The organism is Chryseobacterium sp. Leaf180, assembly GCF_001424585.1.
GTDB lineage: Bacteria > Bacteroidota > Bacteroidia > Flavobacteriales > Weeksellaceae > Chryseobacterium.
In genome coordinates this window covers 1,326,444-1,441,786 of sequence record NZ_LMPJ01000001.1, presented here as the reverse complement: position 1 = coordinate 1,441,786, position 115,343 = coordinate 1,326,444, and the positions used below count along the sequence as shown (strand labels likewise).

Genomic DNA, 115,343 nt, shown 5'->3' with positions numbered 1-115,343 from the left:
ACCTCGTCTTTGTGGACAAGAATCAAGGGCAGCCGATTTGCTCTTCTTGGCAAGCGAGACTCTTCCTTTTCTTACTAATTGTTGAATAGTAGGCATTTAATTGCTTTTTATTTTAGGGTGCAAAAATATAAATAATTTTTTAATCCACAAGCAGTTATACACAAATATCATTTCAGATAATTCTTATTTTCTTCTTTAAAACAAAACTGATTATAAACTGAAGACAGAATAATAAGAAGATAATAACCCAGCATCATCCGGTTTACCAGACTTGGAAACATCAAAAATCTTATAAAAACACTAAAGAATATTGCGGCAATTAAAACATACATAAAGTGTATATTCCTCAAATCAAATTTTACTTTATTATAAATAATTACAAGAGCAAATAGTGCAAGTAAAAGAAAATAGGAAGCATTAAACTCCAGCAAAATATTTGATCTTATAAAACTGAAATAATCGTTAATGTCAAATGTGTCGGGATTTGAAACCGGATAAAGCTGCACTTTAGTAAACTGATTCATAAACAAAACAGACCACGAAATTTTATTTATAAACTGTATATATATAAAGGACGCCAAGGCAGGAAGAAAGACAAATAATGCATTGATCTTTTTCACCTTTAGTTTATCTGAAAAAAGTAAGACCGTGAGAAAAAGAATCGTAAAAAGAATAAAATAGTCTGGGCGTGTCAGAATACAAAGCGCCGAAATTATCGCAGAGCTTAAATATTTTCTGCTTAAAAAAAAGTAGAAACACGCCAAAAGCAATAAAACTGCAAGAAAATCTGGCGAAGCATGTCTTCCGGAATCCAACATTGGTTTAAATATCGAAAGCAACAGGGTAAATGTAAATGCCAGGATATCATTTTTCAGATATTTTAAAAGGAAACCAAAAATTAAAACAACAACTAAAACATACGATACAATAGAAATCAAAAAAGTAGAAGTAGAAGCAGAAAAACCCAGCTTATAGAAAAAACTGTTCACGAAATTATAAAATGGCTTTACCTTAAAAAACTCAAGTTCCTCTTCATATATTTTCGGATTTTCTGCCAGCATCTTATAATAGGTGTTTTCTCCATCCGCAATCTCTTCGCGCACTAAATCATACTCAAAATGGCCGGGATTTTTTGCTCTGAGCTCAGTATAAACTTTTGAATGAACGGTATTAATATCCATCTCAGGATTGCTCGACTGATAAGCCAACCCCATATACGCTTCAATATCAAAATTGTAATATTGATGTGTAAATAAATAAAATGACATCACCGAAAGGTAGATCAACAGTATACTACTTAAAATAAATCTCTTAGTTGCCATTTTTTTAAATTTCAGCAAATCTAAATAATTCATACAGAAAATCATGTTATATACTTAGATCTTGTGATGTAGTGCGATGCTTTTTCGGCACAATATTTACTTCAATATTGAGGTATTAAAATTTAGATATGAAAAACGCAAACATTATCGGTCTGGAAGAGTCAGACTGCAAAAACATTTCTGACAAGCTCAACGTATTACTTGCCAACTATTCGGTTTTTTATCAGAATGTACGCGGCTCACACTGGAACATTAAAGGCGATCAGTTTTTTACGCTCCACCCAAAATTTGAAGAACTTTACAACAGTCTGGTTTTGAAAATTGACGAAATTGCAGAGAGAATATTAACTTTAGGCGATACACCGGCACACAATTATTCAGATTATCTGCAGGTTTCAACCATTAAAGAAAGCAAAGAAGTAAGTGACGGAAACCGCAGCGTTGAAATGATTTTAAATTCTTTTAAAATTGTAATTGATCTGCAGAGAGAATTGCTCGACATTACCGAAAAAGCGGGCGACGAAGGAACAAATTCGCAGATGAGCGATTACATCACAGAGCAGGAAAAAGAAGTTTGGATGTACAACTCTTTTCTTGGGAAATAGTTTTTTTGTAATCTCAAATATCAAATCGTCTTTTTTAAAAGGACGATTTTTTTATTATTTTCTTTACATTTAATTAAAATTAAAACATGCCGGACATCTCTCTGAAATCTATCCTCGACAACGATTTTTATAAAATCACGATGCAGAATGCCGTCGTAAAACTCTTTCCCGGCGAGATCGTGAAATACGAGTTTATCAATCGTGGAAAGCACTATTTTCCTGAAGGTTTTGCGGATGCACTGCGAGAAATAGTGCAGAAAATGCCTCAGCTGAAACTTACAAGAGAAGAAAAATTATTCCTGAAAAAAACCTGTCCGTATCTTGACCTGCCTTACCTTGATTTCCTTGAAGGCTATCATTACGATCCTTCTGAAGTAAAAATTGTACAGAATGGAAATGACCTGAAAGTAACTGTAGAAGGACTTTGGTACCGCACCATTCTCTGGGAAGTACCGTTGCTATCGCTGATCAGCGAGCTGCATTACGAGATGAATCACATGGAACGCGATCCAAATGAAACCGTGATCAGCAAAACGCTGGAGAAAGCTGAAAGTTTAAATGAACTTGGTGTCACTTTCGCCGAATTTGGTACACGCCGCAGACATTCTTACAATGTACAAAATCTGGTGATGGAAGCACTGACAAGAAAAAGAAATTCTACATTTATAGGAAGTTCAAATGTTCATTTTGCAATGAAATATCAGGTAAAACCGATCGGCACGCACGCCCACGAATGGTTTATGTTTCATGGCGCCGAATTCGGTTTTCGGATGGCAAACGGTCTCGCGCTCGAGCATTGGGTAGATGTTTATCGCGGCGATCTCGGTGTGGCGCTTTCAGACACTTATACAACCGATGTTTTCTTTGAGCAATTCGATAAAAAATTCGCCAAACTATTCGACGGCGTTCGTCACGACAGCGGCGATCCTTTAGAATTTGCTGATAAGACGATTGCGCATTATCAGAAACACGGCGTCAATCCGCTTTTCAAATACATTATATTTTCTGATGCTTTAAATCTTGAAAAAGTTGAAGAAATCACAGCCCATTGCCAAGGGAAAATCGGAGTTTCTTTCGGCATCGGGACCAATCTTACCAACGATGTCGGTTTAAAGCCGATGAATATCGTTATGAAGCTCATCGGCGTACAGACCTCCAACAAAGAATGGATTCCTACTGTAAAACTCTCTGATGAAAAAGGCAAACACACGGGCGACCCAAAAATGATTGAACTGGCAAAAGAGTTTTTGAGAATAAAAGACTAAAATTTCTACGATTTGGGCGCCTTCATCCGCCCTCCACTCCCGCTTTTTTATTTGCCAGCGCTCAACTCTTCGGCGTTTTCAACGCCGGAAGAGTTTCCTACCCCAAAATAAAAAGAGCTCCGTTCAGGTCGGGGCGCAAAAGATTCAGATGAAAAAAACTTAATTGTTTCAGAAGTAAATTCTTCAGAAGGTAATCTAAAATTAAACCTCGCAAAACCGCAGAGGTTTTTTCATATCTTTAATTCAAACTAAAAACCAATGAAAACCATCGAAGAAGTTCTGAAAAAATTAGACTGGATTATCGCCTGGGCGAAAGCCAATCAAAGTCCGGCAGGTTATTTTGCCTGCACATACCGCATTATGACCGCGCAGGTTTTAAAAGGAATTCAGCAGAAGAAATTTGAAGACAATCCCAGAATGACGGCTTTGGATATCGCTTTTGCGAGCCGCTACATCGACGCATGGGAGAATTTTCAGAATAATAAAAAGTGTACAAAAAGCTGGCAGACTGCTTTCGAAGCAGCGAAAAATAAAGATCTGCTTATCATGCAGCATATTTTTTTGGGAATGAATGCGCACATCAATTTAGATCTTGGAATTTCTGCCGCACTGGTCATGCCATACCGGAAAATTCCGCCTCTGAAAAAAGATTTTGAAAACATCAATTCGGTAATCGCTTCCATCAACCAAAATGTGCAGGATTCGCTGAATAAAATCTGTTATCCGATAAAACTCGTCGATCAGCTTTCGAACGGAAAAGACAATGTCGTTCTCGATTTTGCAATTTCAAAAGCACGCGACACTTCATGGGCAACTGCGGTAATGACTTCAAACACGCCAAACCTTTTACGCGAAACCGTCATTAACATCGTCGATTATGCGGCAGCAAAAGTTGCCACACAGATTTTAAGTCCGAAACTGCTGTCAACGGCTTTGGCAAAAGAACTCAAAAAATGTGAAAGTAGCGATGTTGTGAAGAATATTGAGATTTTGGAAAAGACAAAAACAGTTTAAAAATCAATATTATTCTCCCTTCTGTTATAGTGATGATAAAGGAGAGCGATAAGCGAACCCGCGACTGGGAAAAATAAAATAGCGAGCGCCCACAATGCGCTCAATTTGTTTTTGACAAAGCAGTAAGCCGCGCACACAAACAATCCGAAATAAATAATTAGGAAAACGATGATGTGAAATGGTCCGAATACAAAAAGCATATTTTTATTTCAGCCGAAGATAAAAAAAATTAATCTCTACTTTTGCTGTATGGAACTCATTTATCTATTCGCGGGAGTTTTTTTAGGAATCTTCGCAGCATATTTCTTCCTGAAATCTTCGATGGTTTCAAGAAAATTGTATGACGAACTGAATCTCACAGATATTCAGAACAAAACCAATCTTGAACATTTAGCGATTAAAGTAAAAGATCTTGAAAACACGCTTAATCTTGAAAAAGAAAATATTTTGCAACAGTCTGATTTGATGAATGATTTAAAGGCTGAATTTGCAAAAGTTTCCGCTGAAAATACATTTTTGAAAGCGCAGAAAGAGGAGTTTAAAAAAATTCAGGATGAAGGAAAAATTCATTTTGAAAATCTTGCCAACAGAATTTTAGAGGAAAAAACCGAAAAATTCACGGCACTTAATCATCATCAGCTTAAAACTATTCTGGAACCGTTTCAGCAAAAAATCAATGATTTTAAAACGCAGGTAAATGACGTCTATGAAAAGGAAAACAAGGAACGATTTTCACTTGCCGAACGTGTAAAAGAACTTGCACTTCTCAATCAGCAGATTTCTGAAGACGCAAAAAAATTGACACGCGCACTGAAAGGCGAGAGTAAAACACAAGGAAAATGGGGCGAAATGATCCTGGAAAGTATTCTGGAAAAATCAGGTTTGACGAAAGGCAGAGAATATTTTCTGGAGCACGAACTTCGCGATGAAGGCAACAAAGCTTTATTTTCAGAATTTTCAGGGAAAAAAATGCGCCCGGATGCTGTGATTAAATATCCAGATGAGCGAAATGTGATTATTGATTCTAAGGTTTCGTTGACGGCTTTTGCAGAACTGGTCGATGAATCTGATCCGGATCTTCATGCGATTAAAAGAAATCAACATTTGCAGTCGGTAAAGAATCACATCAATCAGCTCAGTCAAAAAGCGTACGATGATTACGGAAAATCGCTGGATTTTGTGATGATGTTTATTCCGAGTGAGCCTGCGTATATTGCTGCGATGCAAACCGATCAGAATTTATGGAATTTTGCTTATGAAAAACGGATTTTATTATTGAATCCAAGCAATCTGATCACTTCTTTAAAATTGATTTCAGATCTATGGAAACGCGAACATCAAAACCGAAATTCCCTTGAAATAGCGCAGCGAGGCGCAAAACTGTACGATAAATTTGTGGTTTTTGTGGAAAATCTCGATAAAGTCGGGAAGAATTTGGATACTGCACGAAGCAGCTTTGATGACGCTTACAAACAGCTTTCTACCGGCAATGACAATCTGATTTTGCAGACCCAGAAAATCAAAGCCTTAGGTATCAAAAACAAAAAAGATTTACCTAAAAGCCTGACGGGAGAAAGCGCTGAGAGTGACATTTGACAGTTTTGCGAAAGAAATAAAGCCTTATTTTTGCTGAAATCTTTCGCTCATGATCATTGAAAGTCTCCAAAACGACAAAATCAAACATCTTATCCGCTTAAATACCGACAACCGTTTTCGTAAAAAAAGCGGAATTTTTGTCGTGGAAGGTCAGCAGGAAAATGAGCGGGCATTGCAATTTAGTTATCCGCTGAAGGAATATTTTATTTGTGAATCTATATTTAATGGAAACCTGCCAGACGCGAAAATTAATTATGTATCAGAAAAGATTTATGAGAAAATCGCGTATCGAGGAACTTCAGAGGGCATTGTTGGCATTTATGAAGCAACGGAAAAAAAGCTGAGCGATTTTAAACCAAAAAGTGATTCGACAGTCATTGTATTGGAAGGCATTGAAAAGCCCGGAAATCTTGGCGCAATTCTTCGCAGTTGTGAAGCCTTCGGGATCGATGCGCTTATCGTTACAGACGGTAAAACGGATTTTTTTAATCCGAATGTTATTCGCTCAAGTGTCGGCTGTCTTTTCGGGATGCAGATTTATCAAAGCAATAAAGATGAAACGCTGGAATTTCTTTTAAAAGAAAGATTTAATGTGTACACCACAATAATGGATGTTGATGCGAAAGATTTGAGTGAAAGAAACCTCAGAGAAAAATCAGCAATAATTTTCGGAACGGAGCATTCCGGACTAAGTGATTTCTGGATCGGAAAAGGACAGAACACGCTGATTCCGATGGTTGGAAGCATTGATTCATTGAATCTGAGCAATGCTGTAGCAATAACTTCCTATGAAGTTTTGCGTCAGAAGAAAAATTTGAAGTAAAAAAAACCGCTTCGCAAGCGAAACGGTTTGATAAATTAGCAGTAGCTGCTAATTATTTTTTAACTTCAGTTTTAACTTCAGTAGTTTTTTCAACTTTCATCATTGAATCACCTTCAACTGGAGTAGCTTCAGTTTTAGTTGTAGTTGTAGTAGTTGTGTCCATTGCAGCTGCAGTGTTCATAGAATCGTTAGCTGGAGCAGCAACAGTATCTACAGTTGTAGTAGATTCAGTAGTTTCAGTTTTTTTACAAGCAACTAAAGAGATTGCAGCGATAGCAGCTACGAATAATGACTTTTTCATAATAAGTTAAATTTAAATTTGTTAATATTGTTTCTTAAGATTGTTTCTGTTCCCTTATTTGAACAAGACAAAGGTAGAGCAGCTACAAAATTTGTTTATGAAAATTAATTGTAATAACTTTGTAAAACAGTTTTACAATATAACAATACTGAAAACCAAACACTTAATCCATTTCTAACCAATTGACTGATTTAGATCTTATTCACTTCGAGCAGCTAAAAACTGTTGTGCAGGCTCAATATTTAAAAGAGCATACCCCATCTTTTGATGAAATATCGAAATGGAAAGGTATCGACATCATATACTTTCAGGAAGATCTCCGAAAAAGAGCCAAAGGAAACATCAGCGAAAAATCTTTTTATACCTATTTTAAATCTTCTCCAGTCAGCAAACTTCCAAGAATAGATATGCTGAATTTACTCAGTATCTATGCAGGTTTTGAGTCTTGGTACGACTTTAAAAAACAGCATCTTTTCGCCGGAGAATTACTGATTGAAAATCCGGAAAACGAGACTGAATTAATTTCTGAAAAAGAATTTTCAAATTCTGACGACGAATTTAAAGTTTCACAGCAAAGTAACGCTCAAAACAGCATCAAAAAAGATGTTTTACAAGAAAGCAAAACTGAAAACCAGGATGTTAATAATATCGCGACCATTTCAGAAAACCAGCTTGTAAATGAAATAAAGCCCATTTCAAAAAGCAGTCAGAAATGGATCTGGATCGCTGTTTCTTCAATAATCGTGTCTTTATTAGCTTTTATCGGTTTTAAAGATGAAATTTTCCAAAAACATTACACGTATTGTTTTACCGATGCCGACCGTAATTTAAAAGTACAAAGCACGATTGAGATAAAAGTATTCAAGGAAAACGAATCGCCGCTATTCTACAGAATCAATCCGGGGGAATGTTTTATTTACGAAACGAAAGATAAAATTCTGAAAATGCAGATCAGCTCTACGGTTTACGAGAATCTTGAGATCAACAGAAGCCTTGAAAACGCTCCGGAAGAAGAAACTATTGAATTAAAACCAGATGATTATAAGATGGCACTTCTTTATTTTTCAACTAAAGATGTTTCCGGCAACCCCTCTGAGCAGATCAGCCTTAAAAGAAAGCAGCTGGAGAACCTCATCAGCAACGATGCGGTAATTTATCAGGTATATGATAACGAGATTTACGGTGTAGAAACGCTTGACAAGCAAAAATACATTACACTTGTGACCACACCGACTACTTCTCTGAAAAATCTTTCTTATATCGAAATGAAAAAAGACAAGAAAGGCAAAATTGTTTCCATTAAATTTAAAATCTCCAACAATGAAAACACTAAGTAAGTTTTTATTAGTCCTTATACTCGGCATCGCGGTTTTTTCGTGCAAACAAAACGAACAAAATACCGTAAGCGATCTCGATAAACTGCGCAACAGCAACAACAGAAAATCCTATCCTGCCGTACAGATGGACAGTGCGCAGGCGATAAACTCGATCACAAAACAGAAAATTCAGGAGTTGCTTGATCTTTCAACGCTTTATAATTCCGGTTATAAAAACACGGAGATTGATACACTGATTTACTCGCAGATGCAAAGCTATTTTCAGAAGCCGGATTCTGCGACTTTTAACAAACTGTTCCGTGAACTAGACAGTTTAAAAGTGAAAACGGTAAAAGTAGGAAAAGTGAGTGTACGGCAGGAAATTCAAAATCAGGACACTCTTGATTTTGCAAAATTTGATGTGGAATATTTTGACCAGAAGCACAGAAGCATCGGCTCTTACGAGAAAAATGCACAATATACATTGGTATCGAAACCGATAAAATTTAAGAAAGAATTCAAATTTTATTTTACCAATTTTTATTCTGCACCATTTAAAAAAGACAGCACAGCAGTCGGTGTTACAAGATAATCTAGCTGAATATCATTTTCCCAAGTATCATCAACAGTTTCATTTGGCTCAAAACAATTAACGCCAATCTTCTTTGTTTCCGAAGAAATGGTTTCGAAAAAACTGTCATAAAAACCCTTTCCGTAACCAACGCGGTTTCCGTTTTGGTCGCAGTAAAGTAGCGGCGTGATAACAAAATCGAAATCTGAAATCCCGGAATCTTTTTTTGAAACCGGTTCTCTGATTTCCCATTTATTTATTTCAAATTCAGTTTCAGGAAAAATTTCAACGGAAATTAATGTGTTGCCAACAACTTTTGGAACGAAAACGTGAATGGTATTTTTCCAGCAGAAATCAATTAAAAAAGACGTTTCAATCTCCCGAAACTTCTTAATCGGCAAAAAAACATGAATTTTCTGTCCGGAAGCAGGATGAAAATTTTCGATGAAATTCTCAAAAATCTTTTGCGAAAGAAGAAAAACCTCATCATCGGACAAGACTTTTCTTTTTTCTAGATATATTTCCCGAAGTTCGGTTTTCAGCATTTCAATAAATTATTTTGAGTGAATTTTAAAAAGTTTATCTGAAAGACGTACTCTAAATGTCGTTTCAAAAGTAATCTGATCACCAGTTTCTGCTTTTTCTGCAGGTTTTCCGCCAACAAACAGCTTATCTAAAGTCATTTCAACTTCTCCGGTCGTCGGGCCGCTTATCAAAATCTGATCACCCAAATGCAGCTCGCCATTGGTCATTAAAAACTGCGCAATGCCCGATTTAGAATAATAATGTTCGGCTTTCGCTACCAGATTTTTTTTAACGGAAATCTTTTTTCGGATACTTTCCTGCGAAATTTTTGCCAAAGGCTGAGCGCCAGTATTCCCTGAATTTTTAAATTTTAAAGATTCCGATTTTCCTTTTCTGAAAATTTTATTGCCAACCTGCAAACCACGTCGTCTTGCAAGCTGCTCTTCCTGCGGCAGATGAATAACTTCAAGACATTCTTCCGAACAGCAGTTTTCCATCGCCACGTTGCAGTCGTCACACTGTATGAAAAGCAGATGGCATGCATCGTTGGCACAGTTTGTATGATTATCGCAAGGCTTTCCGCACTGATGACACTGAGAAATCACATCATCGGTAATTCTCTCGCCCAAACGGTGATCGAAAACAAAGTTTTTCCCAATAAATTTACTTTCAATATTTTCTTCCTTAATCTGGCGTGTGTACTCAATAATTCCGCCTTCCAGCTGAAAAACGTTCTTAAAACCCTGATGTTTAAAATATGCACTCGCTTTTTCACAACGGATTCCGCCGGTGCAGTACATCAATAGGTTTTTATCTTCTTTAAAATCTTTAAGCTGCTCATTAATAATTGGCAAACTCTCGCGGAACGTTTCTACGTCTGGTGTAATGGCGCCTTGAAAATGGCCGACTTCGCTTTCGTAATGATTTCGGAAATCGACAACAATGGTATTCGGATCTTCCAACAGATCATTAAATTCCTGAGCTTTCAGATGAACACCTTTATTGGTCACGTCAAAAGTCTGATCATTCAGTCCGTCTGCAACGATTTTATTACGAACTTTTATGGTAAGTTTAAGGAAGGAATGATCATCTTGTTCAACTGCAACATTCAGCCTTATACCTTTCATAAAATCGTACGCTTCCAAAGTCTCTTTAAAAGCCTCCAGCTGATCTGCAGGAATGCTCATCTGTGAGTTTATGCCTTCATGAGCGACGTAAATTCTGCCCAGTGCATCAAGCGCATTCCAGGCTAGAAAAAGGTCATCACGGAATTTTTGTGGATTATCAATTTTTGCGTACGCGTAGAAAGAAAGGGTAAGTCGCTGTTTGCCGGCTTCATCAATGAGCCGAGCTCTTTCTTCTGCGCTTAATGTGTTGTACAGTTGCATGCTATAAACGTATTAAGTGAGAAATTTTTGCAAAGATAAGGATTGAAGTTTTAAAACGAATGTCAAAATTTCATCTAATCTTGTATAACTATGACAAAATTTCATTAAGAATTATTTAAGATCTGTTAAATTTAATAGAGAGATTGCGACATAAATTATAAAATGCCACAATGGCTGTTAAATTTCAGTTAAAGTTGAAACATAGCATATATGTTGCATACTTATTATGAAATAAATTTGTTGAGAGATAAATTGATTTTAAAAAAATAACAGCGTATACAATGAAAAATACATTAAAAAAACTTTTACCATTTGCCTTTGTCGGTGTGCTCTCCGGAGCGACTACGATTGGTGTTCAGCACTACTTATCCGAAAGTGGATCTGGTGCAGACCAATCTTATTTTACAAAATCTTCTAACGTTTCTTTTGCCGGAATGAATACGGCGTCTGTAGGCGACGACTTTGTAAATGCTTCAAAAACGACGGTTCCGGCTGTTGTTACCATCAAAAATTATCAGACAAGAAACTCTAACAATAGAGCTTCTGAGCAGGATCTTTTTGATTATTTCTTTGGTCCCGGACAACAGAGACAACGTCAGCAACAACAGCAGGCTCCTGATAACATGCCTTCAGGAATGGGTTCTGGAGTAATTATTTCTGCCGACGGTTATATTATTTCAAACAATCATGTTGTGGCTGGCGCAAACAAGCTGGAAGTGGTTTTAAGCAATAAAAAATCGTACATCGCGACTTTGGTTGGAACAGATCCAAATACCGACATTTCTTTATTAAAAATTGAAGAAAAAGGTCTTCCGTTTTTGAATTTTGCCAATTCTGATAATATTGAGGTTGGACAGTGGGTTTTGGCAGTTGGAAATCCATTAGGATTAAATTCTACCGTGACAGCAGGAATTATTTCTGCGAAAGGCCGTGGCATCGGTATTTTGGGCGGACAAGGCAAAGCAGCAAATCCTATTGAAAGCTTTATACAGACTGATGCAGCGATTAACCCTGGAAACTCCGGAGGCGCGCTGGTTAACGTAAATGGTGATTTGATAGGAATCAATTCGGCGATTTCTTCTACAACAGGATATTACCAGGGTTACGGTTTTGCAGTTCCTGCGAATCTAGCCAGAAAAATTGTCGAGGATATTAAGAAATTCGGTATTGTACAGCGTGGCTTCCTTGGTGTACAGTCTATGGATTTATCAAATGATCAGGCAGTGTTACAGTATAACCAAAGAAACAAAACAAACTTAAAAGCCGGACAAGGCGTTTATGTAACAGGTTTTGGAACTAAAAGTGGTGCTGAAGAAGCAGGAATTAAGACAGGTGATATTATCACGAAAGTAGATGGTGTAGCAATTACCGATTTCGCAGATCTTTCAATCTCAATCGGCAGCAAACGTCCCGGCGACCGTGTTCAGGTAACATATGTACGTAACGGAAAAGAATATACAGCGCCTGTCACTTTGAAAGATCAAAACGGCGGAACTTCTTCGCGGTCTAAAGCTGACCTTACCGTAACTGAAAAAATCGGGGCAGAATTTGAACCTCTCAATGACCGTTTTAAAACTGAATATGGTTTAACAAGTGGAGTAGTTACGAAAAACGTAATGGAAAACAGTGAGATGGCAAAAATTGGGATTGTGGATGATTATATCGTGATAGAAATCAATGGCAAGCCGGTAAATTCGCAGAAAGATGTTGAAAATATTTTAAGTAAATATAAAGGAAATGTACAGGTGAAATTCGTAGACAACTACGGCAGAATGTACACGAAAGGTTTTAAAATGCCTTAGAATTTAAATAATTAATCAAAAAGAAAACGCTGTCAGTTTATTTTGGCAGCGTTTTTTTATTTTAACGGTTGTTGACTTTGTTGGAGATAATCTTTTTTCGGTTTCTCTCATAAATGATTTCTACAATCTTTCCGCCGATCCAGGAAAAAGGAAAAAACACGAGAAAAACAGAGATTTTATAAAATGTCGGATGATAAGGATAAATAATCACGTCCAGCATGGCCAGAAAAAGCATTATAAAACCGATCAGAATCGCATAAGCAACTTTTGCATATTTTACGATCAATGCTGTTGCAACGCCGCCAACCGTAGTTCCCAAACCGGAAACAAAAAGCAGAAAACCAAAAAAAGCATCATCTTTCTGTACACTTTGCAGGAAAATCCCCCAATGCTCAAACGGCGCAAATGAATCAAAAGTTACCCACCGCGGAAAAGCTCTTATACCAAGAGTGATGATGAGACCTGCGATGAGTAGACCTACCAAAACGGCAAATGTATTCCGGAGGAAGCTCATTTAATCCTGATGAGCGATCATAGAAATTTCAATATCCACATTTTTTGGCAGGCAAGAAACCTGTACCGTTTCGCGTGCAGGATAACTTTCTTCATCGAGATAAGAAGCGTAAATATCATTCATCACAGCAAAATCATCCATATTTTTCAGGAAAATTGTCGCTTTTACTACATTTTTGAAAGTCATCCCAGCCTCTGTAAGAATCGCCTCAAGATTTTTCATTACCTGATGCGTTTCTTTCTCAATACCTTCTACCAGCTTACCTGAAGCAGGATCTAAAGGAATCTGACCCGAAATATACAGAATTCCGTTTGCCAGATTAGCCTGTGAATAAGGACCAATAGCTGCCGGAGCATTAAGTGTAGTAATCGTAGTTTTCATAATATTTATCTGGCTGCAAATATAAAATTTATATTCTAAAAACGCCCTTCTTAGAACGGTGCGTTTGGCTGCGTAAAGCTTCTGTCTTTGTATTTTAAAGCGTCGCTAAGGATATTTGCTTTGATTCCGATGAAGAAATCGTAGACTTTGTACTGGCCGAAAGGTACCCAATTAAAATTGATACTGAAGCTTCTCTGGTCTCTTGAAAAACCAATCCTTGTATACGCAAGATCTTTGGTCACCATGTCATAATGTGTACTTCCATTGATATTCCAGTAAGGCGTAAGCTTTAAACTTCCGTCTAAACCGATCGAAGCAATTGTAGAACCGAACCGCGAAAGTGTTTTTGAATAGGCATAATTGGCATTCACATTCAACGTCCAAGACTGATCAAAATGCGCATAATTATCATCATCAAAATAATAATTTTCATTCCTCACCTCACCTTTTTTCGAATATTTTTTTGAATAATCTACTTTTTCACCGAAAAGTTCACTGCTTAGCGGATAAGACAGCTGCACACTTAAACCCTGCACACTGAACGAACCGAAATCTTCTGTACGAATGCCCGTATCCTGTCCGGGAAGGAATAAAATCTTATATGGCTCAATCGCCAACTGCGTATTTACACTCAGCTTGTTGTTAAAAAGAGACGTCTGCCCGGAAACTGTAATCACTGAAAACGGATGAGATTCTGCTGCAAAATTGTAATTCCCTGCAATATTTAACGATTCAAAAATCTTAAGTTTTTTGACACCGGTAGAATCACTTTTTGATTTTACTTTCATTTCAATATTGTTTCCGATATTGTATCCCAAAGCACCGACGGTTCCTCTTGCGGGAGAACCGACAATACCTTTATCAAAAATCGAATACAGCGTTAATGCTCCGTTGGCGTCATTATAATCTTTAAAATAACCAAAACCAGCCGCACCAAAATCCGGGGAATACGTGAAACCGATACTAGGCGAAACCATGTGACGTATCGCCTCAATCGGTGAGTTTTTACCGAAATTTGCCTGCCCGTAAAGCATTGTCTGCAAGCTTGCCGTAGTAGAAAAAGTTGAATAGCCGCCGATTTTATTATTCACTTTATCCACCACGATATTCGCGATCGGGTCGTATCTTCTACTCAGCGTTTTCGTCGTTAAAGCATTGTCGATATTTGCGCCTAAACTGAAGGTAAAATATTTCGCTACTGTTGTATTGGTCGCGATTCCGATGTTGTTTTTAACGCCGGTTTGCAGTTTATCCCACATCGCTTTGGTGAAAAGTTCGCCTTCGTTTGTGCTCACAAAATTGGTAAGGTTGATTCCGGTATTCACCGTAATATTTTCGATCAGACCGCTTCTCGTTCCTGTTTTTGAACCGAAAAGATAAAACTGATTAATCGCCACATTCATTTGCGGAAGACGGAGATCTGAAAGTCCGGTGGCAAAGTTTTGAGAATAAGAAGCTGTTCCTGTAATGGTTATAGGAAGTTTCAGAAATCTTTTTGTCAGCGTTAAAGTCGAGTTCTGCTGCGTATTTAAGACATTCTGGTTAAAAATATAATTGTTGTTGATGGTATTGTTATAAAACTTCGTACTCACCACATCCACTGACGCCGAAAAGGTGAGAAAAGGATTTGCTTTTGTATCCTGCGTATGTCGCCATGCAATACGGTAAGTGCCGCTTTTGGTATAATTATCCAAACCGCGAATTCCACGAACAGTCGTTCCAATATCAGCGGAAAAATTCCCCGAATAGCGGTATTTTTTCACATAATTCATCTCCGGACGAAGGTTGTAGCTTCCTTTGGTATAAATATCTGCGAGAATTTTCAAGTCAAAATGATCACCGATCGGCTGATAATATCCAATTCCGTTAAAGAAAAAGCCGACATCCGGCCGTTCTCCAAAACTCGGAATCAAAATCCCTGCAGAACGCTTTTGCGAAAAGGGTAAAATCGCGAAAGGCATCACAAGCGGCGTAGGAACTTCTTCTATAAACATCTGTACGGGCCCCGTAATCAGCGATGATGTATTTTTTCCTTTAATTAATTTAATATGCGAAGCGCGGAGTTTATAATCGGCGGCGGTATCTTTCTTTTTTATAAAATAATCATCAGTTGTGAAATCTGCACGCCGCATAATGTACATAGAATCGTTGTACTTTTTCGTTTTTACTGCGATAATTACTCCCTGATTTTCCTCGGTCCGTGCGTTGTATGCGATCGCCTGGCGGGTTTTGTAATTGTAATTAAACTCGTTGGTTTCGTACTTTTTGCCGGCCTGATCAGTAAGTACAGGTTCAACTATTTTTTTTCCTAAAGAATCGAGTTTCCCACGTGCAAAGATCATATTTGTGGTTTCGTTGATCGATATGTAGTCGGCATCGATCTGCATATCCTGATATTTTACCTGCGCATTTTTGTTCAGATAAATCATTCTTTTTGGCACATCGCGACGGATATCATCGGCTTTTGTACGCAACACGTCGGCCAGCGATTCTTTACCGGCGATTATGGTATCTTTCTTTGGGATGGTGTCGTTAATTACCGTATTTTGAGTGAGTTTTCCAGGCGTCTGCTGTGCTAAAAAACTGTTAAAAATTAGGATAATTAAAATTTGTAATATATTTTTGAAGACTGTTTTGTCCAATTTTAGCTTGATATAATTCAGGCCCAAAATTAATATAATTTTTAAGACTGTAAGATGCGCAACAAAAATTTTAAAATATTTTTCTCCTTCCTATTTATATTATTCACAAGTCTGGTTTCCGCACAAAAAAAATTCACCATCGTTCTCGATGCAGGTCACGGCGGCGGCGATCATGGTGCCAACAGGAATTATCCTGAACTGGGACTTGTTGAAGAAAAGACCGTTACACTCGGTATTGTTCTGAAACTCGGGCAGATGCTTGAAAAAAATAAGGACTTTAAAGTAATTTATACCAGAAAAATTGACGAATATCCTTCGCTTACTGACCGTACAAATTTGGCGAACCGAAGTAAAGCTGATCTTTTTATTTCTGTACACGTGAATGCAACGCCAAGCAGGACAGCTACTGCACGCGGAACCGAAACATTCGTTCAGGGGCCGGCACAAAACCGTGAAAATCTTGAAGTCGCCAAGCAGGAAAACAATGTAATTTATCTTGATGAAAAGGATAAGGAAACTTTTGCTTCTTATGATGCCAGCTCCCCAGAATCTCTGATTGCTCTAAAAATGCAGCAAAGTAAATACCTGGAAAACAGTCTAATTATTGGCACATTTGTGGAAAATAATTTTGAAAAAACCGGGCGGTTTTCACGGGGTGTAAAGCAGGAAAACCTACACATTCTCCGCCGAAGTGCGATGCCTTCGATTCTTATTGAAACGGGATTTGTAAACAATTATGAGGACGCCACATTTCTCAGTTCAGAGCAAGGCCAGATGACCACTGCCGAAAATATTTATAAAGCCATTATTGACTACAAAAAAGCCGTTGACAGAAGAGCCGGTATTACTAATACTCCAGCGAAAAAATCTGAACCTGTAAAAGCTGCTGAAGTTGCTTTGAAAAATGATTTCAGGATTTTGCTGCTTACTACTCCGGTAAAATACGATGATAACGATCCTGCTTTACGAGGTTTAAACTACATTCTTCCGCTCAAAGAGAATGGCCTGTACAAGTACTATTATGGCGTTACAAACATGGCTTCTGTGCGCGACAGTAACATTAAAACTGCAAAAGATGCCGGATTTAAAAATGCATACGCTGTTGGTTTTATGCCAAATCAGAAATTAAGTACAGGATATTATACCATCGAGCTGGCTAGCACCAAAGACAAACTGAGCAGCAACTCGCCAATCCTGCAAACCTTTAAGGATGCAGAACGAACAAAGACGAACGGCATATTTTATTACACCTACGGAAAAGTATATTCGCTGGAAGATGCAGTAAAACTGCAAAAAGAGGTGGAAGCCAAAGGCGTGAAAAACACGGTGATACAGAAAGTATTTAAGTAATTTAAAATAAGTTTTTGAAGTCTCGAAGTTTATTGATATTTTTGCGACCTCAAAATTTGGTCTATTCGTCTAGTGGTTAGGACTCAAGGTTTTCATCCTTGCAACAGGAGTTCGATTCTCCTATAGACTACCAAATTGATATCATGCAGGATTTAAAAATACAATAAGCGACAGTGCTTTTTAGTAAGATCCAAATGAATCCAAAAATTTACGATTTACAAATCAATGAAGACTGGATTAATGGCAAATATGATAAAATAAGTTTCAGACTCTAAAGGAGCTTTGATGGAAGTGCTTTCCAGGTTACCATTGATGGGATTACTCACACCAATATGACGGGCAAATGGAATAATGCTATCAGTAAGCTTACTATTACAGTGAAAAAAAAAGAATAACAGAATATAGAAGTAAAACAAGCAATCAATAAACTTAAAAAACACCTGTCAGAATAAACTTTAAAAGTTTTTAAAAAATAAATTTGCAGGTATAAAAAAAGTTTATAAATTTGCACTCACATTTGAACGATATGGCAAATCATAAATCAGCACTTAAAAGAATTAGACAAAACGAGAAAAGAAAAGTTCGTAACAGATACTATCACAAGACGGCTAGATCTGCAATGAAGATTCTTAGAAATGAAGAAGATAAAACTCAAGCAGCAGAGCAATTGCCTAAAGTGGTTTCTTTATTAGACAAATTGGCTAAGAAAAATATTATTCACAAGAATAAGGCAGCTAATTTGAAAAGCAAGTTGACTAAGCACGTTAATAAATTAGCGTAATTATATAGTTGGCCCGTTCGTCTATCGGTTAGGACCTCAGATTTTCATTCTGGTAAGAGGGGTTCGACTCCCCTACGGGCTACAAATCTTAATTACTACTAACCGGGTAATTAAATAAGAGTTGAAACTTATAAAAACAAAAAAACTAACCCTGTAATTTATTTACAGTTTGGTAGATGGCCCGTTCGTCTATCGGTTAGGACCTCAGATTTTCATTCTGGTAAGAGGGGTTCGACTCCCCTACGGGCTACAAAAAACCACTGATATTTTTATCAGTGGTTTTTTATTTTAAGTATTTTTTAAACTTTTACTTCTTTGCAATTGCATCTTCGTAACGTTTGCTGATCTCTTTCCAGTTGGTTACATTCCAGATTGCGGTAAGATAATCGGCTCTTTTATTTTGATATTTCAGATAATAAGCATGCTCCCAAACGTCAATTCCGAAGATTGGTGTTCCTCTTTCTTCTACAACATCCATCAGCGGATTATCCTGGTTTGGAGTTGAAGAGACAAAAAGTTTCCCGTTTTGATCTACCGAAAGCCAAGCCCAGCCACTTCCGAAACGGTCGGCTCCTGCTTTGCTCATCTTCTCTTTAAAAGCTTCCATACTTCCGAAAGAATCATTAATAGCTTTTGACAATTTAGCAGAAGGCTTCGTGTTTTTCTCAGGCGTCATAACTGTCCAGAAAAGCTCGTGGTTGTAGTGTCCGCCGGCGTTATTTCTTACAGCCATAGGCAATGTTCCAGCTTTAGATAAAATCTGAAACAGCGACTGCTTTTCCTGCGGTGTGCCAGCAATTGCTTTGTTCAAGTTGGCTACATACCCTGCAGCATGTTTGGAATAATGAATCTCCATTGTCTTGGCATCAATATTTCCTTCCAAAGCGTTGTAAGCGTAAGGTAAAGGGCTTTGCTTGAATTGCGCCATCGCAAACTGTGCCATCAAAACTGCCGAAAAAGCAGCTACTTTAATCATTTTCATAAATTATATTTTGAAGTTAATTATAATTCTATTTTAAAAGCTTTTTTATATCTTCAATTAAAGCCTCTCTGTCGGGATGATATTTTCCGGTAAGCTTTGCGACTTTTCCCTGCGGATCTTCATAGTTTAAGCCACTGTAGTAAAGAACCGGAACATTATTTTTATCAAATCTACATCTGATATTCCCTTCTTTATCAACCAAAGCAATCATTCCGCTGTGATTGAGATTCTCGCTTTCATCTTCATTGTCGCCAACATAAATATCAAACTGGTCAGCAATCCTGCCGATATAATCACGGTTTCCAGTCAGAAAATGCCACCGATATTGATCAGCACCAATATTTTTTGCATGCTTTTTTAAATTTTCCGGCGTATCATTTTCGGGATCAATACTTATTGATACAATCTGAAACTCAGGATTTTTAATTTCATGCTGAATATGCATCATATTTCGGTTCATTACCGGACAAATCGTAGGACATTTACTAAAGAAAAACTCCACGAGATAAACTTTCCCCAGCAGATCATGATTGGTCAGCTGCTTATTATTCTGATCTGTCAGCGCAAATTCAGGCACTTTCATTACCGTGTACAGATTCTTTTCAAAATATTTCATTCCAAAAAAAATCACTGCGGCAATCAAAACCAGCAAAAGCGAAGGCAGAAGCCATTTATTTTTCTGTTCCTTTTCCGTTAGCTTACCTGGCATATTTTTCCGGGCTTTTCAAAAACTCATCCTTACAATAATCACTGCAAAAACCGTACGTTTTATTTTTATACACCGCGCTAACTTTGGTATTTTCATCAGTTTTCATTTTGCAGATTGGATCTACGGCGTTCGCAAACTTCGTTTTAGCATTTTTGTTCTGAGTGTTTTCCTTTTTTGTTTTATGCTTTACTTTTGGCGTTTCCTGTGCACAAGACATCATTGAAACACAAAATAAAGTTGATAAAAAGATCTTTGCTTTCATATTAATTATATTTAATTACATTTTAATAAGTCTGAAAAGTCGACTTTCTAACAAAGATACAACGTAAATTTATTGATGTCGAGAAAATGACCAATATCACTTGGAACGATTATTTGTAGTGATGCGAAAAAAAATATCTACTTTTATCGCATGAAAATCTTAATTGTAAATGGTCCGAATCTCAATCTTCTGGGAACGAGAGAACCGGAAATCTATGGAAATACTTCGATGGAAAATTATCTGGAGCAAATAAAACCTGAATTTTCTTCTCATGAAATTCTTTTTTTCCAGTCGAACATTGAAGGAGAACTGATCAACCGTTTGCAGGAAGATGATTTTGATGCGCTTGTGATTAATCCCGGAGCTTTTACGCACTATTCATACGCGATTGCCGACTGTTTAAAGAATATTCAGAAGCCGAAGGTGGAAGTTCACATCAGCAATATTTATAAAAGAGAAGAGTTTCGTCAGAAGTCTGTGACGGCTGCAAATACTGATGCAGTGCTGTCCGGTTTTGGAATGAATGGTTACAGGTTGGCAATATTTAGTTTTAAATAAATATCGAACAAAAAAAAAGCCTCATCAAATTGATAAGGCTTTTTTTTATTTCTAAATGGTTTCTTCCTGAAGCTGTGGACCGCAGTGTACCAATTTTTTTCCTTCCTCAGTATCGCAGTACTGTTCGAAGTTTTTAATGTATCTCGCCGCGAGATCTTTTGCTTTTTCTTCCCATTCAGCAACATCGCTGTAGGTATTTCTTGGATCGAGAATTCCTTCGGAAACATTTGGCAAAGCATTCGGAATCTCGAGGTTCATAATTGGGATGGTCGTTTTCGCAGCTTTGTCAATCGATCCGTCGATGATCGCATCAATAATCGCACGCGTATCTTTTAAAGAAATTCTTTTTCCGGTTCCGTTCCAGCCTGTGTTTACCAAATATGCTTTAGCACCGTGTTCTTTCATTTTCCCGATTAATGTTTTAGAGTACATTGTTGGGTGCAAAGTTAAGAATGCCTCACCAAATGCCGGTGAAAACGATGGTTCAGGAGCTGTGATTCCTCTTTCTGTACCTGCAAGCTTTGAAGTATAACCGCAAAGGAAATGATACTGTGCCTGGTTTTCATCTAAAATAGAAACCGGAGGCAAAACGCCGAAAGCATCCGCAGAAAGATAAACAATCTTACTCGCGTGACCTGCTTTTGAAGGCAAAACGATTTTGTTGATATGATAAATAGGATAAGAAACTCTCGTATTTTCTGTGATCGATCCGTCTGTATAATCAGAGATTCCGTCGTTTACTACAACATTTTCCAGCAGTGCATCTCTTCTGATGGCTCTGAAAATATCGGGTTCCTTTTCAGCCGAAAGATCGATTACTTTAGCATAACATCCGCCTTCATAGTTGAAAACACCATTATTGTCCCAGCCATGCTCATCATCGCCGATTAAATATCTTTTAGGGTCTGCAGACAAAGTCGTTTTTCCTGTACCGGAAAGTCCGAAGAATAGCGCTACATCACCTTCTTCACCTACATTTGCCGAGCAGTGCATTGATGCCATACCTTTCAGCGGAAGATAATAATTCATCATTGCAAACATTCCTTTCTTCATCTCGCCACCATACCACGTTCCGCCGATGATCTGAAGTTTCTCTGTAAGGTTAAACATCACAAAGTTTTCAGAATTCAAACCTTGTTCCTGCCAGTTTGGATTAGTCGTTTTAGAACCGTTGATTACGGTGAAATCCGGCTCACCAAAATTTTCCAGCTCAAAATGAGAAGGTCTGATGAACATATTGGTTACGAAATGTGCCTGCCAAGCTACTTCCACGATGAATCTTACCTTCAGTCGTGTATCAGCATTGGTTCCACAAAACGTGTCTACTACATATATTTTTTTTGATTTTGAAAGCTGGTCGATTACCAGATCTTTACAAGATTCGAAAATCTCAGAAGTTGTGGGCAGATTCACTTTTCCGTCCCAGAAAATTGTGTTTTCAGACTCTACATCCTTTACAATATATCGGTCTTTTGGCGAGCGGCCAGTGAAAATTCCTGTCTTTACAGATACAGCTCCAGATTCTGTTACCTCTGCTTTTTCAAAACCCTGATTTTCCGGCGAAACTTCCGCTTGATACAACTCTTCGTACGAAGGGTTATACATAATTTCATACGCTCCTTTAATCCCTAATTTTTCTAAATCCTGAACGATTCTAGCATTTTTCATTGTACCTATATTTTCTACTTGTTGCTGATTTTCCGTTTGCAAATATTAACAAATTGTTAAACGTGGATAAATATAAACATATCAGATTATATGACAAATAAAAAATACGATAATTAAAATTCTGATTTTCAATCTATTAAATCACTCCAACTAAAAATTGTGGTAAAACCTTTGCCCCGAAAATAGTCTTCGTAACCGGTAAATTTTTGGCTCATTACAAAATCACCGCCCCAAGCGCCCAAACTTTTCACAAAAACCGGACAATCTTTGAAATACAGCGACTTAGCTGTCGGAATTCCAATAAAATGGGATATTTCTTGCTCATGTTGCATCATTAATGCAGAAAATTTTTCCAATTCTCCGCATAATAAAATTTTCTTTGTAAGATCAGAAAAAAAACTGATCAGTTCTTCTAACTTTGATTTTGACCTGTAAAGCTGAATTCCTTCACGGCTGTTTTGTTTTAAATTTAAATGAATAAAAATTAATTCACCGGCAAATGGAGGATGATAAATTACCTTTTCATAAAAAATATCAGGTTGGTTCCTGTAAAGGACAGCACATTTTGCCTGCGCCACAGCGATATCATAACCGCTGCCGCCAAGGCTTTTTTCATTTAAAATAAAAGGATCGATTTGTGACCATTCTGCAAGATTAGTCATGAGCGTTGAACTGCTTCCCAAACCATAGTCAGCAGGAAACTGAAGATTGGTTTTAAGATGATAAGAATAATCTGATTTAAATCTGATGTCAGAAAGCTGCTGAACATGTTGCAATACTTTTAAAATAAAAACCGCATTTTCCGGAAGATTGGTTTCTAAAACAGTCCAGTTTTTATAATCAATTTTAGCTGTAAGCCAGATTTCATTCTGATGATAAGCTTCCCAGAAAACAACAGACTGCTGATCATCGTTTTCTTCAAAAAAAAACTCTTGTCCAGGCTTAGTCGCAACTGCCAGAACAAGAGCTCCGTCTACGGCAAAATATTCTGAAGTAAGCATCAGCTTTCCCGGTGAATAAATTCTGCCCATAGTGTAAATTTTAGATCGCAGAAACTGCTTCTACAGAAGCATCGATTTTCTTGATAAGTCCCTGAAGCGTTTTTCCCGGGCCCACTTCGATGAATTTTGTAGCGCCGTCTTTGATCATATTTTGTACCGACTGCGTCCATTTTACCGGTCCGGTAAGTTGGGCAATCAGATTATTCTTAATTTCTTCAGGATCGGTAACTGCCGTTGTCGTAATATTCTGATACACCGGGATTGTCGCCTTTCTAAACTTCGTCGTATTAATTGCTGCTGCAAGACGTTCCTGCGCCGGCTGCATTAGTGGAGAATGAAAAGCTCCGTTTACAGGCAACAGCAAAGCTCTTTTTGCACCAGCTTCTTTTAATTTTACACACGCTTCTTCGACCGCGCTGGTTTCACCGGAAATTACCAATTGACCAGGACAGTTATAATTCGCGGGAACAACAATTCCTGAGATCTGCGAACAAATTTCTTCCACTTTAGCATCATCCAGACCCAAAATTGCGGCCATAGAACTTGGATTGGCATCACAAGCTTCCTGCATCGCTTTCGCACGCGCAGAAACGAGTTTTAAACCATCATCAAAAGATAAAACACCATTTGCTACAAGCGCAGAAAATTCGCCAAGAGAGTGCCCGGCAACCATTTCAGCACCCAGACCGTTTACGGCTTTCAAAGCTGCAACCGAATGTATAAAAATTGAAGGCTGCGTAACTTCAGTCTTTTTAAGATCCTCGTCCTGCCCTCCAAACATTATTGAAAGTATATCGAATCCCAAAATATCATTGGCAGACTGCATCATGTCTTTGATGTCTTTTCGGGAATCGTACAACTCTTTTCCCATCCCTACAAACTGTGAACCCTGCCCAGGAAATACAAGTGCTTTCATTTTTTAAATTAAAATTTATAAATATTTTTAATATCGGTTTTCAAAAATCATTACGGAACGAGGCGAATCACGCGGTAGCCTGTATTTACATAAGCTCCGTTGGCTTTCGCACGTACAAACTCAAATTTTGTCGCCAGCTGCGTCTGCACTTTATTGATCTGACGAAAAATTTCACCTTTTTTATTCTCACGGCTTAGCATATCATTTACGACATCAAAACCGATAATTGCATATTTCGGTGGCGTTTTGCAGTATTTTGCCTTATACGCGGCGATAATTTCCTTCTCAAAACTACCGTCGGTATTGATTGTTCTGTCCATTAGATAAACCAGATTAACCTGGCTGAGTTCGTCAACATTTTTTTCAAAACTCGGTACAGAGTACATGCTGAAAGCACGCATCCCAGAAACTTCTTTAGAAAGATTAATCATTTTCGAAGAAAAAGCTTCGCCTACAGCATCGTTTTCATTGGCCAAAATAGCGATCACAGGAGCAGACTGTCCCGTCATCATATTTTTATCAAGCTGAATATCAGAAGCAGAATTAACGACAGAAATAACCGGATTTTTTACCGCTTTTTCTAAATTTGATCTTAAATATGCTACCGTTTCTTTTTTAGAATCGCCAACGATGTAAATTTTCTCATTTGAATACACAGATTTTACTTCATCCGCAATCTTGTCGGCGTAACTTTTATCGTTCGTCTCTACAATAATCAGGTTGCTGTAATTATACAGCTCAGGAGAATTTGCAAAAGGCGCAACCACCGGGATTTTCTGATTTCCGGTGAACTGTAAAAGATCAACCACATTCGATTTGAAGAACGGGCCGATAATCAGATCGGTATTATTGGTATTTATTTGGGTAAGCGAACTTTTAAACGAAGCTTCGTTCCCGGAATCTACAACTTTAATGTCAAGTTTCTGTCCGTTTTTGGCATTTCTTTCAATCGCGAGTTTTGCTCCGGTAAGAAAATCTAGGGCCATGCTTCGGTACTGCGTTTCGTTTGAACTGTACCCAAAAGGCAGCATCAGTACCACATTCAGCGCATCACCGTTTTTCTTCACGTAGGCAGGATCGAGTTTTCTGATTTTTAAAACCATTCCGGTTTTTAAACCTTTTGCAAGCTCTGGGTTTAGTGCCAAAAGTTCGTCAATGGTAATTCCGTATTTATTTACGATAGAGAAAACCGTGTCGCCCGCTTCTACTGTATAAGTCGCATATTCGTCGCCGTTCTCGGAAGAAACATTTCTCAGGGAACGGTCGTTTCCGGCATCAACTTTTGTTTTATTTCCTGAAGCGACAGACGCACTTTGATTTTCAACAGGTGCTGAAACCGGCGTTACCGCCTGCTGAACGCCACCATATTTTTTTATATTTTCTGAAGGAAGAATGATCTGGTCACCAATTTTCATGTGCGCATCCAAATCCGGATTCAGCTTTCTGATATCAGCTTCTGTGATGTGAAATTGTTTCGTAATTCCGTAAACCGTCTGTTTTGGGAGAATAACAATTGCACCTGTTTTTGGTGCAGAAGGCGTTGCTGCAGCAGATTTTACTGTCAAAACACTTCCGATTGCAAGCCTTCCGTCTTTAAATTTTGGGTTCATTTTCAGCAGATCGTCTACCGAAATACCATATTTTTTAGAAATATTATACGGTGTGTCTCCTTTTATCACGGTATGCGTTCTCTGCGCATTGATACTGAGAAAAAAACACAGACCCGACAATACAAAAAACCTCTTAATCATGTTCCAAAAATATTAGACACAAAAATACTTCTTTAAAATTAAATGGCAACAATTAATAATTCGCTTTGGTCGGCAGGCATTTCCTGAAGGCAGAATTCGATCCATTCGATCCCAAAATCTGCGTAGAAAACACTGAAATTTAAGACCCTTTCCTGCCAGATTTTTGCGGGATGAATCTCAGTAAAAAGTTTTTCGAGACGCTCGAGAAGTTCACCCTGTTTTATTTTTTCGGCATGAAGCAAACGCTTCCGCATCCGTTTAAAAGCTTTGAGCTGGCGTGTTTCTTCGGATTTTACCAAATTTCCGAATGATTTTTCAGTCGTTTCGGCGAGTTTTCTTATTTCTTCAAAAGCACTTTCCAGCTGGTTTTGCTTTTCGTCTAAAAGCTGAAGAATATCTGTATTTTCAAGAATTTTTGCTTCCGTGACTTTTGCAAAACTTCCAAAGAAATCTTCCAATTTCAGGTTGAGTTTGGCTATCTTATCCAAAGTTTTCTGCCTAATGAAAAGCATCGAATTTCTTGGAATTAAAACTGGAAAAGGAATATTTTTTTCTTCGAAGTAATCTTTCAATTCAAGCCAGTACATAATTTCTGCATTTCCGCCGATGTAGGCAAGATTTGGCAAAATATTTTCCTGATAAACCGGCCGCATCAAAGCATTCGGACTGAATTTTTCCGGATGATTTTGTAGTTCAGCGATGATTTCTTCCTGAGAAAATTTTAAATCGGTATCGACAATGATGTAGTTTTTTCCGTCAAAATCTATTCTGTTACGAGTTTCAGAGAGATAAAATAAATTGATCTCCCGCGGATTTACCTGCACTTTGCCGTATTTATCAGAAAGCAAACCGACCATTCTTTTGCTTTTCTCAGATATACTAAAATTCAGCAGTTCGTCGTCAAAAACAGGAATCATGGTCTTTTTTAGATCAGCATCATCTCCGTCTAAAATTAAAAGTCCGTAGTGGGAAAACAGCCTTTGAACGAGCGTTTTTGACGCTTCTGTAAGCGTATTTCCTTTCGCGTAGGCTTCTTTCAGTATTAAAATCAATTCGGTGCCGAAGAGAGAATCTCTGAATTCTTTTTCAAATTCAGAAATAAAAGATAATTCGTTTACCTTAATTTTTCCAACCGCACTTCCTGATTTTTCATTGATTTCGTAAAACGCATTTTCAGTTTTGAAATGATTGATTTCTGCAAAATCATGATCTTCAGAAGCCATCCAAAAAACCGGGACAAAATGATTTTCAGGAAAATTTGACTTCAGAAAAGTGCAGGTTTTGATCGTCTGCAAAATTTTATAGATGAAAAAAGACGGCCCAGAAAAAAGATTGAGCTGATGACCGGTTGTAATGGTAAAGGTTTTTTCGTCGGAAAGTGCGTCGATATTTTGAATCTGAAGATCAGATAAATCTAAACCGGAAAACTGTTTTCTGAAAACCTGCTGAATAAGATTTCGCTGCGAAAAGGAAAAGGCTTTACCTTTTTCTGCAATCTGTGATGCAAAATTTTCTCCGGAAAAAGTTTTATTTTCAAAACCATCGATTTCTCCTGCCAGAAAATCTTTGATTGCTTGCGGAATGCTTTCCAGATCGCGGAAAGGAAGTTCTCCTATTGTTTTCAAAATCTAATTTTTAATTAAACAGATACCATACAATTCCGATATTCAACCTGAAATCGTAGGTCGGATAATGCGGAAACGTGTAGGCTTTGTTGTGTGAAATAACAGTGCCGATCTGCTGTCCTTCGATGAAGAAAAACATTTTTTTCACTTTCAGATTAAAATAAATGTCTGCAATCGGCTGTCCGCCAATCGCGAAAGAATTGGCACCGGGCAAAATATATTCATTTAAAATCGGGAAAAACTCACGCGATGAAAATTTCGAAAAATAATACACTTTCAAACCTGCCTGTATTTCAGCTGCTTTCTTGAACGCACGCGTCTGGAAGAAAAAATTCGCTCTGCCGATAAAAGCCGGAAGTGGTAAAAGTTCTTTATTGGTCAAAACGCCCTGAAACTGAACCCGCGAATTAAGATGGAATTTCCCGTACGAAAAAGTCGCGTCGCCACCAATCTGCGAAATATTTACTGAGCCTGAACTCTGTTTTGGCAAAGCCGCAGCGTCGAAATACGCATAATTGTCTATGCGGTAAATATTGGCGAAAATCTGGCTTTGGAACCATTTCAGATTTACACTTCCACCAATATCGGTTACCGTTTGGTTTTTTACATCCTGAAGATAATAATTGTAGCGGCTGTAAACAGAAGTATTTGCGAGATAATTGAACGAAGGCACGGCACTCTGGAAATTGAGGTGTGCATCGACAAAGTAATCCTTTATTGGTTCAAATTTCACATTGTTCGTCGTTCTCAGATAACTTCCGAAAGCATTGCCACGCGAAACTTCGAGAAATGAATTAAGCTGAAATTTATCAAAAAGTTTTACTTCGATATTTCCCAGCGCACCGAGACGGCTTTCAGTCTGCTCAAGCGGAATTCCGAGATTCGGCAGAAGGCTTTCGGTAAGACCGAATTTGATATTCTGATAGCGAACTCCAGCGTCAAGTTTAAATGCCTTATTGTCAAAAACCAAGCTTAAAGTATTGCTTAGATTATTGGAATATTTTCTCGTATTTAAAGGAAAACCGACCACCAACTGCGTGGGCTGTGTGAAGTAAAACGGCTCGGGCGTTCCCTGCTGAAAATAATATTTATTGCCCTGATTCGAAATCGTATGACGGATTCTGAACGGAAATTTTCCCGAATTGAACGGTGTAAACTGGTGCGTGAGGTAATACCTGCGGTACGAATACTGAGAACTCGCGCCCTGCAGATTTACCTGAAAGTTTAGCCGGTTGCTGAATTCTGAGTTTCCGTCACGGAAATCTTCATCACCGGTAATACCTCCATTTTCCTGATTGTTTACATTTTGGTGAAGGTAATGCGTGAAAAGTTCGTAATTGCCTTTTTTAGAAATATAATGACCGGTAAAAAGCGTGCGGTTGTTTGCCGAAAGGTCATTCCTGTATAAACCCTGCGACCGCAAACCGGTATATTCTAAAGCGAAATTAAACTGTTTCCCAATATTTTGTGTGTATAATGATTTCAATGCAGCGCCATTTTTCATCGCATTATGATAAATAAATGTGGCGGTTGGCGTTTTTACATCGTAATACTGAATATCGTTTACAGACTCGATGACGTATGATTTATTGGTGGGAAGCAATGATAAATTCTGCTCCGGATTCATCTCGTAAGTTAAAGGATTAAAACCCGCACCGATGTTTGAAAATTGAACGCGTCCAAAATTATCGCGGTTGTTATATTGTGAGAAAATGTAGGTTTTATCAAACGTCATTACCGTATCAAAAACTTTCTTCTCGCCGTACTGTTTCTGGAAAGTGTAGTCTCTGATGGTCGGTTTAAAAATCGCCAGAGAATCTTTCTTCCCCGAATCAATGATGAGCGTATCTGCTTCAGCCTGTTTTTTCTCCAGTGTATTGGAATCTGTTTTACTTACGATCTGTGCCTTCAAACCGGCAACGACAAACAGAAAAATAAATAGTATGTATTTCATTTACAGTCAAAAAAATGAGATCCCGCCGTATAAAAAAGCAGCAAGATATTGTCCCGACAAAAGTATGAAATAATGAGATACAAAAAACCCTGCGTAATGCAGGGTTTTGAAGTAAAAAATAATCTCAGTTAGTTACTATAACCTGGATTTTGTGTAACTGGTGTTCCCGGAACGTTGATTTCCGCTCTTGGTATAGGAAATGCCAATAGATTCGTTCCTACAGGCTTTGTGCTTACAGTTGCACCTGCTACTGTTCTTTGCGTTACAGGAAGTCCTCTTCTTAGTAAGTCAAACATACCAAAACCTTCACCGACAAGCTCTTTCTTTCTTTCAGAAAAAATGTTATCCAATGTAACAGTTGTGACAGGAACATAGTTCAATATTCTATTTGATAAGATGCTGTTGTAATAAGTTACTGCTTTAGCAGCCGAACCACCGTTTAGTTCCGCCTCGGCTCCATTTAAAAGTACTTCTTCATAACGCACCATTTTTATGTTATCAAATGTGTTGATATATTTACCATTGAGAACGAGTGCAGTTGTAATGCCTGCCAATCTTATATCATTTGTATCATAAGAATTCCTTAAGGCAGTAAGTACTTTCATATTACCGTATCCGTTTGGAGCAGGAAGTAATTTATATGATGTAGAAGTTGTTCCAAGATCACCCAAACTACCAATGGCCAATTCAAACATAGAGTTTTGTGCAGAAGTACTTCTGAAACTCGCAGCATAATCACCTCTACCTATAACCAGGTATTTATTTGCGGTAACTATATCATTAACTAAAGATCTCACTTTAGCATAATCACCTTTGTATAAATAATATCTTGACATTAAAGCCTTTACTGATAATGTATTCAGAACTGTCTTATCACCAAAATTATCTAAAGTTGGCGACATTAATAAAATAGCCTGTTCAAAATCTGCTTCAATTCGAGCTCGCGTTTCAGCAACAGTTGCTCTAGGCTGTAAAGCTTCAGGATTATATACCGTAGGAATTACCACTCCTGTAGTTCCACCTGCATATTCCTGACCAAATAATCTGAGAGCATCAAAAAATGCCAGTGCTCGGGCAGCGTACGATTGACCTTTAATATATTTCTCTTTATTTGCTATTGCAGTCGGATCAACGCTTTGCTTCCAAGATAAAGGTGTTGGCGAAACATTGTTTATTACTAGATTAGCTAAAGCTACAGTTCTGTACATCTGCGTATATGGCCCGGTAGCATACTGATCATTAGATAACATTGAAAAGTTTGCTACAGTATTATAGTACCCACTTGCCTGGTTTGTAAACATATTGTCGCTACGAATTTCAGATATCATCGTAAAATCGCATCCATAATAAGATGCTGAACGCATAGCATTGTACTGACCTCTCACCGTCGATTCCATTTCTTCTATAGAAATCAGCGGGCGCTGCTCAATAGACTGAAAAAATTCTGTTTCGACAAAGTCTTCACTACATGACGATAAAGCGACTGTGGATAGACACGCTATAAATGTATATTTTAATATTCTATTTTTCATTTTTTTAAATTTTTAAAATTGTAGGTTTAATCCTAAAGAATAAGTTTTCTGAACCGGCAAATTCAAATTGTTTGTTGTTGTAAGATTATTTTCCGGATCAAATCTAAGTGTATCGTCATACAAGTGAGTCCAGATATTATTTCCCTGTACATATACCTCAAAACCACTGAGCCCCGATCCTCTCAGTTTTTCGGCTGTAAACCTGTACCCTATTTTAATATTGCTTAAACGGAAATAATCTGTTTTTGACAAAAATCTTGATGAAACTCTATTTGATAATGTTGTATTGTTATAGATTGGTTTTGGATTCGCTGCGTTTGGATTTGATGGAGTCCAGAAATCCAATGCATCAGTTGAACCAGGAAAGCTAAACGTATACTGCCCGTCTGACGAAGTATAATTTGCCCAGTCATTCAAAACTTTTCCTCCGAAACCGAAAGTAGCCAGAGCATCCAAAGAGAATCCTTTATAAATAATGCGGGTATTTATGCCTCCGTATTTTTTCGCAAAATTACTGCCTTGTACTGCTAACTGTGCTGCATTATAATTTGAGGTTGTTTCTCCATCTATCCCATTGATATACCATAGCGCGTTACCATTTGAAGGATCTACACCCGCCCATTTTCTCATATAAAATGTACCAACACCTTCTCCTTCACGCAAAATCGTAGACCCTTGTATAATATCCTGTCCACCATATAACTTTGTAATCTCGTTATTAAGTGTACTGAAATTTCCACCAAGAGACCAGATAAGATCGTTATTACGAATAATGTCTCCATTTACGGCAAATTCGAAACCTTTATTTACTAAAGTACCGATGTTTTTGTCATAAGCAGATAATCCCTGCGCTAATGAAAGCGGTTGTGAAAAAACCAAATCAGTAGTTTCTTTATGATAATATTCTGCAGTAAAAGTTATTCTGTTATTAAATAATCCACCGTCAATACCAAAACTCAAAGGTTTGATTACTTCCCACTTTAAATTGGGGTTATTAACACCACTATAAGTTACAGCGGCCAAATCATTATAATTGGTTGTAAAACCTAATAATGAATATGGTGTGCTGCTAATCTGATTACCAACCAGTCCGTAAGATGTACGAAGTTTAAAAAGTGAAATCTGATCAATGTCACGTACAAAGTTTATTCTTGCCAAATCTACCGCTACGCCGACAGAATAAAAATCACCCCATTTTTGGCCAGGCTGAAAATTTGACAGTGCATCTCTTCTATACGAAGCATCAATTGTAAAAATTTTATCAAAGTTATAATTCAATACAGCCGCATATCCGGTACGAGAACTTTTGCCTCTATCTCCAAAGAACGATGCAGGCTTCACGAAATTGGTTAAACCTTGTAAAGTTGGAGATCCTACCGACGTTCCACTAGCTCCCACTGCATGATTTTGTCTTTGATAAGCTTCCTGAATTATCCTTACGTCAAAGTTATTTTTTTCTCCTATAACAAAATTATAGCTTAAAATGTTTGATAAGTTCCAGTTAAAGAATCTTTCTATGGATTCTGTTTTTCTTCCGTTTACCTGAAAACCATCTCCGTGGATTGGGTTTAAGTATGTGTTGTTTTCAATATTTATAAATTCCCCACCTAATACAAAACGATAATTTAAGTTCTTAATAATTTTGTAATCTGCATTAACCGTCGCAAATACTCTGGCAGTTTCTGATCGGTAATAGTTATTATCTGCCAAATATGCATTATTGAACAAATTATTACTTAGCCGTCCCCCAGTTCCTAAGTTATAGCTTCCATCCGGATTAAAAGCAGCATCTGTTGGTCTGGCGAATAATTCAGTCAGAATAGGATTAGAAAATGCGCCTCCGTTATTGAGCGTATTAATTTTGCTGTATGCTAATTGAACATCACTACCAAATTTTAACTTTTCAGATGCGTCGTAATTTACTTTACTAGTAAAACCCATTCTTTTAAAGTCAGAACCTTTGATTTCGCTCTCTTGCAAAAAATAGTTTGCAGAATTGTAATACGTTACTTTATCATTTCCCCCACTGATGGAAGCATTGATTGATTGCTGAAACGCTGTTCTGCTAAGTGCATCACGCCAGTCTGTATTATTTGTTGTTGTGTAAATATTTCTTAGATCTGCACCATATTTACCATTTGTAGCATTGGCAATAAACTGTTCTGCAGTCAGCGGTGCTGTTTCACCTAGAGCACCAGGGTTATTGGCAAAAGTATAGGATAACAAATATCTGTATTGCTCGGTATTAAGACCACGTAATCCTTCAATGGCTCTAGAATTCGTTCCATATTCAAAATTAGCACTTACTTTTGGCTTACCTTTTTTACCGGATTTTGTAGTGATGATTACAACACCAGATCCTGCATCTGCTCCATACACAGCAGTAGATGCAGCATCCTTAAGCACAGTCATGCTCTCAATATCTTCAGTATTTAAGTTTGCCAAGACATTGGCTGTGATTGCTCCTCTTGTAAGATCACCAGATGCAACACGCACTCCATCAACAACGTAAATAGGATTAACTCCTCCGTTGACTGAAGAAATACCACGAACTCTCACCGTTGCAAATCCACCTGGCTGACCAGATGCATTTCCCGTCTGAACACCCGCTACCCTACCTTGAAATAATTTATCAATGGATGCAACAGGTACATTTTCGATGGCTTCTGACTTTATAGTTCCAACTGCGCCCGTTAACTCAGAAACAGTCTTTTTTTGACCGAAACCAACCATGATTACTTCTTCAATTTGAGTCTCTTTGGTTATTGTATCTCTTTTCGTGGTTTGTGAAAACACAGCTTGTCCTAAAAAGAAAAGTGCACCAGCACTTAAAACCTTTAGTTTAACATTCATAATGAGTTTTTTAACATTTATGAGGCAAATATGTTAATTAAAATTAACATAACCAAAAATTTTATGAGCATGGTCACAAAAATCCGCCATCTTAGAACAAAATAATATGATATTTGATCTTTAATATTTCTCTTTTTTCAAAATTTAAACTTTTTCAGGGATAAAAATTCCTTAAAAACTATTTTTTTAATAAAGGATTTTATTCACATTTTCTTTTATTTAAAATCATTATAAATAAAAAAGACTACCAATTTGGTAGTCTTTTTATCTTATTTAAAATCTGTTACTTAAGCTTTTTCTTCACAGCTACTTCTTCGTAGACTTCAAGAATATCGTTTTGTTCGATATCATTGTATCCTTTCAAATTCAGACCACATTCGTAGCCTTTGGTAACTTCTCTCACGTCGTCTTTGAAACGTTTCAAACTTTCCAGTTCACCGTCAAATTTTACGATGCCATCTCTAAGTAACCGTACTTTAGACTGTCTCGTCACTTTTCCGGTAAGAACCATACAACCTGCGATTGTTCCCACTTTTGAAATTTTGAATACTTCTCTAATTTCAACATTACCGATAACCTGCTCCTGAATTTCCGGGGAAAGCATCCCTTCCATCGCTTCTTTAACTTCATCAATCGCCTTGTAGATGATTGAATAGGTACGGATTTCGATTTCTTCGCGATCTGCCAGCTCTTTTGCATTGGCACCGGCTCTTACGTTGAATCCAATGATAATTGCATCAGATGCAGCTGCGAGGTTTATATCAGATTCTGTAATCTGACCTACCCCTGAATGCAGGATATTGACACTGATTTCTTCTGTTGAAAGTCTCTGTAACTGATCAGAAAGTGCTTCTACCGAACCATCCACGTCACCTTTCAGGATAATGTTCAATTCTTTAAATTCACCCAAAGCGATACGTCTTCCAAGTTCTTCAAGTGTCGTATGTTTTTTAGTTCTGATTGAAAGTTCACGCTGTAACTGCTCACGTTTGTTTGCAATCATTTTACCTTCACTTTCATCAGCATATACTCTGAATTTATCACCCGCTGTCGGTGCGCCATCCAAACCTAAAATGGTTGCCGGAATTGACGGACCTGCCTCTTCAAGATTTTTCCCTCTTTCGTCAAGCAAAGCTTTTACTTTACCATGATTTTTACCGGCTACAACATAATCTCCAACTTTCAAAGTTCCGCTCTGTACCAACATGGTTGAAACATAACCTCTCCCTTTATCTAATGAAGCTTCGATTACTACACCCTGCGCAGATCTCTCCGGGTTAGCTTTCAGTTCAAGCATTTCAGACTGAACTAATACTTTACCTAAAAGATCATCCACATTATTACCAAATTTAGCAGATATTTCCTGAGACTGAACATTTCCACCCCATTCTTCCACCAAGATATTCATTCCTGAAAGCTGCTGACGGATATTATCCGGATTCGCACTTGGTTTATCCACTTTATTTATGGCAATAATCATCGGAACGCCCGCAGCCTGAGCATGCGAAATTGCTTCCTTCGTTTGAGGCATTACATCATCATCCGCAGCGATTACAATAATTGCGATATCAGTAACCTGTGCACCTCTGGCTCTCATCGCGGTAAACGCTTCGTGACCAGGTGTATCAAGGAAAGTAATTCTCTGTCCACCTTCAAGCTGTACATTGTATGCCCCGATGTGCTGTGTAATTCCACCGGATTCACCTGCGATTACGTTTGTTTTTCTCACATAATCCAGTAATGAAGTTTTACCGTGATCGACGTGACCCATTACTGTAACAATCGGCGCACGCGTTACAAGGCTTTCTTCAGTATCCAATTCCTCTTCGTTTTCAGCATCTTCAAGATCAGCATCAGAGAATTCGATTTTATACCCAAATTCATCCGCTACCAAAAGAAGTGTATCCGCTTCGAGACGCTGGTTCATCGTTACCATTACGCCTAATGAGAAACATGCAGAAATTACTTCTGTCGGAGAAACATTCATTAAACTTGCCAATTCACCAACCGTGATGAATTCGGTTACCTTTAATGTTCTGTCTGCCGCATCGATTTCCTGCTGACGCTCATCCTGCTCTCTACGGTAAGAACGTTTGTCTTTTCTATGTTTAGAAGATTTAGATTTCCCTCCTTTATTGGTAAGTTTTTCTAAAGTTTCTTTAATCTGATTTTTTACCTGCTCATCCGTCAATTCTACAGGCATTGTTCTCTGACCCGGACGAACATTTGCACCTCCCGGACCTTTTTTAAAGCCACCTGCTGCGCCTGCCGGACGGTTCTGATTATTACCAAAACGATTTCCACCGGCACCACCAGCCTGGCCACCCGGACGGTTTTGCCCCGGACTACCCTGACCTTGCGGACGGTTCTGTCCCGGACCGGTCTGTCCTGCCGGACGGTTTTGTCCCTGCTGAGCAGTTCCACCCTGTCCCGGAGTTCCCGGTTTTTCGATTCTTTTGCGTTTCTTTTTCGCGCCTGCGCCAGGTTTCGGTGCAAACTGTGTAAGGTCGATTTTTTCACCAACGATCTTTGGGCCGTCCAGTTTTTGGTAAACTGTTTCGATCTTCTGGCTTTCCGGTGCTTCTTCTTGAGCTACAGGTTTCGCTTCCACTTTTTCTTCCTGTTTCTGTGCAGGTTTTTCAGTTTCAGCTACCGGAGTTTGCGTTTTCTCTTGAACTTTCGGCGTTGCCGCTTTAGGCTCTTCAGTTTTTGGCTTCTCCTTTCTGGACGGTCTGCGACCTTCGATTTGTGAAAGATCTATTTTATCTAAAACCTTAAATTCCTGTTTCTCCGGTGCAGCCTTTTCCGGCGTTGCAACAGCTGCAGGTTCAGATTTTTCTTCTTTTATCTCTTTTACCTCTTCTTTTTTAGCTTCCGGTTCTACAGCCTTTTCTTCTGCAACCGCAGCAGGCTTTTCCTCGGCAGCTTCCGGCTTTTTAGGTTCAAGATCAATTTTTCCTAAAATTTTGGTTTCCGGTTTGTTTGCTTTAGCTCTTATTACTTCAGGGGTTTTCTTTTCTTCGATTTCCAGTTTTTCTTCCGGAACTTTAGAGATCACCACCTCATGGGATGCTTTTCGCTGCTCGCCGTCTTTGGCAAACTCAGCTTCCAATGCAGAATATGCCGCTTCTTCTAATTGGGCGTTCGGGTTATTTTCCACAACGAAGTCTTTGGACTGCAAAAATTCTACAAGCCGGGACATCGATATGTTAAATTCCTTTACCGCTTTATTTAATCTTATTTTTGGCATCTATATTATTTACTGTTTTTTTAATTCTAAAAATTAAATTGTATTCTGTTCTTATCAAAAATCTTTTTCAGATTTTTAATCTTCAAATTCTGCTTTTAAGATATTTTTAACCTCATCTATGGTTTCTTCTTCAAGATCCACCAGTTTCAGAAGGCTTTCGGTATCCTTATCCAGTACAGATTTTGCCGTGGTAAGACCCACTTTGAAAAACTCATCCAAAATCCACTGTTCAATATCATCATTAAATTCTCTCAAATCTACGTCATCATCCTCGCTGGATTCTCTGTAAACATCGATCTCGTAGCCTGTAAGCCATGAAGCCAGTCTGATGTTTTGTCCCTGCTTTCCGATTACTTTAGAAATCTCTTCTACCGGCGTATGTACCATTGCATACTGTGCCTCTTCGTCGATATCTATTTTGTTGATTGTAATATTTCCCAAGGCTCTTTTCACCATGATCTCAGGGTTTTTCGACCACTGTATTACATCAATATTTTCATTTCTCAATTCCCGTACCACTCCGTGAATTCTTGAACCTTTTACTCCTACACAAGCTCCCACAGGATCAATTCTGTCATCGTAAGCATCTACAGCAATCTTTGCTTTTTCACCGGGTATACGAACTACTTTTTTCAGAATAATCGTTCCGTCCTGAATTTCAGGAATCTCAAGCTCCAGCAATTTTTCCAAAAACTTCGGTGCCGTTCTTGAGATAATAATCTGTGGTTTGCTTCCTTTAAAATCTACCGATTCTACAATCGCACGAATGCTTTCTCCTTTTTTGAAGAAGTCTGAAGGAATCTGATTTTCTTTAGGCAAAATAAATTCGTTGTCTTCATCATCAAGCAAAATCACGTGTTTGTGACGGATGTGATGAATCTCACCGATTACGATCTCACCAATACGGTCTCTGAACTGATCGTAAAGCATTGCATTGTTATGCTCCTGAAGTTTCGTTGCCAAAATCTGCTTCAGTGTAAGAATATTTCTTCTTCCCAGCTGCGCCACAGGGATTTCCATGGTAAAATCTTCCCCTACTTCAAACGTAGGATCTATTTTTTTCGCTTCTGTAATTTCTATCTCCAGATCATCATCTTCAGACATATCGTCTTCTACGATGGTTTTATTTAAAAATATTTGAAAATCTCCTTTATCAGGATTTACGATAACATCAAAATGATCATCAGAGTCGAATCTTTTTCTCAGAAGAGTCTTCAGAGAATCTTCAATAATCGCCATGAGATCTATTTTACTGATCCCTTTCTCGTCTTTGAAATCACCAAAGGATTCAATCAACGCTATATTATCCATTTATCTTTTTTTCTTTATTAAAATTTTACAACGACCAACGCTTTTTTAATGTCTCCGTAGGCAATTTCCTTCTCTTCTACCGCATCCACTTTACCTTTACCGATTTCCTTCGGCTTGCGGTAGCGCAGAATGAGCGTGATTTTTTCATCGTCCACTTTAGCCAGTTCACCTTCGGTTTTTGTAGAATCTTCAAACATCACTTCCACTTCGCGGCCGATATTTTTTCTAAACTGCCTAGGCGTTACAAGCGGCTCGCTAAGGCCGGCAGACATTACCTGAAGACTGTAATCGTGCTCGTCGCGGTCTGCATTAAACTCAATCGCGCGGCTTGCATCCAGACAGTCCTGAAGCGTCACCCCGTTATCACCATCCAAAATCACTGTGATATCATCACCAGCAGAAAACTTCAGATCAATAAGAAACAAATCTTCTCTTGTGCTCAGAAAATCATTCAGCAATGATTCTATATTTTTTCTAAACTCCATACAACTCTCTGATTATCTGTACGAAAAAAGGCTTTCCTGTTAGAAGCCTTTCCATTATTTCCGTTAATCTTGTGCAAATATAATATAATTTTACAAATAATGCAAATTGCGTTCATTATCAGACACTACGATATCTTAACATTCTTTTTCTGTGAAAATTCACTCTCTCAAAATTTTAAAAGCTTTTTTTTCAGTTTTTATCATTCTACATGTAAAATCGGCGACATACCACATTCACGCTCTATCCATACACTATCTATGCTTTATCTACGCTTTATCTATACACGATCCCTTTTTAGTCAAGCGATAAGAAATTCTATTCCGTAAAAACATTAATCTCAGAAAACGAAGCAAAATTTCCGCTTAACACTTTATTTGCTTTAAATAAGATGTACCGCACTTTTTCAGGTTTCTTCAGTTTAATATTTTGGGGAACACGGTTGGAAGCGATATTTGAAAATTCACCGCCAGCTACCGTTTTCCAGTTTTTGCCGTCAGTGCTTACCGAAATCTCATACTGATCCACAACGCCATCGGTTTCCTCCTCTTTCCCCGGCAGATATTCAATTGCAGAAATAATTTTTTCTTCATTTAAATCAATAATCAAATCCTGCGGCAGAAAATCTGTCCCTGATTTTTGCACAACCGTTCCAAAAGTATTCACCTTATCATCAGACATTTTTTCAGCATTTTTTAACACAGAATTCTTACCTGCCGAAATCTTCCATTTTTTCTTTGACAAACCAAAATTCTGCGTCGCAACATCACTCATCTGATCTTTCTGAATTGCAATAGCGCGAATCATTCCTCCATTGATAAGCACAATGGGTTTCGAATATTTTTGAGATTTTCCGTCAGGTATTTTCCCGTCCTGTGTAAAATAAAGATCCGCATTTTTCTCTGCTTTAATTAAAACTTCATCACCCATTCTTACCATTTCAGGTTTTGCAGGATGTCCCGGCTCAAGAAAAAGTCCGAAATCGCTTATCGCCAAACAAACCGGCGACTCTTCAATCTTAAGCCTGACTTTTTTGGTTCTAATAATTTTTGAAGTTATAAGCAAACGGTTTGGTCCGATGGCCGTCGCTGAGGCAATCTTCTGCCATTTATTTCCGATAAAAGCTTCTACATAAAACTTTTCAATGCGCTGTCCGAGTTTTATATTCTCCCGAATTCTGATCACATTAAATTCAATTTCTTTATCAAAACTCAACAGCAATTCCGGGTTTTTTTCAGCATCATCCGTTGCCCAGTACGAATACCGGTCATCATCCACTAAAAATCCCGTACCAAATTTTACTTCGTTATTTCCACGGATATTGCCCGCTGTAAATTTTGCTTTTTTTGCCAGGTTTTCAGAAAAAAGATTCTTCACAATCTTCCCGAAACGTGCCAGCGAAGTCACATCTTCAGCATTAAGCTGACCGTCACGGTTTGGCGACAAACCTAAATCGAGACTGGCTCCGCGCCCAACGCTTTTATAGTATAAATCGAGCAGTTCGTAAGGCGATTTCACCTGACTGTTCTGGCTTTCATGATAAAACCAACCCGGACGCATCGGCACATCGCATTCTGCAGGCATCCAGAACTTTCCGTTTCGAGTGCCTTCCGTCGCCAGCTGATATTTTGTAAAACCGTTTGCAGGATTTTTTCCTGCTTCCGCAGCTTCCGGTGTATAGGTCGCCCAACTGGTTTCTCCCGCATGACCTTCTTCATTCCCAACCCAGCGAACATCTGGTCCCACATCTCCAAAAACAACGGCATTTGGCTGCAGATTTCTCGTCAGTTGCCAGATTTTGTCCCATTCATAATAACCGGAACGGTCGATTTTCCGTACTTCATTGGCACCGCCGTAAAATCCGTCACCACCATTGGCTCCGTCAAACCATACCGTGAAAATATCACCGTAATTGGTATAAAGTTCCGTCAGCTGATCTTTAAAAATTCCGATATATTTTTTATCACCGTACAATGCAGAATTCCGGTCCCACGGCGAACAGTAAATCCCCAGTTTCATTCCCAGTTTTTCGCAGGCGAGCTGATATTCTTTCACCATATCGCCTTTTCCGTTTTTCCATGGGCTTTTGCTGATGTTATGCTCAGTCGTTTTCGTTGGCCAGAGACACAGACCGTCGTGGTGTTTTGCCACGACAATCACACCTTTCAGGCCGCCGTTTTTTGCCGCAGAAACGATCTGTTCGGCATCAAAATTTTTGGGATTTATCAAACGTGGATTTTCATCGCCAAAGCCCCATTCTTTGTCGGTATACGTATCAACGCCGAAGTGGATAATGCCATACATTTCCATTTCGTGCCAACGCAACTGCGCTTCTGTGGGTAACACACCGTACGGTTCAGGAGGTTTTTGAGCATTAAAAAAGCTACAAACGAAAAACAGATAAAATCCAAAAATGTTTTCTTTCATTGCCTATTTATTGATTTTGATCTAAAATCGGTTTCGAAACGGTGGAAATTGTCGTGTGCCCGGATTTTAAAGCATCAAAAACAACCAGTTCATTTTTACCTTTTTTCAGCCATGCTGCAGGAACGTATATGGTCTGCTGTGGTCCGATTTTCCAGTATTTTCCGAGATTTTTTCCATTCAGAAAAACAAAACCTTTTCCGAATTTCCGCATATCAAGATATGTGTCACCCACTGTTTTCAGAACAAATTCAGCTCTGTAAAAACCCGGAATATTTTTTAAAACCAAAGGTTTGTTCAAAAATTTAATCTGCTTTACCTCTTTAAAAGGCAGGCTGTACATTTTCCAGCTGAGAATTTTATTTTTATTTAAACGTACATCTTCAGTTATTCCTTTCCGGTTGTCGGTTAGAAATGGGCCATAATTGATTCTTCCGTTATTTTCAACCAGAATATCCATCGTAGAATTTTCTTTGACATTAACTAAACTCAGTTCGTTTTCATTTAATCTGCGGTCAAGATCTTTCACTTTATTTCCGTTCAAAAAAACCGATGCAAAATCCCGAAAACCGTTAATGCTCACTGTTCCGCTTTCAGAAATCATTGTCCGGTACAGCACAAAACCATACGCCTGACCGAGTTCTTCAAAACTCAGCGGATTTTCTAATTCCATAGGTTTTGGCAAAATATCATACAGAGACGCGAAAGAAGTAAACTCAATATTGTCAATAGAAACCGTATTTACCGCCTTCGGAATCTCCGGCAGTTTTTGATCTTTCGGAAGATATTTTTTAATCACTTCGCGAAAAGCATAGAATTTCCCGGTCGGATTTCCAGCTTCATCCAGCGGCGCGTCGTAATCGTAACTTGAAACCTGTGGCGCATACGGATCATTTACATTCATATTGGCGCCGTTCATAAAACCGCGCGTCGTACCGCCATGAAACATATACATATTCACTGAAATGCCGGCAGCCAAGAGTTTGTCTAAAGTCTTCGCCGAATTTTCTGCAGAAACCTTCGCGTGCTTCTTTCCCCAGTTATCAAACCAGCCAGGATACCATTCTGCCACATAATACGGCCCTTTTCCGTTGTGATATCTGTTGACGATTTCCTTTACTTTTTCAGGATCTTCAAGACCGTTTACGGCGGGAAGCAAACCAGGCAGAAAACCTTTTCCCATCATATCGGCACCATCGCAGGTAAACAGGATACTGTCGAAACCGGCATCACGAAAGATTTTTTTATTGATTTCAAGATAATTTTTGTCGTCACTGTAAGAACCGTATTCGTTTTCGAGCTGAATCATCAGAATATTCCCACCGTGGGTTATCTGAAGCGGTACGAGTTCTTTTGCCAATTGTTTAATATACCGCGTGTACGCCGTTAAGAATTCAGGATCGGTACTTCTTACTTTCAGTTCCGGGTTTTTGAGCAGCCACCAGGGATATCCGCCAAATTCCCACTCAGCACAAACGTAAGGACTCGGCCGCAAAACAACGTACAAACCTTCTTCCTGAGCGGTTTTCACAAAAGCGGCGATGTCGTTATTTCCTTTAAAATCATACGTGCCGGGAGTTTCTTCATGCGCGTTCCAAAAAACATAGGTTCCGATGGTATTCAAACCCATTGCTTTTGCCATTTTCATACGGTCACGCCAGTTTTCCCGCGGAATTCTCGCGCAGTGCATTTCACCGGAAATCATTTGAAAAGGTTTTCCATCTAGCAAAAAATCGCGGTCGCCAAGTGCAAAACGTTCTTTTTTTTGCGACTGAAAATTCTGCATCATGGTTAATAAAAAGAGAAGAACCCAGATTTTTTTCATGAAGATGTATTTTAAATACGCACCAAGATACAAAAAGCAGTATTCGGTATTTAAAAAAGATATGATTTTACCATATCACCACGAGGAAGTTTAAAAAAAACTGTTCATGAGAATTTAAAATGCGATGAAAGTATTTTTAGTATTTTTGCGGAATATTTCTAAAACGTAGATTTTGAACATTACAATCGTAGGAACAGGATACGTCGGTCTCGTGACAGGCACCACGCTTGCAGAACTGGGAAACTCGGTGTACTGTGTGGATATTGACGAAAACAAGGTCGCTGCCATGAAAAACGGAGTTGTTCCTATCTATGAGCCCAATCTGGAAGAGATGTTTCTGCGAAACATCCAGTCTGAGCGGCTTTTTTTTACCACAGATCTTAAAGAAGCATTAGAAAAAAGTGAAGTGATTTATCTTGCTTTGCCCACGCCACCCGGAGAAGACGGTTCGGCCGATCTCTCGTATGTATTAAGTGTTGCCGATACTATCGGTGAAATGATGACCGAATATAAGGTGATCGTAAATAAAAGTACAGTGCCTGTAGGAACTGCTGACCGTGTGCGTGAAGCGATTTCTGCCAAAACTTCGGTAGAATTTGATGTGGTTTCCAATCCTGAATTTCTGCGTGAAGGTTTTGCCGTCGAAGATTCGATGAATCCCGCGAGAGTCGTTGTAGGCTCAAGTTCTGAAAAGGCAAAAGACATTATGGCTAAAATTTATCAGCCGTTTACCAACACCGGGATTCCGATTATTTTTATGGATGAAAAATCATCTGAACTTACAAAATACGCTTCCAACTCTTTTCTTGCCGTAAAAATCACGTTTATGAACGAGATTGCCAATTACTGTGAGAAAGTAGGCGCTGATGTCGACAAAGTACGTTTGGGCATGGGAAGCGACGACCGAATCGGCAACCGTTTTCTATTTCCCGGCATCGGATATGGTGGAAGCTGTTTCCCGAAAGATGTGAAAGCCTTAATTAAATCCGGTAAAGACGAAAATTTCAGTTTTGAAATTTTAGAAGCTACCGAGAAAGTCAATACTTCACAGAAAGTGATTCTGGTTTCGGAAATTGAAAAATATTTTGGCGGAGATCTTAGAGGAAAGAAAATTGCGTTTTGGGGACTTGCTTTTAAAGCCAATACAGACGACATCCGCGAGGCTTCTTCTCTGGATAACATTAAACTTTTGCTGGAAAAAGGTGCTGAGATTGTCGCCTACGACCTTATTGCTGAAAAAAATGTACGCCGGATTTTAGGCGAAAAAATAGAATACGCCAAAAGTATGTACGACGCGCTGGAAGGTGCCGATGCATTATTTATAGCTACCGAATGGCCGGAATTTAAAAATCCGAACTTTAGCATCATGGCGGAAAAAATGAATACGAAAGCTGTTTTTGACGGCCGGAATATGTATCCGCTGGAAATCCCCGAGCAAAACGGTTTTTTCTATAAATCGATTGGAAGAAAAACGGTTGTACAGGAGACAAGGTAAAAGTAAAAAGATTCAAGTAAAAACGAAATAACTGCCAAAAGCCAAAAGCCGGCGGCCATTAGCATAAAACAATGAAAAACATCATCATCACAGGCGGCGCAGGGTTTATCGGATCTCATGTGGTTCGGGAATTTGTAAAAAATCATCCTGAAATAACCATCATCAATCTCGATGCGCTGACGTATGCCGGAAATCTTGAAAATTTAAAAGATATTGAAAACGAACCGAATTACGTTTTCGAAAAAGCCGACATCCAATCTCGATGCGCTGACGTATGCCGGAAATCTTGAAAATTTAAAAGATATTGAAAACGAACCGAATTACGTTTTCGAAAAAGCCGACATCACGAAGCCTGAAGAACTGAGACAAGTTTTCGAAAAATACAGTCCGGATGCGGTGATTCATCTGGCAGCAGAATCTCACGTGGACCGCAGCATCACCGATCCGATGGCATTTATCAATACCAATGTGAACGGAACGGCGAATCTTCTGCAGCTCTGCAAAGAATTCTGGACGCTGAATCCGGATCATCAGCACGGAAATTTCCCTAATGAGCCGAGAACGAATCTTTTTTATCACGTTTCCACCGATGAGGTGTACGGAAGTCTGGGTGAAACCGGATTTTTCCTTGAAACAACTGCGTATGATCCGCAGTCGCCATATTCAGCTTCAAAAGCCGCTTCAGACCATTTGGTAAGAGCGTACGGAAACACCTACGGAATGCCTTTTATTTTATCGAACTGTTCGAATAATTACGGTCCGAATCACTTTCCTGAAAAGCTGATTCCGCTCTGTATTTCGAATATTCTGGAAGGAAAACCATTGCCGATTTACGGTGACGGAAAATATACGCGCGACTGGCTTTTTGTAATTGATCATGCGAAAGCGATTCATCAGATTTTCCATGAAGCGAAAACCGGTGAAACATACAATATCGGCGGATTTAATGAGTGGCAGAATATTGATCTGGTGAAAGAACTCATCAAACAGATGGATGAAAAACTGGGCAATCCGGCGGGACATTCGGAAAAACTGATCACGTACGTGAAAGACAGACCGGGCCACGACAAGCGTTATGCAATCGATGCGACCAAACTTAATAAAGATTTAGGCTGGAAACCTTCGGTAACTTTTGAGGAAGGTTTAGGCAAAACCATCGACTGGTTTTTAACTAACGAAGAATGGCTGAAAAATGTGACGAGCGGTGATTACCAGAATTATTACGAAAAGCAGTATAACTAATTCTTCAGCATCATTAATAAATGAAAGCAACAGAAACAAAACTCAAAGGCTGCTTTATTCTGGAACCGACGGTTTTTGAAGATTCGAGAGGCTATTTTTTCGAATCGTACAGTGAAAGTAAACTTGAAGAAATCTTGGGTTACAAGCCGGCATTTGTACAGGATAATGAATCGAAATCATCTTTCGGTGTCATCCGTGGACTTCACATGCAGACCGGCGATCATTCGCAGGCAAAACTCGTACGTGTCGTGCAGGGAAAAGTTTTGGATGTTGTTGTAGATGTCCGGGAAGGCTCGGAGACTTTCGGTCAGTCGGTGAGTGTTGAGCTTTCGGCAGAAAACAAGAAACAGCTGTTTATCCCGAGAGGATTTCTGCATGGTTTTTCGGTGCTTTCCGAAACGGCAGTATTCTTTTACAAATGCGATAACGGTTATAACAAAGCCTCGGAAAACGGCGTCAATCCTCTGGATACAGAACTCAACATCGACTGGGGAATTCCTCAGGATCAGATGCTGATCTCCGAGAAAGATCAGGAAGCGCAAAGCTTTGAAGAATTTAAAAAGAGTTGATAGTTCTCAGCTATTGGTTGTCAGTTGATAGTTTAATTGAATTAATATAAAAAAAAATAGATTTTGAAACACACAATGAAAGATTAAGCAGAAATTTCGAATCTCTAATCGAAACTCACGTCTGAAATCTCACATCTAAAATCTAATATCTAAAAACCAAACACAATGAAAGGAATTATACTCGCCGGCGGCTCCGGAACCCGACTTTTTCCGCTTACGATTGCGGTGAGCAAGCAGCTGATGCCGGTTTACGACAAGCCGATGATCTATTATCCGCTTTCCACACTGCTTTTGGCAGGAATCAAAGATATTCTGATCATCACCACACCGCATGACCAGGAAGGTTTCATCAAACTTCTGGGCGACGGTTCGCAGATCGGCTGCAACATCGAATACGTTGTACAGCCAAGTCCGGACGGACTGGCGCAGGCTTTTATTCTTGGTGATCAGTTTATTGGAAACGACCCTGCAGCATTGGTGTTGGGTGACAATATATTTTACGGTTCGGAAATGGGAACGTTGCTTAAAAACAAAACCAACCCGGATGGCGGCGTAGTATTCGCGTATCACGTAGCTGATCCTGAGCGTTATGGCGTAGTGGAATTTGATGAAAATTTTAAAGCCAAATCCATCGAAGAAAAACCGACAGCACCGAAATCCAATTACGCGGTTCCCGGACTGTATTTTTACGATAATAACGTGGTGGAAATCGCCAAAAACATCCAGCCTTCTCCCAGAGGTGAGCTTGAAATTACGGACATCAACAACGTATATCTCAGTCAGAGAAAACTCGAAGTGGGCGTATTGGACCGCGGAACAGCTTGGCTCGACACCGGAACATTCGATTCCTTAAATGACGCTTCCGAATTTGTAAAAGTCATCGAAAAAAGACAGGGTTTCAAAATCGGATGCATCGAAGAAATCGCCTTTCGAAACGGATTTATCACCGAAGAAAAACTCCTTGAAACCGCTGTAAAATATGGAAAAAGTGGGTATGGTGAGTATCTGAAAATGATTGCGAAAAACGGGTAACCGACCAAAATTATTTAGACATAAAAACATCCTGAATGAATGAACCACAGCAAAAGTGGACAGAAACCATAGAAGACAAACATTCTCTGTTTGATCTCAAACTGCGAGAGGTATGGAATTATAAAGACCTGATTTACATGTTTGTGAAACGCGATTTTGTATCAAGTTTCAAGCAGACTGTACTCGGTCCGATCTGGTTTTTTATCAATCCGGTTTTAACGACAATTGTCTATTTAATCGTTTTTGGTAAAATTGCCAACCTTTCAACAGACGGTGCCCCACCACTTCTATTTTATCTTGCAGGCGTTACGCTCTGGAACTATTTTGCAGGTGCGCTGACAGGTACATCTTACACATTTGCAGGTAATGCCGGGATTTTCGGTAAGGTATATTTTCCGAGGCTTGTAACTCCTATTTCTATTGTCATCTCGAATCTTATGCGTTTTGGAGTACAGATGTTACTGTTTATTGTAGTCTGGATTTATTATTTAAGCAAAGGTGAAGTACATCCAAACTGGTGGGTTTTGGCTACACCCTTTCTCATCTTATTAATGGCACTTTTTGCCTTAGGTGTAGGAATGATATTTTCTGCGCTGACTACAAAATATAAAGATTTAAATATGCTTTTGGGATTTGGTGTCAGCTTATATATGTATGCTACGCCTGTCATTTACCCAACCTCGGCATTATCCGGAATTTTTAAAAAACTGGCTTATTATAATCCTCTTACAGGAGTTTTTGAATGTTTTAAATATGCCTGGATTGGTGTCGGAGACTTTTCACCCATGATGCTGGGCATCAGTACCATTATTATTTTAATACTTCTAGCCATCGGAACCCTCGTATTTAATAAAGTGGAAAAAACCTTTATGGATACCGTTTAGAGAAAACTAAAATTCCAGATCAGTAAGATTCAAAAACACAACAAAATGCTTGCACTAAAGGCAGAAAATATATCAAAACAATACAGACTCGGGCAGGTGGGAACGGGAACCATTTCTCACGACCTTAACCGTTTCTGGCACAAAATGCGCGGAAAGGAAGATCCTTATCTTCAGATAGGTGAAGCCAATGACCGAGCCGTAAAAAGCGACTCACAATATGTCTGGTCACTGCGTGATATTAATTTCGAGATAGAACAGGGTGACGCCGTAGGCATTATCGGCAGAAACGGAGCCGGAAAATCTACTTTGCTTAAACTTCTGAGTAAAGTGACGAAACCGACTACCGGAAAAATCTACACCAATGGCCGCATTGCCTCATTGCTTGAGGTAGGAACCGGTTTTCACCCGGAAATGACGGGCCGGGAAAATGTTTTTCTGAACGGTGCCATCTTAGGCATGAGCAGGAAAGAGATCAAAAGAAAATTTGATGAGATCGTAGATTTCTCCGGTGTTGAGCGGTATATAGATACGCCTGTAAAAAGATATTCATCCGGAATGTATGTACGCTTAGCATTTGCAGTGGCTGCGCACCTTGAATCTGAAATTCTTATCGTTGATGAGGTTTTGGCAGTAGGTGACGCCGAGTTTCAGAAGAAATGTCTTGGCAAGATGGGTGATGTAACGAAAGGTGAAGGGAGAACGATTCTATTTGTAAGTCATAATATGGCGGCGATCAAAAATCTTTGTAATAAGGGAATTATTTTAGAAAATGGGCTTTTAAAATATTCTTCAGATAATATTGAAGATGCAGTGAACAATTATTTTTCTTCAGATAAAATAGATCACCAATTAGAAAGAGAGTTTGATCAGAATCTAAAAGAGTTTGGAAATCCAAATGCTCGGCTAAATAGAGTCAAGGTAGACATTCCTTCAAAGGAAACATTTATTACCATCAAAGATGAAATTAAGATAATTATTGATTTTGAATTATTAAATACATTAGAACACTTTAATCTGGCAGTTAATTTTAAAACTATTTCAGATGACGCTATTGTATTTAGCCAGATTACAAATGTGATCTGCGCGCAAAAAGGAACCTATCAGGCTGTTTTAGAAATTCCTGGGAATTTTTTGAATTCAAAGATTTACGAGATAGATTTACATTTTGTAAATAATAGCGTCCTCATGTTTACTGTTCCCAGTATTATCAGTTTTGAAACACTTGACTTGAGAGACAATATCAATTTCTACGGCACATGGGCAGGCTATGTGAGACCGCAACTTAACTTTTTAATAAACAGTAAATTATGATTATTAAGAGAATTTATTTTATGGTTGGACGTATTTTAGGATTCTTTGAAAACAGAAAAACCAATACAACAATTGTGAAAAGGAATGTGCGTTATAATATCGGTAAAGTAAATATGCACAGTTCATATATAGATGATTTGATACCACAGGCTGTTACGATTGGAGAAAACTTTGTTTCATCTATAAACTCTGTGATTTTGGCTCACGATGCGTCGTTATATAATCATATTGGAAAACATAGAATTGAAGAAGTTATCATAGGAGATAATGTATTTTTAGGCACAGGTGTTATAGTGTTGCCTGGAGTGAAAATTGGTGACGGTGCAATTGTAGGAGCAGGCGCAGTTGTCACCAAAGATGTCAAACCGTACACTGTTGTAATTGGTAATCCGGCAAGATACCACTGCACAGTAGAGGAATATATTGAAAGATGCAAATCAAAAAATGTCTTATTTGACACTCCTGAGAGTTTTAAAAAATATTATGAAAATTCGTTATCACAAACCGAAATTGACGAGTTTCAAACTAAATATTTAGAAGAGAAAAGGAGATAATTATTTATTTTACTTTTGCTAATTGTTTTGTACAAACTGAGATGAGTATTAAAAAAAATATATCACAAGCGCTTCCATCAGGCTTGATAAAGATTCTTAAATCTATATATTATTTTAGGTACACTTTTAATAAATTTCTTAGTAAGATTAATTTTAATAAATTAACTCCCAGATATTTTTATAATAAAGAAATAAAAAAATTTGATTTAATTATTTATGACAGCATATTCCCAAACCCTATCTCTGGTTTTCGATTTGCCGAATTTAATTCTTTATTAGCAACATTTGATAAGGTAAAAATCATTGTCAATCCGATAGATTATCAATCTTTAAATCAAAAAGCAGATGATCACAAAAATGATTTAAACCTTTTAAAGAAAACTAATCCAAAGTCTTATACAAAAACATTTGTAGGTAGTGTAAAAGACATAAAGAATACTAAATTATTTTATTGTGTTTTTTTAAACAACATATACGAAAGTTTGCCACAGCTGGAAAAGAACAAAATAGGTTTTGTTTTTACGCTCTATCCTGGAGGAGGTTTTGATACAAAAGATGAAGTTGCTCTGAAGAAGTTAGAGCAAGTTTTATCTTCAAAATATTTTAAAGGAGTTATTGTAACCCAGCAATTTACTCATGATTTTATAACAGAAAGTTTTGGTTGTCCTGAAAACAAAATATTGAATATTTTCGGATGTATTGTTCCTCAAAATTCTATTAATATAACGAGAACAAGAAGGTTTCAGAATGGCATGAAGGTACAGGTTTGTTTTTGTGCAGCAAAATACACTGAGATTGGAGCAGATAAAGGTTATGATATTTTTATAGAAACTGCAAAAATTTTAATTTCGAAAGGGTATAATATACATTTTAATATAATTGGTGGCTATGGCAGCAAAGTCATAAGTATTGATGGTCTTGAGAAGTTCTTTACTTTTTACGGTTATAAAAAGTATGAAGATTTACAGGCAATATTTTTAGACCAAGATATTATCGTTTCACCAAATAGACCTTTCGTACTAAATGTTGGAAGTTTTGACGGTTTTCCGCTCGGAGCGGTTGTTGAAGCAGTTTTAAACGGAGCTGTGCCAATAGTAACAGATGAGTTGAAACAAAATACAGTATTCAGCAGCGACGAAATTATGATAGTGAAACCCAATGCAGAAGAAACTGCTGAAAAAATTGAAAAACTGATAGCTGCTCCTGAACTATTAAATTCGATTTCCAAAAAAGCACAGAAAAAATTCAGGGAAATTTACAGCGAGAGTTATCAATTAGATAAGAGAATTGATTATATAAAAAAATACGTTTATGATACCAGTAGCTAAGCCTTTTTTGCCACCACAATCAGAGTATCAGGAATATTTAGACAATATTTGGAAGAGACAATGGTTGACTAATATGGGTCCATTAGCAAGCCAATTGGAAATGGAATTAAAAGATTATCTCAAAATTAATCATTTACTTTTTGTTACTAATGGAACTGTTGCTTTACAAATGGCAATAAAAGCATTAGAAATTACGGGAGAAATTATCACTACTCCTTTTTCATTTGTTGCTACCACCAGTTCTATTGTTTGGGAAGGCTGCACGCCTGTTTTCGTAGATATCGATGCCAACACTCTAAATATTGATCCTCAAAAAATTGAAGCCGCCATCACTGAGAAAACCACTGCAATTTTGGCGACTCATGTGTATGGAAATCCATGTGACGTTTCAGCTATTGAGAAAATTGCAGAAAAGCATAATTTAAAAGTTATATATGATGCCGCACACGCATTTGGAGTTGTTGTAAATGGTAAATCAATTTTTGAGTATGGTGATATTTCAACCTGTTCCTTACATGCAACCAAACTTTATCATTCGATAGAAGGCGGTCTGCTAATTACAAAAGATGCTGAGATTCTTAAAAAACTCGCTTCAATTAGAAATTTTGGGATTTCAGGATTTGATACATTCTCTGAATTAGGAATCAATGGAAAAAATTCTGAGTTTCATGCTGCAATGGGATTGCTGAATTTAAAATATATATCTGCAATAAAAGAGAAAAGAAAGAAATTAGCTGATTTATATGACGAAAAGCTGAAAAGTTTAAAAGCATTCAGACCTATCTGTCACAGTCAGTCAGAAAATAATCATGCATATTATCCTGTCGTTTTGGAAAGCGAAGAATTACTTCTCAAACTAAAAAAGGAAATGGATAAACAGGAAATTTTTACAAGAAGATACTTCTATCCAAGTCTCGCATCGGCGCTTCCCTACCTGCCGAAAATAGAATTACCCATCACAGAAGACATTTCAAAAAGAGTACTATGTCTTCCTCTATTTTATGATTTAACTTTTGAAGAAGTGGATTTGATTGTCCGTGTAATGCTAAGGATTCAAAACAATTAAAAATGTTAATATTAGGAGCAAAAGGTTTTGCCAAAGAAGTTTTAGAGATCTGTCATAATAATGACGAACTTTCAAATCTTGCATTTTTTGATAACGTTAATGCAGAAATCAACGGATTACTGTATAACAAATTTCAAATTATCAAAACGCTCGAACATGCAAAATTTTTTTTTCAAAAGATCGACGGCAGGTTTACTATTGGAATTGGCAATCCTCGTGTCCGTGAAAACCTGGCAAAGCAGTTTATAAAACTCGGAGGAAAACTTCATTCAACAATAAGCAGCAAAGCTGACATCGGTTCATATGGCATTGATATAGGAGATGGCGCAAATATCTTAGATGGCGTAAAAATTTCAAACGATGTAAAGATTGGTTTAGCGCCAATTATCTACTATAACTCAATAATAACACACGATGTGAAAATTGGAGATTTTGTCGAAATTTCACCAGATGTAAAAATATTGGGAAGGGCAACTGTGGGAAATTTTTGTCAATTAGGAGCGGGCACCATCATTCTCCCGGATATAAAAATAGGGAATAATGTCACAACAGGTGCCGGAGCAGTTGTTACGAAAGACTTACCTGATAACTGTACCGCTGTAGGAGTTCCATCAAAAATTATAAAACACAGTAAATGAACAGTCCTTTAATAAGTGTGGTAATGATTACCTATGGCCACGAAGATTTTATTGAGAAAAGCATTGAAGGAGTTTTAGCTCAAATTTTTGATGGTAATATTGAACTCATTATTTCAGACGATTGTTCTCCTGATAAAACTCGGCATCTGGTTGAAAAATTTATTTCAAATCACCCGAATGGTCGTTGGATAAAATATATCAGACACGAAGAAAACAAGGGTGCAGTGCCTAATTTTATCTGGTCTCTAAAACAAGCCGAAGGTGAATATATTGCTCTCTGCGAAGGTGACGATTATTGGACAGATCCCTTTAAATTACAAAAGCAAATAGATTTTTTAGGCAAACAAGAAGATTATGTAATATGTTTTCATAAAGTAAAAGTTCTAAAACAAAATAGGGAAATACTTGACGATCACATTACTAATATCCCAAAAAATTATGAAGTAAGAAAAACATTGGCCGAAAACTCCAATTATATTCATACGCCCAGTGTAGTTTTTAAAAACATGCATCTTGACGAAATAGACAGCATAGAATTTCAGAACACACCTATTGGTGACTATTTCCTATATTTATTACTAACTATACACGGTAAAATTGGTTATATTCCAGAAGTAATGGCGGTTTATAGACATGGAGTAGGAATATTTAGTTCTTTGGGTACTTTAAAAAGTATTGAGGCTAACTTATTATTATATACCAATCTCTATTCTATCGAAGTTCAAAATGAAATTAAGGACATATTTTATTTGAAAATAAAACAGTGTTTACAGCAATTAGAAAATGAGATTACAAACCTGCAGACAGAAAACAGTAAGTACAAAACAATCTTAAAATCTAACAGATACAGATTTGTTGATCGGTTTTTTTCATTTATTGGCCGCTGATTGAATATCGGAAGAACACAAGATATGAATACAAAAAATGATCTAAGCCGACAAAACAGTTTCGATTTCATCCGGCTCCTTCTTTCGTCTCTGGTAATCATATCGCACTCGTATCCACTTACGGGGAACGAAAATCAGGAGATTCTATCCAATATTACAAACGGGCAGATTGATTTTGGAAGCTTCGCGGTGAACGGTTTCTTTGCGCTGAGTGGGTATTTTATTTTTCAAAGCCTGCAACGAAGTGAAAATATTGCCAATTATATCTGGAAAAGACTTTTAAGACTTTACCCAGCGTTGATTGTTTTATTTTTATTTACAGGACTATTAGTTCCTTTTTTATATCAAGGCAATCACCTGACATCGACGTTAAAAAATTACTGGAAATTTGCAGCCGACGGTTTGTCGCTCTACAATGTTAAATATTTCATTCCCGGAATTTTCGGGCAAAATCCTTACAAAGGCGCAGTTAATGGCAGTCTCTGGACTTTGGCTTACGAATTTTCCATGTATATGGTAGTAATGCTTTTTTTTACCGTCAGAAGAAATAGAATGACTTCTCTACTTGTCTTCATAGCGTTTGTGGCATCATATTTTTTTTTCGCATTCAAACCAGATTTTCTGGCAATAACATTTAAAAAGCTTAATCTCGATACGGCTCAGCTTTACAGGCTTTCGACTTATTTTCTCGCAGGCAGTTTTCTTACATTTTTACCTTTAAAAGAGTGGAATACACTGCTTAACCGATCTATTCTGTCTCTTGTTTTATTGACTTCCCTTTTTGCCGGATTATTTCAGTGGGTTGCCCCATTGGTTTTACCTGTTCTCATTCTTCTCTTCGGTTTTTTAAAATCAGAAAAACTGTCTTTTTTCAGCGAAAAACTGGGCGACATCTCATACGGTGTTTACATTTATGGGTTTTTAGTTCAACAGATTTTCATGAGTTATTTTGAGCTTAAACCTTTTCCACTGATGATTTTCAGTCTCACTGTAACCTATATTTTAGCCTATCTTTCATGGCATTTGGTAGAAAAGAAAATGCTTACATTTAAAAATCTGGTGAGATGAAAAAAAATAAGCTTGCCATCATCATTCCTTACTACAAGACTGATTTTTTCGAAGAAACGGTAAAATCTGTTTCTGCGCAGACGAATAAAAATTTCACCCTCTACATTGGTAATGATGCAAGTCCGCACGATCCTTTACCGATTATTTTAAAATATTTTAAAAAAGAAGAATTCAATTATTACAATTATTCAGATAATCTCGGAGGAAAAAATCTGGCGCTGCAATGGGAGCGCATTTTAGAGAATGTTTCGGAAGAATGGTTTCAGATTTTGGGTGATGATGATATGATTTCTGAAAATTTTGTCGAAGAGTTTTACCTGCAGCTTCCTGAATTGACAGGGAAAAATTTGAATATTTTAAAGTTTAGATTTGATTGGGTTGATGAAAATAATAACCTGCTCAAAATTAACGATTACGGGAAAAAATTCTTCTTTGCACATGAAATCTTGGAAAAGAAATACCGCTTACAGATGAATAACAGCCTTTCTGAAAATATTTTTCGTAATTCCGTTTTCAGAAAGTATAAATTTGAAAAAATTCCGCTGGCCTGGGGATCAGACGACCTTGCTCTATTAAAGTTTTCTGAGCGTAAACAGATCATATTCTGCAGCAATGCGAAAGTGATTATAAGAATTTATCATAACAGTATTTCAGGATCTTCAGAAAAAGGCGTTGAAAAAAGTAATGCTTTTAACATTTACCGGGAAAAACTGATCATGGATTACTCATCATATTTTTCCCAAACTTTTATAAAATCTGTACTTGATGACTATTTATCGTGGTGTCACTATAAAAGTAAAAGTGTGAACTGGCACGTTATTTTTTTTCTAATTATAAATTTGAAAATTTTTGATGCTCTAAAAACAGCGAAGAAAATATTCTATATTAAACGAAAGCAAAGCTTTATAAAATAATATGCAAAAAAGTTTTCTGCAAAAACTACGCTCCATATATCGTCATTTAAAGCAAATATTGATACTGTTTTCAGATTTCAAAAATTTCGGACAGTTTATATTTCCTTCAAAGATACCTTTGATTATCATAAACTTCAATCAGTTAGAAAATTTAAAAAAAACAATACAATTTGCCCAGTCATATGGTTTTGAAGAAATTGTTATCATTGACAATACTTCCACATATCCTCCTCTACTGGAATATTATGAGGAAATCTGCAACGACGTGACTTTACTTCGAATGGAGAGCAACTACGGTCATATGGTGTTTTTTAAAAATGCAGAACTTTATAACAAGTACGGAAAAAACTTTTTTATTCTCACAGACGCAGATATAGAGCCCAATAAGAACCTACCTAAAAATTTCAGAAGAATACTGCTTAAAAATCTCTTGAAATATTACTCAGATATTTTAAAAGTTGGCTTTGCCTTAAAAATAGATGATATCCCAAACAGTTATCCTGCAAGAGATAAGGTATTGAAGTGGGAGAAAAAATTTTGGGAAGATGAACGCAGTAGAAACATTTTTTTCTCGCACATAGACACTACTTTTGCATTATATAAACCTGATCCTAAAAGGAACATGAAGTTTGCACAAGATTTTTACTTAGCTATCAGAATCGGAGGGAATATGACTGCGAGACACTTGGGTTGGTACATTAACTATCACAACCTGTCAGACGAGCAAAGATATTATACACAACTGGCAGATTCCAGCAGCTCCTGGATTATTGATGACCTGGGGAAGACTAAAAGTGATGATTACCAATGAAAATATCCATCGCACTCTGTACCTACAACGGTGAAAAATATCTCGCAGCGCAGCTTGATTCAATCCTGAATCAGACCGTGAAAGCTGATGAGATCGTTATCTGTGATGATGGGTCCAAAGATCTTACAATTCAGATTTTACAGCATTATGATCGAATGCATTCCGGATTATTTAAGATTTTTCTCAACGAAAAAAACTTGGGCTATTCGCGAAATTTTGAAAAAGCGATCTCCAACTGTACGGGAAACATCATCATAATCAGCGATCAGGATGACATCTGGAATGAGAACAAAATAGAAAAGACAAAGGCTTTTTTTTCTGAACATCCAAATGCCGACGGAGTTTTTCATGATCTGGAAATTATTAATGATGATCAGAAAATCCTGGAGCCTTCATACCTAAACTGGAAAAACATTTCCTATGATTTCGTTAAAGAAAATATCAGAAGCAGCCATCTTTTTATCAGGCAGCAGACGATGGGAAGCTTTGTTTTGGGCTGTGCACTGGCTTTAAGGCAATCTGCTCTGAAAAAATATGAGCTCCACAATTTTGAGACTGCACACGATTATCTTATATCTCAGAAGCTCGCCGCAAAAAACAAACTCGGCTTTATTCCTGAAACGCTCTCCAAATACCGTCAGCACGAAAAGCAGGTATGTGGCCTTCGCGAAGCTTTTAAAAATCCTGAAAAAAAACAGGGCAACAGAGAACTTTCTGAGTTTCAAAAAAAGGTAGGTCCGTCTTTGTTGGCCATAAAAAAATACACCCATCTGTATCCTACCGAAGATGTGACGAAAACAGATGTTTACCGGATTTTTACCGAAAACAGAAACAGCTATCTGATGAATCTTCCCTTTTTTGAAAGAAAAAAATACATTCTGCAGTGCATTTGTTACCAGTATTTAGATCTGAATTTCACTGATCTTTTTAAGTATTAAAACCCGCTAAAATCATGGACGTCAGCATCTGCATTACTACTTATAACCACGAAAAATACATCAGACAATGCCTGATGAGCATTTTTGAGCAGAAATTTTCCGGAACTTATGAGATCGTTATCGGTAATGACAATTCGTCTGATCAGACAGAAGCAATTATTCAGAACATCATGGTTGAACATCCTCTCGGCAGCCGAATTGTTTATCTTAAAAACAATCCGAACATTGGCTACGTAAAAAATACGCTGTGCACTTTTGAGGAAGCCAAAGGAAAATACATCGCAATTTTGGATGGTGACGATTACTGGACAGACGATTTAAAAATTCAGAAACAGTTTGACCTTCTGGAAAAGAATGAAAAATTGTCTGCCGTGGGCACCAATTCAAAGGTCATTTACGAAGATGCCGATATTCAAAGTCACCGCTACAACCATTTACCGGAAAGAATTTTGCAGAAAGAAAATCTGACTGACATTTCAGTTTTTCAGACGTCTACCTTATTTTTCAGAAAAGATATTCTTAAGCGGGACTTTCCGACAGATATCATTTCTGCCGACCGTTGTCTTTATTTACTGGCCGGATGTTATGGTGACGTAAAATGTTTAGCTGAAGAAACCTCTGTTTACAGACAGTTTCAGGGCAGCATCTCGAAAAATGTACCGTATGAGGTTATGAAAAAAGATTTTGCCATTGTTCCTTTCATCAGAAAATACAATGCAGATTACCGCAACTCAAAACTGAAGGCTTATTTTTATTATACTTTGATGACGTATCCCAAAACCATGAGCCGAAGCAGGTTTTACCGTGCTGCAGCAGGCTATGCTGTTTATAATATTTTATCTAAATTCACCCCTCATCCTCTGAAACTCTATACTCTTCTAAAATGGACGCGTCATACCGTGATGCAGAAATATGAGTACAAAAAAAGGAACCACGGTTTTATATAACAGCAAATGATTACAGGCAACGGTCTTATCGCAAAATCCCTGCAGAATATCGATTCGGATGATGTATTGTTTTTCGCCTCCGGCGTATCCAACTCTCTGGAAACGAGAGATTCTGAATTTGAGCGTGAATATACGCTTCTGAAAAATACGATCGGAAACAGTGCCGGAAAAACTTTTGTTTACTTCTCTACCTGCAGCATTTACGACTCTTCCAAAAACAACAGCCAGTACGTTCTGCACAAGCTGAAAATGGAGCAGGTTATTGCCGAGATGTGCGACCGCTATTATATTTTGCGGGTAAGCAACGCCGTCGGAAAAGGAGGAAATCCCAATCTTCTCATCAATTATCTCGTGCGGGAAATTATAAATAATTCTAAAATCACGGTTTACACCAAAGCGACAAGAAATCTGATCGATGTGGAAGACGTATGTAAAATCACGGGTGAAATTCTTAAAAACTTTACGCCCAATCAGATTTTCAATTTAGCGTATCTGCAGAATTTTTCTATTATTGAGATTACCGAAACGATTTCCAAAGTTTTAGGAACGGAACCGCTGCTTCAGCTGCAGAATAAAGGTTCAGGTTACGAAATCGAAGTATCTAAGATTGAGAATTATTTTAAAGAAAACAATCTCACCGACAAAGATCAGTATCTCAGCAATTTAATTATGAAATATTATAAAATTTAAATGATGCCGAAAGTATTTGTCATTATTGTCACCTACAATGCCATGAAATGGGCAGAAAGATGTTTCAGCAGTCTGAGGAAATCTTCTGTGCCTGTGCATACGATTGTAGTGGATAACGGTTCGGCCGACGGCACGCAAGATTATATTCAGGCTCATTTTCCGGAGGTAGATTTTTTACAGTCTCCTGAAAATTTAGGCTTCGGAAAGGCAAACAACATCGGAATCGAAAAAGCTTATAAAGAGGGAGCAGATTTTTTTTACCTGATGAATCAGGATGCATGGATTTTTGAAGATTCTGTACAGCAATTAGTTGATGTTTATAAAAATCATCCAGATCAAGAAGAAATCGGTATTTTAAGTCCAATGCACCTGGATGGAAGCGAAAAGAAGCTGGATTTTCATTTTGAGAACTATTTAGGAAAATATTCAAAAACCAACAGGCTGTTGTCGGATCTTTATCTTGACCAAGAGCGTGACTGGTACGAGATCGATTTTGTGAACGCTGCGCACTGGCTTCTTCCAAAGTCAACGGTGGAAAAAATCGGAGGCTTCAATCCATTCTATTTTCATTATGGTGAAGATTATGATTATGTAAACCGCGTAATGTTTCGCGGGAAAAAGATTATACTTTGCCCAAAAAGCCGTGTCGTACACGATACGAAACAAAGTTATAAGATGATGAATGATGAGGAAGCTTACAAAGAAAAATGGCTTTCTTTGCGGTTGCAAAAACAGACACAGTTTATGAATCCGGCCAGAAATTTTGATTCTAGAAAAGAAAAAAAGAAGCTCATCCGGGATTTTTACAAATTTTACATAAAAGGTTACAAAAAAGAGCATGTCGAGCAGCGCGAAATGATGCGGTATTTTATACCGCATCTGCATGAAATAGATGAGCACCGGCAGAAAATTCTACATGCGCCACATCCTTTTTTAAATATTTAATTTACAGTACATGAGCAAAAAGATTCTTTTTGTTTGCTATGGAGATTCTTCGTCTCCCAAGGCATGGTCTAATGTTCCGTTTCTTTTTTCCGAAAATCTTATTAAGCAAGGTTTCGAAATTCTGCGGCTCGATATATCGCCCGACGAAAAACATGAGGCCTTGTGGAATAAATATGCCGGCCGAATTCTGTCGCGGATTTTTCCTGCTCAAGAATACAGTTATATAAAAACCCCATTCTCAAGAGGAGCATCTTACAAAAAAATAGAAAAAGCGATCAGCAGTCACCCAGATCTTTATTTTGTCATCTTCCTGAGTTTCGATTTTTATAATAAATTCAACAAAGTACCGTCTTTACTTCTGCATGACTGGAGCTATGATATGATTATTCTGGACCGGCTAAAACGCAAACCTTATTTCTTTGAAAAATGGTTTATAAAATATCAAAACACCGCTTTTAACAAAGCAGAAATCGTGATATCTCTTTTTAAAGATGCAAAAAAACTAATAACCGAACGCCACGGGAAACAGATTTTCCACCTGGATACCAATGTGGTTAATGATATTAATTTTGCAAAACCAACCGCACAGGAAATTTTAAGCAGGAAACATCAATCTCTTGAACTGCTGATGATTGGATCAGCAAAATATTTGCTGGGTGCGAGAAAACTGGTACAGGCATTTCGAATTTTACAGAAAGAATTTCCGGAACTTATTCTCAATTTTATTAATCTTCCGAAAGACAGACTTTTATTAGAAGAAAATGACCGCAATATACACTGCTATGATTATCTGGATAAAGGTATTCCTGAGGAGAACAAACAGTATTACGATCTGCTCACCCATGCGAAAATTCTTGTAAACCCTTCAGAAATATGGGCTGCTTATTCCAGTACCCTTGAATGTATGTTTTACTACACGCCGATCATCATAAAGCCTTATGAAGCTTTTGCTTTGGATTACGGAAAAAAAAATGACTTTGGAGCTTATCTAGAGAATACAGAAGTTCCGACCATCGTCGGCAGTATTCGAAAAATTCTTACAATGAATGAAGAGAACTATACAAAATTATGTCTAAGAGCGCATGATCTGGTAAAAGATCAGACCTGGGAAAATTATACTAAAAAAGTAGTTGAACTGATGGCCGATGTACGGGATAAAAATATATAATTAAATGGAAAAACTGCCCATCAGTATCTGTATTCTGTCCTGGAATAATGCAAAAACGTTAACCAACACCTTAAAATCTTACCGGAAGAACGGTCTTTTAGATCTTTCTGAAGACATTGTGATTCTATTTCAGAATATTTCAGACACTGATAAAGCTGTTGCTGAAAAGTTCAAGGTAAAATATATCGGTCTGGAGGAAAACGTGGGAATTGGCAACGGCATCAAACTTCTTGCGGAAAATGCTGCATTTGAGCATGTTCTTTTCCTTGAAAACGATTACCAGCTGATTGAAAATAAATCAACCACCTATAAGCGACTCAGAAGTGGTCTGGAAAAAATCTCTAACGGCTTTCATGTTGTCAGATTCCGGAGCAGAAAAAATCCGGGACATCCGCTGTTTTCAATCATACATAAAGGTAATGAACTTGATTATTACGACGACTGGCATGAGTGTACTTCGCCTCATCTTTTAGAATCCCTGCACTGGCTTGATCCTGCCGAAAGGTTTCCAGACAAAATTCAGCGCGACGGTGATGAATTTGTAACTACTTCGAGATGGGCAAACTGGACGAACAATCCGTTTCTTATCAATAAAAATTTCTTACTCGAAACTATTCTGCCTTTTGCCGGGGAATCTGTTTCTTTTGAAAAAAACATCGCATCCTGGTGGGTGAAGCAGCCTTTTAAAATAGCGCAGGGCGAAGGTCTTTTTACCCATTATGATCTGAAAAAATATCCTAAAAAAAGCTTTTTGAGAAAAATACTCAGCAAACTGAAAAATAAACTCAAGCCCTGACGTATGAAGATTCTCTTTCACGAAAACGAACTCAACTACCGAGGGACTTCCATAGCGCTGTATGACTACGCAGATTTTAACGAAAAATATCTCGGTAACGAATCGGTGATTGTTTATAATAAAACGCTGCCTACAAATCATCCGCTCGGTATCGAAAAATTCAGGAAAAGATTTGAAGTTTTTGAGTATACCGATTTTAGTGAGGTCGATAACATCATTAAAAAAAATCAGATTGATTTATTATACGCCATAAAAAACGGTGACCGCGACGGAATAGAAACCACTGAATGCAAAACGGCAATTCACAGTGTTTTTAAACATTTTGAACCGCATGGCGATGTGTACGCTTATGTTTCAGAATGGCTTAGTCTGGAAATGACCAATTGTGAATATCCTTTCGTTCCCCACATGGTAAATTTTGAAACAGAAACTCAGGATGATTTCAGAGCACAGCTGAGAATTCCAAAACATGCAAAAGTTTTCGGGTATTACGGTGGCGGACAGAGTTTTAACATCAGATTTGTCCAAAAAACGATCCGCAACATTGCCTCAAAATATAAAGACGTCTTTTTTATTTTTATGGGCGTTGATTCTTTTGTACAGAAAAGATGGTGGCAGTCTTCTCTTCCAAATATCATATTTTTGCCACCGAGCGCTGATGTCATTTCTAAACTGAAATTTATAAACACCTGCGATGCTTTGCTTCACGCACGCGAAAGAGGAGAAACTTTTGGGATAACTGTCGCAGAATTTGCTCTGAAAGGCAAACCTGTAATTACCTTTGCAGATTCCCCGGAAAAAGCGCATCAGATGCAGCTGGCAGACAACGCGTATTATTACCGAAACGAAAATGAACTGAAAAAAATATTGCTTGAAAGCGATCTTTCGCTATCGGCGAAGGAATTATATCAAAAGTTTTTACCCAAACCTGTGATGGACAGGTTTAAAAATGTATTTATTGATTAATAATCAGGTTAGTCATCAAAAGAAAACAATTAACATGAATCTGATTAAATCCTTAAAATCGATTTTTTTTGAAGAAGGAATTTCAAATTTCGTCAAAAGGAAAAAAAATAAAATGTTTTTGGACAACCGAACTCTTTTTACAATTGACTACAAAGAAAATAAGGTAAAAATATTTTTAAATAAGAAATTCGGTTACGTAGATCAATATATTTTTGATCATGGAATTTATGAAAAAGAAATTATAGACGATATTTGCGATCATCTTACCAAAGAAAAAACGATGCTGGATATTGGCAGCAATATCGGTCAGCACAGCTTAATTCTAGCACCTTTCTGCAAGCAAATTTTCGCTTTTGAGCCTATCCCTGAGATTTTCGAAGAATTTAAAAAAAGCATTAATGCCAATCACTACAAAAATATAACCCTGCAAAATTTTGCAATCGGCAATAAAAAAGAAAAAACATTTATCAACTACAATTCAAAAAATGCTGGAGCAAGTTCTCTGGTTAATCAAACTCAGAATTCCAAGCAAATTCCTATACAGATAGATCTTTTAGAAAATGTGCTGCCCGAAAATCTAAAATTTGATGTCATAAAATTAGATGTTGAAGGTTATGAAGCTGTTGTGATTTTGAGTAATAAAGATATTCTGCTTAAAAACAGACCTGTTATATTTTTAGAATTCAGCCCAAGCTGCATTAAAAATGAAGGGAACTATTCTGCAGATGAACTGATCGATTTTTTCCTGATGAATGATTTTGAAATTTACTCCAGGAGAAATCAAAAAACTTTCCGAGCAAACCTTTCAGAACTTCATGTAACCGATAACTGGATTGTGAGGCCAAGAAATAACTGATCGTTTGCATACCGGAAGAATGAATTATATAAAAAGTTTTTACCCAGACCTGAAATAGATACTTTTAAAAACTATTTGTAGATTAGTTTTAATAAACAACAAACCTATGTGTGGAATCGCCGGAATTATTGCTCCAAATGCACGGAATTATTCTTTGGAAATAAGAAGAATGACCGACGCGCTTGCACATCGCGGTCCGGATGCTGACCATCATGAGTTTTTTGAAAACGCGGCACTGGGACACCGCAGACTTTCAATTATAGATCTTTCGGAAAACGGTAAGCAGCCTATGTTTTCTGCCGGAAAAAGCGAATGCATTGTTCTGAATGGCGAAATTTATGGTTATCAGAATATTAAAACCAAATATTCTTCTTATCCGTTTCAGGGAAATTCTGATACCGAGGTGATTCTTGCGATGTATCAGGAACAACAAGATAAGCTGATTGACGATCTTCCGGGGATGTTTGCCTTTGCCATTTGGGATGAGAAACAGCAACAGCTTTTCTGCGCACGCGACCGTTTCGGTGAAAAACCTTTTTATTACGCTACCGGAATAAACGGCGAATTTATTTTTGCTTCGGAGATTAAAGCAATTCTGGCTTCCAAACTCGTACATCCTGTGGTGAACCGTGATGCTCTTTCCCATTATCTGCAGTATGGCTATGTAAACACGTATCAGAGCATTTACACCAATATCCATTCTCTGCCGCCTGCGCATATCCTCATATACAAGAATAATAAAATCCACACAGACCGTTATTACAGTTTGCCTAAAAAAGATCAGACAATAAGTCTCTCTGAAGCAAAGGAAGAATTTACGTTCCTGCTGAAAAAAGCGGTTCAAAAGCAAATCGTTGCAGACGTAGAAGTCGGCAGTTTTCTAAGTGGAGGACTTGATTCTTCGTCTATTGTCGCTTTGGTAAGCGAGTTTCTTCCGTCACAAACCACCATCAGTTTCGGTTATGACCACGCAAACAGTGAACTGAAATATGCGAAAGAAATTGCAGAAAAATACGGTACAAACCATATAGAAATCCGCGAAGAGAAAAAAGATCTTGCGACGATGCTTCGGAAGGTTTCACCGTTTCTTGATGAGCCTTTCGCCGACCGCTCCTATCTGCCACAATATGAAATCTGCAGAAGAGCGAAAGAAAATCTCACGGTTGTACTCTCCGGCGATGCGGGAGACGAATTGTTTGGCGGATACAGTTTTTACAGAACAGAAGCTCAGCTTCGGAATCATTTCAGCTACCGAAATATCGCCGCAAAGTTTGGTTTGCAACTTTATCAAAATCTCAGAGAAATTTCCTACATCTCACAGAAAAATCTGAAACACGGCAATATTTTGGATTTTCACCAAAACAGCGTGCGAAATATTTTTAATTCCGATGAAAGAAAAGCATTGGGTATTACAGAAAATTTCTCCCAGCCTTACAGTTTTTCGGCCGATCCCCATTCTCTTAATGATATTATGCGTACCGATCTGGAGAAATATGTTCCCGGAAATATGATGGTAAAATCTGACCGGATGGCGATGGCCAATTCTCTGGAAGTGAGAACGCCTTTTTTAGATGTTGATTTTGCTGAATTCTGCATTCAGCTGCCTGAGCAGTTAAAAATTAATAATAACCACGACAAAATAATTTTGCGTGAAAGCATGAGTTCTTACTGGACTGAAAATATCAGAAACCGTTCAAAACAGGGCTTTGGAATGAGTGTGGAAGACTGGTTTCTGCAGGAGAATCTTCAGAATCTTTCTGATGAATTACTGAAAAATAAAAATCAGAAAATATTTAATTATATTGATTTTAATGCAGCACAGAATTTTATGGATAAAGGTGAAAAACAGTGGAGTTTATTGCAGCTGGCGCTTTGGGCAGATAATCATTTGCAGTAAAAATTTCTGCAAAAAATAAAAGTATGAATTTTAACATTTCGGTCATCATTCCTGTTTACAACGCTTCAGAATATCTGTCGAAAGCGGTTCATTCTGCTTTGCAGTTTTCTGAAGTTTCTGAAGTTATACTTGCGGAAGACGGTTCTACTGACAACTCACTTTTATTATGTAAAAAACTTGCTGACAAATCCGAAAAAGTAAAACTTTACCGTCATGAAGATTTTGGAAATCACGGTGCCGGAGCGACAAGAAATTTGGGTTTGCGTAAAGCAACATGCGATTATATAGCCTTTCTCGATGCCGACGATTATTATCTTTCCAACCGCTTTGATGCTGAAAAAACACATTTTAAGAATGTTGTTGACGGAATTTTTGGCGCTTTAGGAACCGAATATCTTTCTGAAAAAGGGAAAGCAGAATTTCAGGAAAAATTTAACGGTAACAGTTTGACAACCGTAAATTATCATGCAGAAGGAAGCGAAGTTTTCAGAGGACTTTTAGGCCTAACGGCAAAAACTTTCGGGACTTTTTTCCATCTCAATACACTCACTGTGAAACGCGAAGCACTCATCAAATACAATCTTTGGTTTAATGAAAATCTACGCGTGCATCAGGATTCTGATTTCATTATAAAACTGGCTTATCACGGTCATCTGAAAACGGGAATTATCGACAAACCTATTGCCATACGTGGCGTACATGACGATAACCGGATTACAAAAATCAAAACGTATTCCTTACAATATAATCAGAAGCAGCTTCTACTTTGGCAATCGCTTAATGATTGGGCGTTAAAAAATAAGGTTGACCCTGTTTTTAAGAAAAGAATTTTTCTGCAGTATAAGGCATTCGATCTGGCGGTAAAATCAGGAATCAAAAAATATTTTCACATCACTGCGGAAACTTTAAAAAATCCTGAATTATTTAAAACCAAATACCGTTTTACCTTTCTAAACCGCTGATCATCAATGAAAATCTCCGTTATCATTCCCGTTTACAACGCTGAAAAATACGTTTCGCAGGCTGTAGAATCCGCACTGCAGTTTCCGGAAGTTTTTGAAGTAATTCTGGTGGAAGACCAGTCGCCCGACAATGCGCTGGAAGTTTGCCGGACACTGGAGAAAACTTACGATCGCGTAAAACTTTTTCAACATGAAGATCGTGGAAATCACGGTGCCGGAGCCAGCCGCAATCTCGGAATTTCAAAAGCTACAGGAGATTTTATTGCTTTTCTGGATGCCGATGATTATTATCTTCCGAACCGTTTTGATGCCGAAAAACTGCTTTTTAAAAATCCTGAAGTTCATGGAGTGTACGGTGCAATCGGTGTTCATTATTATTCGGAAAAAGCAAAACAGCAATATTTTCCGGTTTTTGGTGACAGACTGACAACCGTTTATAAAGAACACAAACCTGAAGATGTTTTTCCCGGACAGCTGAATATGCTTGGCAGTTTCGGACTTTTCAGTATTGATGCACTTACTTTGAGAAAGAAAAATTTAGATCAAAAAATAAATCCGTATTTCAAAACTCATTTGCGGCTCCATCAGGATACCGAATTTCTTTTTCGTACCTCGTTTTATCTTCATCTTTACCCCGGAATTCTGAACGAAGCAGTTGCGATGCGCGGTGTGCACGAAAACAACAGAATCACGCAGGTTGACAGTAAAAAAGTAAAACCATCTAACAGCCGTGTTTTGCTTTGGCGGGAAGTGAATTTGTGGGCACAAAGTGAAAATAAAGTCCCGGAACACATTCAAAAACATATCGAAAGAATGCACAGAAGCTGGGAAATTGCTCACGCACGCCGACTGAAAAAATGGTCGATGATTGCCAAATATCTGATTGCAGATTACAAAACTATCCGATCCGGATTGTACAATATTAATTTTAGAAATGATCTTTTTTGATGAAATTTTTACACTCAGATAAGAAAAAAGGTCTTACAGAAATAATTATATTTTTATCGGCCATCGCTTTTATTTGTATTAAAACGGTATTTTCCAGCGGTGAACTGTCGCCGGACAGCATTCAGTATTTTTTGCAGGCGCAGAACTTTTGGGAGTATAAAGTCAATTTTCCATTGGGATACGCATTTCTCCTCAAAATTTTCAGCAATTTTACCGGAAGTCTTTTTATCGCTTCAAAAGTCATCAGTTTGCTGAGTTATGCATCCATCATCATATTCTCTTACAGGAGAAAATTCTTTTTTACACAGACTCTTATACTGTTTTCATTTTATCCGTTTATAGGTCAGTTTTCATCATCACTTTCCGAACCTTTCTTTTTTTTACTGAATTTTTTAATCCTATATTCCGTATACAAAACAGCAACAGATCAGTTTTCCTGGAAATATCCCATTATTTTATTTGCGCTTTTTTTCCTGTTAACCGCAACCAGATTTTCGGCGCTGTTCATATTAGTTTCTGTTACAGCATTTTTTCTGTACTTATTTCTCAAAAATAAACTCACTTTCTTGCGTTTTGTTTTACTGACAAATGCGTCCATTCTTGGCGTAATCTTATATCTCTGTATCAATAAGTTATACTGCGGATCTTTTCTCGGAGCAAGAGATCATTTACTTATTACACAATGCAGCTTTTTTGATTTCATTTCAGGATTTTTGTCATCTTCGGCTAAAGATTTAAGTTTTCTTAATGGTATTTTACATAAGATTCTACAGCAGAAAATTAATTTTTTTCACATCTATACGGGTGTGATTACTTTTCTATCCGCTTTAATCATTGTTTTAAAAAAGAGAAAATCGTTTAAAGATTTCGATATTTTTCTTTTATTTTCTTTTAGTATCGTATTCTTAGGTATTGGTTACAGTTATTATACAACGCAAATCGACAACACCGTTCGTATCAAAAGTATTGCATTCTTCTTTCTGCTGTTTTTCGTATTGATTAATATTCCTGAACAAACTTTGAAAATATATGCTGGAATTTCACTTTTGATTTGTCTTTTAAATATTTTTACTGTTGTAAAAAACTCGCAAAATATTACAGTTTATATCAAAAAAATGGAAGGAATTGTAGATAACTATCCTTCAACTATCGTTTTCTCTGATTTAAAACAACAGCGCTCGGCATCACCGATTTTACTTTTAAAATCAATGATTATCGATAAAGGATTGAAATTTGAGGAGAGTCAATCATCAAAAAATACAACTGAGGGAAACTGTATTATTAAAGCTGAAGATGTTTTAAAGTAGATGTTATTTAATAAAAACCCCCACAAACTTCCCTTCAAACTCCACCACAGAAGTGTCAATCTTATTTTTTTCGCAAAAATCCTGATAGGCAGAATTGTCGCCGATATCATCACTGATAAAAACGCCGCCAGATCTCAGATGCTTATAAAGCTGGCTGTACGCCCACATTCTACCATCATAACTTTTGTCGCTGTCGTAATGTACCACGTCAAAAGTATTTTGCTGAACGAAAATTTTCGGTAAAGATTCTTTATCGGCAAACCGGAAAAGCTGCCAGTGAGATTTTAAATTTTCAGGAACGACGAAACCAACGAACTGATCGCCGTTCTGTCCTAAATAGGGCATATCTGAACTGTATAAAGTGCCCCCCCGTTTATTAAGAGAGAGCAAAGAAGCCAGCGACGACCAGCCGTACGCAACACCGGTCTCAACTACATTTTTTGCCTGAGTAAATTCACAGGCAAAGAAAATCAATTCTAATGCTCCGGCGCCACCCATTTTTACCGGGCAGTTTTTTTCTCTTTGCGAAGCTTCAGCAAGAATTTCTTTAAAATTCTGTCTGAAATTTTCTTCTTTAATACCAAAAAGTTTTGAAATTATTTCCTGCTGAGAAACCGCTTCGGAAGCCGCCCAAGAAACCGTTTTTTCTTTTCCCTTAAAAGCGTTGCCGCGATTCACGGTGTTTTTAAGGATTTTACGGCCAAGTTCCGGGTAAAGATCCGGCCTTTTTGCGTAACCGATGAGGGTTTTCAGCACCCGATTAATTTCGCTCATGTGTATTTTTTCACGACAAAAATAAGATTTTTAATCCATTTAAGATTTCTCAGAATACTTATTATCTTTGTCTGTATTTTCACCACAGAAAAACCATGAAATTCTCGATACTCATTGCCAACTACAACAACGGAAAGTTTTTTAAAAACTGTTTCGATTCGATTGTATCGCAGACGTATCAGAACTGGGAAGCGGTGATTCTTGATGATGCGAGCACCGATAATTCGGTAGACGTTATCCGGGAAATTATTAAAGATGATTCCCGTTTTCGGCTTCACTTTAATACCGAAAACTCCGGTGTTGGTGTTACAAAAAGCAAGCTTATTGATCTTTCGAAAGGCGAGATCTGCGGTTTTGCAGATCCGGACGACGCAATTGCACCAAATGCATTAAAATCTGCCGCTGATATTTATTTGAAAGAAAAAAACACCGTTCTCACCTATTCCAAATTCGCTAAATGCGACGAAAATATGAAGGTTTTATCTGTTCCCAAACTGGCGATGCAGGTTCCAAACGGTGATGATTATTTTTTCAACTGTCCGGTACATATCGTTCATTTTGTGACATTTAAAAAGGAAATTTATAAAAAAACTTCCAAAATAAATACTTCGCTGAAAATCGCTGAAGATCAGGATCTCTATTTAAAAATGTACGAAAAAGGCGATGTCCGCTTCATTGATGAAGTTCTTTATTTTTACCGAACCCACTCGGGCGGCATCAGCCAGAACAGCAATTTACCAAAATCCCGCGCTTACTTTGCTGAAGTAATTTTAGCTGCGATGAAACGCCGTAATCTTACGCATATTAACGGCAAAAAGATTCCGGCAGAAACTTCTTCGCCACAGGAAATTTTTGATTTACTGAATTACCAGACTGAAATTCCGTTTCGCCTAAAAAAGAAACTGAAGGTTTTATCTCAAAAACTTTTGCGTAAATGAGTGATCAAAAAAAAATAAAAGTGCTCTTCAGGCACCGCTCCATGGAAATGGGCGGCGTAGAAAAAGTGGTTTTGAGTATGCTGAATCATCTTTCCAGAGAAAAATTTGAAATCACACTCTGTTTAAATTTGAACCAGGGCGAACTTCGCGACGAGATCCCATCACATGTACGGAAAGTAGCACTGACAAAAGGACGCGAAGATTTTTCGGCGATCAGCATTTTGCAGAAAATACAGTTGGCAACGCGAAAAATAAAACTCCAGCGCGCGCATAAAAACCCTCACATTTCGCACCGGCTTTTGCAGGATCTTTACGATGTTGAAATTGCGCCAACGTACGCCGCTTTTTCTTCAGTTCTACATTCGGCAAACAAAAATTCAAAGAAAATCGGCTGGTTTCATTCAGATATTACGCTTCCGAAACTGCAGCCTTTGGTTCCGACCATTTTAAAGCAGATTCCGCAGTTTGATTATTTTATTTTCGGTTCGCAGCAGACGAAAGATATTCTCATAAAAACCTATCCCGATCTAAAAATACCGGAAAATCAAGTGATTGTAAACGCGATTCCGATTGAAGAATTAAAGGAAAAAGCAGATGCTTTCATTCCCCAACTTCCAGAAAAACCCGTTTTCGTTTCCGTTGCCCGCCTCCACAGCCGAAAAGGTTTTCATAAACTGATGGAAGCCCATGCGAAACTTCTTGCAGACGGCTTCGATCATCACATTATTGTCATCGGCGACGGCGACGAAAAAGAAAATTTAAGAAAACAAGCTCAGGAACTGCGTGTGAGTGACAGTTTTCAGTTTCTCGGATCGCTTTTAAATCCTTACCCTTACGTAAAAAATGCAGATTTTTTTATTCTTCCTTCCGAGTCTGAAAGTTGGCCGCTGATTATTGCTGATGCTCTGATTTTGCAGAAACCGATTATCTCAACCAATGTCGGTGGCATTCCGGAGATGATTTTGCATAACAAAACCGGCTACTTAATTAATTATGAAACTTCGGAAATGTATGATGCGATGAGGAAATTTCTCAGTGAGCCCAAATTTGTTCAGCAGTTGCAGGAAAATCTTAATGACATTGAAAAACAGTTTGACAACCGTAAAATTTTTGATGCGGTAGAAAATATCATCATCAATTTGGCAAGATCTTAATATATGCTACTACTCTACCGCTTCATCTTAAAAATCCATACGTCGTACCAGCAGATGATTCAGCAGATTTATCTCAAAATATGCCTGGCAAAAGGTTTAAAAGTGGGCAAAAATGTGCGTTTTGTAGAAGTTCCGCAGTTTGGTACCGAACCTTTTTTAATTGAAATCGGTGACGAAACAACGTTCTCAAATAACGTGCGTTTTGTTAACCACGACGGCGGACAAAACGCGTTACACTTTTTCGAAAAATATAAAGATGTACGCACTTTCGGCCGAATAAAAATCGGAAAACAGTGTTTCATCGGTGCCGACACGATCATTATGCCTGGCGTGGAAATCGGCGACCACTGTATTTTGGGCGCTGGCTCAATTTTAACAACATCAATGCCGCCAAAAAGCGTTTTCGCCGGCATTCCGGCAAAATTCATCTGTACAATTGAAGAATATGGTGACAAACTCTTAGCCAGTAATGTGATGTACCCGCGGGAGCTAGAACCGACGAGGGCGAAACTTGATGCGTACATTAAAAACAATCTTCCGCATACTTATAAACCCGTAAAGAAATAGTGGCAGAAAAAAAGAAAATACTCATCAGAATAGGTTCGCTTCGTCACGGCGGAGCTGAAAAAGTGCTGGTGACATTTCTTAAAAATCTGCCGGAAAATATTTACGAAATCGATCTGCTGCTCAATCTCTATTCCGGAAAATATCTGTCTGAAGTTCCGAAGTGGATCAACGTTATTTATCTGAATAAAGGTGAAATGATCACTACCAACCGCGTTCAGGATCTGCCGGAGAAAGCGTACCGAGTAGTTTACCAAAAGATTTTAAAAAAATTTCCCGACTTTCTCTATCAGATCAAACTGAAGCGGAAAGTATATGATATTGAATTTGCTGCCATTCACGGGATGCGCGATGAGATCCTGGATTCGCCGCTGCTTTCCTCAAAAAAAATCATCTGGATTCACAATGATCTTTCTAAAATTACTTCGTACACACCGAAAGAAATCCGGAAATTTTTCGGTTTTGATGTGATCATGGTGATTTCAGAAAAAATCAAAGACCTGTTTCTGCATCATGCAAAAGACGATTTTGAACGGGCAAAAATTAAAAAAATCTCGAATCCGCTGGATACTGAAATGATATTGTCACAGGCTGAAGAACCTTTATCAACATCTGTTTTTAAAGAGCATTTACCCAGCTTTATTTCTGTCGGAACCGTTTTCCCGCAGAAAGGGTTTGACCGGCTCGCACGCGTTCATAAAAAACTTCTGGACGAAGGATTTCTGCATCAAATCATCATCATCGGTGATGGTTATGATTTTCAGAATTTAAAAACCCTTACTGCGGAACTTGGCGTTGAGAAAACGTTTTCAATGCTGGGATTTTGCGACAATCCGTATCCTTATTTTATAAAGGCAGATTATTTTGTTTTGAGCTCGAGATACGAAGGCTTTCCGACGGTTTTGTCGGAAGCAATTGCATTAAAAAAGAACATTATCGCCACTGAAGTTTCCGGTGCCGGTGAACTTTTACAAAACGGTGAGTTGGGTTTAATGGTGGAAAACAGCGAGGAAGGAATTTATTTGGGGATAAAAAAAGCGCTTGAAAATCCGGAAAGTTTTGCTGTATATCAACAGAAACTTAAAGATTATGAAATGCCTTTTAATCTTCAGAATTCAGTAGCTAAAATCCGTGAAATTCTGGATTCGCTGTAAACATTTAACGACAAAGAACATGCAGGAACGCTCGATCATACAGAAAGATTTTTACCGTGAAAGTGGCCGCTGGCTTTCCGGAATTGATATTATTAAAAGATGTTTCAGCCCAAATCTTCATTTTGTTTATCTTTTGAGAAAAGCTCAGAAATATCAGCATACTTTTCTGCTGAAATCGATTTGGAAGTTGATTTTGCGACATTATCAGATTAAATATGGTTTCCAGATTTACCCTGAAACTACGATCGGGGAAGGTTTCTATCTCGGACACTGGGGAAGTCTTGTAATTAACCCAAAAACGGTTATCGGAAAAAACTGCAATATCGCTCAGGGCGTGACCATCGGGCAGCAAAACCGTGGGAAAAACGCCGGTGCTCCAACCATTGGAAATCACGTCTGGATTGGCACAAACGCAGTAATCGTGGGAAATATCAAGGTCGGTAACGATGTCCTTATTGCTCCAAATTCTTATGTAAACTTCAATGTTCCGGATCACTCAATTGTGTCGGGAAATCCTGCAACGATCGTTTCACGCGAAAATGCAACTGACGGTTATATCAATAACGTGGTATAATATGTGATGCTAAAATTCATATTAAAATTTTGTTAAAATGGATTGAGATAAAATCAAATCGTTTATTTTTGCAATGTTATTGATTCAGTCTATTGAATTTGAAAGTGTTTTAAACGAATTTAAATAATTATAAATCTTTAAAATTTTATTTTATGTCAAAATCATCGTATGAAACCATTTTCGAGAACAACAAAAACTGGGTAGAATCAAAAATCAGCAACAACCCAACATTCTTCGAAGAACTTGCGAAATCTCAAACTCCTGAATATCTGTACATCGGATGCTCAGACAGCAGAGCGACCGCAGAGGAACTGATGGGTGCGAAGCCGGGAGAAGTTTTTGTACACCGAAACATCGCCAATGTGGTAAACTCTCTGGATATGAGTGCAGCCTCTGTAGTAGAATATGCAGTCAGCCATCTGAAAGTGAAACACATTATCGTTTGCGGGCACTACAACTGTGGTGGCGTGAAGGCAGCGATGACGCCTCAGGATCTTGGAATTTTAAATCCATGGTTGAGGAACATTAGAGATGTGTACAGAACGCACCAGGCAGAGCTTGACGGTATTGAAGACGAAGGAAAGCGCTACGACCGACTTGTAGAGCTTAACGTAGTTGAACAGTGCATCAATGTGATTAAAATGGCGTGTGTACAGGAAAGATACATCATGGAAGAGTATCCTGTGGTACACGGATGGGTTTTTGACCTGAGAACCGGAAAAATTATTGATCTGGAAATCGATTTTGAAAAAGTGTTGAAAGACATTCAGAAAATCTACAACCTCAGCGAAGACGAATGGGTAATGAGCAGAAGAGCGCACTAAGCTTTCTGCAAAAAAAATGAGTAAATGAAATTCTGGAGCATGATCACCTTACTGGTTTTCCTCAACTTCACGGCGCTGCCAAGCATCGCTGCGGTTTTTGGCTGGAAATCGATCGGGACCAATGTTGTGCTCAATGAAGAAGAAACACACTCATCCAATTCATTACTAACCGTTACCGAAAAAGCCCTTCCGAAAACCCTCAGCGTATTTGATTACGTGAAGTTTTCAGAGCCTGGCACCAAAGACAGCGTCTTTGTGCTGACAGACGATTCTTTCCATCTGTCGCCCTTGCTTACGATTTTCTCTCCGCCTCCGGAAGCTGTAGCATAATTTTTTCAGCCGCAATTTTTCTGCGGCACATTTTCCCTTATTATTTTTCTTAATACTGATTTCTCAAAGATCAGTCTACGTCTTTATTTACATGAAAAAATCTAACAGTTTATTCGGGAATATCAAAGAGAATTTCCCGTCTGGCCTTGTGGTCTTCCTTGTCGCACTACCTTTATGCCTTGGGATTGCACTGGCATCAGGAGCACCGCCGCTTTCCGGCGTTATTGCCGGTATCGTCGGCGGATTGGTCATTGGCAGCATCAGTAATTCTAACATTTCAGTTTCCGGGCCTGCTGCAGGTCTTACGGCGATTGTGCTTACCGCAATTACCGATCTTGGTGCATTCGAATTATTTCTCTGCGCCGGTATCGTTGCCGGAATTATTCAGTTAGCACTCGGTTTTTTACGCGCCGGAAGTATCTCCAATTATTTCCCGAACAACGTGATCGAAGGAATGCTTGCAGCGATCGGAATTATCATTATTCTAAAACAGATTCCGCACGCTTTGGGTTTCGATAAAGATTATGAAGGCAACGAAATGCTTTTCACGAACGGAATCAATCTGAATTATTTCTCTGAACTTTATGGTGCCATCAACATCGGAGCCATCGTAATAACGTTGGTTTCCGTTTCAATCTTATTAGCTTGGGATAAAATTCCCGCTCTAAAAAGAATGAAAATGCTTCCCGGAGCACTAATTGCCGTAATTGTAGGGATTTTACTCAATGAGCTGTTTAAAAGAACGGGAAGTTCACTTGCAGTTGGTTTAGACCACTTGGTTTCGCTTCCGGTAACGCGAAATTTTGATGATCTTAAAAACCTTATTACACTTCCGGATTTTGCCGGATTTACCAATTATAAAGTTTGGGTGAGCGGTGCTACAATTGCCGTGGTGGCCTCTGTTGAAACTTTGCTTTGCATTGAAGCTTCAGACCGGCTTGATATGCAGCGAAGAATTACCGATACTAATCTTGAGCTGAAAGCACAGGGAATCGGAAATATTCTGAGCGGTTTTATTGGTGGATTGCCAATGACTTCAGTTGTCGTAAGAAGTTCGGCAAATGCAACTGCGGGCGCCACAACAAAAGCTTCTGCGATTATTCACGGAGCACTTTTGCTGATTTGTGTATTGTCGATTCCGTTTCTGTTAAATCTCATTCCTTATGCAACGCTCGCAGCCGTTTTGCTATTGGTAGGATATAAACTGGCAAAACCGGCGACTTTTCTGCACTTCTGGCATTTGGGTAAGTTTCAGTTTATTCCGTTTTTAGCGACCGTTGTCGCTGTAGTTGCGACTGATTTGCTGAAAGGTGTGGGAATCGGACTGGCAATTTCTGTGTTTTTTATTCTCCAGGGAAATATGAAACGTGCCTATTACCTCAGCAGAAAAAAACTTGAAGGCGCAGACGGAATTACCATAAAACTTGCTGAAGAAGTATCGTTTTTGAATAAAGCCGCGATCAAGAAAACGCTCAAGAACATCGCACCAAATTCTACTGTGATTATTGATGCGAGAACGACTTCGTATATTGCTACCGATGTTTTAGAAATGATTCAGGATTTCGCGAATATCAGGGCGAAAGAAGAAGATATTACGGTAGAACTTCTGGGATTCAAAACTTCCTATCAGGATTATGAATCGCATCAGGATTCTCACGTAGAGATTACCCACAAAAGGGCAATTTAAAATTATTTAAACAAAAAATGGCTGTCAACGTAAAATCTGACAGCCATTTTTATATCTGAAATCTACTTTCCGTTGAACGCAGACATCGTATTTCCAATTCCTGCAAAAACAAACGAAAGGCTTGCTTTTGCAAACTGATCGATGCGCTCCTGAAGTGTTTTTAACTCTTCTTCGTTCCACGTTCCCAGAACGTAGTCGACCTGTTTTCCTTCAGAGAATTCCGCAGAAATCCCGAATCTCAATCTGGCGTAATTCTGTGTCGCTAAAACTTCATTAATATTCTTTAATCCGTTGTGGCCTGCATCTGAACCTTTCCCCTTCATCCGCAAAGTTCCGAAAGGCAAAGCAAGATCATCTGTGATTATCAACACATTTTCCAGCGGAATATTTTCTTTCTGGATCCAGTAGCGCACGGCATTGCCGGAGAGATTCATGTAGGTATCAGGTTTTAACAAAAAAACTTTTCGGCCTTTAAATTTACCTTCTGCGAGCCAGCCAAAGTTTGATGTTTTAAAAGAGACTTCAAGTTTTTCTGCAATTTTCCCGACAACTTTAAAACCTACATTGTGTCTTGTATTTTCATATTCCGGGCCTTTGTTTCCAAGACCTACGATCAGATATTTCATTATGAAAAATTTTAGGCAAAAATAAACTTTAAACATGAAAAAACCCGATTCTGCATGAGAACCGGGTTTTATTTTTAACAGTAGATTTTATAATGGTTTGTAAATGTAATTCACACCAAAACCTTTTGACATATACGTCTGAGGATCGTAGTTATAATTTGAAGTGAAAATGGTCGTCACCGGGATTGCAGGAATTAAATTGGACACTGTAATTCTTCTTGGGCTGTTCGGTGAAAACATCTGGCTTTCGTAATCGTTACGCAAAATACTCAGAATTCTTGAAATCTTGTACACTACAGGAACCAATGTAAACGGACTGATTTTATCATCGTACACACTGTAACCATAGCTGTATTTCTCTGTAGGCGCAGACTGTACCGTACCTGTAAGTGTTCCGTAGCTTCTAATCACTTCACTCACATTATCTCCTAAATACGAATATGTAGTTTCAGAATAATTTTTATACGCAAACGGTGTTCCTGTCACATCTTCACCGGTAATCATGCTTATACCGCTCATCTTTCCTGTTGCAACCGTATATTTTACTGTGTAAACCGTGCGGTATTTTTTGTTTAAAACATACGGAAGTGTAGGAATTGTGCTGGGTGGTACGGGTGCTGTCAAATTGTAAACCGATCTGTTTTCTGAAATGGTTTCCAGTTTACCGCCAGCGTTGTACGTCATCAACTGTGTATAAGCGATACTGTCGTTGTCGATTACGCCGTTTCTGTCTTCATCTAAAAATCCGTAAAACATAATTTTACTGATTTTATCGCCGCTCCAGCTAATATTTGTGTAGCTTTTGCCTTTTTTTCTACCCTTCGTAATTACCTGATTCAATTGCAGGCCATTATATCTGTATTCATAGAGCGTGTCTTTGTCGGTAATTTCTCTAAACAAGGCACGAGGACCGTTGAAACCAGAATTCTGATTAAGATCAAGCAGCGGATCTCCCTGCTCGTCTACTAAATCTTTGCAAGAGTGCAGTGAAGCAACACCTGCGATGAGTAAAAAAATATAGAAAAACTTTTTCATCTGAAAGAAGGATTATTTATAATTCTACAAATATAATTTTTTTTTGCACAAAAAGCACTTTTTTATTTAAAATCGCGTAATAACAGCAATGAAAATTGATTACAGCGCTTTGTAGATGTACTTTGTAGTTTGTGTCTGATCTGATACCGGATAATTCTGACTGTCATACATATAAGTATAACCACCAGGAACTGTCGGTGCGGGTGACGGATAATTGATGCTGAAACTTGAAACATTATTTGCCGATAAATTTCCAAAATAAAACGGATGTATCAGACTGTGCACTACAAAATATGCTTTTGGAAGCGTCGTATACGGATTGGTTTTTGTGTCATAGCTAAAATCATACGAAGAAGACATTGTGCTCGACATATCCGGAACGCCACTGTTGCTGGTAGTTCCCTGCACCAGTGATACTTTAGTAATGTTATTGCCAGAGTTGATAAAATCGTAATTTGTAAAGTGCGAATACACATTATTTGTTAATTTTCGTTTTTCTACAATTTTTGTCATTTTACCAGCTCCGTCGTATGTATACGCATATTCGATGGTCTGATTAAAAGCCGTAGAAGTCCCCATGCCGGTGTAGCAAACTGAGCTGTTGATTTTTCCGCCGCCATCATAGGTAATATTGAATTCGTACCAAAGCGTATTTGCAGGCGCACCGTTTACCTCATGAATAAATTTAACCTTTGATACTTTCCCTGAAGTATATGTTACATAGCCCACCAAATAAGAGTTTGGCCCGCTGGCTTCTTTAATAATGGCTTTTTCCAGAACTCCAGCTGTTGTTACATATTCTTCATTCACATCAGAACCCGCCATTATTTTATGCAAAATTCTTGGGCCTGTAATCGTTGAACCGTTTGAGCCATTACTTCCGGTGCTTCCGGTACTTCCATTGCTGCCGGTTGCAGGATTGACGTTATTCTGATTGATAGGATCTGCCGTCGTATTATCGCATGATAAAAGCAGACTGAGAAGCATAATCATAATGCTTTTTAAAAAATAATTCTTTTTCATAAAAATGTTAGTTATAAGGCGACAAATATAATATTTTTTCACATCCAGTGTATTTATATTTTATTTCTAACAAAAAAAATCTAAAAACTTTCATTTTTAGATTTTCTTAGATTGAATATCATTCAAATTAATTGTCAAGTATCTGTTTCAGCAAAACATTTACCTCATCTACATTCTTCACTTTTTCTTTGCGCATCATCAGCTGATTTCCGTCTTTCGCCGCCTTCTCTTTCAGCTGCGCCTGATGCGGATTTTGAGTCAGGAAATCAATCATGTGATGAAACTTTTTCGTCTGATAAAATTTATCTTGCGGATTTTGCGGAAAATACCCGAGGAAAACCCCGTTTTTCATCACGATTTTTTCAAACCCGATATCTGCCGCCAGCCACTTCAGCGAAACCGATTTTAAAAGATTCACCGCTTCTTCCGGCAGTTTACCAAAACGGTCGCTGAGTTCCGCTTCGAAACTTTTCAGTTCATTTTCATTATTAATTTCTGCCAGTTTCTGATACAGGGAAAGTCTTTCTTCCGTACTTGAGATATAATCATCCGGCAGCATCAGCTCAAGATCGGTATCAATATTCACTTCTTTTACGGTCTTAAATAACTTCTGACGTTCTTCTTCGTTTTCAAAAAGATTTTCAAAATCTTCATCATCTTTAAGCTCTTCCAAAGCTTCCTGCATCATTTTCTGATAGGTTTCAAAACCCATCTCATTGATGAAACCGCTCTGCTCGCCTCCCAAAAGATCACCTGCACCACGGATTTCCAAATCTTTCATTGCAATCTGAAAACCGCTTCCCAGATCCGAAAACTGCTCAATCGCCTCCAGTCTTTTTTTTGCATCAGAAGTAATCATATCAAACGGCGGTGTGATGAGATAACAGAACGCTTTTCTGTTGCTTCGCCCTACTCTTCCGCGCATCTGGTGAAGATCGGCCATCCCGAAACGCTGTGCATCATTAATGAAAATTGTGTTGGCATTGGAGACGTCCACACCACTTTCTACAATCGTTGTCGAAACAAGGACATCGTATTTACCATCCATAAAATCAAGAACATTCTGCTCAAGCTGCTTGCCTTCCATCTGACCGTGGCCGGTTACCACTTTTGCATCGGGAACCAATCTCTGAATTAAACCTGCGATATCTTTTAAGTTTTCAACCCTGTTATTGATAAAATAAACCTGTCCGTCGCGCTGCAATTCGTAAGAAACCGCATCGCGTATGATTTCTTCATCCCAACCTATTATATGCGTTTCTACCGGCTGACGGTTTGGCGGTGGTGTTTTAATCACTGACAGGTCGCGCGCCGCCATCAGCGAAAACTGTAACGTTCGCGGAATCGGCGTTGCGGTAAGCGTCAGCGTATCGATGTTTGCCTTCAAAGTTTTCAGTTTGTCTTTTACCGCAACGCCAAATTTATGTTCTTCATCAATTATTAAAAGTCCGAGATCTTTAAACTTCACTTTTTCTGAAGCCAGCTGATGCGTTCCGATCACGATGTCTACTTTTCCGTCTTTCAAACCTGCGATGGTTTCCGCTTTTTGTTTGGCTGAACGGAACCTGTTTAAGTAAGAAACATTCACCGGAAAATCTTTCAGCCGTTCTTTAAAACTGCGGTAATGCTGAAATGCCAAAATCGTCGTCGGAACCAAAATCGCCACCTGCTTGCTGTCTGTCGCTGCTTTAAAAGCGGCACGAATAGCAATTTCTGTTTTACCGAAACCTACATCACCACAAACCAAACGGTCCATCACGGTTTCGGCTTCCATGTCATTTTTTACATCAATGGTCGCTTTTTCCTGATCAGGCGTGTCTTCGTATATAAAGCTTGCTTCGAGTTCGTTCTGAAGATAAGAATCCGGCGCGTAGGAAAAGCCTTTGGCCGTTTTTCTTTCGGCATACAGTTTTATCAGATCAAAAGCAATCTGTTTAACTTTCGCTTTCGTTTTCTGTTTTAAAGTCTTCCAGGCGGGCGAACCGAGCTTGCTTAAAACAACTTCTTTCCCATCCGGGCCATTGTATTTTGATATTTTGTGAAGCGAATGAATGCTTACATATAATAGGTCGCCGTTTTTATACGTGAGTTTAAAACATTCCTGAATTTTTCCGTCGTTGTTCACTTTCACCAATCCCATGAATTTTCCGATGCCGTGATCGATATGCGCGATATAATCGCCGACTTTCAGCGACATCAGATCTTTTAAAGTCAGCTGCTCAGATTTAGCAAAAGTATTCTTCGCTTTGTAACGCTGATAACGGTCAAAAATCTGGTGATCGGTATAAACAAGAAGCTTGTAATCATGGTCAATAAAACCTTCGTGAAGTTCAGATTTGAAACTTTTAAAAGCAATTTTATGCTCCAGTTCTTCAAAAATAGATTCCAGGCGGTCTTTCTGCTTGTCTGATGAAAAAGAAATCCACGTTTCGTAGCCCTGTTGCTGTTTTTCTTCTAAATCTTCCTTCAGCATCTCAAAATTTTTGTGAAAAGAAGGCTGCGGAAGCTGAGAAATTCTTATTTCTTCGGCGTCTTTGTTCAAAAAACCTGTATTACTGAAATCGAGTGTTCTGAATTTTTTAAAATCGAAAAGAAACTCTTCATCCGAAATAAAAAGCTCCCGCGGCGTGAGATGCGCAATATCTTTGCTGAGCTGCTCAAACTTCTCGCTGGATTTATCGTAAAAAGATTTTACTTTTTCCAGACCGGTTTTTACATTTTTTGCAACGATATAACTGTCCTCCGGCAAAAGCTGGAATAATGAAACACGCTTTGCAGCCGTCGATTCATTCATATTAGAAACCAACTGAAACCCGTCTACTTTATCTACCGAAAGCTGCGTTTCGATGTCGAAAGTTTTGATGCTTTCCACTTCATTTCCGAAAAAAGTAATGCGGTAGGGTTTTTCATTAGCGTAAGAGAAAACATCGACGATTCCGCCACGAACAGAAAATTCGCCAGGCTCTGAAACGAAATCGGTCTGCTGAAATTTGTAATGCGAAAGCAGTTCATCCACAAAATCAAAATCAAGACGGTCGCCGGTTTTTATCTGATGTGAAATTGCTGAGAAATCTTCTTTTTTTAAAACCTTTTCGACAAGCGCACCGATGTATGCGACAATCAATTTCGGCGACTTTCCGGAGTTGATGATATTCAACGCTTCTGTACGCAACACGAGATTGGCGTTCTGTGTTTTTTCAATCTGATAAGGCTCCAGATGCGTCGCCGGAAAATACAGAACATTTTCTTTTCCTACCAAATCGTCCATTTCTGTACTGGCATAAAGTGCTTCCTCTTTGTCATCCAAAAGAAAGAGTACGGTTTTATTGCGGCTCAGGAAAAGCTCCGCAGCATAAACCGCTGGCGAAGAACCCGCGTTTCCTTTGATATGTAAGTGCTGATGCTGATCGAGCGGTGCGAAAATCTCTTTTCCGAATTCTTTTTTTAAAAGTTCCGGCAGAAACTTTTCACTGATATTTTTTAGCATAAATAGATCGGTATATAAACGACAAAATCGATTTTGGAACCCTCTCCCAAAACCGTTTTCTGTCGTACAAAGATAATGCTAAATATTTTTTAGAAGTTTTACTGATGTCGAAAAACACAAGAGTTTTTAGAATTAAAAATTTCCTAATTAAATTTAAAATATTATTCATATTTTTACAATAAACAACAATTAATATGATAAAAAAATTACTTTCTACAATTTCCTTTATATTTTACATAATCCTACATTCACAATCAACGTTTGAATACCAAAGATCTTGGGGAACTTACTTAGGACCTATTGGAGGCAAAATTCATACATATATATTCAACGGAGACGCACTGTTTTTTGATTCTCAAAATAACATTTATACAAAAGGTTATATTGAACCGATTGCCGGCAATCCTGTATCTTACTACCAACAGTATAGTTTAGGAGGCGGACAGAATTTTCAGTTTGGACCCGATTCGTACTCAACAATCAATTTTTATACAAAATTCAATAGTGCCGGTACTCTTTTATCCTATCAATATCACCAGAACCTAAGTAACATTCCTGGCAGTTACACCAAAGAATTACTGCATATTGATCAGTCAGATAATAAATATTTTCAATTTAAAATCACCGCATCCACCGCTCCGCCTATACCTATAACAACAGCAAGCTGGAATCCTTCTGTTGGAGAATTTATCCTGGCAAAATATGACAGTTCTGATAATCTTCTCTGGGCAACCTATCTACCTTCTGCTGTCAGGATGACATCAGATAATAACTTGAATGTGTTTGTAACCGGTACAACTTTCGATGGTGTAAACATTGGAACTCCTGGTGCTTATCAGGATAATTATCAATACATGTACAATAATGGAAATCCAGGCTGTGGTTTTTTAGTAAAACTTAACCCAAACGGACAAAGATTGTGGGGCACATTGTATCCGGGTTACTCTTCAACGATCAAGTATTTTTCTGGTGCAGTATATCTAGGTGTTACTTCATTTCAGGCAAACAATCAAATTATTATTCCTACTGCAAATGCTTTTCAAACTATAAAAGGGCAGTTTGCATTGCTTAAAATAAATGCGAATGACGGCAGCCGAAATTGGGGAACGTATTATGCTAATCCCACGGGAAGTAACTCGGTACGAAACATTGAAGTTAACGAGTCGGGGCTTTATATTTTAGGCGATGAAAGTTATCAAAGCAATAATGCAAACCCTAATTTCTACGGAACAGTGGGAAGTCATAAACCGCAAAACACAAGTCCAATGGATCTTTTCTTAACAAAATTCAGTCACGCAGGAGTAAGATTATGGAGTACGTACGTTGGCGGATCGGGTTGGGATCTCGCACAGGGATCTCATCAACCAATCGCAGTTTCAGGTAATGACATCTACATTTGTGGGCAGATCTGGGGAGTTAGCAACAATGTCGCAACTTCAAATGTATATCAGCAATCTCCTACACTTAACACAAATTTATCCATCAATCGAACTTTTTCAAAATTTAATACTGATGGAGTTTTACAGTGGACTTCATATTATGGAGGCTCCAGTACTTCAGCAAATGAAGGTTTTAATATCGCAGTAAAAAATTCTTCATTATATCTTTATGGTGACACAGCATCTCCAATAGGGATCACAACTCCCGGAAGTTTTCAAGCACAGTTTACAGATCCATACCCCACTAATTCACCGTCGACAAAGCGATATATGAATTTTTTGGTAAAATTTGATTTGAAAAATTTAAATACTTCAGAAACAGCAAAAACGCAGAAAATCACTTTACATGATAATCCTAACAATGGAAATTTCGCACTGCGGGGAGATATTTTTGGAAAAGAAGGTCAGATTATCAGCATTTTTGATCTTTCAGGTAGGCTTGTTTATAAGAGAAACTTAGTAAAAAGGAAAGAGAAAATACATCATTTGAATCTACAGCCTTTACTTGAAAAGGGAAATTATATGGTAAATATTTTAGGAAAAAACGGTAATCTCATACAAAACTTTAAAATGACTGTCAACAAATAACGTTTAATTATAATACATAAAATTATTTGCAGCAAAAGCGGTTTTGAAAAATCATCAGAAACCGCTTTCTTTATATAGTAGTAATTGAATACAACTTTTTATTATGCACAGAATTTTTTAAAATCTGTTAAAATGAAAACTTCCGAAATCTTCGGCACAGCGTTTGAAAAGAGTTGGAGACAAACCCATAAAAGAAATTTAATTATGAAAAATGTATTCAAAATTTTAGGAGCATTCGTGCTGTTATTCTTCACGGCAATCTCATTTGCATCTTGCAGTAAGGATGATGATCCTGCAGACAGCGACTTCTTCGCAGGAACTTACAAAGGAAACATTCTGTATAATGGAAACGGAAACAACATCCAGGCTAATGACGGAAGTGTTTTTGTAACCAAAATTGCAAGCGGAACAAAATATAACTTCGCTTTCTCAAACGGAATTCCTGATCTGAACGGAGTAGAATTTCAGAAGCAAGGTGATAATGTATTGGTAAGCATCGGTTCTACAGCCACTTCTTACATCAGAATTGACAACAATACACTGAAAATTTTGTATTCTAAAGACGGAAATACCTGGACGGCGAACTGTACAAGATAATCAATCACATTTTATAAAATTAAGATTAAAACCTGTTTCAACTGAAGCAGGTTTTTTTTGGGCTGAAACTTTTTAAAGCTAATTTTAAGGTGCGATAAAATTCAGTTAAAATCATTAATGATTCTACAACCGATTATTTTCTTTTGTACATTTACTTCAGTAAAAACAACCAAGCATTATGAAAAAATTCATTACCGCAATGTCTCTTATTTTAGGACTGGGACTTGCCAACGCTCAGCAGACTATGCCGGCAAAATCTACCACTGCAAAAACTACAGTACAGACAAAAACCCAAACTGCAAAACCCGCTGCAACAGCCAAAGTAACTGCGCAGACCAAAACCACTAAAACTGAAACTGCAAAACCTGCCATGAAAATGAAGGCAGACGGTACGCCGGACAAACGCTACAAAGAAAATAAAATGCTGAAAAAAGACGGAACGCCTGATAAGCGTTACAAAGCAAACAAATAACATTCTTCATCAAATTTCCAGGAGACCGACAGAGCAATCTGCCGGTTTTTTGTATTTAATAAAAAGATGTAATGAGAATTGAAGAAGAACATTTATTTTTGAAGTATGCTAAATTTCATAAAAAAATTCGCGGCAAAAATCTGGGCCAGCCAACATATAAAAAAAGCTGATATGTGGAAATCCCGCTCGGTGGAAAATCAGCAGAAACTGCTTTTCGAAATGGTAAAAACTGCTGAAAAAACACTTTTCGGGCGCGAACATGATTTTGAAAATATTAAAACTATTAAAGATTTTCAGGAGAAAGTTTCGGTTGCAGATTATGAAGATCTGAAGCCTTATATTGAAAAAGTAAAACGCGGACAGCGTCATATTCTCTGGCCGGAAACTCCGGAATATTTTGCTAAAACTTCGGGTACGACGAGCGGCTCGAAGTATATTCCAATTTCTAAAGAAGGAATGCCTTTTCAGATTGCGGGTGCGCAGAGTGCGCTTTTTCATTACATTCAGAAAAAAGGAAATGCCGATTTCGTGAACGGAAAAATGATTTTCCTGCAGGGAAGTCCGGAACTTGAAGAGGTTTTTGGGATTAAAACCGGGCGTCTTTCCGGAATTGTGGCGCATCACATCCCCAATTATCTTCAGAAAAACCGACTGCCAAGCTGGGAAACCAATCTCATAGAAGACTGGGAAGCGAAAGTCGACAAAATCGTGGAGGAAACCGAAAAAGAAAACATGACGCTGATCTCAGGAATTCCGCCATGGCTGATAATGTATTTTGAAAAACTAACCGCAAAAACCGGTAAAAAAATAAAGATACTCTTCCCGAATCTCCAGCTGATCGTCACCGGTGGCGTCAATTACGAGCCGTACCGCGAGAAAATGGAAGAACTGCTTGGTGGAAGTGTGGATATTGTACAGACTTTTCCTGCTTCTGAAGGCTTTTTTGCGTTTCAGGATGATTATCAGAAAGAAGGTTTGCTTCTGCTGACCAATCACGGGATTTTCTATGAATTTATTCCTTTAGAATTATTCGGAAAGCCGAATGCGCCGCGTCTTACGTTAAAAGATATTGAGCTGAATAAAGATTATGCGATGATTCTCACGACCAATTCCGGGCTTTGGGCCTATTCCATTGGCGATGTAGTGCGGTTTATTGATAAAAATCCGCACCGGGTTTTGGTGAGCGGGCGTACCAAACATTTCACCTCCGCTTTTGGTGAGCATGTAATTGCTTTTGAAGTGGAAGAAGCGCTGAAGGCCACTTTACAGAAGATTCACGCGCAGATAACCGAATTTCATCTGGCGCCGGAAGTCAATCCCAAAGATGGTTTGCCGTATCACGAATGGTTTATCGAGTTTGAAAAAGAGCCGGAAAATTTAGAAGAATTTAAAAACGAACTCGAAAGACAGCTTCGCCAGCGAAATACGTATTATGATGATTTGATTTCCGGAAATATTCTGCAGAAATTAAAAATAACGTCGCTGAAGAAAAATGCGTTTCAGGAATATGCAAAATCTCAGGGAAAACTAGGCGGACAGAGTAAAATTCCGCGGCTGGCGAATGACCGCAAAATTGCTGAACTGCTTGAGAAATATCAGTTTTAAGACACACTTAAAAAACACATGAAGAAAACAATTTTATTTTTCATCCTTTATCTGACGTCTTCCTGCGCCTCTACTCTGTATGATTCTAGAAGAACAAATGAAAACTTTGATGAACTGCGCGCGGGCGACAGATATATCTTTGAAAAAAAATCTTCAGATAGATTTTCAGTGACGGTCAGTTCGATTCAAAAAGACAGCATTATTGGTTTCGATGGAAAAAATGAGTCAGCTGTCGCTAAAAATGATATTAAAAGGGAGGTAAAAAACAACACTGCCGGCACGGTGATTCTCGTAGGTACGATCGCAGGAAGCGTGGTCGTAGGAACTGTCGTCCTTAAAAAAGCGACTGATGCGGCAACATCAATTCTAGGCGCGCCCAGCGAAAATTAACTGTAATAAATTATCATTCACAAGAAAACAACATTAAAAATCAAGAAAAATAATTGATTGACGTGAATTTTTGCCGTTATGAAAATCGTATGTTCAAAAAAAATGATACATTTGAGAAATTAAATAAACTAATGAAAGCATCTGTACTTTTAAAGTCATCACTTCTTACATCACTTTTTGTGATCTCATCGTGTGCGACCACCAAATATTCTGAAAATATCCAGGGCAATAATTACAGTAATCTTGAGGCCGGTAAAACGTACGTTTTCAGCATGCGCGACGGCAGCAAGAGACAAAAACTGCTTTTCAGAAATATAAAAGGCGACACGATTATCGGGATGGCAAGCAAGAAAGACAGCGCGGAAATTAAAATCGCAAAATCTGCTGTCGCTTCTGCAAAAGATACGAGAAAGGCAAATATTACGACCGCAGGCGCTGTAATTGCTGCTGCAGGCGTGGCCGCTATCGTGATCAGCGCTTCACGTGCAGACTAAAATTTTCTAAATAACCTATTTCTGATAGCCTTAAATGTAGATTTAAGGCTATTTTTGCATCATGATTTCTCTGGCTCCGCTCAAAATTTTAGAAAATAAAGAATTCCGGAATCTTCTCACAGGAAGATTTTTTATCGTTTTAGCCTTCAGAATGCTTGCTACGCTTTTGGGCTGGTGGGTTTACAAACTCACGAAAGATCCTTTTTCTATCGGTTTGATTGGTTTGGCTGAGGTAATTCCGGCGGTGAGCTGCGCTTTATATGCGGGCCATGTAATTGACATGAATGAAAAGAAAAAACTTTTGTTAATCTGCAATTACGCGTATTTTTTTCTCATAAGTCTTTTGCTGATTCCTGCTTTTTTTAATGTAAAACTTCATTTTTCCGGACACGAAATCACATATTATATTTACGGCGTTATTTTTCTTACGGGAATTGCGCGCGCGTTTATCGGGCCGATTGTTCCGTCGATGATTCCAAAGATTGTAAAGAAAATCAATCTTCCCAAAGCTATTACGCTCAATCAGGCGACATTTCTGATTTCTTCGGTTTGCGGTCACGCGGCAGGCGGTTTTCTTATTGAGTATGTCGGAATTGCTTACACTTTGGTAACCGTAATTTCGCTGCTTCTGCTTTCTTCATTTTTCTTCTGGAAACTCAACAGGCAATATTCTGAGCATAAAAAAGAAGAGATAAAAGTTCTGGAAAGTATGAAAGAGGGGATTTCGTATATTTTTAAAACAAAAGAAATTCTCGGTGCACTTTGTCTCGACATGTTTGCAGTACTTTTTGGTGGTGCTGTCGCGATGATTCCTGTTTTCGCAACGGATATTTTAAAAACCGGAGCTGACGGTTTGGGTCTGCTGAATGCCGCTTCTGACATCGGCGCGATGATTATTATTCTCAGTCTTTCAGTTTTCCCAATTAAAAAAAATCAGGGAATCATTTTGCTGTTTGCAGTGGCAGGATTTGGTTTGTGCATTATCGGTTTCGGCGCTTCAAATTATTACTGGCTATCCTTTATGTTCCTGGTTTTAAGCGGAATTTTAGACGGAATTTCGGTGGTGATCCGAGGAACGATCGTACAGCTGAAAACGCCGGATCATATCCGTGGCCGGGTTTTAAGTGTCAATTCAATATTCATTATGTCGAGCAACGAAATGGGTCAGTTTGAAAGCGGTCTGGCTGCAAAATACCTCGGTGTGGTACGCTCTGTTTTGGTCGGCGGAACCATTACTGTGCTTATCGCGATTTTGGTGGGTACCACGAATAAAAAACTGCGGAAAATGCAATATTAAGTACTAAAGAACCATTTGATTTTAACGGTATTAAATATTCGTTATCATTTAATTATTTTTATATTTGTAGATAAATTTTTTTTAACAATGAAAAAAACTCTATTATTTTTTCTAATTATATTTTCCCAACTGTTCTTCTCGCAGTCAGACTGCCCGACAGCTATTACGGTTTGCGGTAACTCGGGAATTTCTTATACACCTTCCGGTGCCGGAAATATTTTAGAAGATCTTCAGGGATGCCTTGTATCTGATGAACATTATTCTGTTTGGTATACATTTACTGTAGCAACTGCGGGAACCCTTACTTTTACGATTAACCCAAATGTTTTTGCCGATGATTATGATTTTGCTGTTTATGGTCCAAATAAACAATGCTCAAATCTCGGTTTACCGGTGCGATGTAATTTCTCAGGTGCAGATGGTCCTACAGGATTGTCTACATTAGCAACAGATCCAAACGGTGCTTTTCCGAATGGAGGTCAACCAGGACAGTTCAGCAGTGCATTGAATGTTCTTCCCGGTGAAACTTATTATCTGGTTGTAGATAACTACTCACTCTCTGCAAATGGCTTTACCTTAACTTGGTCAGGAAGTGCACAGTTAGCTTCACCTTTTAATGATCCTACACTTATCACCAATCCTTTTATTACACCTGGTCTGCCAAATGCGAATCCAAATGGTTTGAATGAGGTTATCGTATGTACCAATCCTGCTACTTTTAATTTTAATACTTTAAGCACTGGTATTATAAACGGAAATACAAACTTTACGGTGCAGTATTTCTTAAATACCAATGATCAGATTACAGGAACAAGCCCGATAACGACGCCGATCATTGTGAACACTACAGACACTTATTACTACAATATCGTTTACACAGATCCTACGAATCCAAACAACCCTATTAACCGCTGTGCGCTGAACGGCAGTTTTAAATTTAAAGACGGAACCATTACGATTAATGATGCTACGCTAACCAAGTGTAACAATAACAACGAAGGAACTGCCGTTTTTAACCTGACGGATGCAGCAATTAACAGTAATGCGACCTATACTTTACAGTACTTCCCGTCGATGTTTGATCTGAATAACAATACCAATCAGATCACCAACATTTATCAGTACCCTTCTGCCGGAGGCTCTGTTTATGTTTTGGCAACATCACCTTTCGGATGTAAAGATATTGCAGAGATCAAACTGCAGTTTTATCCTGTGGTGGTGGTTAACGAAGCAACAATACGTTCTTGTGCGATCGAAACAAATCCTTCTACCGGTAAATTTGATCTCACGGTTCCGTCGGTAACCTTACAGAGCCCTGTTACGAAAAAATATTATCCTTCTGCAGCAGATGCTGTAAACCAGACAAATGAGATTTTAACTCCGACAAACTACATTGCACCTACGGGGTTTGTATACGTACGTGTAATAAACGGAAACGGCTGTTTTACAGTAGCAAAAATCAATCTGATTGTTATTCCGCAGGTATTTTCAACAGTTTTAAAAGATAAAACAATTTGTTTCGAAGGTAAAACAACATTAGATGCCGGCCCAGGATTTACAAGTTATCTTTGGAGCACTGGTGCCACAACACAGACCATTAATAATGTTGGTATTGGTAATTATACGGTGGTTTTAAAAACAGGAGAATGTACTGTAACTCAGAAAGTAACTGTTTTCCCAAGTGAACAGCCTGTCATCTCCGACGTTGATATTAACAACACCACCGTGACAGTGAATGTTGCCGGCGGAACTCCACAGTATGAATATTCTTTAGATAACGTAAAATGGCAGACCAGCAATATCTTTACCGATTTGGGCAGAGGCGACCACACCATTTACGTAAGAGATTCTTACAACTGTACACCGATACAGATCGTGATTGTTGTTCCGAATCTAATTAATGTAATCACTCCGAATGGTGATGGTGTTAATGATTTAATTGATTACTCATCATTAGCCGGAAAGAAGAATCTTACCATGAACATCTACGACCGATATGGCTACAAAGTGCATACTGCAGACAGAAGCAACGGTTATAAATGGAACGGGACAACCAACGGAAACAAAAAGGTACAAACAGGAACCTACTGGTATTCTCTCACGTGGTCTGAGAATAACAAAAACAGCACTTCTGTAAAATACTCTGGCTGGATAATGGTAAAAAACAGAGAATAAAATAATTTATACCACAATAAGCCGCCTTTTTTGGGCGGCTTTATTTTTTGCCACATTTTTTGTTTTAGTTTTATTAAATTTGTTTAAAATACATTTCAATATGAGAAAGTTACTACTCTTTTTTATACTTATCACCGCACAGCTTTTCTACTCTCAGTCTGACTGCGTAAGTGCGATTCCGGTTTGTGGAAATTCAAATCTTTCCTATACGCCGTCAGGACCAGGAAGTGTTCTCGAAGATCTTTCAAATCCTGGATGTCTACAGCAGGATGAGAACTTTTCTGTATGGTATTCTTTTACCATTGCTACGTCAGGAACGCTTACATTTACAATAAATCCGGCCGTTTTTGCTGATGATTACGATTTTGCAGTTTATGGCCCCAACGCGAATTGCGCAGCTTTAGGTGCACAAATCAGATGTAATTATTCTGGTGCAGACGGACCGACAGGTTTATCTACACAGGCAACCAGTCCGACCGGAGCAATTCCTAATGGAGGTGCCCCATCTCAGTTCAGCAGCGCGATGGATGTAGTAGCGGGAGAAACATACTATTTAATTGTAGATAATTTTTTAAGCACTGCAAACGGTTTTTCACTGACTTGGGGCGGAACAGCAACCCTTACATCGCCGTTTACAAATCCTACTCTTACACCAAATCCATTTATCACACCTGGCATACCTGCGGCAAATCCGGCAAATCCGAATGAGATTTTGAAGTGTGCTCTTCCGATGATGTTTGATTTTACCACTTTGTCAACAGGTATTCTTAATGGTAACGTAAATTTTACTGTTACCTATCATGATAACGTAAATGATGCGATTACAGGGAACAGTCCACTTACGACTGCAACTGTAAACGGGACAACAATATATTACTACCGTCTAGAATATAACGATCCTGCAAACCCAAATAGTGCCGTGAACGGATGTTTTATCACCGGAAAATTCAAATTTAAACAAGGTAATATTGTGGCTCTCGATGCAACAGTTACTGCCTGTAATATAAACGGCTTCGGAACAGGATTATTTGACCTTACGACCGCAAATGTTTTCGGTGATCCCACAGCAATAAAAAAATACTATCCCACGCTTGCTGATCTGAATGCAGGAACAAACGAAATTACCAATCCGGCCAACTTCACATCAGTTGCTCCACGTATTATCTATGTAAAAGTAACTTCGCTGGAAGGGTGTACAGATATTGCGGAAATCACGCTTCAATTTTTACCACCACTTCCTGTGACTAATTTTAATCTGCTTGGATGTAATAACAACAATCTGGAAAGTGGAATTTTCGATTTAACCTCTGCACCAGTGTATGCAGATAATACAGTTACCAAAAAATATTACCTTACTCTTGCAGACCTTACCGCAGGTGTGAATGAAATTACCAATCCGCAGGCATACACTTCTACAGTCCCTAAAAAGATTTATGTAAAAGTGATTAATTCACAGGGTTGCACCGGTAATGGCGAAATTACTTTAGGTTTCTATCCGGTTGTTGTAGTTTATACAGCAAGCCTTCAGTCTTGTTTTCTTCCAATAAATCCTACGACAGCGCAGTTTGATCTTACCACGGCAAACGTTACTACACAGAACGGAACAAAACAATATTTTACGACTTTGGCCAATGCCAATGCAGGCACAAATCCAATTCCAAACCCGTCTTCTTATATTTCGGCAAACGGAGAAATTTTTATTACTGTAACAAGTGCACAAGGCTGTTATTCAGTCGCAAGGGTTAATCTAAAAGTGATAGAGCCCGTTTATTCTACGGTTTTAAAAGATAAAACAATATGTGTTGAAGACCGTACCACATTGGATGCAGGACCTGGTTTTGCTGGCTATGAATGGAGCACAGGTGCTACAACACAGTCTATATCAGGTGTAGCAGTCGGTTCATACTGGGTGAAACTGAAAACCGGGAACTGTATCACCACTCAGACAGTAACTGTAAAACCAACAACTCAGCCTGTCATCGCAAGTCTTGATATCGCTAACAATACCATCACAGTAAACGCAACTGGTGGCACTGCACCTTACGAATATTCATCGAACGGCACCAATTGGCAGACTTCAAACGTACTGACCAATTTGCCAAGAGGAGAAAACAAAGTGTACCTCCGAGATGCCAACAAATGTGTGCCTGTAGTGATTGAAGTTACCGTACCAAATCTGATTAATGCGATCACGCCAAACGGTGATAATGTGAATGACGAAGTTGATTATTCGGCTTTGGCTTACAAGAAGAACTTGGTTTTCACAGTGTATAACCGTTACGGAAACAAAGTGTACGAAGCTGATAAAGTAAGAAATTACAAGTGGAACGGAACTTCTGCAGGTAAGAAAATTCCGACAGGAACCTACTGGTACACCATCACTTGGAATGAGAATGATACTGCCGCAACGCAGACCAAATATTCCGGATGGATTCTTGTGAAAAACCGCGAGTAATATTCTAGATACCTTAAACATAAATCACCTCAGAAATGAGGTGATTTTTTTATTAACACCAAGAACCCTTTAGACAAAAGGATTTCCGCATGTGCCAAAAAAAATGTTGATTAGTATTTCAGGCTTCTTTTCGAAATAAACTATCTTTGTGCAATGGCTCAGAAAGAAACTTTATCGTCTCTTACACAAGGAAATTTCGCGAGAGAACTCTCGATAGCGGATGGCAAAATGCCGCCCAATGCAGTAGATTTTGAACGTTTGGTAATAGGAACTTTTTTAATTGATAAAAAAGGTCTCGATCACTCGATCGATCTTCTTACGCCTGAAGTATTCTATGATCCGCGACACGGCGTAATCTTTTCAGCCGTTTTGAAACTGTATGAAGGAAATCATCCGGTCGATCTGATGACCGTGATTCAGGAACTTAAAAAAGAAGAAAAACTCAGTACCGCAGGCGGCGATCATTACATCATCGAGCTGACAATGGGTGTGAGTTCATCAGCGCATATCGAATATCATGTGCGCGTGATTCTTGAGAAATATATTCTTCGGAGTCTGATTAATGTTTCGGCGAATGTGATTGATACTTCTTATAAGGAATCAACCGACGTTTTTGAACTTTTAGATAAAGCAGAGCAGTCATTTTTTGAAATCACCAACGGTACCATTAAAAAAGGTTTCGACACGGCAAATACTTTGGTAAAACAGGCAATTGACACAATTAAATCTTTAAAAGATAAAGAAGGAATCTCCGGCGTTCCATCCGGTTTCCGCGATATTGATAAAGAAACCGGTGGCTGGCAAAATTCAGATTTAATCATCATTGCCGCGAGACCGGCGATGGGGAAAACAGCTTTTCTGCTTTCGATGGCAAGAAATATTGCGGTTGGGCACAAAATCCCGATGGCACTTTTCTCTCTTGAGATGGCTTCGGTACAGTTGATCACCAGAATGATTGCTTCCGAAACTAAAATTTCATCTGAAAAACTCAGAAAAGGAACTTTGGACGATGAAGAATGGCAGCGACTTTTCAGCAATGTTTCAGAGCTGGAAAATGCGCCGCTTTATATCGACGAAACACCTTCGCTTTCTATATTTGACTTTCGGGCAAAATGCCGGAGACTTGTGATGCAGCATGGCGTACGGCTGATCATGGTCGATTATCTCCAGCTAATGACGGCAGGATCTGCAGGTAAAGGCCCGGGAAACCGTGAGCAGGAAATTTCGATGATTTCAAGATCATTAAAAGCCATTGCTAAAGAACTTAATGTTCCGGTTATTGCACTTTCTCAGCTTTCACGAAGTGTTGAAACGCGTCCCGGAAAGAGACCTCAGCTTTCAGATTTGAGAGAATCTGGTGCGATTGAGCAGGATGCGGATATCGTATCATTTATTTTCCGACCTGAATATTACAAAATCGGTGTTTGGGACAATGATGAGGAAGGACAGGAAACCACGACAGAAAATCAGGCAGAATTAATTATCGCAAAACACAGAAACGGAGCCACTGCCGATGTGAGGCTTTCTTTCCTGAAACATTTTGCTAAATTTGATGATATTGAAGCGGCTTTCAACGGTAGCGGTTATGGCGGAAGCATGCAGCCACAGCCAAGCGGTTTCGATAAAATCAGGACGACGATACAGCCGGGCGCTGCTTTTGATCTTCCTGATAATTCTAAAGTTTCAGGCTCATCGATGAATGATCTGGATGACGAAGATGATTTTCCTTTTTAATTTTTAGGCTGAAATTTAGATTTAATTAATTTTAAGCTTAATAATTACACTTCATCAAAAATGAGAATTGAAATCTATACCGACGGCGCCTGCAGCGGAAATCCCGGCAAAGGCGGATACGGCATTCTCATGCGCGTTCCCGAAAAAAATTATCAGAAAACATTTTCAAAAGGCTTCCGAAAAACTACAAACAACAGAATGGAACTTCTTGCGGTAATTACTGCCCTTGAAAAGCTGAAATCTACAGAAAACGACATCCACATTTTTACCGACAGCAAATATGTTTCTGATGCAATCAACCAAAACTGGATTTCCGGCTGGGTAAAACGAAGCTGGAAAAACGTGAAAAATCCTGATCTTTGGAAAAAATTTTTAGATCTTTATAAAATTTATCAGCCAAAAATTCACTGGATAAAAGGTCACGCTGGTCATATTGAAAACGAATTGTGCGATAAACTGGCTGTTGCAGCCGCAGCTTCAAGTAATCTTCTCGTCGATGAAGGCTTTGAAAATGTCTCTGATAATCAGCTTTTCAAATAAGCCTGTTATTTTTAAATCCCTTTTAAGACTTCCCATTCTTTTTGATTCTTTCGATAAAAAAGCAGATCGATTACACTATAACGATTATTTTCGAGAAAATTAAAAGAAGTTGATTATTTATCTTCTTCCTTTTAATATCTTTACGGCTTGAATATAGAATCTCCATTAGATGAAAAAAAATCTACTTCCTTTTTTTACCTTGCTCTTATTTATATTTTCCGGTAATTTTTTCGCACAGACTTATCAGCTTACAGGAAATCCGGTTAATACAACAGGCTGGACTCTTGTCGCGCCGACGGTTGTAAATACAGATTTTATTCAGCTGACGGCGGACCTGAATAATCAGTCAGGATCAATCCGACTCAATGATCCGATTAACCTTAAATTCTGTGATAAGTGGCGTGTGGAATTTGATTTCAGAATGGATTCAAATCAGACGGCAAATGGTGACGGTTTGGCATTCTGGTATTTGGCAAATCCGCCGGTCGCCAGTGTTCTAGGTTCCGGTCTTGGAGTTTCTCAAAATGCTGTCGGTCTGATTGTGGGTTTAGATACCTATAATAATACAACTACGGCGGTGATGAGTAAGGTACATGTTGCTTACGGACAGGTTGCCAATACGACAGATCTCAATAACGTGGAATTTTTTAATACTACAGGAAGTTCTTTTCACTCTGCGGATCTGAATACGACATTGCCTTTTCAGGGAACAACGTACAAACATGTAGAAGTAACAGCAGATGTAAATCCTGCTGCGCCCGCCAGCTGGATCATTAAAATCACCATTGACGGCACTGTCATCTGTAATCAGTCTTTTGCACCGGCTGGTGCTGCTGCGACGATGACAAACGGATTTTTCGGTTTCTCAGCGTCTACAGGGGGCAACAGATCGCGTCATTCCATTAAAAATGTAAAAGTTTATACCGATAAAGTTCCGCTTCTTCAGCCAACGGCAGCGGCAAGTTTTTGTCCGGCTCCCGGAAACGGTTTGGCGACGGTTAATCTGACAACCTTTAATAATCAGTTTGTTGCAAATCCTGCAAACTATACAATAACGTATGCGGTGGGCGGAACTCCGATCACTAATCCTACCAACTATCAGTTTAGTGCCAATACAGCGGTAAGTGTCTTTATTAAAGATAATTCAGGGTTGCTTTGCGACAACCGGGATGCGTTGATTAATCTTACGATTTCACCATTTTCTGCGACAAACATCACACTGAACGAATGTAACAACAATAATGCTTCAACGGCGACTTTTAATCTTACACTGGCTGGAGTAACTTCTGTAGTCGGAGCACAGAAAAAATATTATAAAACGCTGACAGATCTTAACAACAATACCAACGAGATTACAAATCCTACAACATATGTTTCGGCACCGGGCGTGGTATATGTAAAAGTGACGACGCCACAAGGCTGTACAGGAAATGCTCAGATTACACTTTCGTTTTTACCTTTACCGGCTGCAAATGATGCAACGATTCAGGCTTGCTTCCTTGTGGCCAACATTTCAGCGTCGATTTTTGATCTGACTACGGCCAATGTTACTGCTCAGGCCGGTGTTACCAAAAGATTTTTCACCACGTTTGACAATGCTTTGAACGGAACAAATGAGATCCTGAATCAAACACTTTATCCTTCAGGAAACGGTGAAGTTTATGTAAGAGTTATAGGAAGCAACGGTTGCTTTGTTATTAAAAAAATTACTCTGAAAATAACACCGCCAACTTATTCTGCTGTTTTAAAAGACAAAACAATCTGTATCGATGCAAGAACCACGCTTGATGCAGGACCTGGTTTTGACGGATATATCTGGAGTACCGGAGCTACAACGCAGTCAATTTCCGGTGTGCCGGTAGGGCTTTATTATGTTGATCTTAAAACCGGAAACTGTACGACAAGACAGGTTGTTCAGGTAAAAGCTTCTTCAAACCCTGTTATTTCAAGTATTGACATCAGCAACAATACGATTACGGTGAATGTTTCCGGAGGTTTGGCTCCTTATAAATACTCTTTAGACGGAATCAACTGGCAAGATTCAAATGTATTCTCAAATTTGGTAAGAGGTGAAAATAAGGTGTATGTGAAAGACGCCTACAACTGTACGCCGGTAATGGTGCAGATAACCGTTCCGAATTTGCTGAATGCGATCACGCCGAATGGTGACAACATTAATGATGTAATTGATTATACCGCATTAGCTTACAAAAAGAATTTGGTATTTGTCGTTTACGACCGATACGGAAACAAAAAATATGAAGCCGACAAACTGAGAAACTTCAAGTGGGACGGTACGAGCGCAGGCAAAAAAATTCCGACAGGAACCTATTGGTACACCATCACCTGGAATGAAAATGATATCAACAGTACTCCGACGAAATACACCGGCTGGGTATTGGTGAAAAACCGTGAATAATTTTTTTAAACAGAAAAGTCATTCTCTTCGTGAGAATGGCTTTTTTATTTTTCTACTAAACCGAAAGATTTAATTTCTAAACATTCATATGAAAAAAAACCTACTCTTTGGCTTTTTACTGTCTCTGTTTTCTTTTACAGCTTCGGTAAAAGCGCAGACTTATCAACTCGCAGGAAATCCTGTAAACACAACCGGCTGGGATATCGTTCCTGCTGCGGTGGTAAATACTGATTTTATACAACTGACAGCAGATCAAACGGGACAGTTTGGTGCAATTAAATTAACCAATCCTATCAACCTTAAATTTTGCGATAAATGGAAGGTAGAATTTGATTTCAGAATCGACGGAAACGGGACCACAGCTTACGGTCGTGGTGACGGTTTTACTTTTTGGTATCTATCGAATCCGCCGGCAGGTTTTACAAGCGGTGGTGGTTTGGGAATTCCTGCGAATGCCAATGGTCTGATGGTCGCGTACGATATTTTTAACAACAGCACCGAAGGACAGATGAGTAAAGTACATATTCTGTACGGCACCAATAATACACCAGCAGCAAACCCGAATGTTGAATACAACAACACCCCAAACAGTACATTTCACTCTGCAGATCTAAATCCTACACAACCATTTGTGGGAGCAACTTACCGCCATGTTGTGGTAAACGGAATGGTAGATCCTGCGAATGTCAACAACTGGATTATCACAATGACGCTAGACGGAACACAGATCGTCAATCAGTCTTTTGCGCCATCTGGCGGTGCGATTGGGATGACGACCGGGTATTTTGGTTTCTCGGCGGCGACAGGTGGCGCGAGTGCAAGACATTCCATAAAAAATGTAAAAGTTTTTATCGATAAAGTTCCGATTCTTCAAAGTACAGTTACGCCTTTTGTGTGTTCAAATCCTTCATCGGGAATCGGTACCATTAACCTGACAAATTTTGCAACACAGTTTGTAAACAATCCTGCGAACTATATTATCAGTTATTACATCTTAGGAAGTTCAACACCAATTGCAAATCCGGCAAACTTCAGTTTTACAGGAAACACAACGATAACAGTAGTTGTTAAAGATCCGACCTCGACACTTTGTGACAATGGCGACGGGCAGATTATTCTGAATCCGACTCCATTTACTGCGACCAATGCGACTTTGACCGCTTGTAACAATAATGGCGTAGGCGTAGGAATTTTCAATTTAGACAATGCCACTGTAAGTACGGTAAATCCGGTAACAAAACAGTATTACCCGACTTTGGCCGCTTTAAATGCCGGAACTTCACAGATTACAAACTTCTCAGCGTACCCTGCAGCCAACGGAAGCACGGTTCATGTAAAAGTAACCACTGCACAAGGCTGTACGAGCAATGCAGTCATTACTTTAAATACATTTCCTGTTGCAACAGTGAATGAAGCTACACTTCGTGCCTGCAGCATCGAAAACAATCTTTCGTACGGATCATTTAACCTGACTAATGCAGCGGTTACGTCTGTTTCAGGTTTAACAAAAAAATATTATCCGTCGGTAACAGATGCCGTGAATGGTACCAACGAAATCAGTACGCCAAATCCTTATATCGCGCCAAACAGTGTTGTTTATGTTAAAGTAATCGATACCAACGGCTGTTATGCAATCGCTAAGGTGAATCTGGTGGTAATAGCGCCGGTTTATTCAACCGTGTTGAAAGATAAAACGATTTGTGTTGAAAGTAAAACAACGCTTGATGCAGGTTCAGGATTTACTTCTTATTTGTGGAGTACAGGCGCAACAACTCAAACGATCAGCAATGTAATGGTAGGAAATTACTCTGTGCAGCTGAAAACCGGAGAATGTACTGTAACGCAGCTTGTGAAAGTACTGCCTTCTCCTCAGCCGGTAATTTCATCGGTGGATATTCAAAATACAACCGTGGTGGTGAATGCAAGCGGCGGAACACCTCAGTATCAGTATTCGATGGATAATACAACGTGGCAGACTTCAAACACTTTTTTGAATATTTCAAGAGGAATGCACAAAGTCTATCTGAAAGATTCTTACAACTGTGCGCCAATTGTAATCAACATCACCGTTCCGAATATTATCAATGTCATTACGCCAAACGGTGACGGCAAAAATGACCACATCGACTACTCTGCCCTTTCAGATAAACTAGATCTTACGTTTACCATTTTCGACCGTTACGGTGCGACACTTCATGTGGCAGACAAAAGCAACAACTACAGATGGGATGGAACGGCGAACGGCAGAAAAGCACCTACCGGAAATTACTGGTACACGCTAACCTGGACGGAGAACAACAAAAACAAAACGCCTGTGAAATTCTCCGGATGGATCATGGTGAAAAACAGAGAATAAATTCAGTTTTATTTTTAAATATCAAATCACTCTTTTTTTGGGAGTGATTTTTTTGTTTGGTATAAAAATCAACTTCTGGCACATATTCGGCAATCTATTCTTAAATTTGTCTTATGCATTATTTGGAAGCTTTACGTAAAAGATATTCGGTCAAAAAATTTGATCCGCAAAAGAGCGTTTCAGAAGAAAAAATCCTGAACATTCTGGAAGCGGGAAAGCTCGCCGCGAGCTCGATGGGTTTGCAGCCGTACAAAATGATCGTAGCAGCTTCAGCTGAAATTAAAGAAAAACTGATTCCTGCATTTTACAATCCGTCGCAGATCTCTACCTGCTCGCATCTCGTGGTTTTGGTTTCAAGAAAAAATATTGAGCCGGAATATGTCGACCGCTATTTTTCTCATATTGCTGAAACGCGCGAAATACCGACTGACAATTTAAATCCTTTCAAAAAAAGCATCGACAGTTTTCTTACTCAGAAAAAAGAAGAGGAAATCTCAAACTGGTCTGAAAAGCAAACCTACATTGTTTTAGCCAATCTTATTTTTGCTTCAGCGCTTGAAAATGTTGACAGTTGCCCAATGGAAGGTTTTAAACAAGATTTAATAGAAGAAATTCTGGAGATTGATAAGACCAGAGAAAAGGTGGCTGTTTCCTTGGCTTTGGGCTACAGAGCAGAAGATGATGATTTTCAGAATCTGAAAAAAGTAAGAAAACCCAGCGAAAAATTATTTAAATTTATCTAGAGGCTGAGCCGCAAATTATATTTATGATAAAAGCAGATGTATTGGTGATCGGATCCGGAATTTCGGGCTTGTCGTACGCGATAAAAGTTTCTGAGCAGTTCCCGGAATGTAAAATAATCATCGTCACAAAATCTGACGAAGACGAAAGCAATACCAAGTATGCACAGGGCGGCCTCGCAGTGGTGACCGACGCTAAAAATGACAATTTCGAAAAACATATTGAAGATACGATGCGTGCCGGCGACGGCGAAAACAAACGCGACGTTGTTGAAATGGTCGTGCGTGAAGCACCAGTGAGGTTTAAAGAAATTGTAGAATGGGGCGCTAATTTTGACAAGAAAAACGGCGAATTTGCTCTGGGAAGAGAAGGCGGTCACACTGAAAACCGTATTGTGCATCATAAAGACATTACCGGTTTTGAAATCGAGCGTGCACTTTTAGCTACGATAAAAAGTAATGCCAACATTGAAATTTTAGACCATCATTACGTGATCGACATCATTACGCAGCATCACGTTCCCGGTAAAAAAGTAGGCGAAGAAGAAATTCACAGTTACGGAGCCTATATTTTAGACGAAAAATCGGGGAATATTAAAAAAATTACATCCAAAATCACTTTGGTAGCGACCGGCGGCGCAGGTCATGTTTACAAAAATACAACCAACCCAACTATTGCAACAGGCGACGGAATTGCTTTTGTGGCGCGCGCAAAGGGAAAGGTGACCAATATGCAGTATTATCAGTTTCATCCGACGGCTTTGTACAGCAAACTTGACGGAATGCTTTTTCTTATTTCGGAAGCGGTGCGCGGAGACGGTGCAAAACTTCGAACCAAGCGCGGTGAAAAATTCATGCATAAATATGATGAGCGCGAAGAATTGGCGTCCCGTGATATTGTCGCCAGAGCCATCGATGCCGAAATGAAGGTTACGGGTGATGAATTTGTCGGTCTCGACTGTCGACAAATGAATCATGAACGTTTTCTGGAACATTTCCCAAATATCTACCGCAAATGTAAAGATGAAGGGATCGATCCTTTTAAACAATTGATTCCGGTGGTTCCGGCGTGCCATTATCTGATGGGCGGAATTGAAATTGATAAGGATGGGCAGTCTTCCATAAAAAATTTGTTTGCTGTAGGCGAATGTACCAACAGCGGACTGCACGGTGCCAATCGTCTTGCATCAAATTCACTATTGGAAGGTTTGGTTTTCGGACATAATGCCGCGATGAAAACTATAGAACTTTTAAAGCAGAACAATTTTAATTTTGAAGATCTGAAAGCCATCCCAGAATGGAACGAAGAAGGTATGAAAATCATCGACGAAATGGTTATTATCACTTATCTCAGAAAACAGCTTCAGGAAATGATGAGCGATCTTGTAGGGATTGTCCGCAGCAATAACCGGCTGAAAATGGCGCAGCAAAAACAGTCTGAAATTGCCGCCGCCGTAGACGAAATATACCGCTACTCTATTCTCTCACCGCAACTTTCAGAACTCAGAAATCTTACCACTGTCGCAAACCTTATCATCAGCCAATCGATGGAAATGACACAAAATAAAGGCGCATTTTACAATAAAGATTTTGCTTAAATATTACAGAACCATTATGAAAAGACCAAAATACGTGACTGATAAAGTTTTAAAACATTTCATAAAAAACGCGCTGGAAGAAGATATTCAGGATGGTGATCATTCGACACTGGCAACAATTCCGGAAGATCTGCAGCAGAGTGCAAAGCTTTTGGTTAAGGAAAACTGCATTTTGGCTGGTGTAGAATTAGCCGAAATTATTTTTAAGACGTTTGATAAAAATCTGCAGACCGACATCATGATTCAGGACGGCCAAACTGCAAAGGTTGGTGATATTGCCTTTACTGTGACTGGCAGTGCACGTTCAATTTTATCTACCGAAAGACTGGTTTTGAACTGTATGCAGCGCATGAGCGGTATCGCAACGATGACACACGATTGGGATTCCCGTTTGATAGGTTCTAAAACTAAACTTTTAGACACAAGAAAAACGACACCAAATTTCCGGGTTTGTGAAAAATGGGCGGTCGCGATCGGTGGCGGAACTAATCATCGCTATGGTTTGTATGATATGATTATGCTGAAAGACAACCACATTGACTACAACGGAAGCATAGCCAACGCTGTGAAAATGGCAAGAGATTATATAAAACAGTCCGGTAAAAAACTGAAAATTGAAGTCGAGACCCGAAATCTCGAGGAAGTGCGCGAAGCTTTAAAAACAAAAGCAGACCGCATCATGCTTGATAATATGTCGGTAGCGATGATGCGTGAAGCTGTAGAAATTATCAATGGAAGTTGTGAAACTGAGGCTTCCGGGGGAATTACGCGAGGTCAACTGACTGCAATTGCAGAAACGGGCGTGACGTATATTTCTGCCGGAGCGCTTACCCACTCTGCGAAGAACATTGATTTAAGCCTGAAAGCCGTGAAATAATATTATGCTATTCATAAAAAGTTGTTATTATTTATGATAATTAAATAATATGACTTTTTACCATAAAATTGTTAGTAAAATATAATTCCCTGATTATCTGATAATTAATCATTATATAGATTGAATAAAAATTAACATATAGTTAATAATAGTTAAAGTTTATTTGCCGATTTTTGCACAAAATTTAATACTAACTATTAATAACGATTATGAAATTAATCAACAGATCGCTGCTTACGGTAGTTATTACCCTTTCTACAGCCAGCGTTTATTATTCACAAACGGTAAAAGACACCGTCGATACACGATCTAAGGATATTGACGAAGTTGTCATCGCAGGTGTTGCCGACATTGCGAAGGACAGAAAAACTCCAGTTGCTGTTTCAAATATTAAAGCAGCACAGATTCAGGAGAGATTGGGAAATCAGGAATTTCCTGAAATCCTTAACACAACACCATCAGTATATGCTACTAAAGGTGGAGGTGGTTTCGGTGATGCAAGTATCAGAATCAGAGGTTTCGGTAACGAAAACATTGCTGTAATGGTAAACGGTATGCCAGTAAATGACATGGAAAACGGTCAGGTATACTGGAGTAACTGGGCTGGTTTATCTGATGTGACTTCTGATATGCAGGTTCAAAGAGGATTAGGTTCTTCTAAGTTAGCAATCGCATCTGTTGGTGGAACCATCAATATTCTGACAAGAGCTGCTGACAAAAAAAGAGCGGGTGTTGTTTCTTTAGGTTTAGCTAACAACGGTTATCTCAAATCCTTGTTCTCATATAACACCGGTAAAAACGAAAAAGGATGGTCTACTTCATTCTTAATGAGCAGAACTGCAGGTGCTATGTATATTAACGGTTCAGATTTCGAAGCGTACAACTATTATATTGCAGTAGGATACCAGCCGAATGCTAAACATGATTTCCAGTTTACATTTACAGGTGCTCCCCAATATCACAATCAAAACTTCACCAATACAATCGCTACCTATTTAGATATGGGTGATGGTTTACTGAATGGTGCTAAAAACGAAAATCCTAACAGAAGATACAATTCTAACTGGGGTACATTAAACGGCCAACAGTATTCTACAAACACCAATTATTATTCTAAGCCAATTGCTTCATTCAACTGGGACTGGAAAATGTCTGAGCGTTCTAAATTATCAACAGTAGCATATGCTTCTTTTGGTAGAGGTGGCGGTACAGGAGCTATCGGAACCATTAATGGTAAAACCATTTTTAATTTAGCTAAAACGGCTGACGGACAAATCAGATGGGATGATATTGTAAGATGGAATCAAGGTGCTGCAATTTCAGATTTTACAGTAGGTAATACAGCAAATGCTCCTGCCAATACATTTCCTGCAGGTCCTGGAGTAAACGTTTCAGATTCACCCAATGCTACAACTGCTGCGACAAGTTTCAGAAACGGAAACGGGATCACAATGAGATCTAATGTTAACTCTCACAACTGGTATGGCGTATTATCTAATTTTAACCACAAACTTAATGATTATTTAAACTTTTCAGTGGGTATAGATGCACGTTACTACTATGGTTATCATCCTGGTCTGGTTACAAACTTTCTGGGTGCTAATGCTTTATTAGAAAGAAGAGATTTAAACGCAACACCTGACCCAAATTCTCTTGTAGGTCATTTGATCACTCAGGCCTATGCTCCAAGACCTTCAGCAAATCCTTTTGTAAAGGCAGTAAAGGATGATTCTCAGATTGCTAACCGTAATTACAATGGAGAAGTACTTTGGTATGGTGGTTTTGGTCAGGTAGAATATTCTAAAGATAACTTCACTGCATTTGTACAGGGAGCCATTTCAAATCAAGGTTATCAAAGAATTGATAACTGGATAGTTGATGGTGTTACTCAGCAACCAGCTGTTGTAGGACCTGTTGTAAATACTAAAACAGGCTTTAAAGACATTCTTGGATATAACGGAAAAGCTGGTGCAAACTACAACATCAATGCTAATCATAATGTATTCGGAAATATCGGTTACATTTCAAGACAACCTTTCTTCAACGGAGTTTATCCAAGTAACAGACAGGTTGTAAATCCTAACCTTACGAACGAAAAAATCTTCAGTGCAGAATTAGGATATGGTTTCAGAGCTTCAAACCTAAGAGTAAATGTTAACCTTTACCGTACTGACTGGAAAGACCGTTTTCAGAGAAGAACCGGTTTGACAGTACAAAACTCAGCGGGTCAGACAGTTCAAAATGCATATGCAGAAGTAAGCGGAATTCGCCAGGTACATTATGGTGCTGAGCTTGAAGCTAACTACAATATCGGCAAATACGTAGAACTTGAAGGTATGTTCTCTTTTGGGGACTGGAAATACAAAGGAAATGCGGTTGGAAATGTTTTTGATGACAACAACACTCCAGTAGTTCTTTCCGGTAACACTAATACGACACAGTTGAACCTTGATAAAGTTCGTGTAGGTGATGCCGCTCAGAATACAGCATCATTAGGCGCCGTACTCAAGCCGGTAAAAGGTCTTCGTATCTTCGGTAACTGGAGATGGTTTGATCAATTGTATGCTAGGTTTGATGTAAATTCGTTTGATGTTTCTCAGCAGAACGCGATTTATACACCACCGGCGCTTGAGAAAGGAGCACTTCGTTTACCGAGCTACAATTTATTCGACATCGGAGCCAGTTACAAATTTGATATTGGAAATCAGCAGAGCATATCTGTAGGTGCTAATATATATAACTTGTTTGATACAATTTATATCTCTGATGCAACAACTAATAACCATACGGGTTTAACTGCAAATAATTTTTCAACATCATTAAGCCAGACACCGGCTCAGCAGGCAGCTGCACAAGCGCAATCATTAGTTAATTATAACAATGTAGGAACTTGGAAAGGTATTCATCAGTCAAATCAGGTATATTTCGGTTTCGGAAGAACTTGGGCTGCTAACATCAACTTCAATTTTTAAGCTTCAAAAGCTTTTATCATAATCAAATCCCGGCTTTACTGCCGGGATTTTTTTATATTTGTACACAACTTAAAAAAAATAAACTATGGATTTTAACATCATGCTTCAGGCGCACCGCGGCTTTGCCTATCTTATTTTGCTCGCCACGGCAGTATTTGTTATCGCACTTCTCGCCACCATGTTCGGATACTCAGGAAAGATTTCCAAACTGCTGAAAAAATCAACGCTTTTCACCATGATTTTCTTCCATACACAAGCGGTAATCGGTTTGGTAATGTTGTTCTTCTTTTCACCAGGTTTCAAAGCTGCCAAAGAAGCCGGCACACTGATGAAAGATTCTGTTTCAAGAAATACCTATGTAGAACATCCAACAGCGATGATCATTGCAGCTGTTCTTTTAACCATATTCAACAAAAAAATCAAAACTGCCGACAGAATCCAGATGAGCTGGGTAATTATGGCAGTGATCGCTGTTGCATTAATGCTTTGGGCCTTCCAGTGGAAAAGACTTTTCGGAGGCTAATTATATTTTAACTTTAAAATTCTTCTATTAAAAAATGAAAATTGCAGTAGTAGGTGCCACCGGAATGGTGGGCCAGGTGATGCTTAAAGTGCTCGAAGAGCGAAATTTCCCTGTTACAGAACTGATTCCTGTTGCATCAGAAAAATCAATCGGTAAAAAGGTGAAGTATAAACAGAAAGAATTTTCTGTCGTAAGCATCGAAGACGCTATTGCTGCAAAACCGGATATTGCCCTGTTCTCTGCCGGCGGAAGTTCATCTCTTGAATTTGCCCCGAAGTTTGCGGAAGCTGGCATCACGGTCATCGATAATTCTTCGGCTTGGCGAATGGATCCTGATAAAAAACTGATCGTTCCGGAAATTAATGCTGATGTTTTAACGAAAGAAGATAAAATTATTGCCAACCCAAACTGTTCTACCATTCAGCTGGTGATGGTGCTCGGGCCTTTGCATGAAAAATACCGTTTGAAGCGGGTGATTATTTCTACGTATCAGTCGGTAACCGGAACCGGAAAAGCCGCAGTTGATCAGCTTAATGCAGAAACTGAGTTTTCCGTTAATGGTTATAAAGATACCGAAAGCAATATTTCAAAAGTCTATCCTTATCAGATCTTTAAAAATGCGCTTCCCCACTGCGATGTTTTTTCAGATGACGGCTACACGAAGGAAGAAATCAAACTGATGAAAGAACCTAAAAAGATTTTGGGTGACGACAGTTTCAGCCTTACGGCAACGGCAGTCCGCGTTCCCATACAGGGCGGACATTCGGAAAGTGTGAATATCGAATTTGAAAACGAATTTGATCTTGATGAAGTCCGTAAAATTCTTTCTGAAACACCCGGCGTTGTGGTGATGGATAATGTAGAGAAAAACGAATATCCAATGCCTCTGTATTCCGAAGGAAAAGATGACGTTTTTGTAGGAAGAATGAGACGCGATCTCACGCAGCCCAAAACGATGAATCTCTGGATTGTCGCCGACAACCTGCGAAAAGGCGCTGCAACAAACGCCGTACAGATCGCCGAATATCTAGTGAAAAATAACTTAGTGTAAACTAACAAAAACCAAAAGAGTCTCCGAAAGAGATTCTTTTTTTTACCAAAATGATTAATTCCGTTTCTAAAGCCACCGCCGAGAAGTTGAATTTCCAGAAGTGGATTGCCATCATCGGCATCGTACTTTTCGTCGCCAAACTTATCGCCTGGAAGCTCACTGCCTCAGATGCCGTATTTTCAGACGCGATGGAAAGTATCGTAAATGTCATTAGTGCATTTATGGGACTGTATTCGCTGTATCTGGCCGGAAAACCGCGTGACGAAGATCATCCTTACGGTCACGGGAAAGTAGAATTTGTGACTTCCGGCATCGAAGGCGCACTCATCGCCATTGCCGGAATTATGATTATTTACGAAGGCATCAACAGCCTTGTTACCGGTAAAGTGTTGAAAGAACTCGACTGGGGAATTGCAATTATTGCAGCGACAGCCATCATTAATTATCTCCTCGGCTATATCTCGATTCAGAAAGGGAAAAAAGAAAATTCAGCCGTACTCATTTCTTCGGGCAAACATTTGCAGTCAGATACCGTGACGACGATCGGGGTTTTTGTAAGTTTAATTGTTGTTTATTTTACCGATCTCAACTGGCTCGATTCTGCTGTGGCATTGCTTTTTGGCGGCTACATCATCTTCGTAGGCTACAAAATCATCCGCAAATCGCTGAGCGGAATTATGGATGAACAGGATCCTGTTCTTCTCGAAAAAATCATTCAGCTGCTCGAAAAAAACAGAAAAACTGAGTGGATCGACATTCACAATATGAAAATTCAGCAGTTTGGTTCCTCACTTCATATCGATGCGCACATCACACTGCCGTGGTACTATCCGCTCCGCGATGCGCACCGCGAGATGGAAAACGTTATCATCCTTCTCGCAACCAACACGACGCGATCTGTTGAATTTAATTTTCATATGGACGACTGCAAGCCGATATCTTGCAGTATCTGCCAGATCGCAGAATGTCCCGTGCGCGAGCATCCGTTCGTAAAAAAAGTAGAATGGAACTCAGCCAACGTCACCTCCGTCGACAAACATACCGCCGAATAATTTTTTAAGGAGCTATTTCCTGCTCTCCGCTCATACTCTTCACGCCAAGGCTTTTCCACTCCAAAGCCTCCGCTTTCCCCGAGCCTGTTGCGGGGTAACAGCTGCGGTCAGGGCTAAGAAAAACATTTGTATTTCAAATCATGTTTGGTTTTCCAAAGAATACAGCCACACCAGATCTGACGGAATAAAATCATGGTTTGATTCCTAAAGCGGCTTTATAAATGGATATTTCTTTCTCCAGATCGGCGATGATCTGCTTTTGTGCATTCAGCTCAATAACCAGCTTAGATTCAGGATTTAAAGGAAAAGATTCAGGATAATTATTGATGATTTTACCCAGAAAATCATATTTCAGCGCGATGCTGATGTTCCACAAAATCCCAAACTGCAGCGAAGACTGCTTCAGATAATCAGCTACCGAAGACGGCGTTACCTGAAGCCTTCTTGCAAGCTCAGCCTGCGTTATTTTCTGCTCACAAAGCACATTCCAAACCATATCACCGATGTGCGGATACGGACTTTCACTTTCTCTCTGGTATGTTCTCATCATTTTATAGAATTAATATGCATTTTCCTTATAAATATACACTTAATCCATATACGTTGATGCTTTAAGCATCAATACTTATTTGTAAAGCATAACCGTCCACGCCTCAAGCCTCAACTTCGATACAATAAGCCTATAAATATATACCTTAAACATACCCATAGATACATTAAGCATACTCAGATATACATAAAACGTATTTTAAGAGGTTTTATTCATCATCATCTGCCTGTAATAGAACAGCGGAACGACGAGAAGAAGAATCATCGGCTGAATGACAAAGCGGCGCATGTAAAAAGAAAAAAGATAACCGACATCAAAACCGTCAGCGATGCAGAAAAGATAAATCGGGAACGTAATCGCGAAAACAATCGCAATAAGAATCGCGCCCTGCACCGTCCATTGCCTGTTTTGAAACAGAAAATGAATAATAACGCACGAGCAGATCAGATTCAAAGCGAACCGAAAAAGGTAGCTCAAAATCAGTTTTCCCCACAAAAATTCCGGGAAAACGAGTGTTTTACTGGCTTCATGAAAATACGTGAGAAAAGGATCGTAGAAAAGAGAATCTTCGTACATCCGAACCGCAAAAAGTCCGGCAACACCTGCTATAACAAAAATCCAACGGAATATTTTCATTTTTTCAGCGCAAAAAATTTAATCCAAACCAGCCAGAGAATCACCACCGTTCCATAGATCACCGCCGGAAAAAGATAGTCATGCGACATCTTGCTGTAAGCGGGATAATCTCGGGTGACGATATTTAAACCGACAATCCGCAGAAGATTCATCACATAAAGCAGGATAAAACCTGCCGCGACAAAAAGAAAAGTTTTAAAACCTTTATAGAAAGCGAAGATAAAAGCGAGGAAAAGTATGATTACCGAAACTGCGTTGCAGCCTTCTACCATGCGGGTTACGTATTTTTCTTTCACATAAAACCAAACCTGCTCCCCCGGAATATCGTCGTACAGCTGTGTAGAAAAACCTACAGCATTCTGTATTTTTCTCACCTGCTCGGCAATCATGCGCGAGTACGGATCAAGACCTTCGCCTTTGAAACTGTTGAGAAAAAACTGATACGCAAAAAGCAGCACCAGATAGATGATAACGAAGCGTAGCAAGATTCCCAAAACAGGCTTAAAGTCCTTTAGCATAGCTGCAAAGATAAAAATTTGAAGGTAAAGTAGTATATTTGTTTCCGGAATATGAGCGCAGAAAAAGCAAGACCGTTTTTTGAAAATCATTTTGGGGAAAAGAGTTCTTCATGGATTGCTTTGGCGGCCAGCGGATCGGCACGTGAGAATTTTATCGGCGAAAACAGCCATGGGAAATTTGTGATCACCGCTAATAAAAACATCCGTGAAAATGATAGTTTTCTCTATTTTTCTCAGGTTTTTTCTGATTTGAAACTTAATACACCTAAAATTTTTACGGTAAATGAGACGCGCGATATTTACATTCAGGAATATCTGGGAAACCGTACGCTTTCTGAAGTGCTTGCCGAAGAAGGTTTGTCTGAAAACGTCCGGGATTTGGTGAAACAGACATTGGAAAAACTCTATCAGCTTCAAAAAACAACCGCAGGAAAGATTGATTATCTGCAGACTTTTGAATATGAAAAGTATGACGAACTGCCCGTGACGCACGATCTGTATTATTTTAAAAACTTTTTCGTCGATGTTTTAGAGATCGAATATCACCGTTCTTCGCTACTGAAAGAGTTTAAAATAATCGTAGAGTTTGTTGAAAATCTGCAGCCAAAAGGACTGATGATCCGCGATTTTCAGGCAAGAAATATCATGGTGAATTACCGCGGCGAAGTTTCATTTATCGATTATCAGACGGCGATGTACGGACCGCTGATGTATGATGTTATTTCTTTTCTTTTTCAGGCGAAAGCAAACTTTCCGGAAGATTTTAAAACAGAAATGCTGGACTATTATCTTTCCTTTTTTAATGATAAAACAGAGCAGATTGGTCTAAAAGAAAGTCTTGAACCCATGAAACTTATGCGTTTTCTGCAGGTTCTGGGCGCGTACGGTTTTCGGGGGATCATTCAGCGGAAGCCTCACTTTATCGCAAGCATCAATACAGGCATCGAAAATCTTCATCATCTAAGTGAAACTTGGGAAGGAATGAAAAATTTCCCCGAACTTCAAAAGCTTATTTCAGAGCTAAAAACAGAACATACGCGCATCAAAATTGATGAGCTTACCAAAAAATAATTCAGTTTAAAAATTTAAAACAACACAATGTTACATATCGATATTCATAGTTTTTCGTATAAAAAAGGCGGCATTCCGAAAGATGAAACCGGCAACGGAGGCGGTTTTACGTTCGACTGCCGTGGAATTTTGAATCCGGGACGCGTGGAAGAATATAAAATACAGACCGGAAACGACATCGGTGTGCAGGAATATCTCGAGAAAAAAACCGATATGCCCAAGTTTCTGGAACTGGTAAAAGAAATGGTGTCTATCAACATCGGTAATTATCTCGGCCGTGGTTTCGAAAACCTACAGATCAACTTTGGCTGTACCGGTGGACAGCATCGGTCGGTATATTCTGCAATAAGAATTGCAGATTTTATTGAAAAAAAATATGGTGATAAAGTGGAAATCAGTCTGCACCACGATGAGCAACACCAGCTGAATTCCGGATTTTCAGAAATAAAAAACACCATTTAACTTCACCCTAAATTCCCGCTCTTACAGATTACAAATGAAGGCATTGATTTTTGCGGCCGGAAAAGGCACCCGACTGAAACCTTTTACCGATCATCATCCTAAAGCTTTGGCAAAAGTAAACGGCGCACCGCTTTTGGAGCGCAACATACAGTATTTAAAAAGTTTTGGGATAAATGATTTTGTGATTAATGTGCATCATTTTGCAGATCAGATTATCGCATTTTTAAAGGAAAATAATAATTTCGGCTGCAAAATTGAGATCTCAGATGAGTCTGATGAACTTCTGGAAACCGGTGGCGGACTCCTTTTCGCAAAAAGATTTTTAGATCACGGCGAAGATTTTATCATCATGAATGCAGATATTCTTACAGAAATCAACATTAATGATCTGGTAAAATCTCATCAGAATCTCAGTGATTTTGCTACATTAGCAGTCTCTGACCGTGACAGCAGCCGCAAACTGCTTTTTAATGATGAATTGGTTTTGCGTGGCTGGATGAATACGGTGAGTGGCGAACAGCGGCTGGCAGAATTTAATAAAGATTTCAGACCACTGGCTTTCAGTGGTGTACACTGTATTAATCCCCGTATTTTTAAGAAAATAAAAAGAACAGGAAAATTTTCGGTGATGGAAGAATATCTTGATCTGATGCAGAATGAAAAAATTCATGGTTTTCTTCATGAAAGTAGACTGATTGATGTAGGAAGGCCTGAATCTGTAACAGAAGCCGAAAAATATTTTAAATAAAAATGGCAACAGACAAAGAAAATAAAGAACAAACCCCAATAAATCCTGATTTGCAGCAGGCGGAATCTCTTTTGCAAAACAGTCTCAGACAGAAAACCTGGGACGAAATAGTGACCAAAGATAGCTGGATGGTTTTTAAAATCATGTCTGAATTTGTAAACGGTTATGAAAAAATGGCGCGTATCGGCCCGTGTGTTTCGATTTTTGGTTCGGCAAGATTAAAACCCGACACTAAATATTACGACATGGCAGTTGAGATTGCTGAGAAGATTACCAAAATCGGCTTCGGAATTAT

The 115,343-nt window shown here is 38.5% G+C and carries 100 protein-coding genes, 3 tRNA genes and 1 pseudogene (2 of these 104 cut by a window edge); 72 read left to right on the top strand and 32 right to left on the bottom strand.

The window, feature by feature from the left end; all coding sequences use genetic code 11:
* Together rpsL and ASG01_RS06730 are read right to left on the bottom strand one after the other, a co-directional pair.
* Positions 1 to 96, bottom strand: the beginning of a protein-coding gene (gene rpsL / locus ASG01_RS06735) for a 30S ribosomal protein S12 (protein ID WP_055861730.1). The gene continues 318 nt to the left of window position 1, outside the view; 96 of the gene's 414 nt are visible here — the first part of the coding sequence; its start codon is at positions 94 to 96; its stop codon lies off the left edge, out of view.
* Positions 97 to 167: 71 nt separating this feature from the next.
* Complete coding sequence (locus tag ASG01_RS06730) at positions 168 to 1,322, bottom strand: glycosyltransferase family 39 protein (RefSeq protein WP_157844178.1); 1,155 nt, start codon at positions 1,320 to 1,322, stop codon at positions 168 to 170.
* A gap of 128 nt (positions 1,323 to 1,450) precedes the next feature.
* Here ASG01_RS06730 and ASG01_RS06725 point away from each other — a divergent pair, with 128 nt between their 5' ends.
* The 5 genes from ASG01_RS06725 (at position 1,451) to ASG01_RS06705 (ending at position 6,625) form a co-directional block, all read left to right on the top strand.
* On the top strand, positions 1,451 to 1,927 hold the full coding sequence (locus ASG01_RS06725) for a Dps family protein (RefSeq protein WP_055861724.1): 477 nt from the start codon (positions 1,451 to 1,453) through the stop codon (positions 1,925 to 1,927).
* A gap of 86 nt (positions 1,928 to 2,013) precedes the next feature.
* Positions 2,014 to 3,192 carry a nicotinate phosphoribosyltransferase gene (pncB, locus tag ASG01_RS06720; protein ID WP_055861721.1) on the top strand — a complete coding sequence of 393 codons (1,179 nt, stop codon included), beginning with the start codon at positions 2,014 to 2,016 and terminating at the stop codon, positions 3,190 to 3,192.
* A gap of 258 nt (positions 3,193 to 3,450) precedes the next feature.
* The gene (locus ASG01_RS06715) at positions 3,451 to 4,206 is read left to right on the top strand and encodes a DUF5995 family protein (RefSeq protein ID WP_055861718.1); all 756 of its coding nucleotides are present in this window, start codon (positions 3,451 to 3,453) and stop codon (positions 4,204 to 4,206) included.
* 249 nt (positions 4,207 to 4,455) lie between these two features.
* Positions 4,456 to 5,802, top strand: coding sequence for a DNA recombination protein RmuC (rmuC, locus tag ASG01_RS06710; protein WP_082498299.1), 1,347 nt, complete (start codon positions 4,456 to 4,458; stop codon positions 5,800 to 5,802).
* A 49-nt stretch (positions 5,803 to 5,851) separates the two neighbouring features.
* Positions 5,852 to 6,625 carry a TrmH family RNA methyltransferase gene (locus tag ASG01_RS06705; protein ID WP_055861711.1) on the top strand — a complete coding sequence of 258 codons (774 nt, stop codon included), beginning with the start codon at positions 5,852 to 5,854 and terminating at the stop codon, positions 6,623 to 6,625.
* A gap of 52 nt (positions 6,626 to 6,677) precedes the next feature.
* Here ASG01_RS06705 and ASG01_RS06700 read toward each other — a convergent pair whose 3' ends face one another.
* The gene (locus ASG01_RS06700) at positions 6,678 to 6,926 is read right to left on the bottom strand and encodes a hypothetical protein (RefSeq protein ID WP_055861708.1); all 249 of its coding nucleotides are present in this window, start codon (positions 6,924 to 6,926) and stop codon (positions 6,678 to 6,680) included.
* Between the two features lie 182 nt (positions 6,927 to 7,108).
* On the opposite strand from ASG01_RS06700, the gene ASG01_RS06695 reads away from it, so the two are divergent.
* Both ASG01_RS06695 and ASG01_RS06690 read left to right on the top strand, forming a co-directional pair.
* A complete protein-coding gene (locus ASG01_RS06695; RefSeq protein WP_055861705.1) occupies positions 7,109 to 8,263 on the top strand; it encodes a hypothetical protein in 1,155 nt (384 codons plus the stop codon).
* Complete coding sequence (locus tag ASG01_RS06690; protein ID WP_055861702.1) at positions 8,247 to 8,834, top strand: hypothetical protein; 588 nt, start codon at positions 8,247 to 8,249, stop codon at positions 8,832 to 8,834. The genes ASG01_RS06695 and ASG01_RS06690 overlap by 17 nt, the downstream gene beginning before the upstream one ends.
* Here the strand turns inward: ASG01_RS06690 and ASG01_RS06685 are convergent.
* Both ASG01_RS06685 and ASG01_RS06680 read right to left on the bottom strand, forming a co-directional pair.
* Positions 8,783 to 9,358 (bottom strand): 5-formyltetrahydrofolate cyclo-ligase, encoded by a 576-nt coding sequence (locus tag ASG01_RS06685; protein WP_055861699.1) that lies wholly within the window; start codon positions 9,356 to 9,358, stop codon positions 8,783 to 8,785. The genes ASG01_RS06690 and ASG01_RS06685 overlap by 52 nt on opposite strands.
* Before the next feature lie 9 nt (positions 9,359 to 9,367).
* Positions 9,368 to 10,726 (bottom strand): rhodanese-related sulfurtransferase, encoded by a 1,359-nt coding sequence (locus tag ASG01_RS06680; RefSeq protein ID WP_055861697.1) that lies wholly within the window; start codon positions 10,724 to 10,726, stop codon positions 9,368 to 9,370.
* Positions 10,727 to 11,007: 281 nt separating this feature from the next.
* On the opposite strand from ASG01_RS06680, the gene ASG01_RS06675 reads away from it, so the two are divergent.
* Positions 11,008 to 12,528 carry a trypsin-like peptidase domain-containing protein gene (locus tag ASG01_RS06675; RefSeq protein WP_055861695.1) on the top strand — a complete coding sequence of 507 codons (1,521 nt, stop codon included), beginning with the start codon at positions 11,008 to 11,010 and terminating at the stop codon, positions 12,526 to 12,528.
* A gap of 61 nt (positions 12,529 to 12,589) precedes the next feature.
* Here ASG01_RS06675 and ASG01_RS06670 read toward each other — a convergent pair whose 3' ends face one another.
* From ASG01_RS06670 to ASG01_RS06660, 3 genes are read right to left on the bottom strand one after another with little or no spacing between them, the layout of a single operon-like run.
* Positions 12,590 to 13,042 (bottom strand): hypothetical protein, encoded by a 453-nt coding sequence (locus ASG01_RS06670; protein WP_055861693.1) that lies wholly within the window; start codon positions 13,040 to 13,042, stop codon positions 12,590 to 12,592.
* Positions 13,043 to 13,423 (bottom strand): RidA family protein, encoded by a 381-nt coding sequence (locus ASG01_RS06665; RefSeq protein ID WP_055861691.1) that lies wholly within the window; start codon positions 13,421 to 13,423, stop codon positions 13,043 to 13,045.
* A gap of 50 nt (positions 13,424 to 13,473) precedes the next feature.
* Positions 13,474 to 16,065 (bottom strand): putative LPS assembly protein LptD, encoded by a 2,592-nt coding sequence (locus ASG01_RS06660; protein WP_055862232.1) that lies wholly within the window; start codon positions 16,063 to 16,065, stop codon positions 13,474 to 13,476.
* A 54-nt stretch (positions 16,066 to 16,119) separates the two neighbouring features.
* Between ASG01_RS06660 and ASG01_RS06655 the strand changes: the two genes are divergently transcribed.
* The 5 genes from ASG01_RS06655 (at position 16,120) to ASG01_RS06635 (ending at position 18,446) form a co-directional block, all read left to right on the top strand.
* Positions 16,120 to 17,415, top strand: coding sequence for an N-acetylmuramoyl-L-alanine amidase (locus tag ASG01_RS06655; RefSeq protein WP_055861689.1), 1,296 nt, complete (start codon positions 16,120 to 16,122; stop codon positions 17,413 to 17,415).
* A 58-nt stretch (positions 17,416 to 17,473) separates the two neighbouring features.
* Positions 17,474 to 17,548: transfer RNA gene (locus ASG01_RS06650), tRNA-Glu, on the top strand.
* Between the two features lie 393 nt (positions 17,549 to 17,941).
* Positions 17,942 to 18,196: a 30S ribosomal protein S20 gene (rpsT, locus tag ASG01_RS06645; protein ID WP_055861687.1), complete on the top strand. Its 255-nt coding sequence runs from the start codon at positions 17,942 to 17,944 to the stop codon at positions 18,194 to 18,196.
* Between the two features lie 10 nt (positions 18,197 to 18,206).
* Positions 18,207 to 18,278, top strand: a tRNA-Glu gene (locus tag ASG01_RS06640).
* A gap of 96 nt (positions 18,279 to 18,374) precedes the next feature.
* A tRNA-Glu gene (locus ASG01_RS06635) sits at positions 18,375 to 18,446 on the top strand.
* 57 nt (positions 18,447 to 18,503) lie between these two features.
* Here ASG01_RS06635 and ASG01_RS06630 read toward each other — a convergent pair.
* Genes ASG01_RS06630 through ASG01_RS06620 form a run of 3 tightly spaced genes read right to left on the bottom strand, consistent with a single transcriptional unit; the run spans position 18,504 to position 20,149 of the window.
* Positions 18,504 to 19,178 (bottom strand): superoxide dismutase, encoded by a 675-nt coding sequence (locus ASG01_RS06630; RefSeq protein ID WP_055861683.1) that lies wholly within the window; start codon positions 19,176 to 19,178, stop codon positions 18,504 to 18,506.
* A 28-nt stretch (positions 19,179 to 19,206) separates the two neighbouring features.
* A complete protein-coding gene (locus tag ASG01_RS06625; protein WP_055861680.1) occupies positions 19,207 to 19,887 on the bottom strand; it encodes an SCO family protein in 681 nt (226 codons plus the stop codon).
* Positions 19,877 to 20,149, bottom strand: a complete 273-nt coding sequence (locus ASG01_RS06620) for a YHS domain-containing protein (RefSeq protein WP_055861678.1) — start codon at positions 20,147 to 20,149, stop codon at positions 19,877 to 19,879. The genes ASG01_RS06625 and ASG01_RS06620 overlap by 11 nt, the downstream gene beginning before the upstream one ends.
* A 150-nt stretch (positions 20,150 to 20,299) precedes the next feature.
* On the opposite strand from ASG01_RS06620, the gene ASG01_RS06615 reads away from it, so the two are divergent.
* Positions 20,300 to 20,707 (top strand): type II 3-dehydroquinate dehydratase, encoded by a 408-nt coding sequence (locus tag ASG01_RS06615; RefSeq protein ID WP_055861675.1) that lies wholly within the window; start codon positions 20,300 to 20,302, stop codon positions 20,705 to 20,707.
* 51 nt (positions 20,708 to 20,758) lie between these two features.
* Here the strand turns inward: ASG01_RS06615 and pckA are convergent, their stop codons facing one another.
* The 13 genes from pckA to ASG01_RS06550 form a co-directional block, all read right to left on the bottom strand.
* Complete coding sequence (pckA, locus tag ASG01_RS06610; RefSeq protein WP_055862231.1) at positions 20,759 to 22,375, bottom strand: phosphoenolpyruvate carboxykinase (ATP); 1,617 nt, start codon at positions 22,373 to 22,375, stop codon at positions 20,759 to 20,761.
* Positions 22,376 to 22,503: 128 nt separating this feature from the next.
* A complete protein-coding gene (locus tag ASG01_RS06605) occupies positions 22,504 to 23,406 on the bottom strand; it encodes a GYDIA family GHMP kinase (protein ID WP_055861671.1) in 903 nt (300 codons plus the stop codon).
* A gap of 10 nt (positions 23,407 to 23,416) precedes the next feature.
* Positions 23,417 to 24,292, bottom strand: coding sequence for an ACP S-malonyltransferase (gene fabD / locus ASG01_RS06600; protein WP_055861668.1), 876 nt, complete (start codon positions 24,290 to 24,292; stop codon positions 23,417 to 23,419).
* 50 nt (positions 24,293 to 24,342) lie between these two features.
* Entirely contained in the window at positions 24,343 to 26,043 is a 1,701-nt protein-coding gene (locus tag ASG01_RS06595; RefSeq protein WP_055861667.1) for a LysM peptidoglycan-binding domain-containing protein, read from the bottom strand.
* A 38-nt stretch (positions 26,044 to 26,081) separates the two neighbouring features.
* Positions 26,082 to 27,668 (bottom strand): bacillithiol biosynthesis cysteine-adding enzyme BshC, encoded by a 1,587-nt coding sequence (gene bshC / locus ASG01_RS06590; RefSeq protein ID WP_055861664.1) that lies wholly within the window; start codon positions 27,666 to 27,668, stop codon positions 26,082 to 26,084.
* A 10-nt stretch (positions 27,669 to 27,678) separates the two neighbouring features.
* Positions 27,679 to 29,622 (bottom strand): putative porin, encoded by a 1,944-nt coding sequence (locus tag ASG01_RS06585; RefSeq protein WP_055861661.1) that lies wholly within the window; start codon positions 29,620 to 29,622, stop codon positions 27,679 to 27,681.
* A gap of 128 nt (positions 29,623 to 29,750) precedes the next feature.
* On the bottom strand, positions 29,751 to 31,154 hold the full coding sequence (locus ASG01_RS06580) for a RagB/SusD family nutrient uptake outer membrane protein (RefSeq protein ID WP_055861657.1): 1,404 nt from the start codon (positions 31,152 to 31,154) through the stop codon (positions 29,751 to 29,753).
* Positions 31,155 to 31,166: 12 nt separating this feature from the next.
* A complete protein-coding gene (locus tag ASG01_RS06575; protein ID WP_055861654.1) occupies positions 31,167 to 34,007 on the bottom strand; it encodes a SusC/RagA family TonB-linked outer membrane protein in 2,841 nt (946 codons plus the stop codon).
* 283 nt (positions 34,008 to 34,290) lie between these two features.
* On the bottom strand, positions 34,291 to 37,257 hold the full coding sequence (gene infB, locus ASG01_RS06570; RefSeq protein ID WP_055861651.1) for a translation initiation factor IF-2: 2,967 nt from the start codon (positions 37,255 to 37,257) through the stop codon (positions 34,291 to 34,293).
* 75 nt (positions 37,258 to 37,332) lie between these two features.
* Positions 37,333 to 38,568, bottom strand: coding sequence for a transcription termination factor NusA (gene nusA, locus ASG01_RS06565; protein WP_055861648.1), 1,236 nt, complete (start codon positions 38,566 to 38,568; stop codon positions 37,333 to 37,335).
* 17 nt (positions 38,569 to 38,585) lie between these two features.
* Positions 38,586 to 39,053 carry a ribosome assembly cofactor RimP gene (gene rimP, locus ASG01_RS06560; RefSeq protein ID WP_055861645.1) on the bottom strand — a complete coding sequence of 156 codons (468 nt, stop codon included), beginning with the start codon at positions 39,051 to 39,053 and terminating at the stop codon, positions 38,586 to 38,588.
* 316 nt (positions 39,054 to 39,369) lie between these two features.
* A complete protein-coding gene (locus ASG01_RS06555) occupies positions 39,370 to 41,478 on the bottom strand; it encodes an alpha-L-fucosidase (RefSeq protein WP_055861642.1) in 2,109 nt (702 codons plus the stop codon).
* 7 nt (positions 41,479 to 41,485) lie between these two features.
* Positions 41,486 to 43,300 carry a glycoside hydrolase family 35 protein gene (locus tag ASG01_RS06550; protein WP_055861639.1) on the bottom strand — a complete coding sequence of 605 codons (1,815 nt, stop codon included), beginning with the start codon at positions 43,298 to 43,300 and terminating at the stop codon, positions 41,486 to 41,488.
* A gap of 172 nt (positions 43,301 to 43,472) precedes the next feature.
* Between ASG01_RS06550 and ASG01_RS06545 the strand changes: the two genes are divergently transcribed.
* The 26 genes and pseudogenes from ASG01_RS06545 (at position 43,473) to ASG01_RS06420 (ending at position 69,519) form a co-directional block, all read left to right on the top strand.
* On the top strand, positions 43,473 to 44,795 hold the full coding sequence (locus ASG01_RS06545; RefSeq protein ID WP_055861637.1) for a UDP-glucose dehydrogenase family protein: 1,323 nt from the start codon (positions 43,473 to 43,475) through the stop codon (positions 44,793 to 44,795).
* 71 nt (positions 44,796 to 44,866) lie between these two features.
* Positions 44,867 to 46,037: pseudogene (gene rfbB, locus ASG01_RS06540) on the top strand (dTDP-glucose 4,6-dehydratase).
* 20 nt (positions 46,038 to 46,057) lie between these two features.
* Entirely contained in the window at positions 46,058 to 46,606 is a 549-nt protein-coding gene (gene rfbC, locus ASG01_RS06535) for a dTDP-4-dehydrorhamnose 3,5-epimerase (RefSeq protein ID WP_055861635.1), read from the top strand.
* A 165-nt stretch (positions 46,607 to 46,771) separates the two neighbouring features.
* Positions 46,772 to 47,638 carry a glucose-1-phosphate thymidylyltransferase RfbA gene (rfbA, locus tag ASG01_RS06530; protein ID WP_055861632.1) on the top strand — a complete coding sequence of 289 codons (867 nt, stop codon included), beginning with the start codon at positions 46,772 to 46,774 and terminating at the stop codon, positions 47,636 to 47,638.
* Between the two features lie 35 nt (positions 47,639 to 47,673).
* Positions 47,674 to 48,522, top strand: coding sequence for an ABC transporter permease (locus tag ASG01_RS06525; protein WP_055861629.1), 849 nt, complete (start codon positions 47,674 to 47,676; stop codon positions 48,520 to 48,522).
* A gap of 45 nt (positions 48,523 to 48,567) precedes the next feature.
* The gene (locus ASG01_RS06520; RefSeq protein WP_055861626.1) at positions 48,568 to 49,833 is read left to right on the top strand and encodes an ABC transporter ATP-binding protein; all 1,266 of its coding nucleotides are present in this window, start codon (positions 48,568 to 48,570) and stop codon (positions 49,831 to 49,833) included.
* The gene (locus ASG01_RS16310; protein WP_055861624.1) at positions 49,830 to 50,387 is read left to right on the top strand and encodes an acyltransferase; all 558 of its coding nucleotides are present in this window, start codon (positions 49,830 to 49,832) and stop codon (positions 50,385 to 50,387) included. The genes ASG01_RS06520 and ASG01_RS16310 overlap by 4 nt, the downstream gene beginning before the upstream one ends.
* Before the next feature lie 41 nt (positions 50,388 to 50,428).
* Entirely contained in the window at positions 50,429 to 51,715 is a 1,287-nt protein-coding gene (locus ASG01_RS06510; RefSeq protein ID WP_055861620.1) for a glycosyltransferase family 4 protein, read from the top strand.
* Positions 51,699 to 52,781 (top strand): DegT/DnrJ/EryC1/StrS family aminotransferase, encoded by a 1,083-nt coding sequence (locus ASG01_RS06505; protein ID WP_055861617.1) that lies wholly within the window; start codon positions 51,699 to 51,701, stop codon positions 52,779 to 52,781. Before ASG01_RS06510 ends, ASG01_RS06505 begins: the two co-directional genes overlap by 17 nt.
* Positions 52,782 to 52,783: 2 nt before the next feature.
* Positions 52,784 to 53,419: an acetyltransferase gene (locus tag ASG01_RS06500; RefSeq protein WP_055861615.1), complete on the top strand. Its 636-nt coding sequence runs from the start codon at positions 52,784 to 52,786 to the stop codon at positions 53,417 to 53,419.
* A complete protein-coding gene (locus ASG01_RS06495) occupies positions 53,416 to 54,306 on the top strand; it encodes a glycosyltransferase family 2 protein (protein WP_082498298.1) in 891 nt (296 codons plus the stop codon). The genes ASG01_RS06500 and ASG01_RS06495 overlap by 4 nt, the downstream gene beginning before the upstream one ends.
* Positions 54,307 to 54,330: 24 nt before the next feature.
* The gene (locus tag ASG01_RS06490; protein WP_131725326.1) at positions 54,331 to 55,374 is read left to right on the top strand and encodes an acyltransferase family protein; all 1,044 of its coding nucleotides are present in this window, start codon (positions 54,331 to 54,333) and stop codon (positions 55,372 to 55,374) included.
* Positions 55,371 to 56,288 (top strand): glycosyltransferase family A protein, encoded by a 918-nt coding sequence (locus ASG01_RS06485; protein ID WP_055861605.1) that lies wholly within the window; start codon positions 55,371 to 55,373, stop codon positions 56,286 to 56,288. Before ASG01_RS06490 ends, ASG01_RS06485 begins: the two co-directional genes overlap by 4 nt.
* 118 nt (positions 56,289 to 56,406) lie before the next feature.
* Complete coding sequence (locus tag ASG01_RS06480) at positions 56,407 to 57,099, top strand: glycosyltransferase (protein WP_238584506.1); 693 nt, start codon at positions 56,407 to 56,409, stop codon at positions 57,097 to 57,099.
* Positions 57,096 to 58,037: a glycosyltransferase gene (locus ASG01_RS06475; RefSeq protein WP_055861599.1), complete on the top strand. Its 942-nt coding sequence runs from the start codon at positions 57,096 to 57,098 to the stop codon at positions 58,035 to 58,037. Before ASG01_RS06480 ends, ASG01_RS06475 begins: the two co-directional genes overlap by 4 nt.
* Before the next feature lie 14 nt (positions 58,038 to 58,051).
* Positions 58,052 to 58,984 (top strand): glycosyltransferase, encoded by a 933-nt coding sequence (locus ASG01_RS06470; protein WP_055861597.1) that lies wholly within the window; start codon positions 58,052 to 58,054, stop codon positions 58,982 to 58,984.
* A 6-nt stretch (positions 58,985 to 58,990) separates the two neighbouring features.
* Positions 58,991 to 59,674: an NAD-dependent epimerase/dehydratase family protein gene (locus ASG01_RS06465; RefSeq protein ID WP_055861593.1), complete on the top strand. Its 684-nt coding sequence runs from the start codon at positions 58,991 to 58,993 to the stop codon at positions 59,672 to 59,674.
* Positions 59,675 to 59,677: 3 nt separating this feature from the next.
* Positions 59,678 to 60,619 (top strand): glycosyltransferase family 2 protein, encoded by a 942-nt coding sequence (locus ASG01_RS06460; RefSeq protein ID WP_082498311.1) that lies wholly within the window; start codon positions 59,678 to 59,680, stop codon positions 60,617 to 60,619.
* A gap of 10 nt (positions 60,620 to 60,629) precedes the next feature.
* The gene (locus ASG01_RS06455; RefSeq protein ID WP_055861587.1) at positions 60,630 to 61,787 is read left to right on the top strand and encodes a glycosyltransferase; all 1,158 of its coding nucleotides are present in this window, start codon (positions 60,630 to 60,632) and stop codon (positions 61,785 to 61,787) included.
* Between the two features lie 4 nt (positions 61,788 to 61,791).
* Positions 61,792 to 62,583, top strand: a complete 792-nt coding sequence (locus ASG01_RS06450; RefSeq protein WP_055861583.1) for a glycosyltransferase family 2 protein — start codon at positions 61,792 to 61,794, stop codon at positions 62,581 to 62,583.
* Positions 62,584 to 62,586: 3 nt separating this feature from the next.
* Complete coding sequence (locus tag ASG01_RS06445) at positions 62,587 to 63,549, top strand: hypothetical protein (RefSeq protein ID WP_055861580.1); 963 nt, start codon at positions 62,587 to 62,589, stop codon at positions 63,547 to 63,549.
* Positions 63,550 to 63,583: 34 nt separating this feature from the next.
* On the top strand, positions 63,584 to 64,405 hold the full coding sequence (locus tag ASG01_RS06440; RefSeq protein ID WP_157844176.1) for an FkbM family methyltransferase: 822 nt from the start codon (positions 63,584 to 63,586) through the stop codon (positions 64,403 to 64,405).
* 106 nt (positions 64,406 to 64,511) lie between these two features.
* A complete protein-coding gene (gene asnB / locus ASG01_RS06435; RefSeq protein WP_055861574.1) occupies positions 64,512 to 66,302 on the top strand; it encodes an asparagine synthase (glutamine-hydrolyzing) in 1,791 nt (596 codons plus the stop codon).
* A 23-nt stretch (positions 66,303 to 66,325) separates the two neighbouring features.
* On the top strand, positions 66,326 to 67,264 hold the full coding sequence (locus ASG01_RS06430) for a glycosyltransferase family 2 protein (protein WP_055861571.1): 939 nt from the start codon (positions 66,326 to 66,328) through the stop codon (positions 67,262 to 67,264).
* A gap of 6 nt (positions 67,265 to 67,270) precedes the next feature.
* Positions 67,271 to 68,212, top strand: a complete 942-nt coding sequence (locus ASG01_RS06425) for a glycosyltransferase family 2 protein (RefSeq protein ID WP_055861568.1) — start codon at positions 67,271 to 67,273, stop codon at positions 68,210 to 68,212.
* Positions 68,212 to 69,519, top strand: coding sequence for a hypothetical protein (locus ASG01_RS06420; protein WP_055861565.1), 1,308 nt, complete (start codon positions 68,212 to 68,214; stop codon positions 69,517 to 69,519). The genes ASG01_RS06425 and ASG01_RS06420 overlap by 1 nt, the downstream gene beginning before the upstream one ends.
* A 3-nt stretch (positions 69,520 to 69,522) precedes the next feature.
* Here the strand turns inward: ASG01_RS06420 and ASG01_RS06415 are convergent, their stop codons facing one another.
* The gene (locus ASG01_RS06415; protein ID WP_055861562.1) at positions 69,523 to 70,293 is read right to left on the bottom strand and encodes a class I SAM-dependent methyltransferase; all 771 of its coding nucleotides are present in this window, start codon (positions 70,291 to 70,293) and stop codon (positions 69,523 to 69,525) included.
* A 95-nt stretch (positions 70,294 to 70,388) separates the two neighbouring features.
* Between ASG01_RS06415 and ASG01_RS06410 the strand changes: the two genes are divergently transcribed.
* The 8 genes from ASG01_RS06410 to ASG01_RS06375 all read left to right on the top strand — a co-directional run bounded on the left by ASG01_RS06410 (position 70,389) and on the right by ASG01_RS06375 (position 77,518).
* Positions 70,389 to 71,231 (top strand): glycosyltransferase, encoded by an 843-nt coding sequence (locus ASG01_RS06410; RefSeq protein ID WP_055861559.1) that lies wholly within the window; start codon positions 70,389 to 70,391, stop codon positions 71,229 to 71,231.
* On the top strand, positions 71,228 to 72,385 hold the full coding sequence (locus ASG01_RS06405) for a glycosyltransferase (protein WP_055861556.1): 1,158 nt from the start codon (positions 71,228 to 71,230) through the stop codon (positions 72,383 to 72,385). The genes ASG01_RS06410 and ASG01_RS06405 overlap by 4 nt, the downstream gene beginning before the upstream one ends.
* 3 nt (positions 72,386 to 72,388) lie before the next feature.
* Positions 72,389 to 72,952 carry an acyltransferase gene (locus ASG01_RS06400; RefSeq protein WP_055861552.1) on the top strand — a complete coding sequence of 188 codons (564 nt, stop codon included), beginning with the start codon at positions 72,389 to 72,391 and terminating at the stop codon, positions 72,950 to 72,952.
* Positions 72,952 to 74,103, top strand: a complete 1,152-nt coding sequence (locus ASG01_RS06395) for a glycosyltransferase (protein WP_055861549.1) — start codon at positions 72,952 to 72,954, stop codon at positions 74,101 to 74,103. The genes ASG01_RS06400 and ASG01_RS06395 overlap by 1 nt, the downstream gene beginning before the upstream one ends.
* Before the next feature lie 19 nt (positions 74,104 to 74,122).
* On the top strand, positions 74,123 to 74,677 hold the full coding sequence (locus ASG01_RS06390) for a serine O-acetyltransferase (RefSeq protein WP_055861546.1): 555 nt from the start codon (positions 74,123 to 74,125) through the stop codon (positions 74,675 to 74,677).
* A 152-nt stretch (positions 74,678 to 74,829) separates the two neighbouring features.
* A complete protein-coding gene (locus ASG01_RS06385; RefSeq protein ID WP_055861543.1) occupies positions 74,830 to 75,501 on the top strand; it encodes a carbonic anhydrase in 672 nt (223 codons plus the stop codon).
* Between the two features lie 24 nt (positions 75,502 to 75,525).
* Entirely contained in the window at positions 75,526 to 75,831 is a 306-nt protein-coding gene (locus ASG01_RS06380; protein WP_055861540.1) for a hypothetical protein, read from the top strand.
* 91 nt (positions 75,832 to 75,922) lie between these two features.
* Positions 75,923 to 77,518 (top strand): SulP family inorganic anion transporter, encoded by a 1,596-nt coding sequence (locus ASG01_RS06375; RefSeq protein ID WP_055861537.1) that lies wholly within the window; start codon positions 75,923 to 75,925, stop codon positions 77,516 to 77,518.
* Between the two features lie 62 nt (positions 77,519 to 77,580).
* Here ASG01_RS06375 and pth read toward each other — a convergent pair whose 3' ends face one another.
* The 4 genes from pth to mfd all read right to left on the bottom strand — a co-directional run bounded on the left by pth (position 77,581) and on the right by mfd (position 83,689).
* Positions 77,581 to 78,144 (bottom strand): aminoacyl-tRNA hydrolase, encoded by a 564-nt coding sequence (pth, locus tag ASG01_RS06370; RefSeq protein WP_055861534.1) that lies wholly within the window; start codon positions 78,142 to 78,144, stop codon positions 77,581 to 77,583.
* Between the two features lie 87 nt (positions 78,145 to 78,231).
* Positions 78,232 to 79,179 carry a hypothetical protein gene (locus ASG01_RS06365; RefSeq protein WP_055861531.1) on the bottom strand — a complete coding sequence of 316 codons (948 nt, stop codon included), beginning with the start codon at positions 79,177 to 79,179 and terminating at the stop codon, positions 78,232 to 78,234.
* 99 nt (positions 79,180 to 79,278) lie between these two features.
* Complete coding sequence (locus tag ASG01_RS06360; protein ID WP_055861528.1) at positions 79,279 to 80,202, bottom strand: hypothetical protein; 924 nt, start codon at positions 80,200 to 80,202, stop codon at positions 79,279 to 79,281.
* A 127-nt stretch (positions 80,203 to 80,329) separates the two neighbouring features.
* Positions 80,330 to 83,689, bottom strand: a complete 3,360-nt coding sequence (gene mfd, locus ASG01_RS06355) for a transcription-repair coupling factor (RefSeq protein ID WP_055861525.1) — start codon at positions 83,687 to 83,689, stop codon at positions 80,330 to 80,332.
* A 194-nt stretch (positions 83,690 to 83,883) separates the two neighbouring features.
* On the opposite strand from mfd, the gene ASG01_RS06350 reads away from it, so the two are divergent.
* From ASG01_RS06350 to ASG01_RS06255, 20 genes are all read left to right on the top strand, one after another.
* On the top strand, positions 83,884 to 85,716 hold the full coding sequence (locus ASG01_RS06350; RefSeq protein WP_055861523.1) for a T9SS type A sorting domain-containing protein: 1,833 nt from the start codon (positions 83,884 to 83,886) through the stop codon (positions 85,714 to 85,716).
* Positions 85,717 to 85,848: 132 nt separating this feature from the next.
* A complete protein-coding gene (locus ASG01_RS06345) occupies positions 85,849 to 86,313 on the top strand; it encodes a hypothetical protein (protein WP_410492806.1) in 465 nt (154 codons plus the stop codon).
* Between the two features lie 178 nt (positions 86,314 to 86,491).
* Positions 86,492 to 86,785, top strand: a complete 294-nt coding sequence (locus ASG01_RS06340; RefSeq protein WP_055861521.1) for a hypothetical protein — start codon at positions 86,492 to 86,494, stop codon at positions 86,783 to 86,785.
* Positions 86,786 to 86,890: 105 nt separating this feature from the next.
* Positions 86,891 to 88,390 (top strand): GH3 auxin-responsive promoter family protein, encoded by a 1,500-nt coding sequence (locus ASG01_RS06335; protein ID WP_055861519.1) that lies wholly within the window; start codon positions 86,891 to 86,893, stop codon positions 88,388 to 88,390.
* 18 nt (positions 88,391 to 88,408) lie between these two features.
* Positions 88,409 to 88,780, top strand: a complete 372-nt coding sequence (locus ASG01_RS06330; protein ID WP_055861514.1) for a hypothetical protein — start codon at positions 88,409 to 88,411, stop codon at positions 88,778 to 88,780.
* 131 nt (positions 88,781 to 88,911) lie between these two features.
* On the top strand, positions 88,912 to 89,274 hold the full coding sequence (locus tag ASG01_RS06325) for a hypothetical protein (protein ID WP_055862227.1): 363 nt from the start codon (positions 88,912 to 88,914) through the stop codon (positions 89,272 to 89,274).
* 61 nt (positions 89,275 to 89,335) lie between these two features.
* Positions 89,336 to 90,571 (top strand): MFS transporter, encoded by a 1,236-nt coding sequence (locus tag ASG01_RS06320; protein ID WP_055861511.1) that lies wholly within the window; start codon positions 89,336 to 89,338, stop codon positions 90,569 to 90,571.
* Positions 90,572 to 90,658: 87 nt separating this feature from the next.
* Positions 90,659 to 92,746: a gliding motility-associated C-terminal domain-containing protein gene (locus ASG01_RS06315; RefSeq protein ID WP_055861508.1), complete on the top strand. Its 2,088-nt coding sequence runs from the start codon at positions 90,659 to 90,661 to the stop codon at positions 92,744 to 92,746.
* Positions 92,747 to 92,846: 100 nt separating this feature from the next.
* Positions 92,847 to 95,201 carry a gliding motility-associated C-terminal domain-containing protein gene (locus ASG01_RS06310; RefSeq protein WP_082498297.1) on the top strand — a complete coding sequence of 785 codons (2,355 nt, stop codon included), beginning with the start codon at positions 92,847 to 92,849 and terminating at the stop codon, positions 95,199 to 95,201.
* Positions 95,202 to 95,354: 153 nt separating this feature from the next.
* The gene (dnaB, locus tag ASG01_RS06305; RefSeq protein WP_055861502.1) at positions 95,355 to 96,935 is read left to right on the top strand and encodes a replicative DNA helicase; all 1,581 of its coding nucleotides are present in this window, start codon (positions 95,355 to 95,357) and stop codon (positions 96,933 to 96,935) included.
* A 60-nt stretch (positions 96,936 to 96,995) separates the two neighbouring features.
* Complete coding sequence (rnhA, locus tag ASG01_RS06300; protein ID WP_055861499.1) at positions 96,996 to 97,475, top strand: ribonuclease HI; 480 nt, start codon at positions 96,996 to 96,998, stop codon at positions 97,473 to 97,475.
* Between the two features lie 169 nt (positions 97,476 to 97,644).
* On the top strand, positions 97,645 to 99,894 hold the full coding sequence (locus tag ASG01_RS06295; RefSeq protein ID WP_055861495.1) for a T9SS type B sorting domain-containing protein: 2,250 nt from the start codon (positions 97,645 to 97,647) through the stop codon (positions 99,892 to 99,894).
* 88 nt (positions 99,895 to 99,982) lie between these two features.
* Entirely contained in the window at positions 99,983 to 102,250 is a 2,268-nt protein-coding gene (locus ASG01_RS06290; protein ID WP_055861493.1) for a T9SS type B sorting domain-containing protein, read from the top strand.
* Positions 102,251 to 102,363: 113 nt separating this feature from the next.
* A complete protein-coding gene (locus ASG01_RS06285; RefSeq protein ID WP_055861490.1) occupies positions 102,364 to 102,993 on the top strand; it encodes an NAD(P)H-dependent oxidoreductase in 630 nt (209 codons plus the stop codon).
* 23 nt (positions 102,994 to 103,016) lie between these two features.
* Positions 103,017 to 104,588 carry an L-aspartate oxidase gene (gene nadB, locus ASG01_RS06280; RefSeq protein WP_055861487.1) on the top strand — a complete coding sequence of 524 codons (1,572 nt, stop codon included), beginning with the start codon at positions 103,017 to 103,019 and terminating at the stop codon, positions 104,586 to 104,588.
* Between the two features lie 16 nt (positions 104,589 to 104,604).
* Entirely contained in the window at positions 104,605 to 105,465 is an 861-nt protein-coding gene (gene nadC, locus ASG01_RS06275) for a carboxylating nicotinate-nucleotide diphosphorylase (protein WP_055861483.1), read from the top strand.
* A gap of 209 nt (positions 105,466 to 105,674) precedes the next feature.
* A complete protein-coding gene (locus ASG01_RS06270) occupies positions 105,675 to 108,437 on the top strand; it encodes a TonB-dependent receptor (RefSeq protein WP_055861480.1) in 2,763 nt (920 codons plus the stop codon).
* An 85-nt stretch (positions 108,438 to 108,522) separates the two neighbouring features.
* Complete coding sequence (locus tag ASG01_RS06265) at positions 108,523 to 108,960, top strand: hypothetical protein (RefSeq protein WP_055861477.1); 438 nt, start codon at positions 108,523 to 108,525, stop codon at positions 108,958 to 108,960.
* Positions 108,961 to 108,994: 34 nt separating this feature from the next.
* Positions 108,995 to 110,011: an aspartate-semialdehyde dehydrogenase gene (locus ASG01_RS06260; protein ID WP_055861474.1), complete on the top strand. Its 1,017-nt coding sequence runs from the start codon at positions 108,995 to 108,997 to the stop codon at positions 110,009 to 110,011.
* Between the two features lie 50 nt (positions 110,012 to 110,061).
* The gene (locus ASG01_RS06255) at positions 110,062 to 111,063 is read left to right on the top strand and encodes a cation diffusion facilitator family transporter (protein WP_055861471.1); all 1,002 of its coding nucleotides are present in this window, start codon (positions 110,062 to 110,064) and stop codon (positions 111,061 to 111,063) included.
* A 190-nt stretch (positions 111,064 to 111,253) separates the two neighbouring features.
* Here the strand turns inward: ASG01_RS06255 and ASG01_RS06250 are convergent, their stop codons facing one another.
* The 3 genes from ASG01_RS06250 to xrtF all read right to left on the bottom strand — a co-directional run bounded on the left by ASG01_RS06250 (position 111,254) and on the right by xrtF (position 112,767).
* On the bottom strand, positions 111,254 to 111,613 hold the full coding sequence (locus ASG01_RS06250; protein ID WP_055861468.1) for a helix-turn-helix domain-containing protein: 360 nt from the start codon (positions 111,611 to 111,613) through the stop codon (positions 111,254 to 111,256).
* A 198-nt stretch (positions 111,614 to 111,811) separates the two neighbouring features.
* Positions 111,812 to 112,249, bottom strand: coding sequence for an exosortase F system-associated membrane protein (locus tag ASG01_RS06245; protein WP_055861466.1), 438 nt, complete (start codon positions 112,247 to 112,249; stop codon positions 111,812 to 111,814).
* The gene (gene xrtF / locus ASG01_RS06240) at positions 112,246 to 112,767 is read right to left on the bottom strand and encodes an exosortase family protein XrtF (RefSeq protein WP_055861463.1); all 522 of its coding nucleotides are present in this window, start codon (positions 112,765 to 112,767) and stop codon (positions 112,246 to 112,248) included. Before xrtF ends, ASG01_RS06245 begins: the two co-directional genes overlap by 4 nt.
* Positions 112,768 to 112,818: 51 nt before the next feature.
* On the opposite strand from xrtF, the gene ASG01_RS06235 reads away from it, so the two are divergent.
* The 4 genes in view from ASG01_RS06235 to ASG01_RS06220 are tightly spaced (at most 34 nt apart) and all read left to right on the top strand, a layout consistent with a single transcriptional unit that may run on beyond the window.
* A complete protein-coding gene (locus tag ASG01_RS06235; RefSeq protein WP_055861460.1) occupies positions 112,819 to 113,838 on the top strand; it encodes an aminoglycoside phosphotransferase family protein in 1,020 nt (339 codons plus the stop codon).
* Between the two features lie 27 nt (positions 113,839 to 113,865).
* Positions 113,866 to 114,300 carry an RNase adapter RapZ gene (locus ASG01_RS06230; protein WP_055861457.1) on the top strand — a complete coding sequence of 145 codons (435 nt, stop codon included), beginning with the start codon at positions 113,866 to 113,868 and terminating at the stop codon, positions 114,298 to 114,300.
* A 34-nt stretch (positions 114,301 to 114,334) separates the two neighbouring features.
* On the top strand, positions 114,335 to 115,048 hold the full coding sequence (locus ASG01_RS06225; RefSeq protein ID WP_055861454.1) for an NDP-sugar synthase: 714 nt from the start codon (positions 114,335 to 114,337) through the stop codon (positions 115,046 to 115,048).
* 2 nt (positions 115,049 to 115,050) lie between these two features.
* On the top strand, positions 115,051 to 115,343 hold the 5' portion of the coding sequence (locus tag ASG01_RS06220) for a TIGR00730 family Rossman fold protein (protein ID WP_055861450.1). Its footprint extends 463 nt past the window's final position; only the first 293 of its 756 coding nucleotides appear in the window; it begins with the start codon at positions 115,051 to 115,053; the stop codon falls past the right edge of the window.

Bases quoted from the DNA above. Each gene is read 5' to 3' on its own strand.
- ASG01_RS06330 (WP_055861514.1), top strand. From the start codon at position 88,409: ATGAAGAAAACAATTTTATTTTTCATCCTTTATCTGACGTCTTCCTGC.
- ASG01_RS06260 (WP_055861474.1), top strand. From the start codon at position 108,995: ATGAAAATTGCAGTAGTAGGTGCCACCGGAATGGTGGGCCAGGTGATG.
- asnB (WP_055861574.1), top strand. From the start codon at position 64,512: ATGTGTGGAATCGCCGGAATTATTGCTCCAAATGCACGGAATTATTCT.
- ASG01_RS06310 (WP_082498297.1), top strand. From the start codon at position 92,847: ATGAGAAAGTTACTACTCTTTTTTATACTTATCACCGCACAGCTTTTC.
- ASG01_RS06690 (WP_055861702.1), top strand. From the start codon at position 8,247: ATGAAAACACTAAGTAAGTTTTTATTAGTCCTTATACTCGGCATCGCG.
- ASG01_RS06290 (WP_055861493.1), top strand. From the start codon at position 99,983: ATGAAAAAAAACCTACTCTTTGGCTTTTTACTGTCTCTGTTTTCTTTT.
- ASG01_RS06350 (WP_055861523.1), top strand. From the start codon at position 83,884: ATGATAAAAAAATTACTTTCTACAATTTCCTTTATATTTTACATAATC.
- ASG01_RS06730 (WP_157844178.1), bottom strand. From the start codon at position 1,322: ATGGCAACTAAGAGATTTATTTTAAGTAGTATACTGTTGATCTACCTT.
- ASG01_RS06500 (WP_055861615.1), top strand. From the start codon at position 52,784: ATGTTAATATTAGGAGCAAAAGGTTTTGCCAAAGAAGTTTTAGAGATC.
- xrtF (WP_055861463.1), bottom strand. From the start codon at position 112,767: ATGCTAAAGGACTTTAAGCCTGTTTTGGGAATCTTGCTACGCTTCGTT.
- ASG01_RS06235 (WP_055861460.1), top strand. From the start codon at position 112,819: ATGAGCGCAGAAAAAGCAAGACCGTTTTTTGAAAATCATTTTGGGGAA.
- ASG01_RS06285 (WP_055861490.1), top strand. From the start codon at position 102,364: ATGCATTATTTGGAAGCTTTACGTAAAAGATATTCGGTCAAAAAATTT.
- ASG01_RS06385 (WP_055861543.1), top strand. From the start codon at position 74,830: ATGTCAAAATCATCGTATGAAACCATTTTCGAGAACAACAAAAACTGG.
- ASG01_RS06405 (WP_055861556.1), top strand. From the start codon at position 71,228: ATGAGTGATCAAAAAAAAATAAAAGTGCTCTTCAGGCACCGCTCCATG.
- rfbA (WP_055861632.1), top strand. From the start codon at position 46,772: ATGAAAGGAATTATACTCGCCGGCGGCTCCGGAACCCGACTTTTTCCG.
- ASG01_RS06345 (WP_410492806.1), top strand. From the start codon at position 85,849: ATGAAAACTTCCGAAATCTTCGGCACAGCGTTTGAAAAGAGTTGGAGA.
- ASG01_RS06465 (WP_055861593.1), top strand. From the start codon at position 58,991: ATGATTACAGGCAACGGTCTTATCGCAAAATCCCTGCAGAATATCGAT.
- ASG01_RS06265 (WP_055861477.1), top strand. From the start codon at position 108,523: ATGGATTTTAACATCATGCTTCAGGCGCACCGCGGCTTTGCCTATCTT.
- ASG01_RS06485 (WP_055861605.1), top strand. From the start codon at position 55,371: ATGAAAAAAAATAAGCTTGCCATCATCATTCCTTACTACAAGACTGAT.
- ASG01_RS06630 (WP_055861683.1), bottom strand. From the start codon at position 19,178: ATGAAAATGATTAAAGTAGCTGCTTTTTCGGCAGTTTTGATGGCACAG.
- ASG01_RS06665 (WP_055861691.1), bottom strand. From the start codon at position 13,423: ATGAAAACTACGATTACTACACTTAATGCTCCGGCAGCTATTGGTCCT.
- ASG01_RS06575 (WP_055861654.1), bottom strand. From the start codon at position 34,007: ATGAATGTTAAACTAAAGGTTTTAAGTGCTGGTGCACTTTTCTTTTTA.
- ASG01_RS06725 (WP_055861724.1), top strand. From the start codon at position 1,451: ATGAAAAACGCAAACATTATCGGTCTGGAAGAGTCAGACTGCAAAAAC.
- ASG01_RS06225 (WP_055861454.1), top strand. From the start codon at position 114,335: ATGAAGGCATTGATTTTTGCGGCCGGAAAAGGCACCCGACTGAAACCT.
- nadC (WP_055861483.1), top strand. From the start codon at position 104,605: ATGAAAAGACCAAAATACGTGACTGATAAAGTTTTAAAACATTTCATA.
- ASG01_RS06605 (WP_055861671.1), bottom strand. From the start codon at position 23,406: ATGGGCAGAATTTATTCACCGGGAAAGCTGATGCTTACTTCAGAATAT.
- ASG01_RS06685 (WP_055861699.1), bottom strand. From the start codon at position 9,358: ATGCTGAAAACCGAACTTCGGGAAATATATCTAGAAAAAAGAAAAGTC.
- ASG01_RS06315 (WP_055861508.1), top strand. From the start codon at position 90,659: ATGAAAAAAACTCTATTATTTTTTCTAATTATATTTTCCCAACTGTTC.
- ASG01_RS06270 (WP_055861480.1), top strand. From the start codon at position 105,675: ATGAAATTAATCAACAGATCGCTGCTTACGGTAGTTATTACCCTTTCT.
- ASG01_RS06245 (WP_055861466.1), bottom strand. From the start codon at position 112,249: ATGAAAATATTCCGTTGGATTTTTGTTATAGCAGGTGTTGCCGGACTT.
- ASG01_RS06375 (WP_055861537.1), top strand. From the start codon at position 75,923: ATGAAAAAATCTAACAGTTTATTCGGGAATATCAAAGAGAATTTCCCG.
- ASG01_RS06495 (WP_082498298.1), top strand. From the start codon at position 53,416: ATGAACAGTCCTTTAATAAGTGTGGTAATGATTACCTATGGCCACGAA.
- ASG01_RS06680 (WP_055861697.1), bottom strand. From the start codon at position 10,726: ATGCAACTGTACAACACATTAAGCGCAGAAGAAAGAGCTCGGCTCATT.
- ASG01_RS06445 (WP_055861580.1), top strand. From the start codon at position 62,587: ATGAAGATTCTCTTTCACGAAAACGAACTCAACTACCGAGGGACTTCC.
- ASG01_RS06460 (WP_082498311.1), top strand. From the start codon at position 59,678: ATGCCGAAAGTATTTGTCATTATTGTCACCTACAATGCCATGAAATGG.
- ASG01_RS06335 (WP_055861519.1), top strand. From the start codon at position 86,891: ATGCTAAATTTCATAAAAAAATTCGCGGCAAAAATCTGGGCCAGCCAA.
- ASG01_RS06490 (WP_131725326.1), top strand. From the start codon at position 54,331: ATGAATACAAAAAATGATCTAAGCCGACAAAACAGTTTCGATTTCATC.
- ASG01_RS06520 (WP_055861626.1), top strand. From the start codon at position 48,568: ATGCTTGCACTAAAGGCAGAAAATATATCAAAACAATACAGACTCGGG.
- ASG01_RS06470 (WP_055861597.1), top strand. From the start codon at position 58,052: ATGGACGTCAGCATCTGCATTACTACTTATAACCACGAAAAATACATC.
- ASG01_RS06655 (WP_055861689.1), top strand. From the start codon at position 16,120: ATGCGCAACAAAAATTTTAAAATATTTTTCTCCTTCCTATTTATATTA.
- ASG01_RS06230 (WP_055861457.1), top strand. From the start codon at position 113,866: ATGTTACATATCGATATTCATAGTTTTTCGTATAAAAAAGGCGGCATT.
- ASG01_RS06625 (WP_055861680.1), bottom strand. From the start codon at position 19,887: ATGCCAGGTAAGCTAACGGAAAAGGAACAGAAAAATAAATGGCTTCTG.
- infB (WP_055861651.1), bottom strand. From the start codon at position 37,257: ATGCCAAAAATAAGATTAAATAAAGCGGTAAAGGAATTTAACATATCG.
- nusA (WP_055861648.1), bottom strand. From the start codon at position 38,568: ATGGATAATATAGCGTTGATTGAATCCTTTGGTGATTTCAAAGACGAG.
- mfd (WP_055861525.1), bottom strand. From the start codon at position 83,689: ATGCTAAAAAATATCAGTGAAAAGTTTCTGCCGGAACTTTTAAAAAAA.
- ASG01_RS06585 (WP_055861661.1), bottom strand. From the start codon at position 29,622: ATGAAATACATACTATTTATTTTTCTGTTTGTCGTTGCCGGTTTGAAG.
- ASG01_RS06595 (WP_055861667.1), bottom strand. From the start codon at position 26,043: ATGATTAAGAGGTTTTTTGTATTGTCGGGTCTGTGTTTTTTTCTCAGT.
- rnhA (WP_055861499.1), top strand. From the start codon at position 96,996: ATGAGAATTGAAATCTATACCGACGGCGCCTGCAGCGGAAATCCCGGC.
- ASG01_RS06615 (WP_055861675.1), top strand. From the start codon at position 20,300: ATGAAAATCTTAATTGTAAATGGTCCGAATCTCAATCTTCTGGGAACG.
- ASG01_RS06705 (WP_055861711.1), top strand. From the start codon at position 5,852: ATGATCATTGAAAGTCTCCAAAACGACAAAATCAAACATCTTATCCGC.
- ASG01_RS06425 (WP_055861568.1), top strand. From the start codon at position 67,271: ATGAAAATCTCCGTTATCATTCCCGTTTACAACGCTGAAAAATACGTT.
- ASG01_RS06360 (WP_055861528.1), bottom strand. From the start codon at position 80,202: ATGAAAAAGAATTATTTTTTAAAAAGCATTATGATTATGCTTCTCAGT.
- ASG01_RS06390 (WP_055861546.1), top strand. From the start codon at position 74,123: ATGCAGGAACGCTCGATCATACAGAAAGATTTTTACCGTGAAAGTGGC.
- ASG01_RS16310 (WP_055861624.1), top strand. From the start codon at position 49,830: ATGATTATTAAGAGAATTTATTTTATGGTTGGACGTATTTTAGGATTC.
- ASG01_RS06715 (WP_055861718.1), top strand. From the start codon at position 3,451: ATGAAAACCATCGAAGAAGTTCTGAAAAAATTAGACTGGATTATCGCC.
- ASG01_RS06320 (WP_055861511.1), top strand. From the start codon at position 89,336: ATGATTTCTCTGGCTCCGCTCAAAATTTTAGAAAATAAAGAATTCCGG.
- ASG01_RS06510 (WP_055861620.1), top strand. From the start codon at position 50,429: ATGAGTATTAAAAAAAATATATCACAAGCGCTTCCATCAGGCTTGATA.
- ASG01_RS06415 (WP_055861562.1), bottom strand. From the start codon at position 70,293: ATGAGCGAAATTAATCGGGTGCTGAAAACCCTCATCGGTTACGCAAAA.
- ASG01_RS06580 (WP_055861657.1), bottom strand. From the start codon at position 31,154: ATGAAAAATAGAATATTAAAATATACATTTATAGCGTGTCTATCCACA.
- ASG01_RS06295 (WP_055861495.1), top strand. From the start codon at position 97,645: ATGAAAAAAAATCTACTTCCTTTTTTTACCTTGCTCTTATTTATATTT.
- ASG01_RS06255 (WP_055861471.1), top strand. From the start codon at position 110,062: ATGATTAATTCCGTTTCTAAAGCCACCGCCGAGAAGTTGAATTTCCAG.
- ASG01_RS06455 (WP_055861587.1), top strand. From the start codon at position 60,630: ATGAGCAAAAAGATTCTTTTTGTTTGCTATGGAGATTCTTCGTCTCCC.
- ASG01_RS06700 (WP_055861708.1), bottom strand. From the start codon at position 6,926: ATGAAAAAGTCATTATTCGTAGCTGCTATCGCTGCAATCTCTTTAGTT.
- ASG01_RS06620 (WP_055861678.1), bottom strand. From the start codon at position 20,149: ATGAAAGCAAAGATCTTTTTATCAACTTTATTTTGTGTTTCAATGATG.
- rimP (WP_055861645.1), bottom strand. From the start codon at position 39,053: ATGGAGTTTAGAAAAAATATAGAATCATTGCTGAATGATTTTCTGAGC.
- ASG01_RS06525 (WP_055861629.1), top strand. From the start codon at position 47,674: ATGAATGAACCACAGCAAAAGTGGACAGAAACCATAGAAGACAAACAT.
- rmuC (WP_082498299.1), top strand. From the start codon at position 4,456: ATGGAACTCATTTATCTATTCGCGGGAGTTTTTTTAGGAATCTTCGCA.
- fabD (WP_055861668.1), bottom strand. From the start codon at position 24,292: ATGAAAGCACTTGTATTTCCTGGGCAGGGTTCACAGTTTGTAGGGATG.
- ASG01_RS06450 (WP_055861583.1), top strand. From the start codon at position 61,792: ATGGAAAAACTGCCCATCAGTATCTGTATTCTGTCCTGGAATAATGCA.
- pth (WP_055861534.1), bottom strand. From the start codon at position 78,144: ATGAAATATCTGATCGTAGGTCTTGGAAACAAAGGCCCGGAATATGAA.
- ASG01_RS06380 (WP_055861540.1), top strand. From the start codon at position 75,526: ATGAAATTCTGGAGCATGATCACCTTACTGGTTTTCCTCAACTTCACG.
- ASG01_RS06250 (WP_055861468.1), bottom strand. From the start codon at position 111,613: ATGATGAGAACATACCAGAGAGAAAGTGAAAGTCCGTATCCGCACATC.
- ASG01_RS06430 (WP_055861571.1), top strand. From the start codon at position 66,326: ATGAATTTTAACATTTCGGTCATCATTCCTGTTTACAACGCTTCAGAA.
- ASG01_RS06410 (WP_055861559.1), top strand. From the start codon at position 70,389: ATGAAATTCTCGATACTCATTGCCAACTACAACAACGGAAAGTTTTTT.
- ASG01_RS06365 (WP_055861531.1), bottom strand. From the start codon at position 79,179: ATGAAAAAGTTTTTCTATATTTTTTTACTCATCGCAGGTGTTGCTTCA.
- ASG01_RS06475 (WP_055861599.1), top strand. From the start codon at position 57,096: ATGAAAATATCCATCGCACTCTGTACCTACAACGGTGAAAAATATCTC.
- rpsT (WP_055861687.1), top strand. From the start codon at position 17,942: ATGGCAAATCATAAATCAGCACTTAAAAGAATTAGACAAAACGAGAAA.
- ASG01_RS06400 (WP_055861552.1), top strand. From the start codon at position 72,389: ATGCTACTACTCTACCGCTTCATCTTAAAAATCCATACGTCGTACCAG.
- ASG01_RS06505 (WP_055861617.1), top strand. From the start codon at position 51,699: ATGATACCAGTAGCTAAGCCTTTTTTGCCACCACAATCAGAGTATCAG.
- pckA (WP_055862231.1), bottom strand. From the start codon at position 22,375: ATGAAAAATGCTAGAATCGTTCAGGATTTAGAAAAATTAGGGATTAAA.
- ASG01_RS06340 (WP_055861521.1), top strand. From the start codon at position 86,492: ATGAAAAAATTCATTACCGCAATGTCTCTTATTTTAGGACTGGGACTT.
- dnaB (WP_055861502.1), top strand. From the start codon at position 95,355: ATGGCTCAGAAAGAAACTTTATCGTCTCTTACACAAGGAAATTTCGCG.
- ASG01_RS06550 (WP_055861639.1), bottom strand. From the start codon at position 43,300: ATGAAAAAAATCTGGGTTCTTCTCTTTTTATTAACCATGATGCAGAAT.
- ASG01_RS06670 (WP_055861693.1), bottom strand. From the start codon at position 13,042: ATGAGCTTCCTCCGGAATACATTTGCCGTTTTGGTAGGTCTACTCATC.
- ASG01_RS06555 (WP_055861642.1), bottom strand. From the start codon at position 41,478: ATGAAAGAAAACATTTTTGGATTTTATCTGTTTTTCGTTTGTAGCTTT.
- ASG01_RS06675 (WP_055861695.1), top strand. From the start codon at position 11,008: ATGAAAAATACATTAAAAAAACTTTTACCATTTGCCTTTGTCGGTGTG.
- ASG01_RS06440 (WP_157844176.1), top strand. From the start codon at position 63,584: ATGAATCTGATTAAATCCTTAAAATCGATTTTTTTTGAAGAAGGAATT.
- nadB (WP_055861487.1), top strand. From the start codon at position 103,017: ATGATAAAAGCAGATGTATTGGTGATCGGATCCGGAATTTCGGGCTTG.
- rfbC (WP_055861635.1), top strand. From the start codon at position 46,058: ATGAAAGCAACAGAAACAAAACTCAAAGGCTGCTTTATTCTGGAACCG.
- ASG01_RS06420 (WP_055861565.1), top strand. From the start codon at position 68,212: ATGAAATTTTTACACTCAGATAAGAAAAAAGGTCTTACAGAAATAATT.
- pncB (WP_055861721.1), top strand. From the start codon at position 2,014: ATGCCGGACATCTCTCTGAAATCTATCCTCGACAACGATTTTTATAAA.
- ASG01_RS06325 (WP_055862227.1), top strand. From the start codon at position 88,912: ATGAAAGCATCTGTACTTTTAAAGTCATCACTTCTTACATCACTTTTT.